The sequence below is a fragment of the Amycolatopsis sp. NPDC102522 genome, assembly GCF_055584485.1.
The window spans coordinates 1-109438 of sequence record NZ_JBVJLY010000022.1; the positions used below are offsets into that span (position 1 = coordinate 1).

Below are 109438 nucleotides of genomic sequence, written 5' to 3' on the forward strand. Positions count from 1 at the left end.
TGCTGGTGCGCGTGGGGCGCGAACGTGGCGATCGGCAAGTCCGTGAAGGCCGTGGCCAGAAATCCAGTAGGTACCTAAGACACTGTTGGCTCTAACCGTCCTAACCACTCACGAGGTCGGTTCAGGAAGGGCGGTTCCACTCCCGCGCGATCATCCGCATGAGCGCCGGATAGATGATCAGGTACCGGAACGGCTTGATGAATCCCATGTACGCCCGGCCCAGCAATCCGTTGGGTTTGACCAGGACCGCCATCTGACCGCGATACCGGCCGGGCCCGTCTTCGATCCAGGCGATGTGCAGGACGCCGTGCACGGTCCGGTTCGCCATCTCGGCGGCGAATTCGTCGTCGAGCCGGTAGAGCGGCGTGAACGGCAGCCAGTCCTCCTCTGGGCCGGTGGGTGTGCCGCGGAGGTCTTCGGGCAACCTGTCGCGGAGTGATGCCACCCGGGTGTCGAGGCCGGAGTTCGGTTTGTCCAGCCCGAACAGTTCGCCGAGTTTCCAGCGCAGCGCCCACAGCGCCCGGACGGGGAGTGGTGTCCCCTCCGTGAGGTCGCCCGCCGAGAACTGCGTCACCAGCTTGTCGAAATCGCCGGGCCCGCCGGGTGTTTCCAGTGCCCAGACGTCTTCGAGGTCGAAGTCCCCGGCGATCTCGTGGATCCGCCAGGAGTGCCCGGTGTGGGCCGTGTTCGCGAGTTTCACGCCGACACCAGTTGGACGATCTCGCGCGGGCGGACTTCGCGGTCGTCGAAGGCGACGTCCACGTCCGCGGTGCCCAGGGCCTGCATGGAAGCCGCCTGTGCCGCCTCGGATTCCCAGCGCACGATCGACACCACGGCGTCACCCGCGACGGTGATCCAGCATTCGGCGCCGAGACAGCCCGGAGTGGAGCGCAGCACGCCGGCGACTCGCTGGACTCGCGCGACGAAAGCGTCGTGATGGTCGGTGTGCGGGTAGTGCGTGGCCACGAATCCGACAGTCATGTCGATGTTCCTCCCAGTGAACTCCGCCATCTATACGGTAGCGTATATATCGTCGTCATGGTGCCGGAGTGACGGGAGATACGGTGATCACATGGCCGCCGAAACCCGGACCCCGCCGAACGCCTGGATCGACGCGGGGTTGCTCGCCCTCGCCGCCGGAGGTCCCGACGCCGTCCGTGTCGAGGCGCTCGCGAAAGCGCTGGGTGTCACCAAAGGCGGCTTCTACGGCTACTTCGCTGACAGGGGTGCGCTACTTGAGGAAATGCTCTCCACCTGGGAGCGGATGAGTACTGATCTGCTGTTCGAGACCGTCGAACGCGAAGGTGGCGACGCCAGGACGAAGATCCGGCGCGCGGGCCTGCTCAGCAGTGAGCGCCTGCTGCCGATCGACCTCGCCATCCGGGACTGGGCCCGGCGCGACCCGGCGGTGGCGGAACGGCTCCGGCGGGTCGACAACCAGCGGATGGATTACCTTCGCTCGCTCATGCGCGAGATCTTCTCCGACGACGACGAGGTCGAAGCCCGCTGCCTGCTCGCGTTCTCGCTCCTGATCGGCAAGCACTTCATGGCGGCCGACCATGACGGCCGTACTCGTGACCAGGTCACCGAACTGGCCGGGAACCTGATTCTCGGCGGCAAGCCTGGTCATGGCGGCTGAAGCGGGTCACCGGCTCTTGGCCTTCCTTCGTGAGCTTCAAGCGGTAGAAGTCACCGAGTCGAGGTGGGCGCTCGGTGGATCGACCTGGCAGGCCACCGTGGACGTCGAGCCGCGGCGGTGGCTCGGGTTGGCGTTCGAGGCGCTGGATCCCGTGACCGGAAAGCGCGCCACCTACGACATCGACACCGATCTGTACGACCTCTCGCAGGACAAGTACCGCGAGTTCGCGGGGGAGATCGAGCGCGACATCATCGAGTTCCTCGACAATCTGAGGAAGGGAGTCGTTCTGCGCGGGAACGACGGCTCGAAGGTCGTGCTCGTCTTTCCTCTGGACGGCTCCTTTGTTCGCGTCGTCCAGGGGCGCTTCATGGCTGCCGCGTCCGCGCACGCCGATCTCGCCGCCGCTGGGGCCGGCCGTGACTACGTCCCGGTCGAATGACGAGCGGGGAGCGGCTCGCGGTGGTCGGCGCGCAGTCCGTCGAGGGAGATGTGCAGCAGTCGGTGCCACATCTGAGGACGGCAGTCATCGGTGACCTGGACAGCGTGGCCCAGGGAGACCAGCAGGAGCAGCAAGTCGTCGGTGGTCACGCCGGGGCGCAAGATGTCCTTGGCGCCGTCGCACAGCCGCTCGATGACGAGGCGAAGCTGCTGGATGCCCTCCAAGTCGGGGTCTGACCAGGTCAGCGCGAAGTTCTCGACGATCGCGCGATGGCGTGCGTAGCCGGTGAGAGCCTGCCGGTAGAAGTCAGTCAGTGCCGCCCAGGGGTCCTCCGCGTCGATCGCGGCCAGTCGTGCGGATTCCGCCCACCTCGTGAAGTCCTGGCGCAGGACGGTCTTGACGAGATCTTCCTTCTTCGGGAAGTGCCGATAGAGGGTGCCCATGCCGACCCCGCTGAGGCGGGCGATCTCGCGCACGTCCACCGCGGTGCCCTGCTCGGCCAGCACCTTGGTGGCGGCCTCGATGATCGCTTCCTGGTTGCGGATCGCGTCCGCGCGCGGCGCGCGGCGCCGGCGGGTGCTTTCGGGTTCGGCCACTGCCATGTGGCGACCCTACCTCTTGTGCGGAGCACGTGCTCCGCTCTGTGTCAGTTTGAGGAGCAACTGCTCCGGATAGTGAAGGGGATGCCATGCCCGACCCGTCCACGACCACTGCGAACGAGGTCAAGACCAGCTGGAACGATCGGATCATCGCCGAGTTCCGGGCGAACGCCGGGTATGTCCCTTGGAGCAGCGAAGAGGAATTCGCCGCGGGCCGCCCTGTCCCGCCCCGGTTTCCCGGTTTCGACGACCGGGGAATGCCACTGATCCTGGTGCACCACATCGGGGCCAAGACCGGTCGCGAGCGGATCAGCCCGTTGTTCTACCAGCCGGTCGGCGATGGCTGGGCCGTCTTCGGAACCCACGGCGGCAGTCCGCGGCATCCGGTCTGGTTTCACAATCTCGTGGCGAATCCGCGGGTCACGGTCGAGGTGGGTACGGAGCGAGTGCTGGCCGTGGCCCGGCTCGCGCAGGGCGCGGAGCGTGAGCGAATCTGGGCGGAAGAGGTGGCGCTCGTCCCGAAATTCGCCGAGTTCGAGACAGCCTCCGGCAGGCAGGTCCCCGTCGTCGTACTGGAGCGCGGCTAGTCGTCGTCCTCTTCGGGCGTCGTCGGAACCTGCTTGCGCGCGACGTAGATGAGCAGCCCGATGATCACCACGGGGCCGACGAAGATGAGGATCTCGTCCCAGCCGCCCTGGTGCATCATCATCACCCGCGCCGCGATGGTCATGAGCCGGAGACCAGCGCGATCCCGAGCGCGGTGTAGCCGATCATCAGCGCCAGCATGGGGTACTGGCCCACCTTGACGTAGTTCGCGCGCAGCACGCCGACGGAACGATCATGTGCCGAGGTTACGGCCATCACGTGCCCGACGACGATTCCGGCGATCTGCACCAGCGCGATCACGCCGGTCGAGACGACCGTGTAGTCGATCGTGCGGCCGAAACCCTGCTGCCCGGAGAACACGGCGAACGAGAAGTAATGCGCGACCGTGTAGCCGACCATGATCGGGATCAACGACGGCGCGAACGCGGGATACGGATCGAAGCCTCGGCGCAGATACGGCCTGGTCAGGCTGATGGCGCCCGCGTAGGCGCCGTAGGTGAGCGCGATACAGGCCGCGAGACCGGCCGTGCCGCCGAGGACACCGGCGTCCAGCGAAGTCCAGAAGGGGAGCCGGGTCAAACCGTCGAACGCCGTCGAGCCGAGCACGACCAGGACCAGCGCGGTCAGCCACGGCGCGGGGGAGATGGTGAGCAGCCCATCCAGCGGATTCCGGACCACGAGACGCCCGTCGCCGCGCCTGCCGAAGGGGGAGAGCGCCGCGATCAGGCGCGCGTAGACCTCGAAGGCGTCACCGCGGTCGAACCAGCGTGGACCGAAGACCACGCCGAGTGCAATGTGTATAACGGCATATACCGCGCAGAAAAGGGCGATCGCTTGGGGCGAGTCCGAGTGCGGAAAGACCAGTTCCAGCCAAAGGAACACCAGGAGGCCGGCGATCGCGGGCAGGTAGCCCAGCCGGTCCGGGAGCTCGCGGTGCCGGGCGGGGATCAGGGACGCGACCGTCCTCAGTGGATTCAGGCGTCGCCAGACCGGGCCGAACAGGAGGGAAAGCGGTACGAGGCCGACCCAGAACCAGACGTAGAACCACGCCGGAGCCGGGTTGTCGGCCGAACTGGCGGGACCTGCCCAGGCCATCGCCAGGAAGCCCGCGAACAACACCACACCGATCACGCGCGACGCGATCCGCGAGAACGTGCTGTCGACGAACCGTTCCAGGCCGAGGGGGAGTGCGCGGCCGGCGTCGGCCCCGCGGAGCTTGGGTTCCTTCCAGAGCGCGCTGAGGGCGAAGAAGGAGACCACGACGGCTGCCGCTCCCGCGTAAAGCGCGAGCCACAGCGGAACCGGAAGGTCGGACCGGCCGCCGAGACCGTGCGCCAGGATCATCCGCTCACCCGGAGCTTGGTCACCGCCGCGCCGCTCTTGTGTAGTTCCACCTCGAAGATCCCGTCGATGTTCGCGGTGAAGGTGACCGTCCCCGGAACCCCGGGAGCCAGCTGGGCGGCTTTGTCGTAGCCGTGGACGTGCAGTTCGTCCGCCTGGTCGGAGGTGACCTCCAGCGCGACGTTCTCACCGGTGCGCACCGCGACCTCTTCCGGGCCCGCCGTGCGCTTGCCCTCGGTGATCGAGAACTTCACGGTCCGGGTGCCGGTGGCAGGCGGCTGTTCGGAGCCTGTCGATCCCGAACAGCCGGTCACGGCCAGCAGCGCGGCCACGGTGATCCCGCAGATTCCGCTGATCCTCCGCATCGAGGTTCCTTCCGAAGTCGTACGCCCCGGCTTGCCTGGCCGGGACCATGCCCCTATCGTGTTACCCCAAGGTAACAGTTACTTAGGTTAGCAGGAAGGCGAACACGGTGTTCATGGCTCAGCTGTTCATGGCACAGGAGAGCCCGCCTGCCGGCGGTGCGCAATTCGGGCAGATCGTCATCGCGGGCCTGATGTTCACCGCGGTCTTCCTGCCCTTGGCGGTCTTCGTCCTCCGCGAGCGCGCGGGGAAGCGGACCGTCTTCGGTCGCGTCGCCGACTGGATGGGCGACTTCAGCGGCCTGCCGCGCTGGGCGGCGCTGCCGATGTTCGTCGCCTTCCTCTCCGGGATGTCGGCGCTGATCGGCGTGTACTGGGACGTGCCGATCCACATGGAGCTCGGCCGCGACGAAGGCCCGCTCGCGAACCCGTCGCATTACCCGATCTACTTCGGGCTGATGGGCATTTTCGCCAGCGGCGTGCTCAGCGCGACCCTCGCGACGAAGAACCTGCCCAAGCGCACGTTCAAGATCGGCCCGCACTGGAAGGCGCCGATGGGCTCCATCCAGATGATGGCGACCGGTCTGGTCGGCATCGCCGGGTTCCCGCTCGACGACGTCTGGCACCGGCTGTTCGGCCAGGACGTCACCGAATGGGGCCCGACGCACGTCCTGATGATCGGCGGCGGTGTCTGTGTCGTGCTGGGCCTGCAGTTGCTGCTCGGCGAGGCCCGGCAGGTCGGCGCGACAGGGCCGATCGTGCGCTTGCTCGGCCCGGTGCTCGCCGGTGCCTGGATGATGGGCGCCTCGGCGTTCCTCATGGAGTTCGACCTCGGCGTCCCGCAGTTCCCGATGCTGTCCCAGGTCGTGCTCGTGGGCCTGATCGGTGCTTGGACCCTGACCTACGGGCGGCTGTCCTGGGGCCCGGGCGGCGCGCTCGTCGTCGTCGCCGTCTTTCTCGTCACCCGTGCGTCTTTCACCGTCATCCCGCTGTTCGCCGACCTGCACGTGGCGTCGCTGCTGCCGTATCTCGCCGAAGCGGTGATCATCGAGGTCGTCGCCCTCGCGATGCGCAACCGGCAGGGCTACACCTTCGCCGCTGTCGTCGGCCTGCTGGTGGGAACGGCCGGGATGCTCGCCGAGGCGGCGTTCACCCAGTGGCTGATGCCGAACCCCTGGCCGACCGCCCACCTGCCGTTGTTCGTCCTGTTCGGGACCGGCGCGGCGCTCGCGGGCGCGTTCATCGGCGTCTGGCAGTACCAGCGGGTGGAGGAGACGGCGACCCAGGTGCCCGCGGCCGGTCCCCGGCACGCGATCGGGCTCGTCGGCGCGCTGGGCGCGGTCGTGCTCATGTCGGCGGTCGCCGTCCCGCAGGACCCGGAAGCCGACTTCACCGCCGACGTCCGGCTGACCGAGGCCGCGGCCGGGCAGCCGATCTCGAATCCGCACGGCGGGGGCACACCCAGGTGGGTCGACGCCACGGTCACCCTCTCGCGGCCCGACCTGGCCGACGATTCCGTCTGGCTGAACGGCTTCGCCTGGCAGGGCGGCGACTTCTTCACCGCGCCGCTGGAGAAGATCGGCGACGGCGTGTACCGCACGGCTCAGCCGTTGCCGGTGTTCGGCCAGTGGAAGACCGGGATCCGCGTGCACGTCCCGAACCGGATGATGGGGCTCGCCCCGATCTACGCGCCGGCCGACCCCGCCGCGAACGCCCCGGCGATCGAAGCGGCATCCGGCTCTCGGCCGTTCATGTCCGAGATCGAGTTCCTGCAACGGGAACGGAAGTCGGAGACGCCCGCGGTGCTGTGGACGGTCGCGTACGCCACGGTCGGGTTGATCTTCGCCGGCATGTGGGCGTTGTTCGCGTGGCTTTACGCGGGTGCCGCCACCGCGCGGCGGCGTGAGGTCTCCGTCGGCTGACGTCTCGCGTTTCGTCCTCTGGATGCGGTACTCGCACACGCAAGGAGCGCATCCAGAGGACGAAGCGCTTTGCTCGCACTTCGTCGCACGTATCGATTGAGCATCATCGCGCGCAAGCCTTTTGCAAGCACGCTTCCCTTGAATACCCAGGACACTGCATGTGATGCCGCCTCACGCGCCCGAACGGTGACTCACTGCTACGCCGTTGAAGCGTAAAGTAGCTGTTGACCACGCGACGGCATCCGCTGTGCACGATCGGTATTGGCGAGTCATTGCGCGGTTACCGCGATATGTGGTTACTTTTCCGCCTCAGGGGTTGGGACACAGCGAGTTTCGATGGGGTGGTCTTCGTGCGCACAGAGCGTTTTCCGAAGCGACGGCGCGGTCTTCGCGTAGTCGCGGTCCTTGCCGCTTCGGCGGTCGCGACGGTGCCTTTCGTGCCCGCCGCGGCGGCGCAGCAACAGGGCAAGGTCCTCCGGGTGGCGCTCACGACCGGCATCGACCACCTGAACCCCTTCACCGCCCAGTTGTCGGCGGCGACGCAGGTCGGCCGGTTCAACTACGAGTTCCTGACGCTGCCCTCGGCCGAGGACACCCAGCCGACGGGTGGCGTCGCCGAGTCGTGGAAGACGTCCGACGACAAGCTCACCTGGACCTTCACCATCCGCCAGGGGATGAAGTGGTCCGACGGCAAGCCGGTGACCGCGCAGGACCCCGCGTACACCTTCCAGCGGATGCTCGACGACGAGAACGCCCGCACCGCGAACGGCAGCTACGTCGGCAACTTCGCGTCGGTTTCGGCGCCGGACGACAAGACGCTGGTCATCAAGACCAAGACGCCGCAGTCGAGCATGACCTCGCTCGACGTCCCGATCGTGCCCAAGCACATCTGGGAGCCGATCAAGGATCTCAACGCCCCCTCGACCGACGAGATGGCCGTCGCCGGTGTCGGCAGCGGGCCGTACCTGCTGACCGAGTACAAGAAGAACGAGTTCGTGAAGTTCAAGGCGAACAAGGACTACTGGCGTGGCGCTCCCAAGGTCGACGAACTCCAGCTGCTGCAGTTCAAGGACGCCGAGGCCGCGGTGAACGCGCTGAAGCAGGGCGAGGTCGACGTCATCAACCGGCTCACGCCGACGCAGTTCGACGCGCTCAAGGGCGAGAAGAACATCACCACGAACAAGGCCCCCGGCCGCCGGTACAACGAGCTCATCATCAACTTCGGCGTCAAGAACGTGGTCGACCAGCCGATCGGTGACGGCAACCCGATCCTGAAGGACGCCCGCGTCCGCAAGGCGATCGCGCAGGCCATCGACACCAAGGCCATCGTCGACAAGGTGATGAACGGCTACGGCCAGGCCGGGACCGGTGTCGTGCCGGCGATCTACAAGTCCTACACCTGGACCCCTTCGGACGCCGAGAAGACCAAGTTCGACATCGCGGCCGCGAACACCACCCTCGACCAGGCTGGCTACACGAAGGGACCGGACGGCATCCGCGTCGCCCCTGGTGGCGCGAAGCTGGAGTTCCGTCTCGCCGGCCACGCGAACCGGCCGTTCGACCAGCGCACCGCCCAGTTCGTCAGCGGCTGGCTCAAGGACGCCGGCATCGGCGTCAAGCAGGAACTCGTCTCCGACGACGAACTGGACGACCGCACCACCGCGGGCAACTACGACCTCGCGATCTCCGGCTACGGCACCTCGCCCGACCCGGACTACGCGCTGAGCCTGAACACCTGCGCCGGCCGCCCGAACGCCCAGGGCAACGGCGGCAGCTCGGCGACGTTCTTCTGCGACCCGCGCTACGAAGACCTGTACAAGAAGCAGCTGACCGAGTTCGACCCGGCCAAGCGCGCCGAGATCGTCAAGCAGGCCCAGGCGATCCTGGCCGGGGAGTACGTCGACGTCGTCCTCGACTACGACAACGTGCTCGAGGCCTACCGCTCGGACAAGTTCGCCTCGTTCACCAAGCAGCCGCAGCCCGACGGCGCGATCCTCGAGCAGTCCGGCTACTGGGGTGTCTACGGCGCCACCCCGGCCGACGCTGCCGCGGCGAACGCGGACGACGGCGGAAGCAACACCGGATTGTGGATCGGCATCGGCGCGGTCGTGCTCGTGGTGCTCGTCGGCGGCGGCGTGCTGCTCGGGCGGCGCGGCAAGTCGGCCGACGACCGGGAGTAAAGGACAGCGTTGACCGAAGCACTCAGTTCCCTCGATCAGCCCTCGGCGCTCGTCGATCCCGACGAGCGCCGAGGCGGGACCGGCACCACCCGGTTCGTGCTCTCCAAGATCGGCGGCGCGCTGGCGAGTCTCGTGCTCGTCATCGTGCTGGGATTCTTCCTTTTCCGGACGCTGCCCGGCGATCCCGTGCGGTTCATGGTCCGCGACCGGCCGACCGACCCGAAGATGATGGCGGAACTGCGCGAGCAGATGGGCGTCGACAAGCCCCTGCTGCAACAGTTCTGGGACTACTTCGTCGGCTTGCTCCACGGCACCATGGGCGATTCGTACCTGCAGCGGCGTCCGGTCGTCGACATGATCAGCGAACGGCTGTGGCCGACGATCCTGCTCGTCGGCAGCGCGACCGTGCTCGCGATCGCGCTCGGCCTGTGGCTCGGCATCCGCGCGGGCTGGCGCCGGGGGAGCAGGTTCGACAAGGTCCAAACAGGACTCGCGCTGACCCTGTGGTCGGTCCCGCAGTTCTGGCTCGGGCTCATGCTGCTGGTGGCGACCAACGGGCTCTTTCCCAGCCGGGGCATGCATTCCCCGGACGTCGCGCCGGGTTTCTTCAGTGAGGGCCTCGACGTCCTGCACCATCTGGTGCTGCCGTGCGTGACCCTGCTGGTGGTGTTCTACGCGCAGTACATGCTGGTCATGCGGTCGTCCCTGATCGGCGAGATGAACTCGGACTACCTCACCACCGCGCGGGCCAAGGGGCTGCGCGAAGACCTGGTGCGCAAGCGGCACGCCGTGCCCAACGCCCTGCTCCCGACGGTGACGCTGGTCTTCATGCAGTTCGGCATGGTGGTCTCGGGCGCGGTCTCGGTCGAGGCCGTGTTCAGCTGGCCGGGACTCGGGCAACTGCTCTACGAAGCCCTCCGCGGCCCTGATCTGCCTGTGCTGCAGGGGGTCTTCGTCACGCTCGCGGGCGCGGTGGTGCTGATGAACCTGCTCGCGGAGTTGCTCTACCGCGTGCTCGACCCCAGGGTGCGGACGGCATGACCACAGCGGAAAAACCCGGTTCGATCGTCTGGCGCCGCCGCCGCGAGGCCGTGGCGAAGCACTGGCACGAGTTCACGACGAACAAGGCGGGCGTCTTCGGGCTGGCCTTCCTGGGCCTCATCACGGTGCTGGCCATCCTCGCCCCGGTGATCACGGACGAGTCCGGCCTCGACGTCACCAAGGCCACGGGCAGCACGCTGGAGCCACCCAGCGGGGAGTTCTGGCTCGGCACCGACATCGACGGCCGTTCGGTGCTGCTGATGACGTTCTGGGGTGCGCGGATCTCCCTGCTCACCGGGTTCTCGGCGGCGCTCCTGTCGGTACTGATCGGCACCCTCATCGGGATCGCGGCCGCGCATATCCAAGGCTGGGTCTCCGGGCTGCTGCTGCGGTTCACCGACTTCTTCCTGGTGCTGCCGTCGCTCGTGCTCGCCGTGGCGCTGGCGTCGGTGCTGGACCAGGGCGCGATGACGGTGATCATCGCCATCGGTGTCACCGCCTGGCCGAGCACCGCGCGGCTGGTCCGGGCGCAGACCCTGACGATCGAGGGCCGTCCGTACATCGAGCGTGCCAAAGCGCTCGGCGGTGGACACCTGCACGTCATCGGCAAACATGTCCTGCCGGGCGTCATGCCGCTCGTGCTGGCCAACACCACGCTCGTCGTCGGCAACGCGGTCATCGCGGACGCGACGCTGGCCTTCCTCGGCGTCGGCAACCCGAACACCATTTCCTGGGGCACCATGTTGCAGACCGCGTTGAACAACGGCGCGATCAGCAAGGGCGCCTGGTGGAACCTGCTTCCGCCGGGTCTCGCGATCGTCGTGGTCGTCCTCGGCTTCACCCTCGTCGGACGCGCGCTGGAAACCGTGCTGAACCCGCGCCTGAAGGGACAGCACTCATGAGCCCCTTGCTGGAACTGAAGAACCTCGGCGTCACCTACGCCACCGGCGGCGGCGAGGTCGCCGCCGTCCGCGGCGTCGACCTGGTACTCGAACCCGGTGACACGCTCGGGGTGGCGGGGGAGTCGGGGTCGGGGAAGTCGACGGTCGCGATGAGCGTGCTGCGGCTGCTCCCACGGTCGGCGAAGGTCAGCGGGGAGATCCTGCTGGACGGCGAAGACGTCACGGCCATGAAGTGGGGCAGGCTGCGTGCGGTGCGCTGGGCCGAGGCCTCGGTCGTGTTCCAGGGCGCGATGCACGCGCTCAACCCGGTCCGCAAGATCGGTGAGCAGATCGCCGAGCCGATCCGCTTGCACCCGCCCGGCGGCAAGGCGCTGTCGGACGGTGAGGTCCAGGCCAAGGTCTCGGAGCTGCTCGAACAGGTCGATCTGCCGTCCGGCCGTGCCGGGGCGTACCCGCACGAGCTGTCCGGCGGGCAGAAACAGCGCGTCATGATCGCGATGGCGCTGGCGTGCTCGCCGCGGCTGATCATCGCGGACGAGCCGACGACCGCGCTCGACGTCGTCGTCCAGGCCCAGGTGCTCGACCTGCTGGGCAGGCTGGTCGCCGAGCAGGGGATCGGGCTGATCATGATCAGCCACGACCTGTCGGTGCTCGCCGCGACCTGCCGCCGGATCGCGGTGATGTACGACGGCGAGATCGTCGAGGAACGACCGAGCGCGGAGCTGATGAGCGCGCCGCACCACGAGCACAGCAAGGCCCTGGCGGCCGCGTTCCCGACCGTCGGCGACCCGGCGTCCCGGTTCGCGCCCGCCACCAGCACGCCGTTGCCGCCCGAACGGGACCGCGACGCTGACCGGCCCGCGCTGCTCGAGGCCGAGGACCTGCGCGTCAGCTTCCGCGATCGCACCGGCAAGCGCATCGACGCCGTCGCCGGGGTGAGCCTCCAGGTCCGGACGGACGAGATCGTCGCGCTCGTCGGCCAGTCCGGTTCGGGCAAGACGACGCTGGCCCGGACGCTGCTCGGGCTGCAGAAACCCGACTCCGGCGCGGTCCGGTACGACGGCAAACCGGTCCCGCTCGGCGGTGCCGGGCTCAAGGCGTACCGGCGGCAGGTCCAGCTGGTCCTGCAGGATCCGACCAGCGCGCTGAACCCGAACCACACGGTGTACGAGGCCGTCGCGGAAGGCCCCCGCATCCACGGAATGGGCGCCGACGAGCACGAGATCGTCACCAAGGCCCTCGAAGCGGCCGAACTGCGGCCTGCGGAGAAGTTCCTCGACCGGCTCCCGCACGAGCTGTCCGGCGGGCAGCGGCAGCGGGTGGTCATCGCGGGCGCGCTCGCGCTGGGTCCCGGCGTGGTCGTGGCCGACGAACCGGTGGCGTCGCTCGACGCGTCGGTGCGGGGGGAGATCCTCGCGCTGTTGCTGCGCCTGCGGCGTGAGCTGGGTCTCGCGGGGCTGGTGATCACCCACGACCTCGGGCTGGCCTGGAACATCGCCGACCGCGTCGCGGTGATGTACCGCGGTGAGCTGGTGGAGGTCGGGACCGTGGAAGAGGTCCTGCTGGACCCGAAACACGACTACACGAAGTCGCTGCTGGCCGCGTTGCCCGGTGGTACCGCTCAGCGAGAGACGGCCGACCGCTGAGCGAGGGGACTCCCGTGCCCGGCGCGGGAAACACCCATTGCCGCGCACTCGCACAGGCGCGGTGTGTAACCTCCAATCTCGAAATGGCGACCACGACTGACTCCCCGCAGACGCCCTCGGCCGGTTCGCTCGGCGAGCGGCTCCGGGTGCCTTCCCGGTTCCCGTATCGCACCATCGCGATGGGGACCATCGGCAGCACGCTGCTGATGCTGGCCGCGCTCGGCGCCGGTGGCATCCTCATCCGTGACCCGATCCTGGGTCACGGACCGTTGTCGTGGATCCGCTACGGCCACGGCCGCATCCTCGCCAACACGATGCTCTACACGGGCTTCGCGCTGATCATCTGGGCGTGGGTCCGGCTGGGCCGGTACGCGCTGGCCGGCCGGATCGGCAGCCGCCCGATCGTGATCGCCGCCGCCTGCTGGATGGCGCCGCTGCTGGTCTCGCCGCCGCTGTTCACGCGCGACGTCTTCTCGTACCTCGCGCAGGGCGCGCAGCTGCTCAACGGGCTCGATCCGTACGCCAACGGCCCGGCCGAACTGTCCGTGCTGCCGGACGTCGTGCAGAACGTCCACCCGCTGTGGCAGACCACCCCGGCGCCGTACGGCCCGCTGTTCCTGCTGTTCGCCAAGTGGATCGTCGCGATCACCGGCAACGACATGATCGCCGGCGTCATCGCGACCCGCCTGGTGCTGATGATCGGCCTGGTCGGGATGCTGTGGTCGCTGCCGCGGCTGGTCAAGCACCTCGGCGGCAAGCTGCCGATCACCCTGTGGCTCGCCATCGCCAGCCCGATGACGGTGATCCACCTCGTCGGCGGTCCGCACAACGACCTGCTGATGCTGGGCTTCCTCACCGTCGGCGTGCTGGCCGCGCTGGAGCGCAAGCACGTCATCGCGATCGTCCTGGTCACCATCGGCATGCTGATCAAACCCACCGCGGCGTGGGCGCTGCCGTTCCTCGTCTGGGTGTGGGCGAACCACCTGCCCGGCGACCGGAAGGTGGCCAACTTCTTCCGCGCGGGCGCCGCGTCGGTCGGGATCTTCCTGCCGGTGTTCGTCGCGGGCACCTGGCTCTCGCTCGGCTCGGTCAACCTCGGCTGGCTGGGCGGCCTCAAGGCGCCGACGCTGATCGCGAACTGGATGAACTTCCCGACCGGGATCGGCGAGATCTTCTACTCGCTGGTGAACCTGGTGATCGACGTCGAGGTCTCGCCGTTCGTCACCGTGTTCCGGGCGATCGCGATGGTCGGCCTGTTCGTCTTCGCCGGTCGTCAGTGGTGGCTCGCCCGCGACGGCGGGAACCCGGCGATCCACCGGATGGCGATCGTCCTGCTGGCCGGTGCGATCGTCCCGCCGCCCTCACTGCCGTGGTACCTGACCTGGGGTTTCGTGGTCCTGTCGGCCTTCGAGTGGCGCCGCCGGAACCTCGCGGTCGTCGTCGCGGTGTCGGTGTTCGTGACGCTGGTGTACTACCCGACGGGGGAGCAGGCGCTCTACGACTGGTGGTTCATGGCGGGCGTCGTCGCCGCGAGCGTGTACGCGGCCGCCTCGCTGCTGCGGCCGGATCCGCTGGGGATCATCGCCGCCTGGCGGGGGAAGCCGGTGGAGCAGTTCCTGCCTGCCGAAGCTCCTCGCTCCTGACGCTGCTGTAAGAGGTCCGCCTTCGCGGGCCTCGGATTCGCCATTAAGTGTATAACGTCCTATACAGCCCGGCATTTACGCTGTTGTCGTTACACGACAACAGCGTAAAAAGGCTCAAGAAGCGCGCCACCCGCTCCATGAATGAGCGAGCGTGCTCACCACGGCATGCGGAGCAGGCTGCGCCTCGTACTGCGGGTACTTCTCCCGCAGTAGTCGCGCCGGCAGCGCCCGCTCGTCGGGATCGGTCAGGATCCGGGCGACGCCGTCCACCCGTGCCCACCACAGTCCGGCCCAGTCCTCGTCATAGCGGTCGGTCAGGAAGCTGACCACCGGGTTCTCCGCGATGTTCTTCAATCGTCGCAAGGCCGTCGTGCTCTTGGGTTTGTGATCGATCGCGAACACCACCGAATCACCCTCGAGGACGAACGTCACCGGCACCAGATGGGGGACACCGTCCGAACCCGTCGTCGCCAGCCTCGCGATTCGCTCGCCTTCGAACCGTGACCGGGCTTCCGCAGGCGTCATCCGCATGGCGCAACGGTACCGAGAGAATCGCTCCATCGTCCCGCGCGCGGAGTACGGTATGAAGTTCCGGCGGCTGTTCTGAGTTCGCGTGGCAAGCCAAGGCGACGCGGACGGGGAGTGGTCTGCGTGCGGTGCCTGAGGGCGCCGCACGCGTGTTCCGCATGGGCGCCCTCACCGTGGGCGCGGTCCATGGTGGTCTGCCCGAACTGGTGTGGAGCGATCCGGCCGACGCGATGGGGCCGGAGCTGCAGTTCGCCCTCGGCGACGGCCCCACGGTCCAGGTCGCGCGCCACGGTCGGTGTCTTGACCGGTTACCGCGTCACTCCCGTGGTACTGACCACCGCGCAACGGCGTGACATCCGCAGGCTCGGCCGGATGGTGAAGCTCGGGATTCCGCTTGCCTCCGAGCTGACCTTGACCGAGCACGCTCATGCTTTGCTGACTCAGCGATCGCCGCCCGAGTGGCTGGATCAATGACCGTCAGGCCGACCGCCGCAGGCGGAGCACGTTGTCCGAGCGTGTTCCGTGCTGTCCTTCGGGTCCCGGGAAGTCGCGGGTGATCAGGTCCTGCCGTTCCACGGTCCATTCGCCGTCAGTCAGTTCGAGTGTTTCGAGGACTTCGGCGGGGGTCGGGAAGTGGACGTCCTTGTGCGGTGGCTCTTCCATCCAGGTCGGCCAGCCCGCGTGGCCGGCGACCAGCAGTGTGCCGTTCGGTGCCACGGCCTCGGCGGCGCGGCGGAGTGCTTTGTCCCGCTCGCCGTTTTCCGCGACGGGGGAGTGGAAGAACTGTGCCGAGACGAGGTCGAAGTGGCCTTCCGGGAACGATTTCGCGAGGTCGTGGCGTTCCCAGACGATGCCGTCGGCGCCGGCTTCGGTCGCGTGTCCGGAGGCTCGCTGCAGGGCGACGTCCGAGATGTCGACGGCGGTGACGCGCCAGCCCTGCTGGGTGAGCCAGATGGCGTCGCCGCCTTCGCCGCAGCCGAGGTCGAGTGCCGTGCCCGGGGTCAGTGAGGCGACTTCGCCGACCAGGATCGGGTTCGCCTTGCCGCTCCAGACCTGGTCTTTGTCCCGGTAGAAGTCTTCCCAGAACTGTTGTGTGGAATCCATGCCTGAAAAATGCCTGCGGTCCGGCCAGGATCGCAAGTTCTGTTGCTGTTATGGCAAGATCAGGAGGGTGCCCGCGTCGGCGTCGAGGGTGGTTTGTGCGCCGAGGGGGACGGTCGGTGACGCGGGGATGTGCCCGATGCCGAAGTTCCAGGCCATGGGGACGCCGAGTGGGCCGAGCCGGTCGAGCATCAGGGCCTGGATCATCTCGGGATCGCCGCAGGATTCCCAGGAGCCCAGTACGAATCCGCGGGCGCCGTCGAGCCAGCCGGAACGCAGGAGCTGGGTCAGCATCCGGTCGATCCGGTAGGGGCTTTCGGTGACGTCTTCGAGTAGCACGATGGCCTCGCGTGCCGAGCCCTGTTCCGGGGTGCCGAGGCCCGAGGCCAGCAGGGCGAGGTTGCCGCCGATGAGGGTGCCGGTCGCGGTGCCCGGTGCCAGTGGTGACGATGTCGGTGAGGTGATCAGTCGTACTTCGTCCGGCTCGAACAGCGACTGCCGCAGGTGTTCGGCGGCGACGGCGTCGAAGAGTGTGGTCGCGGGCATGGGGGAGAACAGTGTCTCCAGTCCCAAGTGGACGTTGACGGCGCGGTGCAGCGCGGTCACGTCGCTCGATCCGGCGAGCGTCTTGGGTCCGGCCGCCGCCAGGGCCGTCCAGTCGACCAGATCGAGCATTCTCTGTGTGCCGTAGCCGCCGCGGGCGGTCAGGACGCAGGTCACCCGCGGATTCAGCCAGGCGTCGGTGAATTCGGCGGCTCTGGCTTCGTCGGATGCCGACAGGTAGCCGGTGGGGGTCGCGCGGACGCATGGGCCGACGTGGACCTCGACGCCCCAGCCGCGGAGCACCGGCAGTGCCTTGTCGAGGAGGTCCGGCGGGACCGGTCCCGCCGGAGCGACCAGGGCGATCGTGTCGCCTGGCTGCGTTTTGGGTGGCTTCACCGGCTCAGCCGGAGCTTCGGGACGCCGGGTGTTTCGAAGCCGAGGACCTGGCCGTAGAAGGACAGTTCCGCTTCGAGAGCGGTCACGATCGTTTCCGCCTTCCGGAAGCCGTGCTGTTCGCCTTCGAACCTCAGGTAGGCGTGGTCGATGCCGCGTCCCGCGAGTCCGGCCACGAACCGGTCCGCCTGCTCGGGCGGGCAGATCTCGTCTTCGAGGCCCTGCAGGAACAGCAGCGGGCCGGCGAGGGTGTCGGCGTTGTTGATCGGGGACCGATCCCGGTAGCGCTGTTCGGTCTCGGGCAGCGGTCCGATCAGCCCGTCGAGGTAGCGGGACTCGAAGTCGTGGGTTTCGCCGCCGTCGCCGGTCCACTGGCCGAGGTCGAGGATCGGGTACATCACGGTGCCCGCGCGGTAGGTGGTCGTGGTGGTCAGCGACGCGGCGGAGGTGTAGCCGCCGGCGCTGCCGCCGCGGATCGCGAGCCTGTCGCCGTCGACGGTGCCTTCGGCGGCGAGGGTTTCGGCGACAGCGACGCAGTCCGCGACGTCGACGATGCCCCATTGTTCCCGGAGGCGTTCGCGGTAGGCGCGTCCGTAGCCGGTCGAGCCGCCGTAGTTGACCGTGACGACGGCGATCCCGCGGCTGGTGAAGTAGGCGATCTCGAAATCGAGTACCGCGCTGTCGCGGCCGGTGGGTCCGCCGTGCGGGTACACGAGCAGTGGTGGCCGTTCGCCGTCCGGCGCGGCGAAGTCGGCGTTCGCGGGCAGGTAGACGAAGGCGGGGATCCGGTCGCCTTCGTCGGTCTTGAAGATCCGTTCCACGGGCGTGGACAGGTAGGCGGGTGACGGGGGTTCGGGCACCGGCGCGAGCTCGGTCACCGTCGTGCTTTCGAGGTCGACCTTCACGACGGCGCCTTCGCGTTTCGGGCCCGCCGCGACGCCGACGACGCCGCCTTCGTGGACGGCGAAACCGTTGGTGGACCACGCGGTCAGGTCTGCGGCTGCCGTCACCGGGGTGATTTCCCGCGTCGCTTCGTCGAGGAGGGCGAGCTTGCCCGACGCGAGAACGGCGAACCGGCCTTCGCCGAGCGGGGCGAACCAGCGGGCGCCGAGTTTCCACTGCGCGCCGCCGATCTCGAGTTCGCACGGCGCCAGGTTCGTGATGCCGCCGTCGAGCCCGACGCGGTGCAGGTTCCACCAGCCGTCCGGGTCGAGCAGGGCGAGCAGGCTGTCCGCCGACTCCCATTCGACCTGGCAGACGGCGATGTCCGCCGCGCCGGCGAGCACGCTGTGCGGTCCGAAGGTTCCGTCGTCGTTGATCTCGGCGACGCACAGTTCCGTGCCGTCCCAGGGCATCGCGGGATGGTTCCAGCCGATCCACGCCGCGTGTTCGCCGTCGGGGGAGAGCTGCGGTGCGGTGAGGAAGTGGTGGCTGGCGGTCAGCACTCGTTCCGGGCCGCCGTCGAGGGGGACCGCGATGAGGTCCCTGGCGATGTCGACGCGCCGGGGGCCGGTGCTGCGTTCGCGGACCAGCCACACTTCGCCGGTCGGGCCGGGCCGCAGGTCGCTGTAGCGGATCCCGTGGCGGGTCGCGGGATCCGGTGTCAGGGGGGTCGTCTCGCCGGTGGTCAGGTCGCGGCGGTAGACGCGCTGATCGGTCCAGTGGGTGAAGACGAGGATGTCGCCGAGTACGAGCCAGGGGCGTCCGCCGTATTCGTGGACGCGGTTGCGGACGTTCCACGGGGCGGGAAGGACGTCTTCGACCGTGCCGTCCGTTCGGGACCTGACGAGGGTGACGCGGCCGCCTTCACCGGTTCTCGCTTCGGCCCACCAGACCTCGTCTCCGGCTGTCGCGAGCCATTGCGCGCTGACTCCCGACGCCGCGACGTCGGCGGCCGACAGGGGGGATGTCCAGGTGCCGTAAGGGGCGATCTCAACCACAGCTGAAGACTAGGAGCGGCCCTTTGCCCGCGGCTGCGCGGGGCACTGCTCGGACGGGCGGTTTTGTCGAGCGGTTTCGCCCTCGGCGGAACCGTGGGGCGGCGGATGCCGATCATGGGGGTGTGGCCTAGGGTCAAAGGTGCCATGTCTCGCGTAATCCACGTCTTCCGCCAGCCCGACCGGTTCGTCGCAGGAACCGTCGGTGAGCCCGGCGACCGCACGTTCTACCTCCAGGCGTCCGAGGACGTCCGCACGATCAGTGTGACGATCGAAAAACAGCAGGTCGTGGTCTTGGCCGAAAGGCTCAGCTCGCTGCTGGAAGAGGTCGCCAGCCGGTTCGGCGCGGACGTACCGGACGACGCGCCCGACGAGCTCCTCGACGTCGACCCCCTGACCGTTCCGGTCGAGGAGGAGTTCCGCGTCGGCACGATGGGCCTCGGCTGGGACGCCGACAGCAGCGCCGTCGTCATCGAGCTGCTCGCGATGACGGAAGGCGAGGTGGACGAAACGGTCGTTCTGGACGACACCGAAGAGGGGCCGGACGCCGTCCGAGTCTTCCTGACCCCTGGCGCGGCGCGGGCGTTCGCCGAACGCGCCGACAGGGTGGTCAACGCCGGCCGTAAACCGTGCCCGCTGTGTGCCGAGCCGCTCGACCCGGCGGGCCACATCTGCCCGCGGCAGAACGGGTACCGGCGCGACGTAGACGTCCTCGAGGACTGACGCAGGTGTCGGAGACTTCGAGGGAGCTGGTGACGCGCGGCAAGATCGACGTCGAAGGCAGGCTCGTCGACGCCTCGAACGTCACGCTCTTCTGCACGATCGAACTTGACGGCGTGACCGGCAATGTCGTGTACAAGCCGGTGTCGGGGGAACGGCCGCTGTGGGACTTCCCGGACGGGACGCTGGCCGGGCGCGAGGTCGCGACGGCGATGGTCGCCGACGCGTCCGGGCTCGGCGCGATCCCGCCGACGGTGCTGCGCGACGGGCCGTTCGGTCCTGGCATGGTGCAGCTGTGGATCGAGACCACCGAAGAGGAGCTGGTCGACGTCCGGCCCCCGGAGGGCCTGCCGGACGACTGGCGTGTCGTGCTGCACGCGCACGATCGCGACGGTGAGCCCGCGGTGCTCGCGCACGCGAACCGGCAGGGCATGCGGGAACTGGCGTTGCTCGACATCGTGGTCAACAACACCGACCGCAAGGGCGGCCACGTGCTCGCCGGTGCCGATGGCCGGATCTACGGCGTGGACCACGGGATCTGCCTGCACACCGATCCGAAGCTGCGGACGGTGCTGTGGGGCTGGATCGGCGAGCGGCTGACCGAGGGCGAGGTCGGCAAGCTGCGCGGGCTGCGTGAGCGGCTGGACGGCGAACTCGGCGACGCGCTTGCCGAGCATCTCACCGGCTTCGAGATCCGGGCGCTGGCGGAGCGTACCGAGCTGCTGCTGGCGGAGGGTGTCTTCCCGGAGCCCGGCGACGACTGGCGCGCGATCCCTTGGCCGCTGTTCTGAACGTGCTGGACGATCAGGCCCGCGACCGCCTGATCAGACGCTTCGGCGAGGACGTCGCGACGTGGTGCGACGAGCTGCCCGCGCTCGTGGCGCGGCTGGCCGAGCGCTGGGGTCTCACCGTCGTCGACGCGAAACCGGGCAACACCGGCCGCACCCTGATCTGCGCCGGGGACGACGGCGCCATGAAGGTCCTCAAGCTGACCCCGGATCACGCGATCGCCGAGTCCGAGGCCGCCGCGCTGCGGGCGTGGGACGGGTGCTCGCGGGTCGTGCAGGTCCTCGCCACCGAGATCGCCGACGGCGCGATCCTGCTGGAAGGGATCGATCCGGGTACGCAACTGCTGGAAGCGGGGGCGAACGTCCCGTGGGCCGAGGTCGGTGACCTGCTGGCCCAGATCCACGCCGTGACCCCGCCGCCGGGTTTCTCGACGCTGGAAGACCGGGTCGTGTTCATGTACCGGCTCGCCGAGCGGGGGCTGCGGGGTTCGGTGGCCGAGGCCACGCTGTCGCTGGAGACCCTTGACCGTGCCCGGCGCCGGGCGCTGACCCTCGCGACCGACGGGGGAGGGCACGCGATCGTGCACGGTGACCTGCACCCGGGCAATGTCCTCGACGGCGGGCCCGGCCGGGGAGCGGTCGCGATCGACCCGCGCCCGAGCGTCGGCGACCCGTCCTTCGACCTGGCCGACTGGGTCACCCTGCCGATGACCGGCGGCGGCACGCTCGAAGACGGGTTCGACGCGATCGCGCCGCACCTGCCGGGGTTCGACGCCGAGCGGGTCCGCGCGTGGTGCGTCGCGCTCTCGCCGCTGTTCGTGATGCGGCCGCTCGAACGCGGTGAACGGACCCCGTTCGTCGAGGCGATGCTCCGTATGACGGCCTGACCGGCGTGGCGGGGAGACGCTGACCCCGGGGCACCGCTAGCGTCGTCCGCCGTGCGCTCCCATTCGTACGACGACGTGCTTTCCGGTCCGCGCAAGCGGAAGATCCCCGAGGTGCCCGCCGAGCCGGGTCTCGTGGTCGAAGACCCTGCCAGCGGATACTGCGGCGCCGTGGTGAAGATCGAGTACGGCAACGTCGTCCTCGAAGACCGGCACGGCAAGCATCGCGTGTTCCCGCTGAACCCCGCGGGCTTCCTGCTCGAAGGCAAACCGGTCACGCTCGTGCCGGCCAAGGCGGCCCCGGCGACCCCGGCCCGGCGGATCTCCGCGTCCGGGTCGGTGCAGGTCCAGGGACTCAAGGCCCGGGTCGCGCGCGATTCGCGCATCTGGGTGGAAGGCAAGCACGACGCCGAACTCGTCGAACGGGTCTGGGGACACGACCTGCGGGTCGAAGGTGTGGTGGTGGAGCCACTCGATGGGGTGGACGTGCTCTCCGGCCGCATCGGCGAGTTCGGTACCGGACCCGGCCGCCGTCTCGGGGTGCTGGTCGACCACCTGGTCGCGGGCAGCAAGGAGTCCCGGATCGTCGACGGGATCCGCGACGAGAACGTGCTGATCACCGGGCATCCGTACATCGACATCTGGGAGGCCGTGAAGCCGTCGGTCGTCGGCATCCGCGGCTGGCCGAAGATCCCTCGTGGCACGGAGTGGAAAGAGGGCGTCTGCGACGCGCTCGGCTGGGGTGAGCCGTGGGAGGGCTGGCAGCGGATCCTGTCCGCCGTTTCCAGCTACCGGGATCTGGAAACGCCGCTGATCGGAGCGGTGGAGCGGCTCATCGACTTCGTCTCCGACCCGGGCGAGGAGTCCTGAATGACCGGTTTGCGCGAGGTCACTCAAGGTCACGCGTCGGTCACGTCAGTTTCGCTTCTTCGGTATGAATCGGCGCGATCTGGGAGCATGAACGCATGACAGGCGCTCTCATCTGGCTGATCGCCGGCATCCTCTTGATCATCGCCGAGCTGCTCTCGGGTGATCTGTTCCTGCTCATGGTCGGCGCGGGAGCCCTGTTCGGGGCCGGCTCCGCAGCCTTGACCGGGAACCCGTTCATCGACGTCGCGGTGTTCGCCGTCGCCTCGGTCGGGATGCTCGCCCTCGTCCGGCCGACGCTCAAACGCCGGTTCCTCGCCGGACCGGACATCAAGACCAACACCGACGCGCTGATCGGCGCGCGAGCGGTAGTAGTGTCCACAGTGGACGTCGAAGCGGGCCGGGTGAAGCTGGCAGGCGACGTGTGGTCCGCACGGTGCATGACCGACGGGGAACCGATCGCCCCGGGGACGTCGGTGACGGTCGTCGAGATCTCGGGCGCCACGGCGGTCGTTTCGGCCGAGCTGTGAGCCGCACAGCAACGGGTTTCTACGTAAGGGGAAGGTAGTTGTCAGAGACAGTGGTGTTCATCGTCGTCGGACTGCTCGCGTTGTTCGTGGTCGTTGTCGTGGTCAAGGCGATCATGGTGGTGCCACAGGCCCAGTCGGCCGTGATCGAACGGCTGGGCCGGTTCCGGACGGTGGCCTCTCCCGGCCTGACGTTTCTGGTGCCCTTCCTGGACAAGGTGCGGGCGCGGATCGACCTCCGCGAACAGGTCGTCTCCTTCCCGCCCCAGCCGGTGATCACCGAGGACAACCTGACCGTGTCCATCGACACGGTCGTGTACTTCCAGGTGACCGACTCGCGGGCGGCGGTCTACGAGATCTCGAACTACATCGTCGGTGTCGAGCAGCTGACCACCACGACGCTGCGTAACGTCGTCGGTGGCATGAGCCTCGAGCAGACGCTGACCTCGCGTGACTCGATCAACAGCCAGCTGCGCGGCGTGCTCGACGAGGCCACCGGCCGCTGGGGTATCCGCGTCGCCCGTGTCGAGCTGAAGGCGATCGACCCGCCGCCCTCCATCCAGGACTCGATGGAGAAGCAGATGCGCGCCGACCGTGAGAAGCGCGCGATGATCCTGACCGCCGAAGGTCAGCGTGAATCGGCGATCAAGACCGCGGAAGGCCAGAAGCAGAGCCAGATCCTCGCGGCCGAAGGTGCCAAGCAGGCCGCGATCCTGAGCGCGGAGGCCGAGCGGCAGTCGCGGATCCTGCGGGCGCAGGGTGAACGTGCCGCCCGGTACCTGCAGGCTCAGGGCCAGGCGAAGGCCATCGAGAAGGTCTTCGCGGCGATCAAGGCCGGACGTCCCACTCCCGAGGTCCTGGCGTACCAGTACCTGCAGACCCTGCCGCAGCTGGCGCAGGGCGACGCGAACAAGGTCTGGATGATCCCGAGCGACTACGGCAAGGCCCTGGAGGGCTTCGCCCGTGCGCTCGGCGCCCCCGGCGACGACGGCGTTTTCCGCTACGAGCCGCCGAAGGAAGACCCCGTCGAGAAGCCGGACCTGGAGGACGAAGAGGTCCAGGGCTGGTTCGACACCTCCAGCGACCCGAAGGTCGCCGAGGCCGTCGCGGCCGCGGAAGCCGTGGCACGCAAGGAGGTTCCGGCACTCGGCGTCGCGACGCCGCGGCAGGAGCCGCCCGCTCCGCGCAAGGTTCCCAATGTCGCTCCCGAGCCGGAGGCCGCCCCGGAGCCCCCGCAGCAGCAGGCTCCGCCGCCCCCGGCCCGGTTGCCGCAGGCCCAGCCGCCCGCCGGTCCGCAGGGAGGCCCCTACCAGGGGCCGCCGTCGCAGGGACCGGGCAGCGGCCCGTTCCCGCAGCAGGGCCCGTTCGGCGGGCCGCAGGGTGGTCCGCCGCCGCAGCGCTGATCCGAAATCGTGAGAGGGCCGTCCCGTCCGGGGCGGCCCTCTTCGTTTCGCCCGGGCCCGCGGGACACTGGACCTCGACCGCGGTCGAGGTTGCAGGGTGGCCTCATGGACCGACCGACTTTCGCCGTCCCGCGTTTCCTCGACGAGCCGCGCCTGCCTGCCAGCGTCGCCACCACCACCGGCCGGGGGAATCCGGCTCTGGCGATGATGTGGTTCCTGGCCGAGGAAAACAGGCTGTGGTTCCACACCCCCGCGTCCGGCTACAGGCTGTCTCCGTTCCTGGCCGCCGCACGTGACGAGCGCGAGGTCGCGGTCATGGTCGCGACGTTCGACCCACCCGACGACGTCCGCCAAGTACGGATGACCGGACCCGCGAGGCTGGAGACCAAGGACCTCGCCCGGATCCGCCGCATCTACGAGCGCTACATCGCTGCCTGGTCCCCGGGATGGGCGGACCATGCCGCGTCGCCTGACGCTCGGCTGTGGTCGATGTCCCCTGACCGCGGCATGGCCGTGGCCTACCCCGGCCTGGAGGACCGCCCGGTGTTCCGCTGGTCGACCGCGGCGGACGGACCCTTCAGCTCCTGAGGAACCCGAGCGATCGGTACTCGCCGACCACCTCGGTGAGCTCGGCGATGCGGGCCTGCCCGGCGTCGATGAGCCGTTGCCCCGCCCGGGACCACTGCTCGAGGTCGGGGGACATCGGCGGGATCTCGGCCAGGATCTCCGCGCTGTCGGCGAGACTGAGCCCGACCCGCTGGGCGGCCACCGCGAGCCGGATCCGGCAGATGGCGTCGACGGTGAACCGGCGCGCGTTGCCCGCTGTGCGTTCGGCGGTGATGACGCGGTAGCGCTCGTAGTACCGGACGGCGTTGGCCGACACCCCGGCCCGGCTCGCGACCTCACCGATGGTCAGGTGGGCATCGAGCCGGGGAAGTGCCGGGGTCGGCGTCGTCATGCTGCGCTCCGTACCGTCGTGGGTTCCGCCGCCGAGGCTACCGGGGCGGGCCGGGTCCTCAGCCTCACCACCAGGGCGATCACCATGACCGCCAGGACACCGACGAGGGTCACGCGATACGAGGAGACGAGCTCTCCGGCCAGCCCGGCGCCCGCCGACGGATCGCTCAGCGCCGCGAGCCCCCGCCCTCCGGTGGCCGCCGCGATCAACCCGGTGAACACCGCGCTCACCACCGCCGTGCCGACCGCGCTCGCGATGGTGCTGGCCAGCGGGAGGATCGCGGAACCGGACGCCAGGTCCGGTCCGTGCAGGTCCCGGCCGGCGCTCACGATCGTGGGCATCATGATCGCTCCGGTGCCCGCCCCCTGGAACACACCCAAGATCGCCAGCACCGGGTACGGCGTGTCCGGCGCGAGGACGAGCAGGGTCACCCCGGTCGCGACGATGGCCAGGCTCAGACCGGTCCCGACGACGATCCGCGGCCCGAAGCGTTCCAGGACACGAGCGGCGAACTGGATGGTGATGCCCATCCCGAGCGCGCCCGGCACCGACATCAGCGCGCTGACCATGGGCGAGTCGCCGCGGATGACCTGGACGTAGGCGGGCATCAGCAGCATCGAACCGAAGTACGGCGCGGCGTACAGCACCAGGATCGCGGTGTTGCGCCCGAACGTCCGGTCACGCAGGAGCCGGACATTCAGCAGCGGCGCGCGGTGGTGCCACGACCGGCGGGTGAACACCGCCATGAGCGCCGATCCGGCGGCCACGATCGCCACGCGGGTGCCCCAGCCCAGCGTCTCCTCGCTGAATCCGTAGGCCACCGCGACGACACCGGGGACGAGCAGCAGACCGCCCATGAGGTCGATCGGGGAGCGTTCCGCCGACGGGACATCGGCCGGAATCCAGCGCAGCACACCCACCACGGCGAGCAGCGCGGGCGGGACGGTGATGAAGAACAGCGCCCGCCACGACAGGCTGTCCAGCAGGAAGCCGCCGAGCACCGGGCCCAGAATCGGCCCGACCAGCAGAGGCAGCCCGGTGATCGTGGTCATCCGGCTCCGGCGAGCCGGATCCACCGTGCCGAAACCGATGGTCATCCCCAACGGATTGATCAGGCCGCCGGCGAGACCCTGCACCGCCCGTGCGGCGATCAGCCATCCGAGACCATCGGCGGCTCCGGCGGCCGCGGACGCCGCCGCGAACACGAGCAACGCGACCAGGTACACCCGGCGGGCTCCCCAGCGTTGGGCCATGGTCGCCGCGAGGGGCATCGCCGCGACCATGGCGAGCGCGTAGGCCGTCACGACCCACTGGATTGTGGTGAGCGACGCGGAGAAGGTCGTCATGAATCGCGGCAGCGCGACGGCGACGATCGTGGTGTCCAGAACGGCCATCAACCCGCCGAGCGCGATCACCGCCGCGACGCGCAGTTCATGCGCGGTCAGGCGGTTCATGCCGCACCCGCCTGATCCGCGACCCGTCCGGTGCGCAGGGTGCGGGCCCACCAGCCCAGCTCGGTCATCGTCCCGGCCAGCGCGGCGCGCTCGCCTTCGGTGCCTTCGTACCCGTTCGGTCCGAGCCGGGTCCACGGTACGTTCATCAGCACCGCCTCGCGGATGGTGGTGGCCCGCAGTTCGGGGAAGATCAGCCGCAGCTGCTCGATCGCGCGGATGCCACCCGAACCCGCGCCGTAGCCGACGAACCCGACAGGCTTGTACGCCCACTCCGTGAAGTGCCAGTCGATCGCGTTCTTCAGCGCGGCGGGGAAACTGTGGTTGTACTCCGGGGTGACGACCAGGTAGGCGTCGGCCTCGCGCAGCCTGGCGCTGATCGCCGTCTCGGTGCCGCCGGGCCGCGTTCCCTGCAACGGGAGATCGACGTCGGCGAGGTCGATCGGATCGACATCCAGCCCGTCGATCGCGGCGAGTTCGGTCAGCAGCCAGCCGGTGATGGCGTCGGCGAAGCGCTCGTGCCGGACGCTGCCGATGATCACGGCGAGGCGAAGCGGGGACTGCGCGGTGGTTTCTGTGCTCATGCAGACGACGCTAAAAGTTCGTCCATAGGCGAGCTCAAGCTGTTGCGGCCCTGGTCACGATCCCTGGACCTCCAGCTAGATCGAGGTTGTAGGGAGGCGTTCTGTGGTAAGCCTTCGGGCATGGTTCGACGAAGGGGGTCGTGAGTGGTAAGTCGCGTTAGAACGACACTTGCCACTCACGACCCCTCTGCAAAGGCGGCAAGGGCCGAAGAGTCGGCAGTGGGCCAGGGTCTCGGTCGGCGCCTGCGGCGACCCGCCGTCGCGATGATCAAGCGTCGGTACGGCAGCATTCTCGGGTGGGGTGAGCGTTGCCTCGTCGTCCCAACCTCGTGATGCCCCCGGTTGACATGTAGGAAATATCCTACGTAAGGTCTCGGGATGAACATCGACCGCATCCAGTTCCTCACCGTGCCGGTCTCCGATCAGGCCAAGGCACGGGACTTCTACGTCGGCAAGCTCGGTTTCGACCTGCTCGTCGACGTAAGCGGCCCACACGGCCCGTTCGTCATGGTCGGCCCCAAGGGAGCGGAAACCGGCGTCGTCCTGGCCGACCGCGCCGTCGGCGGGCTCGATCACGACACACGCGTGCACTTCCAGCTCGGCACCGCCGACATCGATGCCGACATCGCGGAGCTTCGCGCTCAGGGCGTCGAGGTCGCCGACGCGGAGGAGATGCCGTGGGGCCGCGTGACGTCCTTGAAAGACCCCGACGGCAACGCGATGGGACTGCTCGAACCCTCCGCCTACGGGAACTGGCCACGCTAGTGCCAGTCAACGACGACGTCTTCGCCGCGCTCGCCAACCCGGCCCGCCGCGAGGTACTGGGCATCCTTCTCGACGGCCCGCGGGCCGCGGGTGAGATCGCCGAGCGTTTCGACATGCGGCGGCCGAGTCTGTCGGAACACCTTCGAGTGCTACGCGAAGCGGGGCTCGTCCGGGAAGAGCGGCAGGGCCGCAATCGCGTCTACTCACTGGAAGCGGCACCGCTGCAGGAAGTCTCCGACTGGCTTTCGCCCTACGAACAATACTGGCGCGGAAAGCTGGCCGACCTGCGTGACCTGCTGGACGAGGAGGAGTTCTGAACGACGAGGATCCGACGGCCGTCCACGTCGATCAGTTCCTGGCACATCCGCCGCGTAAGGTGTGGCGCGCGCTGACCGAGCCGCGGCTGCTGGAGCGCTGGCTCCGTATGCCGAACGACATCAAACCCGTTGTGGGCCACCGGTTCGAACTGCTCGCGGACCCCGTTCCCGCCGCCGGTTTCGCGGGCGGCCCGGTCGCCTGCGAGGTACTGGCCGTGGAGCCGGAGCGGTTGCTCAGTATCAGCTGGGGTCCGGAGTGGACGGTCACCTGGCGGCTCGAGCCGGAGGGCCGGGGCACCCGGCTGTTCCTCAGCCACGAGGGCTTCGATCCCGACGACGAATTCCAGCGGATGTCACGACGGATGATGGGCGGCGGCTGGCGCACCGGCGTCCCGAAGGCGTTGGTGCGCGTGCTGGACGAGATGCCGGACTAGCGGCGGAAGGCACTCGGTCTCGTGAGTGACAGGGACGGTTAGAACCAGCTTTACCCCTCACGAGTCAGCCGCCGTACCGGCTCTCGACAACGGGTCTAGGATCCCCGCTGTGACGGACGAGAAACCGCTCCGAGCCGATGCCCGCCGTAACCGCACACGGGTGTTGGAGGCCGCGGAGCGCGTTTTCACGGCCAAGGGCACCAGTGCGCCGACCGAAGAAGTCGCCCGCGAGGCAGGCGTCGGCGTCGGCACCGTGTTCCGGCATTTTCCGACGAAGGAAGCCCTGCTGGAGGCGGTTCTTTACGCGCGCCTGCACCGCTTCGTCGACGAAGCGGAATCCACGGTGGCCGCCGACTCGCCGGACCCGGGCGCCGCGTTCTTCGGGTTCCTGACCGGCTGGATCGCGATGGCCGACGCCAAGAACGCCTACTTCGAAGCCCTGTCAGCGGCCGGAGTCAGCGTTCCCTCGGCGGGATCGGTCATCGGCGTCCGCCTGAAGGACGCGCTCGGCGTCCTGCTCAGCCGGGCACAGGACACCGGCGACGTCCGCAAGGATCTCGGCGTCGACGAACTGATCCCGGTGATCATCGGAACGGCGAAGGCGGCGGAACATGCCGGGCCCGAACTACGGACCCGGACGATCTGCATCCTCTTCGACGGACTCAGGCCACGTCAGGGGTAAGGGTCCATCGTCGGCCGCTTCGGCGCGAGCGCATCGCCCGAGGACTCGCCACGCAGCCTGCGCTTGATCCACGGGACGGCGTGTTCCTTGCCCCACTGGAGGTTCTCGGTGCGCCGTGCCTGCGTGCTCAGCAGCGGCCGCGGCCCGAGCTCGGCGGGCGTCAGCTTGTGCGGTTCGCCGAGCGCGTCGAGCACGGCGATGGCGATCTCGTTGTGCCCCGCGGAGTTCAGGTGCAGCCGGTCCGGCGCCCACAGGCGCCTGTCGCGCAGCCGGCGCATCGCCCACATGTCCACCAGCAGCGCCCCGTGTCGGGCCGCGATACCGCGGACATGCTCGTTGTAGATCGCGACGCGGCCCCGGATCCGGCGGAACAGAGCGTCTTCGACCCCGTCGACACCGGTGAAGAGCACGACGCGCGCTCCGGTCGCGACGACCTTGCCGATCGCGACGTCGTAGTCGTCGAGGAGGGCGTCGATGTCGACCTTCGGCCTCATCAGGTCGTTGCCGCCCGCGTAGAGCGTCACGACGTCCGGGTTCAGCGCGAGCGCCGGTTCGAGCTGCTCCGCGAGGACCTGCCCGAGCAGCTTGCCGCGGATCGCGAGGTTGGCGTAGCGGAAGTCCTGGCGATTGGCCGCGAGCCCGCCGGCGACCCTGTCGGCCCAGCCGCGGACGCCGTTGGGAGACGACGGGTCCTCGTCGCCGACGCCCTCGGTGAAGGAGTCACCGAGACAAACTAAGCGGTTGGTCATCGAACGGGACACGTGACCGGTCCCTTGAATGGTGATGGCATATCCGGATGCTACCCAGGCGCTCGGACGTCCGGGCTATGGCCCGGGGCGTTCCGTCTACCGGTCCTGGATGGCGGCTTGAAGCAGAGCCTGCGCGGTCCGGCGTAGGAGTTCGGCGGCTTCGGGCCGGGGGAGGCCCGCGATGTCCGTGAGCCAGATCAGCGCCTCGATGCCGGTGGCGGAGCGGATCGCCACCGCGAGCCGATGGATGTCGATGTCGGGCCTGGACGCGTGCAGCGGGGACAGCGCTTCTTCGATCCAGCCGATGGCGCGGCCCTGGCGCAGCACAGGCTGCTCGTCGTCGCGGATCGGTTCCAGCGACAGCCGCAGTGAGGCGCGCAGCTGTGGTTCCCAGTCCAGCGTCAGGCGGGTGAAGGCGACCATCAGGACGTCGAGGCGGGCGGCCGGATCCTGTGGTGCGTCGGCCGGGAGCAGGGAGGTGCGGTCGATCTCCGGATGCGCCGCGGCGACCAGTGCCCGCTGGTTGGCGAAGTAGCGGTAGGCCGTGGTCCGCGAGATGCCGGCCGCGGTGGCCGCCGCTTCGACGGTGGGTGCCACGCCGTCGGCCAGCAGCGTGCGGGCGGCTTCCACCAGTGCCGTCCGGGTTCGGTTCTTCTGGGCACGGCGGCCGGTCGCTTCATAAGGAACAGCCATGCCCATCATGGTACTATGGTGCCCATAAACGGGAGTGCCAGGAGGCGATCATGGGTCCGGATCCAGCTGCCACGAATCCCGACTTCTACAGCGTGGTCTTCGAGAACGACCGAGTCCGTGTGCTGGAGTACCGCGACAGGCCAGGTGACCGCACCACGCCGCATGGCCACCCGGACAGCGTCATGATCACTCTGACCTCGTTCCGTCGCCGGCTCTCGGCCGACGGGCGGCAGGTCGAGGTGGAGCTCCCGGCGGGCCAGGCACGCTGGCTCGACGCGCAGGATCACTCCGGAGAGAACATCGGAGACACCGAAACCCATTCGATCTTCGTCGAGCTGAAGGAAGGCCGGCAGACGGCCTCGGGCGCGCTCGGCCCGCACGCGGGCTGACGGGCTGTTCAAGGAGTTGAGGACAGGTTTCGGGACGACTGCTGAGAAATCGAGCGCCATATCTCCTGGCGCTTGCTACGTTCTCGCGGTTGATCTTCACCTGAAGGAGTGTTCCCGATATGTCGTCCGTTCTCCGCCGGGTCGTCGTGGCCGTCTCCGGTCTCGTCATGCTCCTGGGTCTTGCCCAGGCTCCCGCGCAGGCCTCCACTCAGGCCGTCTCCTGCTCCGGTACCAACATCTTCTCCAAGACCGTCGACGGGCTCGGCGAGCTGGTCATCTACTACAACTCCAGCAACGGCGGCACCAACAGCGCCTGCTTCTACCACCGCGGCGCGGCATACGGGAAGTCCTCGTACACCTACGTCGTCATCAGCCGCTGCAAGGAAACGGGCAGTGAAGGCCAGCCCTGCACTCCCGCCGTCACCTCGTCGCCCGACGACGGCGAGTTCGCCTACAAGGCGGGCCCTGTCGGCGTCACCGGCACCGGGAACTACTGCGTGTCGGCGCGGGGCTATCTGAACTGGGGCGGCAAGTACCACGCGGTCGAAAGCGGTCGCCAGGGCTGCTGAGACCTGCCGTGAGGGCCACCCGGCATCCGGGTGGCCCTTTGTTCGGCTTCAAGGTCACCCCGGACATCGACGTCTCGGCGGTCAAGCGTTCCGGCTGACGCCGACCCGGTCCAGGTAGTCCCGCACGGCAGTCCTGCTCGCGCCGGGTGCGCGCAGCGCGAGGTAGCCATCGGGCCGCACCAGGACGAGGGTGTCCCCGGTGATGCCGTACGCGGTCCGCGCGTGCCCCTCGACGTCCACCAGATCGGCACCGCTGCCCGGCGCGCCGACCAGCACCGGCTTGACGAGTCCATAGTGGACGGTGCCGACGTCCTGCAGCGGACCGGCGCAGGACTCGCCGAAGCCGAGCAGGGTGAAATGCGGGCCGCGGAAGGCGTCGAACAGCCGCCGTGGCGTGCCGGAGCTGTCCACGCAGGGCGCGTCGGGCGCACGATCGCCGGCGCGCGGTCCATTCCCGGCGTCGCCGTCGACGGACAGCGAGCTGGCCGGGTAGCCGAGCCTGAGCTGCTGGCCGTCCGGGGGCGCGCCGTCCGCGATGTCCGTGCTGCCACCGTTGACGAACCGCTCCGCGACCCTGCGCAGCCCCTCGGCACTCACGCCGAGCGTCCACGAGGCGACCGGGAGCCGCTCCTCCTGGTAGCTGTCCAGCAGCGACTGCCGCGCGCCGGAACACACCATGGCGAGCTTCCAGCCGAGGTTGTACGCGTCCTGGATGCCGGTGTTCATGCCGAGACCGCCGGCCGGCGGATGCACGTGCGCCGCGTCGCCTGCCAGCAACACCCGGCCCACCCTGAACCGGTCGGCCATCCGCACGTTCACCCGGTACGTGGACAGCCAGCTCGCCTTCGAGAGCCGGATGCCGTGTCCGCCGGCGAGATCGTCCACGATCCGCCGGAAGTACGACAGCGAGGGTTCGGGGAGGCTGCCCTCCGCGCCGAAGTCGCTGAACGGTACGGCCTGCAGTTGCCAGGACCGCTCGTGGCGGAACGGGCACAGGGCCAGGAACCCGCGACGGCGGACGGTCCACTGGTACCAGGCGTCCGGTTCGAGCCCGTCGAGCTCGACGTCCCCGAGCAGCATGGCCTGCTCCTTGCTCTCGCCCTCGAAGCGCACGCCGAGTGCCTTGCGCACGGTGCTGCGGCCGCCGTCGCACCCGACCAGGTAGCGCGCGGCTACCCGCTCGCCGGTATCCAGCACCGCATGCACACCGTTCGCGGACTGGCTGAACCCGGCGAGGCCTGCGGCCAGTTCCACCCGCACGCCGTCCTCGGCGAGCCGCGCGCGCAGGATCCGCTCGATCCGCCACTGCGGGATCAGCAGCCCGCCGTCGTAGGGCCGATCCGGTGTGGGTGCCCGCTGGGCGTGCGGGTCGGCCTCGGCAACCAGATCGCCGTCGAGGTACCGCCGGTGTGGCAGGTGCCGGAACCCGTAGTGCAGCACCTCGTCGGCGACACCGAGGTCGTCCAGCACCTCCTGGGTGCGTGCGGTGAGCCCCTTGCCGCGCGAACCGGGGAAGTGCTCGCCGGCTCGGTCGACGATGCGCACGTCGACGCCCCGGCGGGCCAGCTCGATGGCCAGCGTGAGCCCGGTGGGTCCGGCGCCCGCGATCAGGATGTCGGTCACCGGTCCCCGTCCTGGCGCACTGCCGGCGCCGATGCGGCATGCATGCTCGCCATCACACCCTCCCTGATTCCGTGCGGTCACTGAGTCGATCGGCGGTGACGCTAACCGGTTTCCGGGCAGGGTGTCCTGGTGCTGGAGGTGGAGATCGGGGTGGATACCTGCCTGGGAAATCTCCACCGCGGTCTCCTGCCGCGAACCGACGACACACCCGGGGCGGTGTTCGTAGCGTCGTCATCAACGGTTCATGCCGTCGCGATAGTGACCATCGAAGGAGCGCCACTCATGTTGACCGGATCCCTGCTGACTGCCGCTGGCCTGTTGTTCGATGTGCCGACCGCGGTGTGGCTGACCGTGGCTGTCCTCGCCGTGGTGGGCGTGATGGCCTTCAAGATGCGGAAGCGCCGACGGCGTTGACCACCGCTGTCGTTCTCCCACCCTGGTCGCCAGGCTGAGGCTGCGCGACCAGGGTGATCCGGCTTGCACGAGTGATCGATCGGTGCGCTGTGGCCCCCGTTTCGCTCATATCCCGGCAGGCCCCCTTGACAGCCTCCGGCGACGTTCATACATTCATACAGGTGTTGTCAATCTGTATGAATGACGCTGGGAGTTGATCCGCATGCGCCTCGAGAAGACCGCCGTCGTCCTCGGTGGCAGCGCCGCCGGTCTCTGCACCGCGGGAGCGCTCGCCCCGTATTTCGACCAGGTCCTGGTGCTCGAACGTGACGAGCTTCCGGCCGAGGCCGAACACCGGCGCGGGGTACCGCAGAGCAAGCATCCGCACTTCCTGCTGAACTCGGGCCGCCGTGCGATCGGCGCGCTGTTCCCCGGGTTCGAGGACGACCTCATCGCCGCCGGGGGACTGCATCTCATGCCGTCCATGGACGCCGCCTATCTCGACGGCGAAGGCTGGTCGGCGCGCAAAAGCAGCGCCATGACGATGATCTACAGCTCGCGGATCCTCATCGAACGCGTGCTGCGCGACAAGGTCCGTGAGCTGCCCAACGTCGTGATCCGCGAAGGTGTCACGGCGAGCGGAGTGACCACACGGGACGGCGAAGTCACCGGGGTCGGCTTCTCCGGCCGTGACGGCGACGAGCACGCCGACGCCGACTTCGTGGTGGACGCGATGGGCCGTGGATCCTCCGTCGGCGCGTGGCTGGCGGCGGCGGGCTGGCCCGAACCCGAGGTGCGGACCCTCGACGCCAAGGTCACCTACACCTCGCGCTGGTACGACCTGCCGTCACCCGACGAGCGACCCGGGTCCTGGTGGTGGCAGCACCTGGTGATCATGCCGACCCCCGACAAGGGCGCGCATCCGGACGAGCACGAGTTCCTGGTGAACTTCTTCCCCATCGAGGGCAACCGGGTCATCGCGTGCATGGGCTCGTGGGGCCTCGAGATGCCGCGGACCACCGAGTCGTTCGTCGAGTCGGCACGCCGGGTGCGGGCGCCGCTGTTCGCGGCCGCGATGGACCGGTCCACCCCGACCTCCGAAGTCCACTTGACCAGGTCGACAGGCAACAAGTGGCGGCGCTACGACCTGCTCCGCACACCGCCCAAGCGCCTGGCGTTCATCGGCGACTCGATCTGCGCGTTCAACCCGTTCTACGCGCAGGGCATCAGTTCCGCCGCGGGCTCGGCGCTGCTGTTGCGCGAACACCTCGCCGACACCGAACGCCTCGACGGGCACTTTTCCGCACAGTTCCTTGCCGCGCAACGAAAGCTGCTCAACGTGCCGTGGAGCCTCGCGATGGCGAGGGACCAGGGCTACGCCTGCGCCGTGGGCACCGAAAAGGCGGGGGAGTGGAAGCGCCGCCTTCTGTCGGCGATGTCCGGGCCGGCGTTCAGGCTCATCGTCGGCGCCGCCCGCGAGGACGACGTGGTCGACGAGCACTTCGCGAAGGTGTTCAACCTCGACGAGTCACTGCGCGACATGATGACGAACCCGCGGGTGCTCGCGGGGCTGCTGCGCTACCGGATCCGGGCCGCGCTGGGGCGGCACCGGGTCCCGTTCGACTTCGACGCCCGGGCCGAACCACCGGTCACGGACTACTCGCCGGGAGGCACTGCCGCGAAACCGGCGGTCTCCAGGTGAGCGCCGTATGCGGGCCGGAGGCGGAAGCCGTCACCCGTGGCCTCGGCTTCGACTGCCACGACGTCTCCCCATGGCTCTCGATCCGTCCACCATGGACAGCGGCGCACTGGACGATGCCGCTGCTGGAACTGCTCGTCCTCGGCGGCGCAGTCTTCGCGCTGGTCCACGCCGCCCTGCGGCACCGTCAGGGCGATTCGACCAACCTGGCACTGTGGTGCGCTTCGCTGGTCTACCTCTTCGTCATCGAACCGCCGCTCTACTTCCCGGAGTGGTTCGGCATCGAAGGGCAGTACGGTTTCATCTTCGCCCACAACCGGTTCACCGTTGGGTTCATGTGGGACCGGCTGCCGCTCTACATCGTGGCGTTCTACCCGATGATCAGCCAGCTCGCCTACGAACTCGTCCGGTCACTCGGGATCTTCCGCGCCCGCGGCGCGCTGATCGGCTCGGTGGCGGTCGCCTTCGCCTGCCAAGTGTTCTACGAGGTCTTCGATCACCTCGGCCCGCAGCTGAAATGGTGGGCGTGGAACGGGAACAACCGGATCGTCAATCACCCAGCGCTGGATTCGGTGCCCATGAACAGCATGCTGCTCTTCGCCTCCGTCTCGATGGGCGCCATGACCTATCTGGTGGTGCGCCTGGCCGGCGGCTCCCGACGCGGTTGGTCGCTCGCGGGGCGCGTCGTGCTGGCCGGTGTCCTCACCCCGCCGACCATGGCGATCGCCGGACTCCCGTCGGGCGTCTTCGGCGGAAGCGAACCGAACACGGCCGCGCAGGCCTGGGTTCTCGGCGTCGAGCTGGCCCTGCTGTGGCTGGCGGGCACCTGGATCTTCGTCCGACATCGAGGTCCCAGCGAGCCCCTGGCGCCCTTCGCCCGGTTCTACCCCGCCGTCTACCTGGGTGGGATGGCCGTGTTCTGGCTGGGCGCCCTCCCTGCCTACCTCGCCGCGGAAGACGGCATCACCGAAGACGGCACCCCGATCGGGAACGGGCTCTACGCGCTGGCCTGCTTCGTGGGCGCCGGTCTGATGCTGGCCGCGCTGTACCGCGTGCGCCGCGCGGCACCTGCCACCGTCTGAGATTCTCCGTTCGGGGAAGATGGAGCGATGGGGCACCACGGATGGCAGGGCAACCCACCCGGAACCGAGCACGAGGCTCGCCGCCGGATCGTCGACGCGGCGACGGCCTGTATCGACCGGGTCGGCCTCGCCAAGACCAGCCTTTCCGACGTCGCCGCGGAAGCGGGCGTGACCCGGCAAACCGTCTACCGCTACTTCCCGAGCCTGGCCGACATCCTCGGCGCGGTCGCGCTGGACCGGGTCGAGGAGTTCGCGAGGCGGATGGAACGGCATCTGGCCTCGTTCGGCAGCGCCACCGAGGTCGCCGTGGAATCCGTGGTCTTCGGCGTCCGCGCCGTCCCCGAAGACCCCCACCTGGGACTGCTCTTGAAAGCGGGCGAAGCCGACGTCTTCACCGTCGCGGTCACTTCGTCGCAGTCCTTCTCGCTCGGCGCGCGGATCCTTCGGAACGTGCCGGTCGACTGGGCCGCGGTGGGCGTCACGAGCGACGAGGACTTCGAGGGGCTCGCGGAGATGCTGATGCGGCTGTTCCTCTCGTTCCTGCAGTACCCCTCCACCCCGGCCCACACCGACGATCGACTGCGGACCCTGGTCCGCCGCTGGATCGGCCCCGCTCTGAGCGGTTGATTGCACGGCGCGGTTGACCGCACGGCCGTGACATCCGTTCGCGGCCGCACTCGCCCTGGTCAATCCGAATCGGACGGTGGCGCCCTGCTCGTGTCGGCCCAGGCGTCGGTGGCGGCGTGAACCGCGAGCGCTACCTCGGCCGGACGCCCGCCATGACGGCGTCCAGGCTGGGCAGCCACCGCTGCCGGGGATCCGGTTCCACGAGCCATTCCGCGTGCGCCTCGACGCGTCCGGAGTCGGCGGGCAAGGGGAGCAGCGCACCCCAGGCGAGCACCTCGACGTACTGCGGCAGGGAGATCCGAGGGGGAATGAGCCCGTCGGTCTCGGCGAGTATGGCGACGCGCGGGCCCTGCTGGGTCAGCACCGTCAAGGCCGGGCCCCCGCAGCTGGTCTCGGCGAGCCGGGCGAGGACCTGATTGCCGTTGATCTTGGGCAGGGTCACCGCGCAGATCCCGTTCTCCAGCACCAGAAAAGGCTGCGAACCACGCCATGTCAGCGACCAGCCGAAGAGGCGGCCGTAGAAGGCGTCGCCCCGGGGGCGGACCGAGTCCCGTGGCAAGAGGGGCTCGACCGGGAGCACTTGCTGGTCCAGCGACATCGTCGGCGCCTTCCGAACGGCGGATGGGGACACGATGCCCCGGGAGTCTTCGACAGCGTAACGGCACTCAGTGTCACTAGCAAGTCTGCTGCTACCGTCCCGCTATGACCGATTCGCCGCGCCGAGCGCCGGTGACCAGAGCCGGGGCGACCCCCGCGGGCAGGCGCCGCCTGCGCCGCGCGCTCGCCGCCGCGGCCGTGGACCTGTTCGTGGCCAAGGGATACGAGGCCACCACGGTGGACGAGATCGCGGCCACCGCCGGGGTGGGTCGGCGCACGTTCTTCCGGTACTTCGACGCGAAGGACGACGTGCTCTTCGCGAACCACGACGAGATCGTGGCCGAGATGGAGGAGACGTTCGCCGCCGCGGACCCGGATCGTGATCCGGTGGAGATGGCGTGCGCCGCCGTCAGCCTGGTCCTCGACTCCTACGCCGCGGAGCTCGACGTCTCGCTCAAGCGGTTCACGCTGACGCGGACGGTGCCTTCGTTGCGGGACAAAGAGGTCGCGACCGTCGACCGTTATCAGCGCGTGCTCGCTCGCTATCTACGGGCGCGGTTCGCGGAACAGGGCGACGAGACGGCGAGCTTGCGGGCGGACGTGGCCGCCGCGGCGATCGCGGCGGCCAACAACCACGTACTCCGGCGCTGGCTGCGCAGCGGCGGTCAGGACGACATCACCGCCAGCGCCGCCGAGGCCTTCGCGCTGGTCATCGACGCGTTCCGGCCGGGTGGCGGCGCGGCCGAAAGGCCCGAAACGACAGTGGTCGCCGTGATGACCACGGCGACACCCCTGCACGCCGTCATCGCCAAGGTGAACGCCGCCCTGGCCGAGAAGTAGGACGACGCCCAAAACTGGCACTCAGTGCCATATCTTGGTCCTCAACCGGCCTCGGTGCGCGTTCGCACCAGGGGAAGGTAGATGGTGTCGATGATTTCGGTGAGGGTGCTGTCCGGTATGACGGTGACGTCGCGGACGAGGTAGTGGTGGTCGCCGAACAAGGCGGTCCGCTGCCGACCGAGTTCCCCGGCGACCTGCCGTATCTGGCCGAGGTACTGGCCGTGCATCAGCGACAGTTCCTCGGGCAGGAACCGATGCCCGACACCGCCGAGAGCATGGCAGCCGCGGAAGATCCCGCGGTGGTCGCCCTCTACGACGGAATGGGCGAACTCCCAGCCACGTTGCAGATGTTCATGGCCGGATGTCCGGCCGAACTGGATGCGAAACGTCACCGACTGGCCTGTCGGGACCTGGTGATGCGCACCATCCTGGCCTTGTCGGCGGGCGCGCGGCGCAGCCTCGCCTTTCCGCTCGCCTACGAGCGGCAACTGGACTCCGGCAGCCGGGTGGTCGCCGCTCCGATGTTCGACAAGCTGAAGCTGATGGATCGCGTCGAGGACGCGATCGAGTACCGATACCCGGCGGCCGAGGCTTTCGAACTCCTGAGTCGCTACCTCGACGGTGCCGAACGAGTCGACCGGATCACCGTCGGCGACCGGCCAGGCCTGTACTTGTTCGAGATCCCGCGAACCGGCCGCACCCCGGTGCTGGTCGCCTGGGAACGCGCGGCCACCCAGGACACCGACGCGGTATCGACGACCGAGCTCACTCTGGAATGGGTCCATGCCACCGCCTGCGCGGTGGATGTCTTCGGCGCCGAGGTGCCGATCGAACGGGACGGCGGAACACTGCGCATACCCGTCTCGGCGACCCCGGTCTTCATCACCAGTGCACCACTGGAAGGGCCGGACGGCTCCTTCTGATCACGCAGGGTGAGTCGCCCTGAAGGTAGGGTCACGCCTGATGATCGACCGACAGCGCCTGCGGGTGTGGTGGGATGCCCTGCGCTACACGGCGTTCACCGGAACCGACGCCCCGCCGAAACGTTCGGCGGGGCTGCGCTGGCTGCGTCTTCTCACCATCGTCGGCTGGGCATTCTGGTCGGGTTTCGTCACGTTCTCGACCGTTTCGGTATCGCCGCCCGCGAAGACGTTCAACGTGATCATCACGGTGCTGCCCTGCCTGCTCGCGGTGCGCTCGCCACTGTGGGGATGGCGCACGCTGATCGTCGGCATCGCGACCACCCCGCTGACCCTGCCCGGTATTTCCGGCGCCTGGGGCTGGCACTGGGCGCCGGGTCTCGCGCTCACGGCGGCGCTTGTCTTCTACCTCGTGGGCGAAAGCAACGACCAGGCGGAACTGACCTGGGCGGGACTGATCACCTTCGCCGCGGCGGTGCCTTTCGTCCAAGACTGGCGCGACGCGGCACTGCTCGTGATGCTCGGCGGGATAGCGTTCTTCCTCGGCAACACGGTCCGCCAGCGCAGGCTCGCCGAAGAAGAACGCAGGGCGCAACAGGAGCGCAGGCTCGCCGAGGAGGCCCGGGCGGCACTCTTGGAGGAGCGCGCGGGCATCGCGCGGGAACTCCACGACGTGGTCGCACACCACATGTCCGTACTCGCGTTGCGCGCGGACTCGGCCCGGTTCCGCTTCGCCGATCCGGGCAAGAACGGCGGCGAGGCCGAGATCTGGCAGGAGTTCGCCGACCTCGCCGGAACCGCCCGTGAAGGCCTGACCGAACTGCGCAGGTTGCTCGGAGTGCTCCGATCCGAGGATCACGCGCTCCTGGTCGCGCCACAGCCGGGGCTGGCGAGAGTGGTCGAACTCGTCGAGGGGGTCAAGGCCGCCGGCACTTCGTGCGAGCTCGACCTGCGCGGCGACCTCGACGCTGTTCCGGTCGGGGTCGCGTTGTCGGTGTTCCGGATCGCGCAGGAGGCGCTGAGCAACGCGATCCAGCACGCTCCCGGCGCGTCGATCTCCGTCGAACTCGCGGCCGGACAGGAATCGGTCCGGCTGTTCATCGAGAACGGCCCCGGAGACAGTCCGAAGAGGACGGATCAGGCAGGCGGCGGGCACGGCTTGGTCGGGATGCGGGAACGGGCCGCTATGCTCGCGGCGGATCTTGAGGTGGAGGAGAGGCCGGACGGTGGGTTCCTGGTCGCCCTGACCGTTCCGCTCGACCGTGAAGGGCAGCCGAAACCGTGATCTCGGTGGTCATCGCCGACGACCAGACCATGGTCAGGCAGAGTTTCCGCGCGGTGCTCGACGCGCAGCCGGACATGCGGGTGGTCGGAGAGGCCGCGGACGGGACCACCGCCGTCGCGTTGAGCGCCGAACTCGAACCGGACATCGTGCTGATGGACGTGCGCATGCCCGAACTCGACGGGATCGAGGCGACCCGGCGGATAGTGGCGGAGCGGCAAGAAGTCCGCGTACTGATCCTGACCACCTTCGACATCGACGAGTACGTGTTCGGCGGGCTGCGGGCGGGCGCCAGCGGGTTCCTGCTGAAAGACGCCCCGCTGGACGACCTGGTGACCGCCGTAAGAGTGGTCTCCTCGGGCAGCGCGCTCTTCGCGCCCACCATCACCAGGCGGCTGATCGGCGAGTTCACCCGCACCCACGCGTCCGCTCACACGGGTCGTTCCCTCGTCGCCGAGCTGACCGCCCGTGAGACAGAGGTGCTCCGGCTGATCGCGCGCGGCCTGTCCAACACGGAGATCGCCGAAGCGCTGGTGATCGCGGAACAGACGGCGAAATCCCACGTCAGCAGGGTGTTCGCGAAGCTCGGGGTGCGTGACCGCGCCCAAGCGGTCATGGTCGCGTATGAGGCGGGCCTCGTCGTGCCGGGCACCACGCCCTGATACCGGGGTAGGGGTACAACGCGAAGATCGAATACCGGGGTAGGGGCGCCAGAACTGGTCCCTGGGGCGATGTTTCCCGGTCCGGTTCCCGAGATCGTTTCCCCATGAAGTGGTCGAAAGAGCTGCGCCTCAACCGGGTGCCGGTCGTCGTCGGCGGCGCGATGACCGTGTTCGCCTTGATCGCGCTCGTCTGGTGGATTTCGGATACGCCGCTCGGCATCGATTCGGCGGTCTACCGGGCAGGCGGGTTCGCCGTGGTCCGCGGGGAAAGTCTCTATTCACCACTGCACGCGCTGCCCGACTGGGCACTGGAACTTCCGTTCACCTACCCGCCGTTCGCCGCGCTGCTCTTCACCGCGTTGACCGCGCTGCCGACCCAGTTGTGCTGGGGTCTGCTCGCGCTGGCCGCGGCACCCTCCCTCTACTTCGCGCTCCGGCCGTTCGCCGATCGAGCGCACCTTCCGCTTCTGCTGCTCGGCGCTTTCGCGCTGCAACCGGTGTGGCAGACCATCGGCCTCGGCCAGGTCAATCTCGTCCTGATGGCCGCCGTCGTGGCGGACATGCTCCTCCTGCGCGACTCGCGCTGGCGCGGAATCACGATCGGGATCGTCGCGGCGATCAAACTGATCCCGCTGATCTTCATCGTCCACCTCCTGGTGGTCAGGCGGTTCGCCGACGCGGCTCGGGCGCTGGCGGCCTTTCTCGGGGCGACGGCGTTCGCGATGGTCGTCCTGCCGGGGGACTCCGTGCGGTACTGGACCTCGGCGATCCTCAACGCCCATTTCGCCGCGACGAAGGGCTGGGTGGGAAACCAGTCGTGGCAAGCGTTCGTCGCGCGGACGATGCCGGACGGGACGGCGGCCACGGTCGCGATCGTGGCGTTCGGCGTGGCTTGCGCGGCGCTAGGGATGTGGCTCGTGCACCGGCTCCACCGCGCGGGCGACGATCGAGCCGCACTGCTGGTCACAGCCGGATGTTCCCTGCTGATCAGCCCGATCTCCTGGACACACCACTGGGTGTGGGTAGTGCCCGCGGTCGGCTACCTCGTCGCCAAGGGACACTGTTGGGTAGCGGCGGCGATCGCCGTCCTGTTCACGGGGTGGACGGTCGCGGTCGTTCCGGGCGGGGGCGGCGTCGAGCGTGACTGGACCTTCGGGGAGGCGATCGTCGGCAACGCGTACTTGATCGTGCTCCTCATCGCGGGCGTCACGTGTCTGGCCCGACTCTCCCGGAGCCAGGACAGGCTCGTGGCCGAGTCTGGCGTTACCTGAGGAGGGCGAGGAAGAAGTCCCGGATGTCTTCGGCGAGCAGGTCCGGCACCTCCATCGCGGCGAAGTGGCCGCCGCGCTCGAACTCCGACCAGTGCCTGACGTCGTACAGTCGCTCGGCCAACGGTCGCACCGATTGCGTGATGTCGTACGGGAATACCGCCACGCCGAGCGGTACACGGCAAGGCGCGTTTCCTCTCAGGCCGTCATGGTGCAGCCGTGCGGACGAGGCCGCGGTGGCCGTCAGCCAGTACAACGAGATGTCGGTGAGCATGCGGTCGTCGCTGATCGGAGAGCGAGGATCCGTCCAGTGTGCGAAGCGCTCGGCGATCCAGGCCAGCTGGCCGACCGGCGAATCGGTCAGCGCGTAGCCGATGGTCTGCGGGGTGGCGACCTGCAGAGCCTGGTACGGCGGGCGATTCGCCATCAGTTTCTTGACCTTGTCCAGCCGGGCTTCGTCCTGTTCGGACAGTTCGACGCCGGCGTCCGGATCCGGCCGGGTCGGAAGGTAGTTCACGTGCACCCCGACGACCTGATCCGGCGCCACCGCGCCGAGCGCGGTCGAGATGCCCGAGCCGAAGTCGCCGCCCTGTGCTCCGTAGCGCTCGTACCCGAGGCGGCGCATCAGCTCGGCCCAGGCCCGGGCGATCCTGTCGATGCTCCAGCCGCGTTCGTGGGTCGGACCGGAGAAGCCGTAGCCCGGGATGGACGGGATCACCAGGTGGAAGTCGCGTGACAGCTGCTTGATCACGTCGAGGAATTCCAGGAAGGAGCCGGGCCAGCCGTGGGTGAGGATCAGCGCGAGTGCGTCCGGGCGGGCGGACCGGACGTGGACGAAGTGGATGTTCTGGCCTTCGATCTCGGTGGTGAAGTGCGGAAGCTCGTTGAGCTCGGCTTCGTGGGCGCGCCAGTCGTAGCCGGTGCGCCAGTGTTCGGCCAGCTCTCTGAGCCGTGCCAGCGGGAATCCGTAGTCCCAGCCGGCATCGGCGACCTCGTTGGGCCAGCGGGTGCGGGAAAGCCGGTCGTTGAGGTCGTCGAGGTCGGCTTGGGGGATGTCGATGCGGAAGGGCTTGATCATGGTCTCGGCTCCACGGGGTCCTGGTCGTTGGGTGGCCAAACGTTTAGGTTGCCAACGATAGCGCAATCGTTCGGTCGCCCAACGATTCGTTAGACTCGTCACATGGAGAACCCCGCGGAAGAGCCGCACGCCAGGTGGCGGGACTTGCCCAGCTGGCTGCTCACCCAGACGGCGAACCACGCTCATCGCCTGGTGACCGACGGGTTCTCCGCTGTCGACGCCCGTGGCTACCACTTCCGCGTGCTGGCGACGCTGGACGAGTTCGGGCCCGCCAGCCAGGCGACGCTGGGCCGCCGTAGCGGCATCCACGTCAGCGAGATGGTCGCGACGATCAACGAACTCGCCGAGCGTGAGCTGGTCGAGCGCGCCCCGGACACGGCCGATCGGCGACGCAACGTCATCTCGCTGACCGCGGCGGGCGAGCGGCAGTTGCGACGGCTGGAAAAGCAACTGGCCGAGCGTCAGGACGAACTCTTGGCGCCGTTGTCGGCTGCCGAGCGGGAACGGTTCGCCGCGCTGCTCACGAAGCTGCTGAAGTACCACGACCGGCGGGCCGGTGAAGCCTCGTGAGTGGCTAGGACGGTTCTAACCCGAATCGCCACTCACGACCAACTGGACCCACTCGGTGCCGTCACCCTGCCCGCTTGAAGTACGTGAAGGACCCCTTCATTGCGCCTGGCGCTGTGAAGGGGTCCTTCACGTACCCGGGAGGTGAGCAGCCGCACCCAGAATCCAGTAGGTACCTAAGACGCCCTCGGCTCTGACCGTCCTAGCCGCTCACGAGGCCTTTGACCTGGGGCGGCCCGGCGAATGAGCGGATGGTTGCGAAAGCCACTTTCGCAACCATCCGCCCACGGCTCCGCAGTCCGGCGCGCCCGCATTTAGGCGACCAAACGCCATGAGTGGTCCGAACGTAGGAGTCGGGGCCGGCGCCTGGGAAACACAAGATCGAGGTGGGGCCACAAGCCCGGTTTGTGGCGTTTCCCACGTGTTCGGAGCCAGGAATCTTCGGGATCGAACGGCGAGATGACCTCGCATTGTGGACACTCTGAGCGTGCTCCGAGAAGTCGACGACCTTGATCAGCCCGCCGTTCCCGAGACGACGCCCCGGCGGGGGCGTCCGGCGAGTGTGTTCGAGAGAGTCCTCGACAGGCTGGCGCGGTCGCCCTATCCCAGGGCGATCTTGCTCTACCTGGTGGTCCGCACGGCGAGTGTCCAGCTGCTCGACCTGCTGGCCGCCCGCCGTGGTGCGGCGCTGACCGATCGGCTGACCGCGTGGGACGGGCAGTGGTACCTGCGGCTGGCGGTGCACGGGTACGCCGACCTGCCGGGGACACTGGACGCGGCGAGGCAGCCGTATTCGGACGCACCGATGGCGTTCTTCCCGCTGTACCCGAAGCTCGTCGGTGGGGCGATGTGGCTCGGGCTCGACGTCGTCACCGCGGCGCTGCTGGTGTCGGTGCTGGGCGGTTTGGTGCTGGCGTGCGGGTTGATCCGGGTCGGACGGGCGGTGTCGCCGGAGCGGGGTGACCGGACCGGCTTGCTGCTGGTGGCGTTGTGGGCCGGGGCACCGATGGCGATCGTGTTCTCGATGGCCTACACGGAGGCGGTGTTCTGCGCGTTCGCGGTGTGGGCGCTGGTGGGTGTGCTGGAGCGGCGCTGGTTGCTGGCCGGGTTGTGCGCGTTCGGGGCCGGGTTGTCGAGGTCGACGGCGGTGGTGCTGGTCGCGGTGGTGGTCGTCGCGGCGCTGGTCGCGGTTTTCCGGCGTACCGAGAAGCGCTGGTGGGCGCTGGCGGGTGCGGTGATCGCGCCGCTGGGGGTCGCGGGGTATCTGGGGTTCGTCGCGTACCGGACGGGCAGCTGGACCGGGTGGCAGGACATCGAACTGCGGGGTTGGAACACCGAGTTCGACTTCGGGGCGGAGACGGCGGATTCGGTGCTGGCGCGGTTGACCGGGGACGAGTCGGTCTTCAGCACGTTGACGGTGTTGTTGCTGCTGGGTGCGGTGGCCCTGGCGGTGGTGGCGGTGGTGATCCGGTTGCCGTGGCCGTTGACGCTGTACGGCGTCGGCGTGCTGCTGCTGGCGATCGGCACGCGGGGGCTGCCGGACGCGAAGATCCGGTTCATCCTGCCCGCTTTCCCGGTGCTGATCCCCATCGCGATCGGGCTGGCGAAGCGGCGGACGGTCACGGCTGTCGCGGCCGCGGCGGCATGGGTGGTCCTGGGCGCGTGGTTCTCGGCACATGCCCTGACGGCGTGGCGGTACGCGATCTAGGCGCTGTCCTGTGAGTCTGTTCGATAGGCTTCGTCGCTTCAGCCGGCGGGGGTGCCGATCCTGTCGTGTTCGAGCGCGGTCAGGAGTTGCCGCAGTGCCTGCGCGGCGTCGTGCAGTTGCGCGGGGTCGAGGGCCGCGTGGATGAGCGTGCCGATGGCCGCGAACGTCTCATCCGCTTCGTGGACGAGTTGCGTGGCGGTGTCGGTGAGCTCCAGCAGCGAGGAGCGGCGGTCGGCGGGATCGGGAACGCGCCTGACCAAGCCGCGCCCTTCGAGGCGGTCGATTCCCTTGCTGGTCGCTCCGACGCCGATGGAGAAGAAGCCCGCGAGGTCCCCGACGCGTGCGTCCGGGCGGTCGCGCAGGTAGCGCAGGAACTCGTACTGCGAGGCCGTGATCCCGTGGCGGCGGCGCAGCCGGTCGTTGAGCGCGTTGTACAGGCGGGTCTCGCACCGCACCAGGTCGCTGAAGAACGTCGCCGTCGCCGCCCTGTCACCCGTTTTGTATGCCTGGGCATATGTATTATCTTCCACGGCATGCAATTTACCCGCAGTGCGCCGAGGGAGAAGATTCAGTGAGCAAGGAACAGCGCGAAGTCATCGCCGCCCTGCTGGAGCAGGGCCCGCAGGGGTTCGAGCCGCAGCCCGTCGAGCAGATGCGGGAGAACTTCGCCCGCATGATGGCCCAGTTCACCGTCCCGCAGGTGCGCACCACCGGCACCGAGCTGGGCGGGCGGCCCGCGGTCCTGGTCGAGCCGGAAGGCGAGCAGCGCCCGGGCACCATCCTGTACTTCCACGGCGGGTCGTTCTCCCTCGGCTCCCCGCAGACGGCGATGGGCCTGACCGCCGGCCTCGTCACCCGCACCGGGTACAGGGCCCTGTCGCTGGACTACCGGCTCGCGCCGGAACACCCTTTCCCCGCCGCGATCGAGGACTGCCTCGCCGCCTACCAGGCGCTACTGGACGACGGGGCCGGCGCGCAGTCCATCGCGTTCGCCGGCGACTCGGCCGGCGGCGGCCTGACCGTGACGACCACCCTCGCCGCGCGGAAGGCCGGACTGCCGGTGCCCGGCGCCATCGTCGCCTTCTCACCCGGCCTGGACCACACCCGCACCGGCGCCACCATGACGACGAAGGCCGGCATCGACCCCTTCTTCACCCCCGAAGGTATGGCCCGCACCGGCGAGATGTACCTCGCCGGCCAGAACCCCCACCAGGAACTGCTCGCCCCGGCCGTCCTGGCCGATCTGACCGGCTTCCCTCCGCTGCTGCTGCAGGTCGGGACGAACGAACTGCTGCTGGACGACTCGGTGCGCCTGGCCCAACGTGCCCGCGACGCCGAGGTCGACGTCATCCTGGACGTCACGGCCGGCGTGCCGCACGTCTTCCAGTCCTTCACCGGCCAGCTCGACGAATCCGACCAGGCCCTCGACCGCGCCACCCTCTTCCTCACCCAGCACCTCGACGCCTGAACCAGCGGGCGACCCCGGCAGCGTCTAGCTTGCTTGCCGGGTGCGGTGGTCGGCGACGTGGACCCTGGTGGCGCAGCGGGTCGAGCAGAACCGGCGGCGTCCGTTGCGGGAGACGTCGACGTAGACCGTTTCGCAGCCTTCGCGTGAGCAGACGCCGAAGCGGTCCGGGGCGTCGCAGACGAGGTGCGCGAGCCCGCCCGCGGTGTAGGCCCGGACCCGGGAGACGGTGCCGGCGTGCGCGTCGACGTAGTGCAGGTGGGGTGCTTTGCCGTCGTGGGTCGAGATGTACGGCTTGGACGCGGAATCGTGCAGCAGCGCGTTGACCAGGTCGACCCGCGCGTCCGGATCCGCTTCGAAGACGTTCCGGAGCCTGGCGGTCCAGGCGATGATCTCGGTCGATTCGGGTTCCCGGACGGTGGGGACGGTCATGCGGTCTTTGAAGATCGCGGTCAGCGTGGCCGGGCCGGCGGCCTCGCCCAGGTTGACCAGGTCCGCGGCGATCTGCGCGGCCGCCCCACCGTAAGGGTTGAAGTGCATTGACCCATTACACCACGATCGGGGTATGGAATCGAACATGTGCCCGCGGTGTGGGTGGCCGCTGGCGGAACTGCCCGGAAGCACGACGAAATCCCAGCGGGTCTCGCAAGGGCGGCTCGACTACGTCCGGTGTCTGTGCGGGAGCTGGCTCACGCGGGTCGACGGTGTCGTGATCGGGGCGACGAAGTCCCAGCTGGGACAGGCTCAGCTCTGACGGTGGCGCGCGTCGGCGAGCAGCTGCGCCAGCGCGTGCACGGGAGAGGTCTCCAGCTTGTGCCGGTGGGCGTCGTAGCGGTCACGGGTGGTGCGGATGTCGGCGTGGCCCAGCAGGTCCTGGACCTTCTGCACCGGGACGTCGTTGGCCAGCAGCAGGGTTCCGGTGGTCCGCCGCGCGGTGTGCGGGGAGATGGTGTCGGCCTCGGCGAGTCCGGCGGCGCGGGCCTGTGCCCGTAGGAGGAACCAGACGTCGCGTTGTGCCAACGGTTTCCCGCCGGATTTGGTGCTGTCGTAGCGGTGGGGCATGGTCGCGAGCAGCGGGCCGGTCAGTTCCCCGTGGCGGACGCCGGCGCGGGCGGCGCGCAGGTCGAGGTAGCGGCGCAGCGGGTGCTGGGCGGCGGGGACGAGCGGGACGAAGTCGCGGTGGCCGCCCTTGGCGGTGTAGCGCAGGATCGTGTGCCCGGCGTCGGTGTCGAGGTCGCGCACGGTGGCGGTGGTCAGGCCGGAGACGCGCAAGCCGGTGTAGAACAGGATCGCGACGACGGCCGCGTCGCGCCAGGACGCCTCGGTGTCGTTGGCGCGGGCCCGGTTCTCCATGTGGTTCAGCAGTTTCGCCGTCGACTCGCCGCCGAGCGCGGGCAGTGGCGGGGTCTTGCCGGTCTTGGGCCGGTTGACCGCGGAGACCGGGTTGCGGTCGGCGATGTCGTTGGACTGCAAATACCGGTACCAGCTGGAGATGCCGGCGAGGGTGCGGGCGACGGTGGAGTCGGCGGCGGGCCGGGGCAGGCCGTCCTTGCCGGTGACAGTGAGGGTGTTCTTCCAGGCGTCGACGTCGGCACGGCGGGCCGTGAGCGGGTCGAGCCCGGTGCGGGCGCACCAGCCGAGCCAGGCGGAGAGGTCGGCGTAGTAGGCGCGGCGGGTGTGGTCGGTCTTGTCGGTCTCGAGCCAGAGTGTGGTGATGTGCCGGATCGCGTACCGGTCGAGCGGGTCGGCGGGCGGGAGCGCGGGCAGCAGCGCGACGGCTTCGGCGAGGACCTGTCGCCGGTTCTCGGGCCTGGTCTCCGGCAGCCGGATCTTCGACAGTTCGAGTTCGGCGGACATCGCGATCATCCTAGCCACGGAGCATGCCTCGAGCGCCACGTTCGAGACGTCGAGCGTCCCGGGCGTGGCGCTCGGGGCATCCGTGAAGCCCAGAGCGAAGCGCGAGGGGCTCAGGTGTAGTACCCGGCCACCGGGACGCGGGCCTCGTCGAACAAAGCCGGGCCCTCCAGCTTCACGCCGGGTCCGGTCGCGGGCGGCTTGAGCGCGGTGACCTGCTCACCGGAAAGGGCGAACACGACCCGCCCCAGGCCGGAGCGTTCGATGGCGCCCTGGCACATCCCGCACGGCTGGCAGCTGGTGTACATCGTCGTCCCCGCCGCGACGGCGGGATCCAGTTCACGCGCGGCCCACACGGCGAGCTTCAGTTCCGGGTGCAGGCTGATGTCCGACTGCGACACCGAGGTGTTGTGGTCCTCGGCCAGCACCGTGCCGTCGGGGCCGACGAGCAGCGAACCGAAGGGCGGGTCGCCGTCGGCCCGGGACTTCGCGGCCAGCTCGATGGCGCGGCGGAGGAACTTCTCGTCTTCTTCGGTCATGATCAGTCCTGTTCGGTTCGGTATCGGCCCAGTTCCCAGTGGGCGGCCACGGTCGCCAAAGCCTGCCATGCGGCTTCCGGGCGGAGGGTCTCTTCGGGATCACCGGAGAACGGGTCGAGTACGACGGTCTCGGCGCCGAGATGACGAAGCCGGTCGAGGTCGTCGACGATCTGCTCGATCGTGCCCTCCCCGGCGAGGCGGCCGGGTCCGGTGACCGGGCGGTCGGTGATGGTCAGCAGGATCCGCGGGGTGAACGCCGGAACGGGCCGGTCGTGGGCGTCGGCGATGGTCTTGACCCTGGTGAGCGCTTCGGTGAGCCAGGGGAGCGTCGCCCGCAGCGGATGCCAGGCGTCGCCGATCCGGACGGCGCGGCGGATCCCGGCGTCGCTGTTGCCGCCGACCCAGATCGGGATGTCGCCGGCGCGGTAGTCGGCGTCGTCCGCCCAGGCCTTCCGGACGGCGTCGAGGTGGCCGTCGGTCAGCCGTCCGCGCTTCTCGAACGGGACGTCGAGCGCTTCGAACTCCTGACGGGCCCAGCCGGACGCGACGCCGAGCACGAGCCGCCCGCCGCTGAGCTGGTTCAGGTTCGCGGCCATCCGGGCGATCAGCAGAGGATGCCGGTACGGGACGATGAGCACGGTGGTGCCCAGCCGGATGCGGCTCGTCACGCCGGCGAGCCAGGACAGGGTCGTGAACGGTTCGTAGAACGGCGCCGGGTACTGCTCGGCGACGTCGGGGGTGATCGCGACATGATCGGACACCATGAGCAGGTCGTAGCCGAGGCCTTCGACCGTGGTGGCCCAGCCGCGGAGGATTCCGGGATCGGTCCCCGGTCCGAAATTCGGGACGTTGACACCTATTCGCACAGGTCAAGGCTATCTGCGAGGCGGAAACCCGGGAAGAGATCTTTCCCTGCGTAACGGCGTGTCCGCCGTGGATATGCCGGTAATCTGGCCGCATGACCGAGACTCTCGACGCGACCGACTGGGCGATCCTGGTCGAGCTCCAGAAAGACGGGCGGCTTCCGCTCACCGAGCTGGGGAAGCGGGTCAGCCTCAGCGCGTCGGCGACGACGGAGCGGGTCAAGCGCCTGGAGGCGGCCGGGGTGATCACCGGGTACCGCGCCGAGGTCGACCTGGAGAAGGCCGGATATGTGGTGCTCGCCGTGGTGCGGTTGAAGTACCCGGGCAGCAAGCACTCGCCGTTGCACAAGCTGCTGACGGAGCGGACCGAGATCCTCGAATGCCTCCGGACGACCGGTGACGACTGCTATTCGCTGAAGATCGCGGCGCCGTCGATGGGACGGCTGGAGGAGATCGTCAACGAGCTCGCGCTGTTCGGGAGCACGAACACCAACATCGTCTACAACCAGACGTTGCCCTACCGGGGGCCGCGGGCGCCCGTGACGGCACTGGTCACGGGCGCCCGCGGGTCTCAGCCTCGGCTCGCTGTCTCCCAGAGACCGATGACGTTGCCTTCCGGGTCCTTGAAGTAGGCGGAGAAGCCCATGTCGCCGACAGCGGTCCGGCCGACGAGGGTCGAGCCGCCCTGTTTCCCGATGACCGCGAGCGTGTCGTCGACGCTGTCGACGTCGACCACGATCACCGTGCCGGACGCGGCGCTGAACTTCTTCGCCAGCATCCCGCCGTTGATGAACCCCGGTTCCGAGGGCATGCCGGTTGCGGCGGTCGGCCCCGACGAGACCATCGTGTAGTCCATCCCGGGCGGCGTGTCGGTCTTCCAGCCGAAGACCTCCCGGTAGAAACCGCGTGCGCGCTCGCCGTCCTCGAAGGGGATCTCGAAGTGCACGACCCGTCCGGTCATGGTCATCAACTCCTGTCGTGGCAACGGGTTCGGAACGCCACCAGCCAATAGCCGGTGCCCCCGTGCGCGCTAGAGGACTTGGCCCTCACCGAACCACCGGCGCAGCGCGACGAGCAGTTCCCCCTGGTCTTCGCCGGCCCAGCCCACGTGACCGTCCGGGCGCAGCAGGACCGCCGGTGCCCCCAGCTCCTCGCTGACCCCGACGACGTGGTCGACGCGGTCGGCCCAGTCCCGCACCGAAAGACTGCCGGTCTGGTCGAGCAGCAGGCCGCGGCCGCCGCGGGTCAGCCCGTAGAGATGCCCCTGCTCGAGTTCGAGGTCCCGCATGCGGCGGCCGAGCAGTTCGTGCCCGTCGCCGAAGTCGTAGCGGATCCCGGTCGCGGTGATCTTCTCTGTCAAGAACCGGCTCACCTCCTCGAACTCCATCAGTTCCGCCAGCAGCCGCCGGACCGCCTGGGAGCCCGGGTCAAGCGACATCAGCTGCATCTGCGCGCGGGTGTTGTCCAGGACGGCGGCGGCGACCGGGTGCCGTTCGGTCTGATAGGTGTCGAGCAGGTCTTCCGGTGCCCAGCCGGTGATCGCGGCGGCCAGTTTCCAGCCGAGGTTGAAGGCGTCCTGGACACCGAGGTTGAGCCCCTGCCCGCCGACGGGCGGGTGGATGTGCGCCGCGTCGCCCGCCAGGAACGCGCGGCCGACGCGGTACCGCTCGGCCAGCCGGGTGGCGTCACCGAAGCGGGAGAGCCAGCGCGGCGAGTGCACCCCGAAGTCGCTGCCGGCGACGGCTTTGAGCTGCCGTTTGATCTCCTCGAAGGCCGGTGGGACGCGGGGGTCCTCGGCCAGCCCTTCGGCGGGGACACCGACCCGGTACACCCCGTCGCCGATCGGGGAGAGCCCGAACCGCAACTGGGTCTTGCGGACCTCGGTCATCACGGCGAGCACCGTTTCCCAGTCCTCGGTCAGCTCCATCTCGCCCAGCAGCGTCTCGGCCGTGGCGGGCTCGCCGGGGAAGCCGATCCCGAGGAGTTTGCGCACCGTGCTGCGTCCGCCGTCGCAGCCGACGAGGTAGCGCGAGCGCAGCTTCGACCCGTCGGCCAAGTCGACGTCCACACCGTCGTCGTCCTGGCTCAGGCCGACCACTTCGCAGCCGCGCCGGATCTCGACGCCCACCTCGGTGGCGTGCTCGATCAGCAGGCGGTCGGTGATGGTCTGGGGGATGCCGAGGATGTAGGCGTGGGCGCTGTCCAAGGACGGCGCCGGTTTGATGATGCCCGCGAAAGAGCCGCCGACCGGATACTTCGTCCCGTGTTCCAGGAAGCGCTCCAGCAGGCCTCGCTGGTCCATCACCTCGATACTGCGCGCGTGCAGGCCCATGGAGCGGACGACCTTGGACTGTTCCGCGTCCTTCTCCAGGACGACCACGCGGATGCCGTGCAGCCGCAGTTCGGCGCCCAGCATCATGCCGGTCGGACCGCCGCCGGCGATGATCACGTCGATCAAAGAGTTCCCCCGTGTGTCGTGCTCGTGGTTCACGGCGGGAGATTTTGCGGCACGACCGGGGTCTTGCCGCAAGCCCCCAGGTGCGCTATACGTTAGAAGTGGCAGGGAGAGTTGATCTCTCTGCCTTCGTCATTTCAGTCCGCAGTGGACGGACAAACCCCCGATGGAAGTAGTGCCTCTCGATGTGACCTGCGTCGAACATGTTCGCTCCGAACTTGTTCGTCACGAACATGTTCGTTATGGTTGGCGTATGGCACCCGAGAAGAGCCGCCGGGAACGACCGGCCAAACCCGCGCTGACCCGTGACGGCATCGTCGCCGCCGCTGTCGGGATCCTGCGCGAGGAAGGCCTGCGGAAGGTCACGATGCGCCGGCTGGCGCAGGAACTCGACACCGGCGCGGCCTCGCTCTACGTGTACGTCCGCAACACCGCCGAGCTGCACGCGGCGATCCTGGACGAACTCCTCGGCACAATCCCCGTGCCACCGTCCGAGGGCGGCTGGCGTGACCGGCTCGAACGGCTGCTCACGGCCTACACCTCGATGCTGCTGGAGTACCCCGGGCTCGCCCTGTCCGCGCTGGTGGCCCGCCCGAGTGGCGAGAACTACCTGCGCCTGGTGGAAAACCTGCTCGTTCTCCTCGCCGAGGGCGACGTGCCACCCGAGCGGCGTGCGTGGGGGATCGACATCCTCCTGCAGCACGCGACGGCGACCGCGGCCGAGCACGCCGACCAGGAAGCACCGGACGACTGGGACGCGCTGGCCCGCGCCGTACGCGACGCCGACGAGACGACCCATCCGCAGATCGCGGCCCACGCGGCCGACCTGCTCACCGGACGGCCGGCACAGCGGATGTCGTGGGGATTGCGGGTGCTGATCACCGGGATCACGGACACCGCCGTACCACCCGAAAGGAATCCGACATGACCACACATCACCCCATCGCGATCGTCGGCGCCGGCCTCGGCGGACTCACCCTGGCCCGCGTCCTGCACGTCAACGGCGTCGAAGCCGCGGTCTTCGACCTCGACGCTTCACCTTCCGCCCGGGCGCAGGGCGGAATGCTCGACATCCACGAGGACTCCGGCCAGGAAGCACTCCGGGCCGCCGGGCTCCATGACGAGTTCCGCGCGCTCGTGCACCCGGGCGGCGAGGCCATGCGCATCCTCGACCAGCACGGCGTCGTGCACTTCGAGGAAGCAGACGACAGCGACGGCGATCGTCCCGAAGTCGCCCGCGGCCATCTGCGAGACCTGCTGCTGAGGTCGCTGCCCGAGGGCACCGTGCGCTGGGGCGCCAAGGTCACCGGCACCCGCGCGCTCGGCGGGGGCCGGCACGAAGTCACCCTGACAGACGGCACCGTGTACACCACGGACCTGCTGGTCGGCGCCGACGGCGCGTGGTCCAAGGTCCGGCCTCTGGTCTCCGACGCTCGACCGGTCTACGAGGGGATTTCCTTCGTCGAGTTGCACCTGCACGACGCCGCGAACCGCCACCCCGAGAGCGCCGCACTCGTCGGAGGCGGCATGTTCTTCGCCCTCGGCGCGGCCAAAGGCTTCCTGGCGCACCACGACAGCACCGGCAGCCTCCACGTCTACATCGCGCTGAAGACCGCCGAGGACTGGATCTCCACGATCGACTTCAGCGACACCGCCGCCGCGAAAGCCGCCGTGCTCGACCACTTCGGCGGCTGGGACGCGGCACTGCGGGCACTGATCCTCGACGCGGACGGCGACCTGACCCCACGGCTGATCCACGCGCTGCCGATCGGTCACCGCTGGGACCGCGTCCCCGGCGTCACCCTGCTCGGCGACGCCGCCCACCTGATGTCGCCGTTCGCCGGCGAGGGCGCCAACCTCGCGATGTTCGACGGCTCCGAACTCGGCCTGGCGCTCGCCGCCCACCCCGGCGACGTCGACGCCGCTCTCGGCGCGTACGAGAAGGCTCTTTTCCCGCGCAGCGAGGCCTCGGCGGCCGAATCCGCCGAAAACCTTGTCCTCTGCTTCGCCGAAGACTCCCCGAAGCCGCTGCTGGACCGCTTCGAGTCCTACCGCTGAGCCACCTCGGCCGGCTGGGAACGCCTGGCGTAGGCGCGGGCGGCGCGTGCCCGGTCACCGCATCGCACGGAACACCATTGACGCCGTCCGTTGCGCAGGAAGAACCGGGTGCACGGGGCCGATCCGCAGGCGGCGATCCGCTCGGCGTCCGGCCCGGTGAGCAGATCCGCGGCGTTGGCGGCCAGCGTCGCCAACGCGTGCTCGACGATCTGGGTGATCGGATGCGACGCGGTGCGGTAGAGCCCACGGACCGGGTCCCAGTGCAGCAGTTCCGCGGTGGGGGCCTTGCTCAGCGCGTCGTTGACGGCACTGAGAGCGCTCTGCGGAGCCGGCTCCGAGCAAGACCTCGAAGCGAGCAGGACCCGCACCTGCTCGCGCAGGGACCGGACCAGTCCCGCGCACATCTCGTGCAGACCGGCGTCGACCGGGGCGAGCCCCTGCGCGACGAGCCAGTCCGTCGCGGCGGCCGGGGTGCCGAGGAGATCGGTGAACTGGTTACCGGGCAGCGCGATCGTGGTGTTGGCGAGCGCCAGCGCGACGTACTGCCCATCGCCCGGCGCGGGCGGCAGGGCAGCGGCGTCAAGATCGGTGTCGTCCACGTTCTCATGGTAGGCGCCAGGTTCAACCATGAGAAAGACTCACGGAAACTATTGCACTCTTCCGTGAGAACTGGCTAACGTTGCTCACGGAAGAAAGACTACCTATCCGTGAGGTGAACGATGAACCAGCTCAGTGACCAGCTCTCCGTCCAGGTCTTCGGCGGCCCGACCGCGCTGATCGAGTACGGCGGCCTGCGGTTCCTGACCGACCCGACCTTCGATGAGCCCGGCCACTACGGGCGGCCCGACGGGAGACCCGGCCTGACCAAGACGGCACCGGCGTCGATCGATCCCGCGGACCTCGGCCGCATTGACGCCGTCCTGCTGTCCCACGACGAACACCCCGACAACCTCGACAACTCCGGCCGGAAACTGCTGGCCGACGTCCCGCTGACCCTCACTACGCCCAGCGGCGCCGGGCGGCTGGGCGGCACCTCGAAAGGGCTGGCGACCTGGGAACAGGTCGAACTGACCCGGCCGGACGGGGGAGCGGTGACCGTGACAGCCGCGCCCGCGCTGCACGGGCCGGAAGGTGCGGAGAAGGTCACCGGCGACGTCGTCGGCTTCGTGCTCACCGGCAAGGACCTGCCGACCGTCTACGTCAGCGGCGACAACGCCTCGCTCGATGTTGTCCGGCAGGTCGCCGACCGGTTCGGCCCTGTCGACGCCGCCGTACTCTTCGCCGGGGCCCCACGCCTGCAGCCGGTTTTCGACGGCGCGCTGCTCGTCCTCGACAGCGCCCTGGCCGCGGAGGCGACGCGGATTCTTGGCGCCCGCACGGTCGTCCCCGTGCATTTCGACAGCTGGGAGCACTTCACCGAAGGCCGCGAAGACCTGGTCACCGCGTTCTCCGCCGCCGGCCTGGCCGATCGGCTGCGACTGGGCTAACCGCGGCCGACCCCGTCGCGGAGCGCGATGAACAGCCTGTCGAGCCTCACGCGGTGGTCCATCACCACGGTGTCGAACGCGTCGCCGTCGATCAGGCAGCGCACGGTCTCGACCAGCACCGCGCTGTATCCGGCCACGAAGAACGCGGCGAACAGCGCCCCGTAGCCCTCGAAGGCCGGATCCCGATCCAGCTCCTCGGCCAGCGTCTGCCGGAGCTCGGACTCGATGGCCCTCGCACGCGCGACGAGCGCGGGCGACTCGGCGACCGTTCGGAAGAAGGTCAGCGAACTGTCGTTGACGCCGGAAAGCGGGTGCCGGGCGTCGAAGAGGTGAAGGCTCATGTCCCGCAAGGACGCCAGCACCTCGACGCCCGGCGCGCGGTCGCGGACGGCCGAGCGCACCAGCTCGACCGCGTCGGCCGCGCGGTCCAGGAAGAGGTCCTCCTTGCGCGGGAAGTGATTGAAGACCGTCACGCTCGAGAACCCCGCCTCACGCGCGATCTCGGCGACCGTGACGGCTTCGTACCCACGCTCGAAGAACATCCGGTTCGCGACTTCCAGGATCCGGGCACGCGTCCGGGGGCCACCGCGCTCACTGGTTCTGGGCATGAGCCCCACTTCCTTGTGTGACTTAATTTAGTTGGTTAACGTAGTGCTCGTCACGTGGTTTCGCAACAAGAGGGGCCAAGCATGAACGAGCGCACGTTCCCCGCTCCGTCCACGGTCAGCGAGCAGGCACAAGCCTGGCTCACGGCCACACGCGGCGAACTGACCTACCCGGCCTTCGAAGACACCGGCGCGTGGCTCGAGATGGTCGACCAGGCCAACCGGTCCACGGCCCGGCGGTTCCCGATCGCCGACCTGCCGGTCACCGTCGAAGACTTCGACGCGGACGGCGTCACCGTGTACGCCGCCAAGCCCCACGGGCTGGAAGAAAGGCCGGACGAGCCGCTCTTCCTCTGGATGCATCCCGGCGCGCTGCTGGTCGGCGGCGGGGACGCCTGCCGGGTGACCACCGGCAGGGCCGCGCTGTCCACGGGCATGCTCACCTGGGGCGTGGACTACCGGCTGCCGCCGCGGCACCCGTACCCGGCCGCCCTCGACGACGCGATCGCCGTGTACCGGCGCGCGCTGCGGGACCGCGATCCGTCGCGGATCTTCGTCGGCGGCGACTCCGCGGGCGGGAACATCGCCTCCGCTTTCCTGCTGCGCGCCAAGGACACCGGAATGCCGATGCCTGCCGCCCTGGTGCTCAACACCCCACAGGTGGACCTCGCCGAAGCGGGTGACACCTTCCAGACCCTCGCCGGAGTGGACAACGTCCTGCGCAGCCTTCGAGCGCCGAACGAGCTCTACGCGGCAGGCGCCGACCTGCGCGATCCGTATCTCTCCCCGGTCCTGGGTGACCTGACCGGCTTCCCGCCCACGTATCTCCGCAGCGGAACCCGCGATCTGTTCCTCTCCAACACCGTCCGCATGCACCGCGCCCTGCGCGCCGCGGGCGTGGAGGCCGAACTGCACGTGTTCGAGGCGATGACCCACGGAGGGTTCGGAGGAGACAGTCCGGAGGACCGGGAGGCCGTCGCCGAGCAGCGCCTGTTCCTCGCCCGGCACGGCGCGCGATAGCTACCGGCGCCGGGTGGCGCGCACGACCACGTCCTCGAGAGGGACCTCCCGGCCGCCATGAATCCGCCGGCACTCCTCCGCGGTGACGACGTTCCAGATCTTCTCGTCCAGCCGTGCCGTGATGGCCGCGGCGGTGACCGACGCTTCGGCAGGCGAAGAGTGGCCGTGGCCGTGATGGGTGTGGAGGTGCCCGACGATCAGCAGCGTGCCGCCGGGCGCCACCCAGTCCGCGATCCGGTCGTAGAACTCCAGCTGCGGTATCGCCGGATGCGCGTAGTGGGTCGTGACCAGGTCGAACTGTGTTTCCGGCGCCCAGCTTCCCAAGTCCGCCTCGACCCAGCTGACGCGCTCGGACGGGTCACGCTCGGCAGCGCGGGCCAGCACCGCCGACGAGATGTCGGCGGCGGTCACCCGCCACCCCTGTGAAGCGAGCCAGATCGCCTCGGCGCCCTCGCCGCAACCCGCGTCCAGCGCCGTGCCCGGCTCCAGCTCGCCGAGCTCACGGGCGAGATACGGATTCGGCGGGCTCCCGGCACCGCTCTGCCGCCAGTGCTCTTCCCAGTACTCCTTGTCGAACCCGTGCGTCATCAGTCGTTCCTCTCCGTTCTTCACAAACGATGATGACGATCACTGGGGCGAAGGGGCAAAACTTGGTGCCGAATGGCAAGTTGGAGGTATGGGCCGCACGCTCGACGCCGTCGGGCCGCCGCCTGAGTCGAGAAAGGAAGAAACACCATTCCCACCATCACGCCGCAGATTCCCACCCCGGACGGTCAGGCCGACGCCTTCGCCGCCTTCCCCGACGACGGCGGCAGCCATCCCGGCGTCCTCCTCTACCCGGATGCCTTCGGGCCACGCCCCGTTCTCTGGGAAATGGCCCGCGAACTGGCCGGACACGGGTACTACGTCCTCGTCCCCAACATCTTCTACCGGCACCGCCCGGCACCGGTGTTCGACCTTCCCGAGCACATCACCGCCGAAAACCGGTCCGGGCTGTTCAGCGAGATCATGCCCCTCATCCAGGCACACACCACCGAAAACACCCTGCGCGACGCCGAGGCCTACCTCGGCTTTCTCACCGCGCAACCCGAGGTGCGATCAGGACCGGTCGCCGCGATCGGCTACTGCATGGGCGCCGTCCTCGCGATGCGCACCGCGACCGCTCACCCGGATCAGGTGGCCGCCGTCGCCGGCTTCCACCCCGGCGCCCTGGTCACCGACGCACCCGACAGCCCGCACCGCCAGATCCCGAGCCTCACCGCGAAAGTCCACCTCGGCCTCGCCGAGGGCGACATGACACCCGAAGCCATCACCGAGATCAGCCAGGCTTTCGACGCCGCCGGTGTCAGCTACACCTGCGAGATCTACCCCGGCACCGTCCACGGCTACACCATGGCCGACACCGACGCCTTCGACGCCGCCGGATCGCAGCGCCACTGGGAGCGGCTGCTCGCCCTTCTCGACAACGTTCGCTCGTGAGTGGTGAGGACGGTTCTAACCGTCCTCACCACTCACGAGCGGGTAGCTAGAGCCGTTCCACCCACACGTTGCGGAACCTCGGGTTCTCCCCGGGGTCACCGTGATCCTGCAAGCGGATCGGGGCCGGTGACGGGTTCTCCGGCCGACCGGCCCCGGTCTTGCCGTCGATCGCCACGTCGTCGTGCACCAGTTTCCCGTTCCACCACAGGCTCACCCGCGCGTCGGCGATCTTGGTGCCGGCGCTGTCGTAGCGTGCCGCGCGGAACCTGATGTCGTAGGTCTGCCACGTGCCCGGCGCGGTGGCGGCGTTCACGTCCGGCGCCTTCTTCGTGTAGATCGCACCGGCGTCGTTCGCTTTCGGCGGGGTGACCCCGAAGGACTCCAGCACCTGGATCTCGTAGCGCTCCTGGAGGTAGACCCCGCTGTTGCCGCGGGCCTGCCCGGTCTGCTCCGGCGGATACTGCGGCTGGGACCACTCGGCGTGCATCCGGAAGTCGCCGAAGGTCGCCTTCGTGCGGATGTCCCCGCCGGAGGACTCCATCGAGCCGCCCGTCACCGGCCAGGTCGCCGGACCACCACCGGCCGACTCCCACGCGTCGAGGTTCTTCCCGTCGAACAGGATCGTCCGCTTGGCCGGGGTGACGGCGAGCTTGTCGAGGTTCACGTGCCCGCTGTCCTGGGCCTCGTAGACGAAGGCGATCGAGTTCGCCCCGGGCCGCAGCACCGCCGACTCGACATGGGTCGCCCACTGGTTCCACGCGCCTGTGCTCGCGAGCCAGATCTGCTTCTGTTTCTTGCCGTTGACGTACAGGCTCATCGACTTGCTCACCGGATCCGGGCTGGGGTTCGGCCCGTTCGCATACCGCAGGGCGAGATCGTGGCGGCCGCCCTTGGCGACATCGACGGCGAAAGTCGTGCTCGAACCGGGCTCCCAGTTGCGATCGACGAACCCGGTACCCGAGTAGCCGCTGTGGTTCGTGTTGAACCCGGTGCCACCGGCCAGCTTGGCCGACTCCGCCTCGTACTCGGGCGGCGGGACCGAACCGTCCGGCAGCTTGTTCATCGTGTACCACGCCTCGGTGCTCCACAGCTCCGCACCGGATTCCGCGGCGAAGGGGCGAGGGGAGTGCAGGTGCACCACGCGGCCCGGCTTGAGGCCGTCCACCTTCAAAGTCACCTTCTTGAGGTCCGCGGACAGCGCCGCCGAGGACACCTTCAAGGTCTCCTCGCCCACCTTCGGACCGCCGTACTGCGGTGTCGCCACGTACCGCCACTGGGCCGCCTTGTACTTCGACGCCAGATCGAGCGCGGTCTTCTCGGACAGCGGTTGCGTGTACTCGATCTCGAACCCGCCACCGATCGCCCGCACGGCCCGCATGTCGAACGCGTCGTCGCCGGTCGGGGACAGCTTCTGCAGGCCGAACTTGAGCTTGCCTTCCTGTCCCCAGTTGCCCTGCCAGCCGATGCCGCCGGTGTAGATCGCACCGTCCGGGCCGAGGCTGATGCGGCTGACCCCCGATTCGAGTCCCTGCGTCATCCGGAACACCGCGCCCTGGTACTCACCGCCGACCTTTTCCAGGTACGCGCGCTGCAGGCCTCCGTAGGTCACGTCCCCGAACACCATCTGCCCGGCGAACACCCCACTGGGCAGGACCAGGGGATTGCTCGGCGAGTTCGAAATCTCGCCGTGCGGCAGCCACAGCACCGGCTCCGTCACCGGCCGGTCGTCGTACGGGCCGTCGGGATTGGTGTGGTGATTGAAGAAGCGGCCGGGCTTGATCCGCACCAGCTTCGAGGTCGGCACGTACGAGCCCTGGTTGTCGGTGACGAAGACGTCGCCTTCCGGACCCCACCCGAGGCCGTTCGGTGTCCGCAGCCCACCGGCCACATAGGACACCTTGCCGGTGGTCTTCTCGATCTTGAGCGTGGATCCCCGGCTGGCCACGGGCTGCGGATCCGCGGTCGCGCCACCGGGGATCATCGCGATGCCCGTCGTGACATAGAAGAACCCGTCGCGGTAGAGCAGGCCGAACGCGAACTCGTGATAGTTGCCGCCGAACGGCCAGGTCGCGATCTTGCGCTTCTCGTCGGCGACCTCGTCACCGGTGGTGTCGACGAGCGCGGTCAGCTGGTGCTTCTCGGACACGTAGATGGTGCCGTCGACGTACTTGAGGCCCATCGGCTCCCGCAGATTCCCGGCGATCTTCTTCATGGTCACCCGGGACGGGTCGGTGGCGCCGGTGACCCCGTCGATCAGATACACCTCACCGAGCACCGTTTCCCGGCCACCGCCCCAGGTGGAGACGGCCAGCCTGCCGTCGGGCAGCCAGTCCATCCCGGTCACCTGCGGCTCGAAGCCCTTGGGGCGCAACTCCGTCAGCGTGTAGTTCGGATGGACCCCGGTCAGCGGCAGGCCGTCACCGGGAGACTCGTTCACGCCTTCGCACAGCTTGCGACCGGGGGAAGTGACCCGCGTGACCTCCGCGTCGGTGCTCAACGCCGAAGTCGGGACGAGGGCGAAACCACTCGCTCCCGGTGGTTTCCACTCGAGTTTGAGCCGCTGGTCGTAGTCCGCGTCGAAGTGGTCGATGCGCAGCGGCTGATCACCGGCGCTCAGCTGGATCGAGCCGTCCTTCGGTGTCGCCCCGTGCTTGCCGCCGTGGTCGATCACCTGCGTGCCGCCGATCAGCAGCCGGGCGCCGTCGTCGCTGGTGAGCCGGAAGTCGTACTGGCCCGCGGTGCCGATCTTGAGGTAGCCGGTGACCTCGGTGACGAACCGGTCGGCGAACCCGAAATGTTCGGTGGTGGACCAGTCGATGGTCGGCATGAGCTTGTCGACGTTGGGTGTCTGGCTCGGTTTGAGGGTGCAGTACTTGTCCAGAGGCACCTGTATGTCGAACACGCGCATCGTGACACCCGGTTCCTGCGGTGGGATGTCGGGCTGCGCGGCGGCCGGGGCCGGGAACCCGACGGCCAAGACCACGGTGAGCAGGGCGACGGGCAGCCGCATGGGCTCCTCCTCGGCAGGGGCGCGGTTCCTGGCTCCGCTGCGCAACAACCGCGTCACACCAAGCTAGCGAACTTGTGCACGAAGTCAACGAAAGATGGTTGAAATTTTGCGAAAGTGTTCGATCTTGTGCGATTGGGCAGGCCGCGACCTCGGCTTGCGGTCGCCAACCTGGGGCAAATGCGATTGACGATCTTTCTCCGCGTTCGCCATCCCTTCCCGGTCGTGCGTCCATCGGGTATCCAAGGTCATCTGTGCAGCTCGGAGCCTCCTTTGTGGCAGACTTCGTCACTTATCGGCTAATTGCCCTGGTAACTTGTTTGCCCTGAAAAAGAATCAATTAACGGCGGCGTATTACTTGCGTCGACCCGGTCGATCCCGGTTGGTGTAGCGGCAGCACGACGGACTTTGAATCCGTTCGCCCAGGTTCGAATCCTGGACCGGGAGCAGCATCTCGACACCGACAAATATTTTTGTCTTGACACTTCTGATTGTCGGCGAGAGAGTGGACCCAGGCCGGAGCGGTACCGGCGCGAAAGCACACACTGGGAGACACCTGATGCGGAAGTTGATTCTGGGCTTTTACGTCTCGCTCGACGGCAAGAGCGCCGACGGGGACAACGGGATCCGGGACGTCATGATGAACATCGACGACCCCGAGCAGGAGGAGTACTTCGTCAGCCGGCTTTGGGACGCTGGGGCTTTCCTCATGGGCCGCAACACCTACGAGGCCATGGCCGGCTTCTGGCCCACCTCCGATCACCCATCCGCCAAGGCCATGAACGAGATCCCCAAGGTCGTGTTCTCCCGAACCCTGAAGTCCGCTGACGACTGGCCTGAGACCCGGATCGCCGCCGGTGACACGGCGGAGGAGATCGCCAAGCTCAAGGCCGAACCCGGCAAGGACCTCGTCGCCGCCGGCGGTACCGAGTTCCTGCACTCCCTGATCAAGCTCGGCGTGGTCGACGAGTACCGGCTGTGGGTGCTTCCCGCCGCCACCGGCAAGGGCGCGCCGCTGTTCCCCGAGCTGGATCAGCCCTTGAACCTGCGCTTGGTGAAAAGCACGGCCTTCCCGTCCGGGGTCCTCGAGCTGGTGTACACGGTGGCCGGCGAGTAAGAGCCGACGCGGGGCGAGCCTGTCGTGCCATATTCGGCCATATGACTGCCACTCCCGAAGCCGCGGAAAACGACTACGACAGCTTCGCCGAGGCGTACGCGGCCGAGAACGAGACCAGCCTCAACAACGCCTATTACACCCAACCCGCGATCGTGAACCTGGCCGGTGACGTGTCCGGCAGGCGGATCCTCGACGCGGGCTGTGGGTCGGGCCCCCTGTTCGAGGCGCTGCGCGACCGAGGCGCGATCGTGACCGGCTTCGACTCCAGCGTCAAAATGGTGGAGCTGGCCCGGAAGCGGCTCGGCGCCGACGCGGCCCTGCAGGTCGCCGACATGGGCAGTCCGCTGCCGTTTCCCGACGGCGCGTTCGACGACGTCATCTCGGCCCTGGTGCTGCACTACCTGGAGGACTGGGCGGCGCCGCTCGCCGAGATCCGGCGTGTGCTGAAACCCGGCGGACGGCTGATCATGGCCGTCAACCACCCGATCATCTACAAGCTGCTCTACCCCGAGGCCGACTACTTCAAGACGATCAAGTGGTCCGACGAGTACACCTTCGCCGGCCAGAAGGCCGTGCTGACGTACTGGCACCGGCCGCTGCACGCGATGACCGACGCCTTCACCGCCGCCGGCTTCCGGACCGCCGTCGTCAGCGAGCCCCCTCCGGCACCGGCCGCCTACGAACGGTTCCCCGACGAGCTCGCGGGCAAGACGGCCTTCCTGAGCTTCCTGTTCTTCGTCCTCGAAGCCGTCTGACCAGGGCTCGTGAGTGGTGAGGACGGTTAGGGCCAAGGTGTCTCAGGCCCGGTCCGTGAAGGCCCCCTTCATTGCGCTAGGCGCAATGAAGGGGGCCTTCACGTACTTGGCAGGGGCGACCAAGGTGCCGCACCGTGCGGGGGCCCAGGACCTCGTGAGCGGTAACGACGGTTAGAACCGTCCGTACCACTCACGAGGGGTTACTTCAGGTGCCGGGCGAAGAACCGGTTTCCGGCGTCCCCTTCGAACTGCGGGACGCCGGTGTGCCCGCCCATGTTGGCGTGCAGCGTCTTCTCCTTGGAGCCGAAGGCGTCGAACAGATCCAGGGCCAGCTGCCGGTCGTTTCCTTCGTCGTCCCACTGCAGCAGGACATGCAGCGGAATGGTGATCTTCCGAGCCTCGGCGAACATGCTCCGGGGCACGTAGCTCCCGGCGAACAGAAGCGCGGCAGCGATACGCGGCTCGACCACCGCCATCCGGACGCCGATGGCGGTCACCCCGCCCGCGATCCCGACCGGGCCGCCGATCTCCGGCAGTGACTGAAGAGCGTCCACGGTGGCCCGCCATTCCGGGACCGCCTGTTCCACCAGCGGGAGCACGAGGCGGTCGACGATCTCGTCGCTGACCGGCTCGCCCGCCTTCACCGCCCGCCGCAGATCGGCGCGGGCCTCGTCGACGCCGGCCAAACGCGGCCTGTCTCCGGCGCCGGGGAGCTCGATGGACGCGGCGGCATAGCCCTCCTCCACGGTGCCGAGGGCCCGTGCCGCCAGCCGGGGGTGCATCTTGCCCAGTCCGCCGGGGTGCCCGAGCAGGATCAGCGGGACCGGCGCGGTGGTGGATCCGGACGTCCACAGGGTGCCGGGGATCTCGCCGAGAAGGAACTCACGCTCGAGGACATCGTCGTCGAGGCGCCGTTCGGAAGTGAAGTGCATGGTCGTGCCTTTCGGGAGTGCTCATAGATGGCGCTCCCGGACGACCTATCGCCCGACCGTGACCCCAGAGGGGAGCACCCATGTCATCGTCAGGTTCACGGGTACCACCTCCTCGGTCTGTCGCACGGTCCCCGGAAAGCTAGCAGCGGCCACCACGGTCCGCCAACAGGTTTTCCAAGGGCTATCTGACCAGGCAAAACGTCCTCAGATCGCCGCTGAGCGCCGAAACCGGTCCTCCTGGTGTCCCACAGACACACGAACACAAGAAAGGGATCGTGGCCACCAAGCGGAGGATCATCCGTCACAGATTCCTTATCGCAGGTCTACTTGAGTACATCATATGAGCCAACAATGGACAATCGAATTCGCGCCGACGTCACTCGGTGGTCACCGTTACGAAAATAGGATTTGCGCAGAGCGCCGTGCAGGGTTCGGCCATTTGTCAACAGTGCGGCATGAACTCACTTGACCAACCGGTGCGGAATATTGGCAATTCTATACGCGTCGTCCGGTGCCTCGCCCGCCGCGCGAAATTGATCGAGACAGTTGCGGATCCCGTTTGCCGAGATAGTCCCGAATGAACCTGCCGCCCGTACCTGTCTCCCCGATGGGCCTAAAGACCCTGTCCCGGCTTGTTTTTCCCGGTTACGATGGAAGATCGATCGACGCGGCGAGAACCCATGTTTCCGTAAGTGGATGAGTTGACCGAAGCCTCGGAGGTGAGAAACTCAACATGGCCGATGCGCGCATATTCGATCAAGGTTCGAGACCGAGAATTTTCATCAATTGGCAGTCATTTGTCGCGCAAGGCATCGATCCCGCCTGGCAAGGCCCCTTCACGGACTGCGTGATCAACGCTTACACCCGTTGGATGACGATGGCCGGTGTCGACCTACGCCCGCAGTTCTGGGGTTACACCACGGCTACCTCGGCTAATCCCGGCGAACTTGTCATCCAGATGGACCCCGCCTTCGGCGGTGGCCCAGTCCCGCGGCTGGCTTCGACATTCAGCTCCGTCGGCGGCAACACCTCGACCACGATCTTCCATCGGCGCAACGCGGTCGATCTGACGCCCTGGAACTTCGTGCCCCACAACGCGATGCCCGGTCAGATCGACATGCAGGGTGTTTTCATGCATGAACTCGGGCACGCCATGGGGCTTCTGGACCACAGCGCGTCGGGCAACGACACCATGTTCGGCGGGTACAGCTACCAGTCGACCCGTTATGGACCTTGGGAAGGGGATGTGGCTCGGCTCAAGACGCTCTACGCCGATTTCAACGCCAATCGCCTTCGTGAGCTCCGCTCGGGTGATGGCGCGGCGACCTGGGCCGCAGTACCCAACGAGCTCACCGCACTCAACAACTCGCAGGCCAGAACCACCCAGAGTCCCGGTGCGGTCGGAGTCAGAGCGTCCGGCCTTTACAATCTCGGCTGGAGCCACGCCAACCGCATTCCTACCTGGCTGCGGACGGACGGGGACAAGTTCCTCACCCGGTTGTGGTTCTACTTCGGAGGCGAGCGGTCGATCCACGGACCCGCGTATGCCAGTGACGATCGCGGCACACTGCTGTGGGCTTGGGTCCAGAACGACGACAACGCGACGATCAAGGTCGTTCGTTCGACAAACCGGGGACTCGGCTGGGATCTCATGAATCCCCCCGTCGGCGCTCAGTCTTGCGGCACTCCCGGTCTGGCCTGGACCCGGGTCGCCGGCGTGTCGACCTGGATCCTTGTCTGGCCGCATTTCGATCGGACCAGCCAGACGACCACCGGCTATGTCCGCGCCAGCCTGTCCACCAACGACGGCTGGACGTGGAGTCCGCCGATTTTCCTCAATCAAGCCACGAAGACGGCATCGGGTGTCGCCGTCGCGGCCGACGGCGCCAACCGTGTTCTGGTCGCCTTCGCTTTCGCCAACCACCTGGCGCCGACGAACCTGAACGACATCGTCGTCCTGCGTTGCACCATCAACGCCGGGCAGCTGCAAAGCGTGGCGACCGACTGGACAGCCGAACGCACCCGCATCCAGCCCGCGCTCGTGCGGGACGGAGGACATGGACGCTTCACCATGGCTTGGCGTGAGCAGAACGGTGCTACGACCCTCGCGACGATGGTCTCTCCGGATGGTTCGCCCGGCTGGACCGGGAAGGTGAACCTGTTCGGCAATCCGAGCCACACGGGACCCGCGCTCGCGAGCGTTCCTGAATACAACGAAGCGGCGTTGTGGTTCGCCTACGAAGGACCCTGATTTCGCTAGGGGGCTGGCATGGCCATGGATTACGACATCATTCCCAACCTGGTCGATCGGGTGCTGACAGCAGACCTCATCGCCGTCAGTGTCAACGCGCGTCTCATTGACCTGCGGCCCGACCGGACCGAGGGGACGACCCGAGTCGTCGGACTGTTCGAGGTAGATGTCGACGAGGTACTCAAAGGCGATCGGCCCGAGCGCCTGCTGGTGCGTGTTCTCGGCGAGGGCAGGGACGAAAGGGCGCGCTGGCTTGTACCGCTTGGCCGGAGCTCGGTTCTCCTGCTGCTTGCCAAGGACGTTCAGCCCGATCAGCCGAACGAGCTGTACAGCCTGGTCTTCGGTAGTGGATACCCCGTCGTGGGGGAGAACGTCGATTTTCCGCTGGAGATCATCGACGATCGCGTCCAAGAGCTGCTGGACATGCAAGACGGCCGCGCACCGATTGACGGACTGCGGCGCCTCGTCGTAGCCGTCGTCGGGCAACAACTGGAACGCGGCCGGCAACTCGAAGACATGCAGCCACCGGACGTTCGGCACCGGTCGTACACCGAAGTCCACGAGGTGCCCATGCGAGTCGACGAAGCCCCTTCAGGCTTCGCGGCACCCCTGTCGCAAGCCCGACCTGGCGAGATCGGGCGCCCGTCGGAGGCTGACGGCGATTGACCGGGAGAACGCGTACTCGAATTCCGCTCTTTGTTCTTGATCTTGGCGGTGGGCTTGTTCGGAGCGACGGAGGTCGGGGATGGCCGCGCCGTACAATCGCGGTGAGGGCGAAGCGCCAGGCCGAGATTCCGGCACCGGTGTGTGGGAGGGCCAGGATGTTCGGTTCGAAGAAGAAGCTCACCGATATGATGGCGCAGCTCAGGCCCGACTTGAGTCGGGAATCGCTCGGCGTCGGGCCCACCTTCCCGGGCGTCGCCCCGAACCCGCTCTTGAGCAGTGATGCACGCAAGCGCACTGCGGAACTGCGTACGGGGGCGCTTGCGCTCGGCGTTCTCGTCGATTGGCGGGAGGTCAACAGCAATCCACGCGTGGTCTTGATGTTCGACGTGGAGACCGCCGGCGGTATCTCGTTCCGCGGTGTCGCAGACGAAGACCTCACGATCACCGAGCTCACCCGGCTCGCCCCAGGACAGACGTTGCCCGTGCGCTACCGGCCGGCCGTCATGGACCATTACGTCGCCCTTGCCCGGGACGCGGACCCTGCCCACGTGCAGCGGCTCTCTGACGAGATCGCGAGCCGCAAGCGGACCTGACCGAGGCTACCTCTGGTCACGCTGATCACTCCACTCCTAGCCGGAGCGGGTAGACCGCAAACGCCGCGGCTCACGCGGCGGCAGGCCCATCGGGCTCGACGCCCACGATTACAAGAACCGCAACGTGATCGAACGCCGGTTCTGCCACGCCACGCAATGGCGCGGCCTCGCCACCCGATACGACACAGGTTTTGTCGGCCAGATCCTAGCCGCCTGACCAGGCAAAACGCTCTCAGATCGCCGCTGAGCGCCGAAACCGTCCTTCCTGGTGTGATTCCCCACCCTCATCGCGCTTCCGGTGCGCGTTTTCGCGGCCCGAGATGGCCGACTTCAGCCTTCCTGATCCGTTCGTCGAACGATACTCAGTTATAAGGGGCATTATCACTGGGCGTATCTCTCCAATAGGTTTCGCGCCAGCGAGACGTGTAACTAGTTAAGCGTAACGCGTAAGCGATACCGAAGTGGCTTTTTACCTGGTTAAATCCAGCCATTCCCCGATGGGCAGCACGTGCGCGCGGCGTCCGGCGTGGGTGCGGAACTCGGCCTCCGGGTCGAGGACCTCGACGTAGCCGGCGACCTTGTCCGGCTGCTCCGCCTCGTAGTGCATGGGCACCGCGTACCGGGTGCCGAGGATCGCCGCGGCCGCGGCTGCCTGCCTCGGGTCCATCGCGGCGGGGAGTGGGCTCGGTGGCTGAAGGTGCGGCGCGTCGACCACCGCGCCGTTGGCGGGCAGGAACACCGCGTCGAACGGGCCGAACCGGCGGGCGATGAGCCACCAGTAGCCGTGGAACATCGTGTCGCCGCCATGGAAGACCCGTTGCCCGTCGGCTTGCACCACCCAGTTCAGCTGCGGGTCGCCCAGTCCGTCGACGGCGGGGACTGCGGTGACTTGGAACGGTCCGACCTCGCGGGTGGACCAGGCGTCCACGGCCTCGGCAGCCAGCCGGTGCAGGGTCAGTTCGCGCTCGGCGGGCAGTGTCGTCACGTTGTCCACGTCGTCGCCGTAGCCGGGTGCCGGTCGCAGTACCGGCGCGCCGGGTGTGAGCACGTCCGCGAGCGCGGCCGCGTCCGTGTGGTCCCGGTGCAGGTGGGTGACCAGCGCGGCGGAGACGTTCCCGCTCGGCGTTGCCAGTCCGTCGCCGGGTTTCCAGCCTGTGAACAGGGGAGACAGGTCCTGCACGTAGTCGATCACCAGTCGTTCGTCGGCCGCTTCGATCTCCAGTCCGGCCCAGCCCAGTCGTCGTACCCGCATCTCGCACTCCTTCGTCTCGGTGAAGTGCCGCGAAAGTTAGCGTACGGGCGTTCGCTAAATCAATAGCGAACGGCCGTACGCTATTCTTGTCACATGTCACCTCGACGCTCAGCGGCCGAAGCGCAGGCCACCAAGGGCCGGATCCTCGGCCGCGCCGCCGAGATCGCTTCCGAGGAGGGGCTGGACGGCATCACCATCGGCCGGCTCGCGGAGGAGCTGGAGATGAGCAAGTCCGGGGTGCACAAGCACTTCGGGACGAAGGAGACGCTGCAGATCTCCACGCTGGACAAGGCGTTCGTGGACTTCTGGCATCGGGTGGTCGAGCCGGCGCTGGCCGAGCCGCCGGGGCTGCGACGGCTGCGCGTGGTGTGCGCCAACTCCGTGGGCTACCTGGAAGCGCCGCTGCTGCCCGGTGGCTGCCTGATGACCGCCGCGCTCACGGAGTACGACGGCCGTCCGGGCAGGGTCCGCGACGCGGTGGCCGAGGTGTGGTCACGCTGGCGCGGACAACTGCGGGCGGATCTGGCCGCGGCGGTGGAGAACGGTGAGCTTCCCGCCGGGTTCGACATCGACCAGGCGCTGTTCGAGATCGTCGCCGCCGGGCTGGCGTTGAACGCGGCCATGCAGCTCCAGCACGACCTGTCAGCCGCGGGCCGGGCTCGCCGCGCGATCGAACGGGCCCTGGACCAGCTGTGACCGGGGCCGCGCCGGGTTCTTGCGGTGGCCACACGACGTCACCGATCACGGGGATCGCCGACGGGCCGGCTCAGGACAGCATGCCGCCGTCCACCCGCAGGACAGTGCCGGTCACGTAGGAGGCGCGGTCACTCAGAAGCCACGCGGCGGCCTGGGCGACCTCCTCAGGCTCGGCCACGCGCCCCAGCGGGGTCCGGGCGTTGAGCTGTTCGAGGATGCCCGGCGAGCTCTCCATCCACTCGCTGAACATCTCGGTCATCGTCGTACCGGGGGCGACACCGTTGATCCGGATCCCTTCCGGCCCGTAAGTGACGGCCGCCGAGGCGGTGAGGCTGTTGACGCCTCGCTTCATCGCGCCGTACGCGGGGAGGTCCGGGTTGGCCATCAGGCTGCCGACGCTGCTGTTGTTGACGATGGCGCCGGTTCCCGCGGTGGCCCGGATCGCCTCGATCTCGGCGAGCATCGACAGCCACGGGCCCTTGAGGTTCACCGCGTAGATGCGGTCGAAATCGGCCTCGGTCACCTGGTCCATCGGGCCGGGTGGCACGTTCGTCGCACCGTTGTTGAACGCGACGTCGAGCCTGCCGTGCAGTTCCACGGTCCGGCCGACGGCTTCGCGGATACTCGCCGCGTCGCCGAGGTCGCACACCACGTGGTCCGCGATGCCGCCCTCGGCGCGGATCTCCTCGGCCACCGTCTTCAGCTGGGATTCGGTGCGGGCGGCGAGCACGACGCGGGCGCCTTCCCTGGCGAACAGCCGTGCGGCGGCGGCTCCGATACCGCGGCCGGCACCGGTGACGAAGGCGACCTTGCCGTCCAGCAGGCCCGAAACAGTCGTTGTGTTGGTCATGGCACCGAGACTTCACCCGCCGCCGGCGCCTATCCAGGCACCGGCGGTACCTGGCTGGCGTCCCGGCATCGTCCACACTGGAGTGGTGGACAGACGACAACTGGCGGACTTCCTGCGCAGCAGGCGCGAGCGGATCACCCCCGCCGACGTCGGCCTTCCCGCCGGGCCGCGGCGCCGTACCCCGGGGTTGCGGCGCGAGGAGGTGGCGCAGCTGGCGTTCATCTCGACCGAGTACTACACGCGGTTGGAGCAGGCCCGCGGTCCCCGGCCCTCTCGTGAGGTGCTGGCGGGGCTGACCAGGGCGCTGCGGCTGTCCGATGTGGAACGCGAGCACCTGCACCACCTCGCCGGTGCTCCGCCGGGACCGCCGCCCGGGCCGTCGCGGGAGGTCCGGCCGAGCATTCTCGCGCTGTTGCGGCGCCTGCCGCAGGCGGCGGCGATCGTGCTGTCCGCGACCTACGAGGTGCTCGCCTGGAACGACCTCGCCGCCGCTCTGATGGAGGACTTCTCCGCGCTGCCACGGCGTGACCGCAACCTCGTTCGCCGTGCGTTCCTCGGGCCGCGGCCCGACGGCAGGCGGCTGTACGGGGTGTCCGACGTCGAGGAGTTCTCCGCGAGCGCGGTCCGGAATCTCCGCGCCACCGCCGGCCGCTATCCCGACGATCCCGAGCTCACCGGGCTGATCCGTGAACTTCTCGACGGCAGCGAGGAATTCGCCCGGCTGTGGGCCGCGCACGACGTCTGCGCCGCGCCGACGCTGTGCAAGACGTTCCGGCATCCGGTGGTCGGCCCGGTCAGCGTGAACTGCGACGTCCTCGACATCAGCGACCGCGACCAGCAGGTCGTGATCTATACCGCCGACCCCGGCAGCGCCTCGGAGAACGCACTGCGGTTGCTATCGGTCGTCGGGACGCAGCGGATGGACGCTCCGCTCTGAGCGCTTTGTAGGTTCCCTCGATACCAGTGGATCGATCCGCAGGGCGATCGCCAGAGCGAAGCGTCCCGCCGGATCGTCGATCGTGTCGCCGAAAAGCGTTCGCAGCTGCCGGATCCGGTAGCGGACGGTCTGGACGTGGACGTGCAGTTCGTCGCCGATCGCCTGTGGCTGGTCGGGCCGCGCGAGCCACGCCGTGAGGGTCACGGTGAGCCGTTGTCTCGCCGGTTCCGGCAGCTCGGCCAGTGGCGCGAGGATGTCCGTCGAGAACTCGGAGGCGAGTTCGGGGTCGGCGGTCAGCAGCAGGTCGATGCGGTGGTCGGTGGTGTGGACGAGGGCGTCGCCGCCGAGGGCGCCGGTGCGGGTCAGCCGCCACAGCGCACTCGCGCGGCGGGCGCTGAGCGCGGCCGAGCGAAGCGGCACCACCGGGCCGACCCCGGCTTGCTCGTCGTCGAGCAGGTCGCGTAGCCGGCCGAGGTACCAGTCGAGCCTGTCGGCGGGCATGACCACGGCCGTGAGGTCGTGGTGGCGGCCGACCAGCACCCGTCCCGGCATCCGGTCCAGCAACCGTGGCACGACGTCGGCGCTGGTGACGGCGATGACGAGGCGGTCCGGCAGTGCCCACGTGGCCTGGCTCGCGGCGTCGTCGAGCACGTCCGGGGCGGCCGCCGGTTCGGCGAGCAGGAGGCCGAGGAGCCGGTCCCGCCGCGCTTGCCCGGCCCGCGCCGCCTGTGACCGCGCTTCGGCGTATCCGTCGGCGGCGGCGGCCGAGAGCTCCGCGATGAAGGCGAACAGGGCCTCGCCGAGTTCGACGATCGCCTGGGTCGGCAGGTCCACGGCCGGCGCCGCCGAGGTGAGCTGCCGCCAGACCCCCAGGGCCGCCGACTGGTAGAAACCGAGCATCTCCTCCAGGCTGCGGCCCGCGGTGTGCTGGGCCCGGCCCTGTGCCCGGTAGACCTCGCAGTCGGTGGTGATGTCGGGCTGGCCGATCTCGGTGAAGAAGGCGTCCAGTGCGACGTCGAGGGTGGTTTGGACGTTCGCGACCGTCCGGTCGTCCAGCGGTGTCCGCAGCCCGGCGCGGACCTGGTCCATCGCGGCGGACGCGATCGCGGCGGTGTCGGGCTCCAGCCGGGTCAGCACGGAGGCGTCCAGCCGGCGCCACGGCTGTGCCGACGCCTTCGTCATAGAGGCAACCTACAAAACTCCGATCAGGAACGCGCGCCTCCGTTCTAGTGGTTCACCCGCTCCCGGCGGACCCTGACCGGCAGCATTCGACGACGCATGCTGGAGGCGGCTGTGACACGTTCTCGTTGGAGAAGACTCGCTCGGATCGCCGCGGTGGCGGGCACCGCACTGACCCTCGTCGGACTCGCTACACCGGCTGTCGCGGCAGAGAGACAGGTGTACGTCGCGATGGGTGACTCGTTCTCGGCGGGCTCCGTGGTCCTGCCGCAGTCCGATCTGTTCACCTGCGCCCGGTCCGCGATCAACTACGCGGCCCTGCTGGCGAAGGAGATCAAGGTCGACGAACTGCGCGACGTCACCTGCGGCGGCGCGACCACCTCCGACTTCACCAATCCGCAGAAGGGCATCATCTCCGGCACCAACCCGCCGCAGTACAACGCGCTCTCGGCCGACACGACCTTGGTGACCGTGGGCATCGGCGGGAACGACATCGGGCTGGTCGGGCTCGCGACGTCGTGTGTGAACCTGCTTCCGGTGGGCGCCTCGTGCAAGGCGGCCAACACCGCGGGCGGGGTGGACAAGTACGCGACGAAGATCGACGCCTTCGCAGCGACCTACGGCACGGTGATCGAGCAGATCCGTCAGCGGGCCCCGCGGGCGGAGATCGTCATGGTCGGCTACCCGACCGGGATCAAACCCCGCGGCTGCTGGCCGCTCGTGCCGGTGCTGCCGCAGGACGCCGACTACATCCAGGCCAACATGGACCGGCTCAACGCGCGGATGGCCGAACAGTCCGCCGCGCACGGTGCGAAGTACGTCGACATCCGGACGCCCAGCATCGGTCACGACGCTTGTCAGCCGATCGGTGTCAAGTGGATCGAAGGGCTGATCCCGTCGGTGGTGAACAACAGCTTCGCGCCGTTGCATCCGAACGCCGCCGGGCTCGCGGCCGCGGTGCCGAGCATCCGCAAGGTGCTGTAGCTCCGAGTGTCATGAAAGGGGCGTTCCTGACGAAATTCGTCAGGAACGCCCCTTTCATGACATCCGAGGGGACTAGGTCAGGCCGTCGGCGCCCAGTACAGGAGCCGGGTCGGGGAACCGGAACCCGGGTTGGTCACCTTGCCGTTGGTCGCCGCGTTGATCAGCGCGGTGGCCACCTGTGCGGGCGTGGCGGTCTTGTTGTTCTGCAGGAAGCGGGCCGCGACGCCGACCACATGCGGGGTCGCCATCGAGGTGCCGCTGATGGTGTTCGTCGCGGTGTCGTTGGTGTTCCACGACGACGTGATGCTGGTGCCCGGCGCGAAGATGTCGACCAGGTTGCCGTAGTTGGAGAAGCTGGACCGCGCGTCGGTGTTGGTGGTCGAGCCGACGGTGATCGCCTGGGTCACGCGGGCGGGGGAGAAGCCCGAGGCGTTCGCGTTGGAATTACCGGCGGCCACGCCGTAGGTGACGCCCGCGGCGATCGACCGGCGGACGGCGTCGTCCAGCGTGGTGGAGGCACCGCCGCCGAGGCTCATGTTGGCCGCGGCAGGCTTGACGTGGTTCTTGGTTACCCAGTCGATGCCCGCGATGACACCGGCGGTGGTGCCGCTGCCGGAGTTGTTGAGCACGCGCACGCCGTAGACCGTGGCGCCCTTGGCGATGCCGTACTGCGAACCGGCGATGGTGCCGGCGACGTGGGTGCCGTGACCGTTGCCGTCCTGGGCGACGGCGTCGTTGTCGACGAAGTCGTAGCCGTTGCGGGCCCGGCCGCCGAAGGTCTGGTGGCTGATCCGCACGCCGGTGTCGATGACGTAGACGTTCACGCCCGCGCCGGTGGTGGTGTAGCTGTACTTGTTGTCGAGCGGGAGGTTGCGCTGGTCGACGCGGTCGAGACCCCAGGACGGCGGGTTGGTCTGGGTCGCGTCCGCGTGGACGACCTGGTTCTGCTCGACCGACGCCACCGACGGGTCGGCGGCGAGCCGCTTGGCCTGCCTTTCCGAGAGTGTCGCGGAGAAGCCCTTGAGCGAGTTGCCGTAGACCTGCTCCACCTTCGCGCCGAAGCGGCTAGCCAGCGTGCCCACGACGCCGGTGTCCTTCAGCGTGACGATGTAGCTGTTCGGGATCGCTTCGGCGGATCCCGCGGCGAGGATCTGTCCTTCGGCGGCTTGCGCGGGGGCGGCGGTCACGCTGATCGCCACGGCGATCGCGCTCGCCAATCCGGCACGGCACAGCCAACGCGCTTGTCTCGTCTCTCGCATGTGTTCGTCCTGTCGTTCGCAGGGGGACCGGCCGGTCAAGACCACAGCGGCGGAAAGCGGCCCAGCTCGACCGCGTGGGACGGCAGCTGCCGAATCCCACGAAGATCGAGGTTATTGAGCGTTTGACATGTCCGATATCGGCTGAATGGGGCAGGACCGACCTTCGTCTGGCGGCCATTGGCGGCGGGTGCCCTGCACGGAAAGTGCACCTCGGCCCCTCCGTACCCTGTGGGTGGAACACCTGCCGAGCATCTGGAGTCCGAACCACCGTGTCAGCCCTTTCCAGCCTGCGAGCCGACTGCGAGAACTGCTTCGGTCTGTGCTGTGTCGTCCCGGCCTTCGCGGCGTCGGCCGATTTCGCGATCACCAAACCGGCGGGTCAGGCGTGCCCGAACCTGCTCGCGGACTCCCGGTGCGGCATCCACGACAAGCTCCGCACGAAGGGTTTCACCGGCTGCACGGTCTACGACTGCTTCGGCGCGGGCCAGAAGGTCTCCCAGGTCACCTTCGACGGCGAGGACTGGCGGAAGGCGCCGAAGACGGCGAAGTCGATGTTCGCGGTCTTCCCGGTCATGCGGGATCTGCAGGAACTGCTCTACTACCTCACCGAGGCGGCCGCGCTGCCGACGTCCGCGGCGATCCGCGACGAGCTGGCCGGGATGATCGACCGGACCGAGCGGATGACGCTGGAAACGCCCGGTGTGCTGCGGAAGCTGGACGTCCACGCGCACCGGGGCGAGGTGAACGGGCTGCTGCTGCGTGCGAGCGAACTCGCCCGCGCCGTTGTTCCGGGCAAGAAGAAGGACCGGCGCGGCGCGGACCTGATCGGCGCGAAGCTCAAGGGTGCGAACCTGCGCGGCGCGCTTCTTCGCGGGGCGTACCTGATCGGCGCGGACCTGCGGGGGGCCGATCTCCGGCAGGCCGACGTCATCGGGGCGGATCTGCGTGACGCCGATATCCGCGGCGCGGACTTCCGTGATGCGCTGTTCCTGATCCAGTCTCAGCTGGACTCGGCCAAGGGCGACGCGACCACCAAACTTCCGGAGTCACTCTCCCTCCCCGCGCGCTGGTAGCCCGCGTTTCGTCCTCTGAATGCGGGAGAGGCGGACGCAAAGTGCGCATCGGGTGAGCGGTTTGGCTGCGAGACTGGGCGCATGCGTGCCGATCGCCTGGTGGCCACCCTCCTGCTGATGCAGGCCCGTGGCCGCGTCACGGCTTCCGAACTGGCGGACGAACTTGAGATCTCCGTCGCCACCGCCCGCCGGGACCTCGAGGCGCTGTCGGCGGCGGGTGTTCCGGTGTATCCGCAGCCTGGCCGCGGCGGTGGATGGTCGCTGATCGGCGGCGCGCGGACCGACCTCAGTGGACTGTCGGCGTCGGAGGCGCAGGCGCTGTTCCTGCTCGCGGGCCCGGCGGCGTCGATCTCGCCCGAGGTCAAATCCGCGCTGCGGAAGCTGGTCCGGGCCTTGCCGGACACCTTCCGGGCCGACGCGCAGGCCGCCGCGGACGCGGTCGTCGTCGATCCTTCGCGGTGGGGTGAGCGGGAGAAGGACCGGCCCGAACCGCTCGCCGTGCTGCAGGCCGGGATCGTCCGCCGCCGCAAAGTCCGCTTCGGCTACGCGAAGAAGGGCGCGGAACCTGTCGAGCGGGTGGTGGATCCGTGGGGGCTCGTGGACAAGGACGACGTCTGGTACCTCATCGCGGGCACTGAGAAGGGCCGGCGGACCTTCCGTGTCGATCGCATGTCCGGCGCGGAGGTGAGCGACCTGCCCGCCGGCCGGCCGGACGACTTCGAGTTGTCGAGGGAGTGGGAGCAGGTGGTCGAGAGGGTCGAGCAACGGCGTTCGGGACTGGACGCGACCGTGCTCATCGCCGAGCGGCATCTGCCGATCCTCCAGGACCACTTCGGACGGCAGTCGCACGTCGAGGAGACGCTGGACGACGGGCGGGTGCGGGTGACGGTGTCGGCGCCGGTGGCGTGGATGATCGCCCAGCAGCTCGCGGGATGGGGCTCGATGATCGAGGTGCTGGACCCGCCGTCGGTCCAGGAGGAACTCGCGCGGATCGGCGCGGAACTGGTCGAGCGCTACGCGACGCCGGTGCGGTAACCCTGCGGGCTGACGCCATGCTCGCGTTTGAACGCGGTACTGAGCGCGAACGAACTGCCGTAGCCGACCTGCCGCGCGACAGAGCCGATCGTGACGTCGGGATGCTGGCGCAGGAGATCCGCGGCCAGCGCGATGCGCCAGCTGGCGAGGTAGGACATCGGCGGTTCGCCCACCGCGGCGGTGAACCGCCGGGCGAACGCGGCCCGGGAAACCCCGGTGTCGGCCGCGAGGCTCGCCACGGTCCATGGCTCGGAAGGCTTGTGCTGCAACAGTTTCAGTGCTCGTCCGACGACGGGGTCACTGTGCGCGCGATACCAGGCGGGTGCCGCGGCGTCCGGCCTGTCGAACCAGGTCCGCAGCGCGGCGACCAGGAGAAGGTCGAGCACCCGGTCCAGGACGGCTTCCTGCCCCGGCGTGTCCTTGACGATCTCGCCGGCGAGCAGTGCCACGAGCGGGTTCTCCCACTCCTCGTCCCGCACGACCAGCAGCGACGGCAACGCGTTGAGGAGCCGTTTGCTGATCTCGCCTTCCAGCGGGTACGTGCCGGTGAGCAGCACGACGGGGCCGTCCGGGTCGCTGCCCCAGGTGCGGACGCCGAGATCGGACAGCTCGGTGAGGTGCTGTCCGTCCGGGGTCAGGCATTCCTGTCCCGGCAGGATCATCGCCTGCGGCGGCGTGGCCGGGTCGTCCGCGACGAGATACGGGTCCGGGCCGCGGGCGATGGCGATGTCGCCGGTGCCGAGCCGGATGGCGTCCCCGCCATCGGGGACGACCCAGGACTCGCCGCGGACCTGCGCCATCACCGTCAGCGGCGCCTCGTCCTCGATGCGCAGGGACCACGGCGGGGTCATGACCGACTTCAGCAGGAAAGCGCCGCGGGCGCGAGGTCCGTCGAGCAGGCCGGCGAGAGGATCCATACCGAGAAGTGTAGACGATGAAACATGGAACAGAGCCTTTGAACTATGTTCCGTCTCATCCTGAGGCGCTTGACTAGTGCCATGACAAACACGAAGAACAACGAGACGGTCCTGGTCCTCGGCGCGACGGGCAAGACCGGACGCCGGGTGGCGCAGCGGCTGACCGACCAGGGGATCGACGTCCGTAAGGGCTCGCGGCCCGCGTTCGACTGGGACGACCGCTCGACCTGGACCGCCGCGGTCACCGGGGTCAGCGCGGCCTACCTGACCTACTACCCCGACCTCGCCTTCCCCGGCGCGGCCGAGGCGATCCGGGACTTCTCGAAACTGGCTGTGGAGCACGGTGTCCGGCGACTGGTCCTGCTGTCCGGCCGCGGCGAGGAGGAAGCCGTCGTCAGCGAACAGGGCGTGCGGGACTCCGGTGCCGAGTGGACGGTCGTGCGGGCCAGCTGGTTCGCGCAGAACTTCAGCGAGCACTTCCTGCTGGAACCGGTGCTCGCCGGCGAGATCGTGCTGCCCGCGGGACAGGTGACCGAGCCGTTCATCGACATCGAGGACATCGCCGACGTCGTCGTGACGGCACTGACCACCGACGGGCACAACGGCCGGGTGTACGAGCTGACGGGACCCCGATTGCTGAGTTTCGCGGACGCGGCGGCCGAAATCGGTAAGGCTTCGGGGTGGGATGTCCGGTACGTTCCGGTTTCCGCGGCGGAGTTCGCGGCGGGGGCGGCCGAACAGGGCGTTCCGGAGGAGGAGATCGAAGGACTGACCGACCTGTTCTCGCGAGTCCTCGACGGTCGGAACGAATCGCTCACCGATGACGTCGAGAAGGTGCTGGGCAGGCCCGCGAGGGACTTCTCCGATTACGCCGTGAAGGCCGCGGCCACTGGGGTCTGGAATCGATGAAACAAGCTGGAACGAGAAGGGAGACGACCGGAATGTCGACGCTGAGCGAGGTCGTCCTGATCGCGGCCGTCATCGCGGCGGGATTGATCGCGGGCCTGTTCTACGCCTACACGTGCTCGGTCATGCCGGGGCTGGGGCGGGCCGACGCCCGGACGTATGTCACGGGGATGCGGGAGATCAACATCGCGATCCTCAACGGCTGGTTCGCCCTCAGCTTCGGCGGGGCGCCGCTGCTCGCCGCGGCGGCCGCGGCCCTGCACTTCCGGTCGGAACTGCGGTCGGCGCTGCCGTGGATCATCGCGGGATTCGTCCTGCTGCTGGTGATGCTGATCGTGACCATGGCGATCAACGTGCCGCTGAACAACGCGCTGGAAGCCGGTTTCGACGGCGACAACACCGACTTCGAGGCGCTGCGGGCGAAGTTCGAGGGTGTCTGGGAACGGTGGAACCTGATCCGGACCTTGGCCGCGATCGGCGGCTTCGGGGCTCTGGTCGGCGGGCTGGTCGTGCACGCCCGATCCTGATCCGCTCCGCGCGCCCCGAGTGTCATGAAAGGGTCGTTCAGGACGTTTTTCGTCTTGAACGACCCTTTCATGACATCGGGAGTCAGGCGTCCAGAGCCTCCCGAAGCAGCGGAGCGAACGCAGCGGCCTCCGAGGCGAAACCGCCGTGGTCACCCGGGAAACAGGTCGGCTTCACCCCGAGACGACCGGCGGCGAGGACAGCGGCCTCGTGCGCGGGCTGCCCGGCCGAGGTCTCCCCGACACCGACGATGATCCGTGTCCCGGATGCCTTCAGCGCCTCGTAGTCCGGAGTGAAGTCCCCGATCATCTTCATCAGGTGGACGATGAAGAACTCGAAGTTCTTCTTCATCTCCGGTGGGAAGTCGCCTCCGACGCCTTCGAAACCGGCGCCTGCCAGGAACTTCCCGATCGCCGCCTCGATGCCGTGCTCACGGTGGATGTGCTGCAGCTCGCCGGCGGTGAGGCCGGGTTGCTGGTCCAGCAGGCTCACCAGCGGTGGTTCGTGAGCGACGAGCGTCCGCACTCGTCCCGGGTGGCGCGTGACGAGATCGAAAGCCTGCATGCAGCCGGCGCTGGACGCGAAGATCACCGCGGGTTCCTCGCTCACACTGTCGAGCAGGCGCAACGCGTCGTCGGCGTGGACCTCGACCCGTTGCGCCCCGTCGGGATCGTCGAGGGTGCTGCGGGAGATCCCGCGCGGGTCGTAGGTGATCACCGTGTAGTGCTCCGCGAGCGGTCCCGTGATCGGGGCGAACATTCCGGAGTCGGCGGCACCGCCGGGGATGCACAGCAGTACCGGGCCGCTTCCGGTGACGGTGTGGTGGAGCCGGGCGCCGCGGACGTCGAGTGTGGCCATGGGATGGCCCCTTCCTCTTTTTCTGGACTTGTCGCCCACCCGACGAACGGTGCCGGCGGGGACAGACACCCCGGCGTCAGGAGATTTCGGCGAGCTTTTCCGAAAGGTAGGCGCGTTCGGCGTCCGTGCCGGTGAGCGCGAGCGCCTCCCGGTAGGCCTCGGCTGCTTCCCCGAACCGGTCGAGCCGCCGGAGCAGATCCGCTCGGGTCGCCGGAAGCAGGTGGTAGCCGGGGAGACTGCCGTCCGCGGTGAGCTTGTCGACCAGTTCCAGCCCTGCCACCGGGCCGTCGGCCATGGCGACCGCCACCGCCCGGTTCAACTCGACGACCGGCGAAGGCACGAAGCGCAGCAGTTCCCCGTAGAGGGCGGCGATCTGGGCCCAGTCGGTGTCGGAAGCTCGGGCCGCCGCCGCGTGACAAGCGGCGATGGCGGCCTGGATCTGGTATTGCCCCGGGACTCCGCGGTGGAGCGCGGTCTCCAGCAGTTCGGTGCCCTCGGCGATCTCGGCGGTGTTCCAGCCGCCGCGGTCCTGGTCTTCGAGCGAGACGAGAGTGCCGTCCTCGTCGATCCGCGTGGCCCGGCGGGCGTCGTGCAGGAGCAGCAGGGCCAGCAGGCCGAGGACCTCAGGCTCGGCGGGCATCAGTCCGGCGAGGATCCGGGCGAGCCGGATGGCCTCGGCGGAGAGGTCGGTCCGCAGCAGATCGGTGCCCGCGCTGGCCGAGTATCCCTCGTTGAACAGCAGGTACAGCATCCCCAGCACGGCGGCCGTGCGTTCGGGCAGCAGATCCGACGGCGGGACACGGTACGGGATGCCGGCGGTGCGGATCTTCCGTTTCACCCGGACCAGGCGCTGCGACATCGTCGCCTCGGAAACGAGGAAAGCGCGGGCGATCTCGGCGGTGGTGAGCCCGGCCAGGGTCCGCAGCGCGAGCGCGACCTGGCCTTCCATTGGCAGCGCGGGGTGGCAGCAGGTGAAGATCAGCCGGAGCCTGTCGTCGTGGACGCCACTCTCGTCCCACTCCGGTTCGGCGGCAACGGTCAGCTCGGCCGCTTCCCGCAGCTTGTCCGCGCCGACGGCCTCCCGCCGGATCCGGTCGGTGGCGCGATTGCGCGCGGTCGTGGTCAGCCAGGCACCGGGTTTCGCCGGGATACCGTCGCGGGGCCAGGTGCGCAGCGCGAGTGCGAAGGCCTCCTGGACGCATTCCTCCGCCAGGTCCCAGTCGCCGGTGACCCTGATCAGGGTGGCGATGACCTGACCTGACTCCTCACGGAACGCCCGGGTGATCGCGGTGTCGAGTTCGGTGGTCACCGGAGCAGCCCTTCCAGCAGCGGAACGATCTTCTCCGGCGGCGGGTACGCGGTGACCTCGTCCCGCATCCGCCCGGCGGCCTCCCGGTAGGACGGTTCCTTCAGCACGGAGGACACGGCGTCGCGAATGTCTTCCGGTGTCGCTTCGATGACGTCGAGGACCGTGCCGAGCCCGAGCTCGGTGACGCGGTCGCCGTTGTGGGGCTGGTCGGCACCCATCGGCAGCAGCACCATCGGGAGTCCGTGCGCGATCGCGCCCAGCAGGCTGCCCGAACCGCCGTGGGTCATGGCCGCGTCGCAGTACGGGAGGACGTCGTCCTGGGGCAGGTACTTCGCGAGGTGGATGTGCTCTGGTTGCGGGCCGAACTCCGCGGGGTCGAGAAGGTTCCCGACGGTGACGACACAGGTCGCGTCGATGTCGCGCAGGCCGGCAAGCACCCGGGCGAACAGGTCGCCGGACTCGGTGTTGAAGATCGTGCCGAGGGTGAAGTAGAGCGACGGGCGGCCTTCGAAGTGCCAGTCCGGCACTGGCCCGCGACCGGGAACGGGGCTGTGGAAGGACTGCGCGGTCGCCGGCAGCGGGAACCGCGGATCGCGGAAGCTCGCGGGGAACGGGGAGAGCACGAGATGCCGGTAGGCCGCCTCCAGATTCCGTTGCGGAGGAAGCCCGTGGACGGCGCGGACCTCGTTGAGCGCGTCGTCCACGAGGTCGGGGCGGATCAGGGCACCGGCGGCGGTGACCAGGACGGTCGCGTGGGGGAGACCGAGCTTTTCGGCGGCGATCATCGAGCCGTGATCGGCCTCGTCGCAGACGAGGAGGTCCGGTACCCAGCGTGCACAGAGCGCCTGGACGTCTTCCGCGCGCCGGGGCGCGGTGCGGCGGACGAAACCGTCGCGAAGGTCGGCGTCCTCTCGCTCCCTGTCGACGGGGAGCAAGGGGTGGCGTTCGCCGCTGCTGCCGAGGTTCGGGCCCGACGGGAACACGGTGAAACCGGCCGCCTCGACTATCGGGACCATGAGCGGCTCGCCGGTGAACGCGATCGTGTGACCCGCGGCGGTGAGGGCGCGGGCGAGGGGCAGCAGTGGCCGGAAGTGGCCGTTGCCACCGGCGAAAGTGAATAGGACTCGCACACGATCGACCCTATCGGCGGGACCGGTGGTTCTCCCGGCGTTGCCTCGCATCCCACCCTGCCGGGCAGCGCTACCCTGCTGTGGTGATCGATACGGACGCCGACGAGCTCCGGCTGTGCGCGCTGGAAGGCTGCGAAAACCCGTTGCCCCCGCCCGCGGTGGACGCCGAGGGGAAACGCAAGGGCGGGCGGCCGTCGGCCTACTGCAGTAAGACGCACGCCGACTCCGCGTCGCGGGCCCGGCGCGCGGCCGCTGTGGCGAGCGTGGCGGACCCGCTGCTCGAGGTCCGCCGGATCGCCGACGAGTTCACCCCGACGGCGGCGTCGCTCGTGGAGTTGCTGGGCGCGATGCACTCGCGGTTCGACGACGCCGCCGAGGCGGCGCTGGGCCGGGTCACCGAAGCAGAGGCAGAGGCCGCGACGGCGCGGCGCGAGGCCGAAGACGCTCAGCAGGCCGCGGCGAAGGCCGATACGGCGCGAGCGACCGCGCTGGCCGCGTCGCGGGACGACAAGATGGCCAAGGCCAAGGCGGAACGCACCGCCGAACAGGCCTTGAAGGACGCCGAGGAGACCCGCCAGCGCGCGTGGACCGAGATCGCCGCCCACGAACGCGCCCGGGGCGCCGCGGAAGCCGCGACCGTGGCCGCCGAACGCTCCCGTGACGCGCTGACCTCCGATCTCCGGGCACTGCGCGAGGACTTCGCGGCCGTCCGGGACGAGAAGACGCGGCTGACAGCGGATCTTGGCGAGCGGGACACGGCGCTGGCACGGGCGGTGGCCGAACTCGAGGCCTTGCTGGACCGGCTCGACGAGGCGAAGGCGCGAGTGACGGTGTCCGAAAAGGACTGTGTCGCCGCGCGTGCGGAATCGGCAGGCCTGCGGGGAGACCTGGACCGCGTCCGGGCCGATCTGGCGCGGGAGCACACCACCCGCAGCCTGGCCGAGGCGCGGGTGACGGCGCTGACCGAAGAACTGGCGCGCGGGCAGGCCCGTGCGGTCGCGGATCAGGCGCGGTACGACGACGTCGTCCGGCAGCTGGCCGAACTCGCCCGTCCACCCGTCGTCGAGGACAAGCCCGCGGACTGGGATCCACCAGCGCGAGACGCCGACACGAGCGTGTCGTAGTAAACTGAGGTCAACGCGTGACGACGGGGTGGTACCTGGATACCGGCCAGGTACCACCCGTCAGTTCACCGCCGTCAGTGGCAGTAGGCGAGAATCGTCAGCGAGCTCCACATCGCCATGGTGTTCGACGTCTGCAGGCTCTGCAGCTTGAGAACCGCGGCCATCTCCTTCACCTCCTCCGGATTCCTCGTCGGGTCAAGCGGTGGTCAGTGGCAGTAGCCGAAGATGCTCGCCGAGCTCCACATCGGGGTGTCGCTCTGCATCTCCAGCGCCTGCAGCTTGAGAACTGCGGTCACGATGTTCACGTCCTCTCAGTGGCAGTAGGCGAGAATCGTCAGCGAGCTCCACAGCGCGATCGTGTTCGACGTCTGCAGGCTCTGCAGCTTGAGAACTGCGGCCATCTCCTTCACCTCCTTCTTCGCTCAACGGACAGGGGAAGCACCGGCCGCCGCCGGTTTCTCACGCCGGCGGCCGGGCAGACCGGGGAACACGGATCCGCCGTGGCGGACCGTGTGCACGGTGGACAGCACACCGGCGGCGCCGGTGGCGAGGTCCATGGACAGTCGCAGGAGCTGATCGCCGGCCACGCCGGTGCCACCGGGCGCGGGCACGGCGTGACGCAGGAGCGTCGGCAGGTCGTCGGCCGTGCCCGCCACCGTGATCAGCCCGGCCCTGCCGGTGAACAGCCCGGCGTGGACATTCCAAGGTGGGACCCGGCAGCCGGCGAGCAGGCCGTCGTGAGCCAGCGCCAGCATGGCGTCCGTCCGGTGCTCGAGCAGTGCCTCGACGGCCAGCGCCACCCCGGCGCTGCCGTCGGCGAGGTAAGGCAGCAGCCTGCTGCCGTCGTTGACATGCAGGGCTCCTTGGGCATCCGGCTCGCAGCGGGCGAGATCTTCTTGGAGGGCGGCGGCCGCGGCGTCGAGCCAGGAGGCGTCACCGGTCGCCTCGTACAGCCGGGTGAACGCGAGGCTGATACCCGAGAAACCCCGGAGAAGACCCGGAATCCGTGGTGCGAACGGGCTGCCGAGCGCGTCCCGGAGCCGGAGCCCGTCTCGTATCGCGCTTTCCGCCTGCTCGGAATCGCCCGTCCACGCCGCGAAATCGAGCTTGCCCAGCACCAGACCGGCGAGGCCGCCGGCGAGATGGCAGACGGTCAACGGCCGATCCGGCTTCCGGCTCAGCAGGTCCAGCGCCGCGTCCCGCGCACCCAGCCGGTACAGCGCCCACGCGACGCCGAGCCGCCCGTTCAGTAAGCCGGGGCCCTGGTGATGCCCGGTCAGCGCGTGATCCACCAGCCAGCCGACATGCTCGTCGGGTACCGGCTGCCCGGTCAGGTGCAACGCGTACACCACGCCCGCCGCGCCGTGTGCCAAGCCGAGACCGGCACCGGGAAGCTGCATCGCGTCCCCCGGGTACAACCGGTCGTCGCGATCGAGGGTGGCGCTCGCGGTGATGGCGGAGCCGATCGACCGGCAGACCGACTCCCACGACCGGCCGTCCATCGTGGTTTCGGCGGGGGTGACGACGGGCACCGCCTCCTGGAATCGCAACGCGCTCGCGATCCGGGCCACGAGTCCGTTCGGCAGCGGGAATTCGCGCCGGGCGTGGATGAGGAGATCGTCGAAGCAGCCGGGATCGAGTTCGGCCATCGCGGTCAGCGGCAGGAAGCCGAACAGCGCCACACAGGCGAACGCGTACTCGTCGGCGGCGACCGGCGTGAGCCCTGCCGGGGGACGGAACCCCGGCGCCGCCATCGCCGCGCGCGACCCCGACCCGACGGTCGAGGCCGCTTCGAAGTCGATCAGGCACAGTCGCCCGTCCGGCCGGATGAGCACATTCTGCGGATGGACGTCGCCGAACGCGAAACCGCGGGCGTGCAGCGTGGCGAGGATGCCCGCGAGCTCGTCGAGCACGGGCAGCGCCCAGCGCACGAACGCCGCACGATCGTCGTCGTCGCCACCGGCACGCAGCAGCGGGTTCCGGCGGGTCAGCTCCTGGTACAGCGTCGGTCCCTCGACCAGCTCCATCGCCAGGAAGTGGTGTTCCCACAAGGTGAAGTACTCATGGACTCGCGGCACGAACCCGGTGTCCGCCAGCTCGGTGAGCAGCTCGTGCTCGTGGGTCAGCCGGGTGACGGCGTCGCGACCGAGCGCGTCGAGCCCGGCGTGCGGGCGTGCTTCCTTGACCACCACGGCCAGGCCGTCGCCGCGTCGGGTTCCCTTGTACACCCCGCCGCCGTTGGAGAAGTGCAGGGCTTCGGTGATGTCGTAGGGCAGCTCGGCGGACGCTTGTTCGTCGAGCGCGGCCATTCGCTTCGCGAGGAACTCCGGCACGGCCGCCCACGACGGTGGTGCGAACACCGGCAGCCGGAGATCCGGTTCCGGCGTGCCGTCCGGGGCTTCGATGGACGGTACAGGCACGCCGTCGTCGTCGAGGGTGAACGTGCCGACGAAGCCGCCGTAGCGGACGAAGACCGGGGAATCACCCCAACGCAGATCGCTGAGCACGTACGGGCCTTCGCGATCGGCGAGCAGCGTGGCCAGGTCGTCGAGAATCCGCTCGGTCACCGTGTCGTCGGCGGGGTAGAGCGTGAGGACCTTCCCGCTCGACGCGCGAGGGGCGTACTTCCCGTTCGTCAGCCGGACCGCGAACTCGCTGCGGAGGAACTTCAGGGCGACGCCGTGGCGCAGGCAGTAGGCGAGGACGTCCTCGATCGTCTTTTCCGCCTCGTCCAGCCGGGCGGTGACGTGGATTTTCCAGCCCTGCCGCGGAATCTTCGTCTCCGGGGCGAACGAGACCCACAGTCCTTCCTCGGCGCGGCGCCAGTCTTCCGGAGGCGGCACGGTGGCGACGGTGTAGAGCTCGTCCTCGGTGCGGCTGGGGTCGTCGTAGAACAGCGGGTTCGCCACACTCGCCAACGCGTAGCGTTCGAGGGAGGTCATTCAGGGCTCCAGGTGGACGGGGACCGTGTTCGGACAGCGGACGACGGCCTGATCGAGGTAGCCGGGAGTGCCGGCGAGCGCGACGTTCGGGAACAGCCGCTCGAGACGGCCGATGGCAGTGCGGATCACCACTTTGGCCAGCAGCGCGCCGAGGCAGGAGTGGACACCCCAGCCGAACGCGAGATGCGGGTTCGGCCGTCTGCCGAGCAGGAGCTGGTCCGGGTCGGTGAACCGGTCCTCGTCCCGGTTGGCCGACCCGAGCATGGCCAGCACCAGGTCGCCGCGGCGCAGACTGAACCCGCGGAAGTCGAGGTCGTCACGGCACATCCTGCCGAGCGCCTGCACGGGACCGCTGAACCGCAGCAGCTCTTCGACCGCGATGTCCTCGTCTCCATCGATCAGCCTGCTCGCGTGTGCCTGAAGGGTGACGAACGCGTTGGCCGCGGCGCTCGCCACGGACATGTAGCCGGGGGAGAGCAGCAGCCGGAAGCTGTGCACGGCGACGTCACGCTCCACGCCCGCCTCGCGGTAGTGCCTGGAGACATGGGCGATGATGCCGTGCTTGCCGGGTGCCCGCATGCAGCGGTCGACGATCCCGCTGAGTGTGGCCCGCGAGCTGATCGCGGCCGCCTGGCGCGCCTTGTCGAAGACACCGTCCATGCTGGCCGCCATCGCCTCGGCGGCCAGCGCGACGGCGGGTCGATGCGCTTCGGGAATGCCGACGAGCTCCGCTATCGCGTGCAGCGCGAGAGGTTTGAAGTAGTCGGCCAGCAGGTCGACCGGGCCGTGCCCGGCCAGGCCGGTCAGCTTCGACGCGGCGAAGGCGTTCAGGCCTGCGGTGAGGGAGTCGAGATCTCGCGCACGGTACGCGGCGGTGAACAGACCGCGCAGCCCGTGGTGTTCCGGAGGGTCCATCGTCTGCAGGGTGTAACTGGTGGCGGGCACCGGAACCCCGGCGCGGGCCGGATCGGAGGTGAACCTCGTGCTGTCGCGCAGCACTTCCACGCAGTCGCCGTAGCGGGTCACCAGCCAGGCTCCGCTGGCCTCGTCCCAGTACACCGGCGCGTTGCGGCGCAGGTGTGCGTAGGCCGGGTACGGGTCCGCGAGCACGGATTCGGAAAGAAAGTCGACTTCGACCGCTGGCACGCCATCGCCTCCCATGGAATTCCCCCGGTTTCGTTCCGCGATTAGCCGTGTTGACAAGCGACAAAGCTAGGTTGATCGCCGTTCCGATGTCAACGCATTCGGTTCACTTTCGGGAAATATGCGCACCATGACCGGGTCGAACGAGGGCGAAGGATGTACACCTTTTGATCATTTCGACGATAAATATTCGTCCAAGGATTCACCGTGAGGGTGCGTGAGTACGCGCGGTGATGACACTAAATAGTCGACTTCGCGGGATCTGGCCGATATACTGTCGCGGTCGTCGCGGTATCCTGAGTGTTGGTCGAGGTGGGGGTCACGACCATGAAAATTGTTGAAAGATGTATTGATCTGGTACTGATGGGTGGAAACGATCTCTTCCACAATGGATTGCGCGCATTGCTGGACAGGGATCCGTCATTCCGGCTGACGGAAGACGTCGAGGGCGCGGTCCAGGTCGATGTGATCATCGTGGATCTGGACTCGATCGATGTCGACGAGTCGTTTCGGATAATAGACAGGTGGCACTCCTGTGGAATCGTCCTCATCGGTGGCGAGAGGGAGCAGGGGCGAGTCCGTGAATTACTTACAAGAGGCGCATCCGCATATTTGCGGAGAACTGTGCTATTCGATCAGCTCGCGGCCACCATAAAGTCCGTCTCGGTAGGGTCCGACGATATAGTGATAACAATTTCGCGAGAGGATCTTCCGCTATTCGCTGCTGCCACGTCGGTACACCTTTCGGCGCGCGAGACGGACGTGCTGGAGCTTGTTTGCCAAGCGTTGAAGAACGACGAGATCGCCAGGCAGCTCTTCATTTCGCAGGGCACGGTGAAACGTCATCTGGCGAACATTTACGCAAAGCTCGGCGCGGTGTCACGGATCGACGCGCTGAACAAGGCGGTGGCGGCGGGACTGCTGTCCACCCGGCAGGCGGGCCCCGACTCAGCCCGCGCCACGTAGCACCTCGGCCGCCCTGCCGCGCAGGGACAGCGCCGCCGGGACGAGCGCGGAGAGCAGCACGATCCCGAACACCACACCGAGAATCGTCAGGTACTGGCTCGGCGGCAGCACCGGGATCCAGCTGCCGTCGAGCGTCCTGGCCGTGGCGATCAGGCCGGCCAGCGCGGCAACCGTCCCACCCGCCATACCGAACACGGCCACGACACAGGCCTCGCCGCCCACCATGATCAGAACCTGCCTGCCGCTCGCGCCGAGCAGCCGGAGCCCGGCGAGTTCGCCTCGCCTCTGCAGGGTCGACGTGACCAGCGTGTTCGCCACGGACAACCCCGCGTACAGCGCGACCAGCCCGATGATCAGGTATCCGGCGTACCGGGCTTCACCCTGGTCGACGGTCAGGTTCGCCAGGTAGTCCGATTCGGACTGTGTGCGAAGGCCGAGCTTGCCCAGGTCGCCTTCGCTCAGGTATCCGGCGGTGGCACGCGGATCGGCCGATCGCAGGAGTACCGCGCGCGCCGGCGTGCCGGACGATTCCGGCAGGTCCGGTGAGAGGACGAAGTCGCCGAACCCCAGTGAATGCCGGTAGACGGCGGCGATCCGGACGGGGCGGGCCGCGCCGGCGGCGTCCCAGGTGCGGATCTCGTCGCCCACGTGCCAGCCGTTCGGGCCTGCCATCGTCGCGCTCACCGCGACCGTCGCCCCGCGCAACCCGGTGAGCGTTCCCTCGGTGAGGCCGAGATCGAGTACGGGCCCGGCGTCACCGGTGTCGAGCGCGACGGCGCCATGCGCCAGAGGGCGGTGTTCGCCCAGCTCGGTGACCTCCGCGATGAGGGAACCACCATGGATCGCGGTGGCCGCGGTGACGCCGGGTGCGGATCTGATCGCGGCCACGGCCCCTGGGGTAAGGCCGCCGGATCGGCTCGCGATCAGATCCGCGGTGGTGCGCTGCTCCTCCTGCTTCGCAGTCGCGTGCTGCTCGGTCGCGCCGGTGAACAGGAGGCCGCAAGTGAGCCCGACGGCGAGGATCACCGGCACCGCGGCCGTCGCCACCAGCCGGGGACGGAGTGTGGTGTTGGCGCGGGCGAGCAGGCCGGCGACGCCGGAGAGGCCGCTGACCGCGCGGCCGGCGACGGCGATCACCGGACGGCTGATGGCCGGGCCGAGCAGGACGAGCGCGGTGATCAGCACGACCAGCACCATCGAGGAGGCGGCGAGCCCGCCCGCTCCGCCGAGTCCGGGGGAGAGCGCCGCCAGCGCGAGCCCACCGAGGAAGAGCAGCAGGCCGGAAACGGTCCGGAGCAAGGGAATCCGGCGGTCCGGTTCCGAGGCTTCGCGCAACGCGTCGGTCGGCCGGACACGGCTCGCCTGCCGGGCGGCCGACAGCGAGGCGAGCTGGACGACGCAGACGGTCAGCGTCACCGCGATCACCAGCGGCAGCGGTCCGCGGATCAGGGTGAAGCCCTCGTCGGTGAAGCCGAAGCGCACGAACAAGGCACGGATCCCGTCGGCGACCGGCGCGGCCAGCACACAGCCGACCCCGCCCGCCAGCAGGGAGATACCCAGGGCCTGCACCGCGACCAGTCGCCGGATCTGGCGGCGGCTCGCGCCGATCGCCCTGATCACGGCGATTTCGCGGTGCCGCCTGGCGAACACCAGGCCCAGCGTCGAGCTGACCACGAACACGGCGGCCACGAGTGCGAACCCGCCGATGTTGCTGATCAGGCTGACCAGTCCTTCGACGGCGCCCCGGTCCGAACCCGCCAGTGCTTCGTCCTTCGCCGTTCCGGAGAGCACCTCGACCCCGTTGAGCCCGGCGAGCCGATCGGCCACCACCTGCCGTGTGGTGGGATCTGCCAGCCGCACCCCGATGAGGTCGATCCAATGATCGGAGCCGGTGAGCCGCCCGACGTCGGCGGGCACGAAGTACACCGCCTGCTCGGATCCGTCGCTCAACCCGGTCACCCGGAAGCCGGACGGGGCTTCGAGCGTCCGCACCGCATCGCCGACGCTCACGCCGAGCCGAGCCGCGAGCTTCCGGTCGAACGCCACCTCGCCCGGCCTGCCCGGCGCGCGACCTTCGGCTACCGGTGTCGGCGCTTCCCAGGCCCTGCCCAGCTGGGCGGCGGCGTGCCCGGTGAGGACGGTGACGTCGAACGTGGCCATGGGGACCGCGGCGGAAACCCCCGGGACAGCGGCGGCCGACCGGACGAGATCATCGGTCAACCGGGGAGGTGCGGCGAGGGCGAGTCGCACGCTCTTGTCGTGCCCGCCGATCTCCACCGGGATGTCCACAGTGGACTTGGCGCGGACGACCAGGTCGGCGGAGGATCCGCGTGGCTGGCCGGTCGGCTGCCGCAGCGCCGACTCGAACAGGATCCCGCAGGCACCTACGAGAGCCGTCGCGAGCACGCCGGCGCAGATGGCGCCGAGCGCTCCGGCGAGATGATGGCGCAGGGAGCTGAACGCGAGCCTGAACACGTCATGCCCCCAGCTCGGCCAGCCAGGAACCGATGCGCTCCGCACTGGGTGACATCAGCTCACCGGCGACCTTTCCGTCGGCGAAGAACACCACCCGGTCGGCCGTCGCGGCGGCTCGCGGGTCGTGCGTGACCATCACGACCGTCTGGCCCCAGGTGTCGACGGTTTCGCGGAGCAGTCCCAGCACGTCGGCACCGGCACGGGTGTCGAGCGCTCCGGTCGGCTCGTCGGCGAAGACCACGTCCGGTCCGGTGAACAGCGCACGGGCGATCGCGACCCGCTGCTGCTGCCCGCCGGAAAGCCGGCTCGGCAGGTGCCGGGCCCGGTCGGCCAGCCCGACCCTGGCCAGCAGTTCATGAACGGCTTCCCGCCGCACCCGCTGCCCGGCCAGCCTGCCGGGCAGCGTCACGTTTTCCGCTGCGGTCAGGGAATCGACCAGGTTGAACGACTGGAAGACGACCCCGATCCGCCGTCGGCGCACGTCCAGCAACTTCGACTCGCTGAGCCGGGTGAGATCGGTGTCGCCGAGGTGGATACGGCCCTCGTCCGGTTTGTCGAGCCCCGCCGCGCAGTGCAGAAGCGTGCTCTTGCCCGAACCGGACGGACCCATCAGCGCGGTGAAGGTACCCGCGGCGAAGGTGAGTGACACTCCGTCCAGAGCGAGAACCCGTCCTTCGCCGCGTCCGTACCCCTTGCGCACCTGATCGAGCCGGACTTGCGCCGGCCCCGCTCCGGCCACAGGCCGTACCCTCCGAGTTTCTTCTCCCCCAGATACCCGCATCGGCCGAGGATAACAAGAATCCCGCCCGGGAAACTGGTTCTTTCGCTGCATTCCGATGGTTCACTCGGAGAGTTGAGTCTGATTACGCACAATTGAGACTAAAGATTCCCGGCGGCGAATCTTTCGATTCTTTTCGGCTATCCGGAGCTGAATGTGGCTACTCCGGTCTCGTACGCGACGATCGCCGCCTGCACCCGGTTGCTCAGTCCCAGTTTGCTCAGCAACCTGGCCACTCGGCTCTTCACCGCGGGCTCGCTGAGATCGAGTTCGCCCGCGATCTCCAGGTTGGAGTACCCGAGCGCGATCAGGCGCAGGACGTCCAGTTCCCGCGCGGTCAGCTCGCCGAGCCGGTCGCGGGCGCAAGCCACCGCCGAGTCCGGCTTCGCGGTGCCGGGGTCCCGGCGGCGTGCCGTGATCGGCGGGCCGTCCGCGATGTACTTGCGCAGGATCCGGCGGGTGATGCTCGGTGTCAGAATGGATTCACCGGCCGCGACGACACTGATTCCGGCGGCCAGTTCGTCGGGGGAGCTCGTTTTCAGCAGAAATCCGTTCGCGCCCGCGCGTAAAGCCGCGTAGACGTAGGAGTCGAGATCGAACGCGGTCAGCACGAGCACCGCCGGACATTCCCCGAAGTCGGCGGGCCAATGGCCGCGCAGTTCGGTTATCGCGTCGACCCCGTCGATCTCCGGCATGCGGATGTCCATCACGATGACATCCGGCCGGTGCCGCAGCGCGGTCTCCAGCACGCGGCGCCCGTCGGTGGCCTCGGCCACCACTTCGAGCTCGCCGCGGCCGTCCAGCAGCAGCCGGAGTCCCGCGCGCACGACATCCTGGTCGTCGACGAGCATGATCCGTAACGTCACGGTTCCTCCACGACCAGGACGGCTTCGACCCGGTAGCCGCCGTCGACCGGTCCCGCCTCGAGGCTGCCGCCGAACAGCGCCACCCGCTCCCGCATCCCGACCAGCCCGCGTCCCGAGCTCGGGTTCGGCGTCGTCTTGGTCGCGCTCCGGCCGTTCACCACTTCGACCCGCAAGGCGTGCGGAAACCGTTCCACCTCGGCCCGGACGGTGGTCGGACCGGCGTGATTGACCACGTTCGTCAGCGCTTCCTGCAGAATCCGGTACGCGGCGGTCTGCACCGACTCCGCCACCTGCAGCGCGGCGGGGGCGATCGTCACGGTGACCTCGTTGCCCGCCGCCCGCACCGGTTCGACCAGCCGGGCGACGTTCCGCAGCGACGGCTGGGTGCGCTGTTCGCCGTCGTCGCTGTCGAGCAGCCCGACGATCCAGCGGGCCTCGGAGATCACCGCCTTGCTGGCGGCGCCCACGTGGCGGAGGCTCGTCCTGGCCGTGGCGGGGTTGACCTCCAAGGCCTCGCTCGCGGCGTAGGCGTGGACGCTGATCGCGCTGATGTGGTGGGCGACCGCGTCGTGCAGGTCCCTGGCGATCCGGCTGCGTTCGGCGATCACCGCCCGTTGCGCGTTCTTCTCCTGCTCGCGCCGCAGTGCCTCGGTGAGCTGGCGAGTGCGCTGATGCTGCGCGCCGAGCAGCCATGCCGTCCCGAACAGGAGCAACCCGCTCAGGTACGGCGTCACCGACGTCGTCTGGCCCAGGATCGCGGGGACGGCTTGGCTCCACACGACGCTCAGGACACCGGAGACGACCTGCGCTCTTCCGGAGAGGAAGTTGCCCGCGCTGTAGACGGCCAGCAACGCGGGGATGTCGCCGAGCGCGGTGGGGTAGCGGCCCCAGGCCACCACGAGAGCGACGCCCAGTACCGCGGCCCACGCCGGGAGCGGCCATTTGTGGCGGATCGCCAGTGGCCAGGTGCCCGCGGCGGAGAGCACGAGTTCGACGACGAGGCGCTGGCCGGACTCGGCGTGGGTGAGCAGCCATGTCCACCAGATGGCGCACAACACGGACGCCAGCACTATGTCCTGCACCAGCGATGGCGGCGACCTGCGGGATCGCCACCAGGTCGATACCCAAGTCATACGAAACCTCCCCCAGGTCATGATTGCCGGAAATCGTGCCGGCCGGGCAGGGCCGTGAACGAAGAAGACACGAACAGACGAATCGCCGCGAAAGTACCGCATCGGAGATTTCGGCCCGCGAGAACACCGGCGCCTCCGGACGGCCGAAGATCGTTACGCGGGCGGGGTTTCGAGCCCGGCGCTCACGAAGGCAGTTCGGCTCCCGAGGCGTCGGAGTCACCGTTGACCAGTTGCTCGACCCCGTCCAGGATCCGCGCCAGGCCGAACCGGAAGGTGTGCAGCGGCGCGCTCGCGGCGCCGTGTGCCTCGCCTGCCGCCTGCCCGATCCGCGCCGCCAGCGGGAACAGTCCCGCGTCGGCTTCCGGGATCTCCGCGAGGACAGGGGCGCTGGCCGTCCACCACTCCATGTCCGTCAGCCCGGACCGCCGCACGAGACTGGCCGATTCGACCGAGCCCCGTGCGATGCCCTGGACGAAGCCGTTGACCATGGCCACCACGGCGTCCATCTCCAGATCGGTGAGCCCGATCGCGTCGACGGCGGCCAGTTCACGTTCGTGCTTGGCGAAGGTGTGCGGGCCGAGGGGAAGACGGCCGGTGGTGAGCTGCAGCATCCACGGATGCCGGTGGTACATCTCCCAGGCGTCCTCGGCGAGGATAGTCATCGTGACCCGCCAGTCGTGACTCTCCGGCGGATCGGTCAGTTCGCCGTGGACACGGTCCATCATCAGGTCGAGCAGTTCGGCCCGGCTGGGGATGTAGGTGTAGATCGTCATGGGGGAGACGCCGAGCTTCTCCGCACCCCGGCGCACCGACAGCGCGGTGATCCCCTCGGTGTCGGCGAGTGCGATCGCGGCGGTGATGATCTCCTCGACGGTGAGCTTGGGTTTGGGGCCGCGACGGGGTTTCTCCCGTACGCCCCAGAGCAGTTCGATGGTCCGTCGTGGATCGCCCGTGCCGGTGTGGTCCGCGTCCGTCATACCGCTTCTCTCTACGGTGTACAGAGTTGTGCTATCCTGAACTGTACACCGTACAGAGATTGGGGCTGAGTGACGTCTCACGACGGTTTCGGCAGTGTCGTGTTCGAACCGAAGAATCCTCCTCGGACCAGCGGATTCGTCTTCTGGAACGCCGAGGGGAGCACGCCGGGGACCGGGGAGGTGACAGTCGCCCTCCCCGAGCTCGCCACCGTGCCGTGCGTGCGGCTCCCGATGGCCGAGGCGCTCCCCGCGCTGCTGCGGCTTCGTGAGAGCGAGGATTCCTCCGCGCGCTTCTGGAGCACGGCGGCCACTGCGGCGTTGAAGCTCGCCGAGGCGGGCCGGTTGCTTCCCGGGGTCACGGAGTCCGATGTGGACGCCTGGCGCGCGGGCCCCTTGGAGCTGTCCGACGCCGCCTGGCTGCGCGAGCTGTCCGAGGCGATGCCTGCCCGGGCGCGGGCGATCCCCGGTGACGGAAAACTGTTGCCCGCCCGGTATCCGTTGCTGCGCGCGTTCCTCGATGCCGTGGCCGACACCCTTCCCCGCACTCCCGCGGCCGCGCAGGCGGCCGGGGTCAAGGCCTTCGCCGCTCCGCCCGCGCACCGCGTCCCTCAGTTGCGGGACTGGGCGGCCGAGGTCGCGGCAGGGCTGGACTCCGGGGTCCGGGTCTCGATCCGGATCGAGGCACCCGAGGAAGACTTCACGATCGGCCGCTTCAGCGGGGTCGTCCAGGTGCACAGCCTCACCGATCCCGGTGTCCTGATCGACGCCGCCGCGCTCTGGTCGGGCGATGACCGGTTCGGCCCGCGGGCCAGGATCGACGTGATGCTGGCCCTGCGCCGCGCCGCCCAGCTGTGGCCACCGCTGGAACCCCTGCTCGGGGCCGCGGTCCCCGACGAGGTGCGGCTCAGCGACACCGACATCACCGAACTGCTCACCACCGCCGCGACCCTGCTGGCCACGGCGGGTATCGACGTCCACTGGCCCGCCGGTCTCGCCCGCGACCTGAGCGCGAAAGCCGTCGTCGGCGGGGGTGACGCGCCACCGGACGACCTCCCGTCCTTCTTCGCCGGCGGCGCGCTGCTGCAGTTCGACTGGCAGCTGGCCCTCGGCGGCGCTCCGCTCACCGCGGCCGAGATGGACGCGCTGGCCGAGGCACACCGTCCCGTCGTGCGGTTGCGCGATCAGTGGGTGCTCGTCGACCCGGCGCTCGCGGCGAAGGCGCGGGATCGCGCCTTGAAACCGCTGACACCGATCGACGCTCTCGGCGCCGCCTTGAGCGGGACAGCCGAGATCGACGGTGAACGCGTCGACGTCCTCACCGACGGCTGGCTCGCCGCGCTGCGGGAAAGGCTGCTCGCACCGCCCGAACCGCAGTCCCCGCCGCGGGGTCTGGCCGCGACCCTGCGCGACTACCAGCTGCGCGGCCTGCAATGGCTCACGGCGATGACGTCGATCGGGCTCGGCGGCTGTCTCGCCGACGACATGGGCCTCGGCAAGACGATCACGCTGATCTCGCTCCACCTGCATCGCGCGGACGGCCCGACCCTGGTCGTCTGCCCCGCGTCACTGCTGGGCAACTGGGAACGCGAGATCACCCGGTTCGCCCCCGGCGTCCCGGTGCGACGGTTCCACGGCACCGAGCGCTCGCTCGACGAACTCGGCGACGGCTTCGTGCTCACGACCTACGGCACGCTGCGCGTCGACCCGGAACCGCTGGGAGCGGTCCACTGGGGACTGCTGGTCGCCGACGAGGCCCAGCACGTCAAGAATCACCGCTCCGGCACGGCGAAGGCTTTGCGGACGCTGACGTCGTCGGCGCGGGTGGCGTTGACGGGCACCCCGGTGGAGAACAATCTCAGCGAACTGTGGGCGATCCTGGACTGGACGACACCGGGACTGCTCGGCACCATGGCCGACTTCCGCCGTGTGTGGGCGAAACCGGTCGAGTCCGGAAAGGACCCCGACGCGGCGGAGCGCCTGTCCCGGCTCGTCCGGCCGTTCCTGTTGCGCCGTCGCAAATCCGATCCGGGGATCGCGCCGGAGCTGCCCGCCAAGACCGAGACGGACAGGCCGGTGACGCTCACCGCCGAGCAGGCGGCCTTGTACGAGGCGACGGTGCGCGAGCTGATGGCCGAGATCTCGAGCAGCGAGGGCATCGCGCGCCGGGGCCGGATCGTCAAACTGCTCACCGGGCTCAAGCAGATCTGCAACCACCCGGCGCAGTACCTCAAGGAACCGTCGGAGGCGGTGCTGGACGGCCGGTCGGGCAAGCTCGAACTGCTCGACGAGCTCCTGGGCACGATCCTCGCCGAGGACGGCGCGGTGCTGGTGTTCACCCAGTACGTCGCCATGGCACGGCTGCTGGAGCGGCATCTCGCGCAGCGCGGCATCGCCACGCAACTGCTGCACGGCGGCACACCCGTGCCCAAGCGCGAGGAACTCGTGCGCCGGTTCCAGGCCGGTGAGGTGCCGGTGTTCCTGTTGTCGCTCAAGGCGGCGGGGACCGGGCTGAACCTCACCCACGCCGATCACGTCGTGCACTACGACCGCTGGTGGAACCCCGCGGTGGAGGACCAGGCGACCGACCGCGCGTACCGGATCGGGCAGACCAGGCCGGTGCAGGTGCACCGGCTCATCGCCGAGGGCACGGTCGAGGACCGGATCGCGGCGATGCTGCGGGAGAAACGCGCGCTCGCCGACGCGGTGCTCGCCGGGGGCGAGGCCGCCCTGACCGAACTGACCGACGCGGAGCTGGCCGATCTGGTCGAGTTGAGGAGTCGCCGATGAGTACGCCCGACGATCGTGTCCGCGGCTTCCCCGCTTTCGGGCCTCAGGGCGGACACGGCCAGTTCGCCCGCTCGTGGTGGGGCCGCGCGTGGATCAACGCGATGGAGGACACCGCACTGGACCTGCGGCAGCTCAAACAGGGCCGCAAGTACGCCGCGGCGGGCCGGGTCGGCACGATCACGGTCAGCCCCGGGCGGATCGCGGCGGTGGTCGACGACCAGGAAGGCCAGTACCGCACCGAGGTCCGGCTCGCGGAACTGACCGGCGAGGACTGGGACCGATTCCTCGACAGGGTCGCCTCCCGTGCCGGGCATCTCGCCGCGCTGCTGGACCGGGACATGCCGCACGACCTCGTCGAGGCCGCCGACGACGCCGGGGTGCATCTGCTGCCCGGGATCGGTGACCTCGACCCGGACTGCGACTGTCCCGGCTGGGAGCTGCCGTGCCGTCACGCCGCGGCCCTGTCGTTCCAGGCCTCGTGGCTGCTCGACGCGGATCCGTTCGTGCTGCTGCTGATGCGGGGCAAGGGGGAGCGGGAGCTCCTCGACGAACTGCAGCGGCGCAACGCTCCCCGGTTCGTGCGCACGGGGGACGACGACACCCCGGCCGAGCGGGCCTACGCCGCCGACCCGGGCCCGTTGCCGGACCTCGCCGCGTTCGCGCCCACCGGCGGCCCGACCGTGCCGGAAGCACCCGGCATCCCGGCGGAGACCTTCGCGCTGCTGGCCGCCAACGCGAGTCAGACGGCCACCGCGCTGCTGACGTCGCGGCCGAAACTCACCCGCAAGCAGGACGCCGTCCGCCTCGCCGCCACCCGTCCGGAGACCGCCGACAGGCTGCGCCCGGCCGAGAGCGGTGAGGACTTCGACCGCGCGGTGCTCGCCTGGCGCCACGGTGGCCGGGCCGGTCTCGAGGTCCTGGAGACCGCGTGGACTCCGCCGTCGCAGGCGATGGGCCGGGCACGGGCCGCGTTCACCGAGGTGGTGGACGATCCCGGCGAGGGCCTGGACGTCGAACGCAACCGTTGCGCCGTCCGCGGGACAGGCGTGCAGGTGCGGCTGGGCAAGGACGGGCTCTGGTACCCGTTCCGGGATCAGTGGCCGGCCGGTCCGCCCGAAGCCGACCCCGGTGCGCTGTTCGCCGCCCTGCTCGGCTGATCCCACTGCTGTCCTCGCCGCAGTTCGTCCAGGTGCGGCGAGGACAGGTGGAGGATCCGGTACCGGACCTCGTCCGATTCGGGTGCCTCGCCGGTCCAGAGGCTGTAGCGCACCACCTGCCAGGTGCGCGGGTCGACGGCGAGCGCGCCCGAATGCGCCCCGTCCTGGCGCAGGTGCTCGCGAAGCCCGTCGAGAGCCTCGCCCAGGAAGATGACGGGGTCGGTCTCAGCGGGGATCGAGACGACGTGCTTTCCCGCCGAGAGCGGTGGAGTGCCGAAAGCGGGCCCTTCCTCGAACCCGAGCACGGTCCAGTGCTGCACGGCGGGGCGCCCGAACGAGTCGACGATGCCGCTGAACGGGCCGCCGAACAGGAAGGCGCTCATCCCGGCCTCGTCGTGCCACAGGTAGAAGGGCGAGTACTGGTTCAGCGTCGAGCCGTCGACGCCGCGCTCACGGATCCCGTACACCTTCAGCCCGAGGCCGCCGAAGTCGTCGAGCAGATGCCCGCGCGTGGCGACGCGTTCGCGGATGATGCCCATGTCGTAGTCGGCGGGGAGGGTGATCTCGTACTGCATCGCATGCATGTCGTACATACTAGTAGGTACAGGAAGCTACGGTCGCCGTAATCCAGCCTGGTAGCGGCCGGGGGTTTCCCCGACGACGGCGACGAACGCCTCGATGAAGCTGGTGGGATTCGCCCAGCCCAGCCGGGACGACACGGTGGTCACCGCATGGCCGTCCCCGAGCAGGACGAGGGCGTGCTGGACGCGGAGCATGCTCCTCCACTGCCGGAAGCTCACGCCGAGCTCGTCCTGGAACAGCCTGCTGAGCACGCGCTCGCTGGCGCCGGCGGCCCGGCCGAGTTCGCGCAACGTCGCAGAGCTCGAAGGGTCGGCGTGCAGCAGCGCGGTCACCGCTCGCAGCCTGTCGTCGGCGGGCTCGGGCAGGTACAGCTCCTGCGGCTCGGCGTCGGTGAGTTCGTCGATGATCAGCCCGCGGAGCCGGTGGCTGGGCCCCGGAGCGCGAAGACGCCCGTCGCTGAGCGCCAGGAGCGCCTCGCGCAGCAGCGGTGTGACGGCGAAGACCGACGGCAAGGCGGGCAGGAAACGGCCCAGCCGGACGGGCAAGTCGATGCGCCTGACCTCGGTCTCGCCGTACGCCCGATGGGAATGCTCGAATCCCGGCGGCGTCCAGGTGATCCGGTTCGCCGGCGCGACCCAGGTGCCCCGCTCGGTGGTGGTCGCGAGCGCGCCTGTGGACGGGTAGAGCAGCTGACCTCGGATATGGGAATGCGGGCCGACCAGCTGCCCGTGGGCCAACGATCCCCGGCCTGTGTCACCCTGCGGCCAGCCTAGGCGGAATTCCAGCATAGAGAGTCAGGATACCGGTAGTAGGACGCCGCGACCTCGGTGAAACTCGAACCATGTCCACAGCGAAAGAGAACAAGCCCGTCGTGATCGTGGGAGCCGGAGTGTCCGGACTCGCGCTCGGCAACTTCCTGCTGCGCGAGGGAATCGGCTGTGTCATCGTCGAACGGCGCGGTCGCGAGTACGTCGAGCGACGGCAGCGCGCCGGAGTCATCGACACCCGCGCCACCCGCGCGTTCCGCAAACGGGGCCTCGAAGACCGGGTCGTCGGCGGGGTTCCCGTCCAAGCCGGCCTCGGCTTCCGTATCGACGGCGAAGACCGGTGGCTGGAACTCGCCGTCGAGGAACACCGTGAGGGCCGGTTCTGTCCCCAGCAGGTTCTCGTCCGGAACCTCATCACCGTGTTCGAACAGGACGGAGGCGACCTGCGGTTCGACACCGAAGTGGCCGTGGAGGACGGCGAACGCCCCCGTGTCCGCCTCGGCGACGGGTCGGTCGTCGAAGGCGACTTCATCGCCGGTTGCGACGGCAGCCATGGCGCGACCCGGGCCGCCATCCCCGAGGACCGGATCACCCGCCACTCCCACGAGTACGGCTACGCGTGGCTGGTCATCCTGGCCGACGCGCCCGCCGACCGCCCGACGTTGATGGCGATCCACCGGCGCGGCTTCGCGGCCCAGTTCGGTCGCGGCCCGCAGGCGAGCCGGTTCTACCTGCAGTGCCCGCTCGAGGACACCACCGAGGACTGGCCGGACGAGCGGATCTGGAGCGAACTCGAAACGAGGTTCGGCGAACCGATCGCCACGAAGGGCACGATCGTCGAGAAGCAGCTGGTGCCGCTCCGGGGCGAGGTCTACAGCCCGATGAGTCACGGCAGGATCCACCTGCTCGGCGACGCCGCGCACATCGTCCCGCCGATGAGCGCCAAAGGCATGAACCTCGCCCTGCACGATGCCGACGTCTTCGCCGACGCCCTGGTCCACTACTACAAGAACGACGATCCGAGCCTGCTCGACGCCTACTCCGACACCCGCCTGCGCGACGTGTGGAACTACCAGGCTTTCGCGACGTGGTTCACCGACACCATGCACGACGCCGGGGACCCGGGCAGTCGTGGGGAGTTCCGTCATCGGGTGGCACGCGCGGACTTCGAGCGCCTGTTCACTTCGGACACGGCGAACCGGCTGCTCAGCGAGTTCATGGCCGGCCTGAACTGAACCGCTACTTCTTGCTGAGCCGGATGATCCCTTCGCCACCCTGCACCGCGACGACGACGATCACCTGCCGGTTGATCTGATGGACCATCCCCGGCGGACCGGACACCGCCTGACCCATCCCGCCGGAAGACGGGGCGAGGCCCACCTTCCCGGCCTGGACCGTGACCGAAAGCGGCCCGGCTCCGCCGTCGTTGGGAATCTGGTCGCCGGTCCGGACCAGGACCTCGCACTCCCCGTCGGCGCAGGCCCTCAGGTCCCGCCCGTCCGCCGCGGCGAACGGGGTGCCGGACGGGGCCGCCGCCTCCATCATCGGCACGTTCTCCGTGGACGGTCTCGAACTCGCCGCGGCGAAGAGCGGTGTCGGGTCGGTTCTCGCGCAACCGGAGGCGAGCAACGCCAGCGGAATCAGGACCAGGCATCTTCGACGATCGACCATGACCGAGGAACGTAGCCGACCCACGGGCCCGTGGATGCACCCGAATTCCGCAATCCTGCGGCTGTTCGCAGTGCTCGGCGCCGGTCCGGCCGGGGTAACCGGCCGGACCGGCGCACCACGTGGTCAGGCGCGTACAGAGCGTCTACTCGACAGGTCAGACCTCGGCGCGGGCGATGATCGCGCGGGTGTCCACACCGGAGGGAAGCGTTCCGAACGCGACACCCCAGTCGCCGCCCAGCCGCGACGCGCAGAACGCGTCGGCCACCGCCGGCGTCCCGTGCCGCACCAGCAACGAACCCTGCAGCACCAGTGCCATCGATTCGACCAGCCGCCGCGCCCGGTACTCGATGTCCGACAGATCGGACAGCTCCTTGCGCAGCCTCCCCGCCGCGTCGTCCAGCCGCGTGTCGGCGCCGGCCGCCTGCTCGACCTCCGCGAAGTACGCCGCCACCGACTCCGGCTGCTTCGCCATCGCCCGCAACGCGTCCAGCGCCGCGACGTTGCCCGAACCCTCCCAGATCGACATCAGCGGAGCCTCACGGTAGAGCCGCGGCATCCCCGACTCCTCGACGTACCCGTTGCCACCCAGGCACTCCAGCGCCTCGACCGCATGCGACGGGCCGCGCTTGCACACCCAGTACTTCGTCACCGCCAGCCCCAGCCGCCGGAAAGCCTGCTCCTGCTCGTCACCCGGCCGGTCGGTGGCCGCCGCCAGCCGCATCCCGACCGTCGTCGCCGCCTCGGACTCGACGACGAGGTCCGCCAGCACGTTGCCCATCAGGGGCTGATCCACCAGGTCCGCCCCGAACACACGACGATGCCGCGCGTGATGGACGGCCCGCACGGCGCCGTACCGCATCCCCGACGCGCTCCCGACCGCGCAGTCCAGCCGGGTGTTGTTCACCATCTCGATGATGGTGCGCACCCCGCGGCCCTCCTCGCCGACCAGCCAGCCGATCGCGTCGTCGTACTCGATCTCCGCCGACGCGTTGGACCGGTTGCCCAGCTTGTCCTTCAGCCGCTGCAGCCGGATCCCGTTACGCGAGCCGTCCGGCAGGACCCGGGGGAGCAGGAAGCACGACAACCCGCCCGGTGCCTGGGCCAGCGTCAGGAACATGTCCGACATCGGCGCCGAGGTGAACCACTTGTGCCCGACGATGACGTAGCTGCCGTCGTCGAGCGGCCGCGCGGTGGTCGTGTTCGACCGGACGTCGGAACCGCCCTGCTTCTCCGTCATCGACATCCCGGCGATCAGCCCGCGCTTAGAACTCGGCTCGCGCAGCCCGAAGTCGTACTCCGTCGCCGCCAGCAACGGCTCGTACCGTTCGGACAGCTCGGGGTTGAAGCGCAACGCCGGAATCGCTGCATACGTCATCGAAATCGGGCACGTGTGCCCCGCGTCGACCTGGCCCCAGACGTACATCTTGGCCGCCCGCGCCGCGTGCGCGCCGGGCCGCGGATCCCGCCACGGCGTCGCGTGCAGCCCGTGGGACACCGCGACGTCCATCAACTCGTGCCAGTACGGGTGGAACTCGACCTCGTCGATCCGGTTCCCGACCCGGTCGTGCGTCCGCAGCACCGGCTCGTTCTCGTTGACCACCCTGCCCCACGCCTGGGCCTGCTCGCTCCCGGCCAGCCTGCCGAGCGCGTGCACTTCGGCCACCGCCCAGCCGGCGTCCGCCCGTTCCAGCCCCTCCAGCAGAGCCGGATCGGCGGCGACGTCGTACTCCGCCAGCGGCTGGACCTGGTTGGTGACCTCATGAGTGATTGGCATCGGAACCTCCCAAAGAACGCAGGACGAAAGTGCGCAGCCCGGACACCTCGTCCGCACTGCCGGTGGTCAACGGGCCGATCAGCACCTCGGCCGCCGCGCCGACGAGCGCCGCCGCGGTGACCTCGGCGTCCTGGGCGGGGAGCACCCCGGCCCGGACGCCGTCGGCCACGTGCTGCGCCACGACGTCGCGGAACGCGCGCCGGAACACCAGCCGTTCGGCCTCGATCGGCGCGTCGACGGGCTCGGCCAGGAGCGCGTACGCCATCCGCGGGGTCTTCAACGCCCGGCTCGCGAAGGTGTCGAAGACCGCCACGACCCGCTCGGCCGGCGTGCCGGGCCGCTCCGACACCGCGCGCACGGCCTCGACCTCACGCGTGACGACCTTCCGGAACAGCTCCACGACCAGCGCGGCCTTGGTGGGGAAGTGGCGGTACACGCTCCCGACGGCCACCCCGGCCCGCTCCGCGACCGCCGACACCGAGCACCCCGCGTATCCGCGTTCGGCCAACTGCTCCGTGGCAGCGGCGAGGACGGCGTCGCGCTGGGCGTCGAGGCGCTCTTGGACCTTCGGTGTACGTCGATACGGCACTCAAGAAGTGAAGCACTGATTCACACCTTCAGTCAATGCGCGCGAACCAGCTCCTCCAGGGCCCTCGCGATCCCCTTCTTGTCATAAGCGCTGGTCGGCATCGTCGCCGCATGCGCGTGGCGGACCACCCCGTCCCGATCGATCAGCACGCTGCCGGACTGCTGCAGCACCTTCCGCACCAGCCCGAAGGCCTCGTGCGGGGTGCCGCGCTCCCCGGTGACCACCCGAAGCGACAACCCACGCTTGGCCCGCCACGCCGCCGCCTCGGCACGGCTCTCGGGAACGGCGACCAGCACCCGCACCCCGGCGGCGGCCAGTTCGTCGGCCCGCCCGGCGAGGTCCTTCACATGGCCGGTGCAGACAGGACACCTGATCGAGCGCATGAAGTAGACCAGCACGTTGTCCGTGCCGCGGTGATCCGAGAGCCGGACGGCCCGCCCGGCGGTGTCCTCCAGAGCGACGTCAGGGACTGTGGATCCGATTTCGAGCATGAAGACTCCTCAAAAGAATTCAGAGACAGGGAAAGGGGGCTACGGAAGGAGCAGCTGACGGACCGTCGCCCGCGCCCGGTGCAGCCGGGACTTCATCGCGGCCGTGCTCAAGCCGAGCGCGTCCGCGACCGCCCCGCCCGGATAGCCCTGGATGTCCCGCATGATCAAGACGCGACGCTGATCGGCCGGCAACTCGGCGATCGCCGAGGCCACCCGCCGTGCCTCCAGCCGCTCCAAGGCGTCGTCCTCCGCCGAGACCATCGCCCCGGAACTCGCCAGATCATCGCCACGCAACGCCCGCCGAGCCCGGCGCAGACACTCGTTGCGCACGATCCGGAACATCCACGACGCCAGCGCACCGGTCGCCCGCAAGGTGCCGATCTTGCGGTACAGGATGATCAACGCCTCCTGCGCGGAATCCTCCGCGTCCTCCGGCGAAGCACACAACGAACGCGCGAAACGCTGCACATGCGGATGAGAACCCGAGACCAGAGCGGCGATCGCGGCCGCGTCCCCGCCCTGCGCGGCCTCGATCAAAGACTCCCTCGGCCACTCGGCCCCCACGACACCCTCCTTCCGCACCGGGCTTGTCCCGGCCCTTACAAGAGCCGGGACCCCCGCAAAAGGATTCAGCCGGCCTCACGTGACCCCGCTCACGCCCTGTTCCCTCGACTCACCACAAACCCCGCTTCACCCGATGGCATGATCGCCGCTATGACATGGACCGCCCCCGAGGTGACCCGTCCGTCCGGCGACACCGCCGCCGACGAACGCGTTCTCCTGCCCTCCCTGCTGGCCTGGCACCGCAGCACCTTCCTTCACAAACTCGCCGGCCTCACCGGAGAACAACTCGCCCAGGCGTCGGTCCCGCCCTCGAACCTCACCCTCCTCGGCCTCATCCGGCACCTGGCCAAGGTCGAACGCATCTGGTTCCGCCTGCACTACACCGCACAGGACATCGGCCCCCTCTACGACCCCGCCCTCGGCAAGGACCACGACTTCGAAGCCCTCGACGCCGACAAAGCCGAAGAGGCCTACAACGTCCTCCTCGAAGAGATCCGCCTCGCCGACGAAGCCGCCGCCGAAGGATCCCTCGACGACACCTTCGACCTCGGCGGCAAACCGTTCTCGCTCCGCATGCTTTACGTCCACATGATCGGCGAGTACGCCCGGCACAACGGCCACGCCGACCTCATCCGCGAACGCGTCGACGGCAACACCGGAGCTTAGGAGCTTGACCATGGAATACGGATTCATCGGCGCGGGTGAGATCACCGCCGCCATCGTCGAAGGCCTCAGCAAGGACATCGCCGACCCGCCCTCGATCTTCCTCTCGCCACGCAGCCGCAGCGTCGGACAGGAACTCTCGGCCCGCTTCTCCAACGTCGAAGTCCGCGACAACAACCAGGCCGTCGTCGACAGCTCCACGACCATCATCCTCGCCGTCCGCGCGCCGATCGCCAGGGAAGTCCTCCAGGAGCTCACCTTCCGCCCCGAGCACGTCCTGATCAGTGCCCTCGCGGGCGTCCCCATCGAGCAGCTGCGCGACTGGGCCGCCCCCGCGGGCGAAGTCGTCCGGAGCATCCCGCTGCCCCCGGCCGCCCGCCGCCAGAGCCTCACCGCGATGTACCCCGACAACGCCGAAGCCCGAGCCCTCTTCGACAGCATCGGCGGCAGCATCGTCCCCGCCGCGGAGAAAGACCTCGACATCTTCAGCGGCGCCACGGCCACCTTCGCCGCCCACCTCGACTACCTCGGCACCATCGCGGCCTGGATGACCGACCAGGGCATCGAGGACACCACGGCGACCACCTTCACCAGCCACATCTTCGGCCAGCTCGGCCAATCCCTGCTGGAGCAGAGCGGCTCACTCGAAACCCTCACCGGCAAGCACATGACCCCCGGCGGGCTCAACGAACACTTCCTCACCGACCTGCGCACAAACGGCGTCCCCGACACCGTCCGCCAGGCCCTCGACGCGATCCTCACCAGGCTGCGCGACAAGTGACCATCGTCGCCAGGCTCCGGGCAGCCGGGTGCGTCTTCGCCGAAGACGAAGCCCGGCTCCTCAGCACCGAAGCCCGCTCAGCCGAAGAACTCGACGCCATGGTCCGACGCCGTATCGACGGCGAACCACTCGAAGTCATCCTCGGCTGGGCGGAATTCCACGGACTCCGCATCACCGTCGAACCCGGCGTCTTCGTGCCACGCCAACGCTCCGAACTCCTCGTCCGCCACGCCCTCACCCTCGCCGAACCGGGAGCGGTCGTCCTCGACCTCTGCTGCGGAACCGGCGCACTCGGCGCCGCCATCGCCGCCGAACTCGGCGAAATCCGGCTCTACGCGGCCGACATCGAACCCGCCGCCGTCCGCTGCGCCAGAGTCAACGTCGCCGAAGCCGGGGGAGAGGTCTTCGAAGGCGACCTCTACGCACCCCTGCCCGCGTCACTGCGAGGTCGCGTCGACCTCCTCGTCGTCAACGCCCCCTACGTCCCCACCGACGCCATCGCGATGATGCCGCCCGAAGCACGCGACCACGAACCCCGCGTCGCCCTCGACGGCGGGCACGACGGCGTCGACGTCCATCGCCGTGTCGCCGCCGAAGCCCCGCAGTGGCTCGCACCCGGCGGGCACCTGCTGATCGAAACCGGGGAGAGCCAAGCCGCGAACACCGCGGAAGCCATGGCACAGAACGGATTGCGGCCCGAGGTGATCACCGACGACGACCTGTACGCGACGATTGTTGTCGGAGCCTGGGGCTAGGGTCCGCGCCGTGACCCACTACCTCGACACCACCCGCACCGCCTACGACACCGTCGCGGCCGACTACGCCGAACTCCTCCGCGACCACCTCGCCGGATCCACCTGGGACCGGGCCATGCTCGGCGCGTACGCCGAGATCGTGCAGGCCGCCGGTGGCGGGCCCGTCGCCGAAATCGGCAGCGGACCCGGCCGTATCACCGACTACCTGCACGGGTTAGGGCTCGACATCCGCGGCGTCGACCTCTCCCCGGAGATGGTCGCCGTCGCCCGGAAGTGGTACCCGCACCTCGACTTCGAAATCGGGGAGATGCCCGGTTTGTCCATTGAGGACGGTGCACTGACCGGCGTCGTCGCGTGGTACTCGATCATCCACACCCCACGGGAGCGACTGCCGGAGATCTTCGCCGACTTCCACCGGATCCTCGCCCCCGGCGGCCACCTCCTGGTGG

116 protein-coding genes and 1 tRNA gene (1 of these 117 cut by a window edge) are annotated in these 109438 nt (G+C 68.9%); 64 read left to right on the forward strand and 53 right to left on the reverse strand.

Translation table 11 applies throughout. From position 1 onward, the window contains the following. Window positions 1-121 precede the first annotated feature (121 nt). Complete coding sequence (locus ACZ6YV_RS34855; RefSeq protein WP_465513657.1) at window positions 122-700, reverse strand: DUF2867 domain-containing protein; 579 nt, start codon at window positions 698-700, stop codon at window positions 122-124. Continuing rightward, the gene (locus tag ACZ6YV_RS34860; RefSeq protein ID WP_465513658.1) at window positions 697-981 is read right to left on the reverse strand and encodes an antibiotic biosynthesis monooxygenase family protein; all 285 of its coding nucleotides are present in this window, start codon (window positions 979-981) and stop codon (window positions 697-699) included. The genes ACZ6YV_RS34855 and ACZ6YV_RS34860 overlap by 4 nt, the downstream gene beginning before the upstream one ends. A 91-nt stretch (window positions 982-1072) precedes the next feature. Here ACZ6YV_RS34860 and ACZ6YV_RS34865 point away from each other — a divergent pair, with 91 nt between their 5' ends. Beyond that, window positions 1073-1639, forward strand: a complete 567-nt coding sequence (locus ACZ6YV_RS34865) for a TetR/AcrR family transcriptional regulator (RefSeq protein ID WP_465513659.1) — start codon at window positions 1073-1075, stop codon at window positions 1637-1639. Then, window positions 1629-2078 (forward strand): hypothetical protein, encoded by a 450-nt coding sequence (locus ACZ6YV_RS34870; RefSeq protein WP_465513660.1) that lies wholly within the window; start codon window positions 1629-1631, stop codon window positions 2076-2078. Before ACZ6YV_RS34865 ends, ACZ6YV_RS34870 begins: the two co-directional genes overlap by 11 nt. Here the strand turns inward: ACZ6YV_RS34870 and ACZ6YV_RS34875 are convergent. Further along, the gene (locus ACZ6YV_RS34875; RefSeq protein ID WP_465513661.1) at window positions 2060-2680 is read right to left on the reverse strand and encodes a TetR/AcrR family transcriptional regulator; all 621 of its coding nucleotides are present in this window, start codon (window positions 2678-2680) and stop codon (window positions 2060-2062) included. The two genes, ACZ6YV_RS34870 and ACZ6YV_RS34875, sit on opposite strands and share 19 nt — an antisense overlap. 86 nt (window positions 2681-2766) lie before the next feature. On the opposite strand from ACZ6YV_RS34875, the gene ACZ6YV_RS34880 reads away from it, so the two are divergent. Next, window positions 2767-3264 carry a nitroreductase/quinone reductase family protein gene (locus ACZ6YV_RS34880; RefSeq protein WP_465513662.1) on the forward strand — a complete coding sequence of 166 codons (498 nt, stop codon included), beginning with the start codon at window positions 2767-2769 and terminating at the stop codon, window positions 3262-3264. Here the strand turns inward: ACZ6YV_RS34880 and ACZ6YV_RS34885 are convergent. Genes ACZ6YV_RS34885 through ACZ6YV_RS34895 form a run of 3 tightly spaced genes read right to left on the reverse strand, consistent with a single transcriptional unit; the run spans window position 3261 to window position 4989 of the window. Then, window positions 3261-3407 carry a hypothetical protein gene (locus tag ACZ6YV_RS34885; RefSeq protein WP_020635224.1) on the reverse strand — a complete coding sequence of 49 codons (147 nt, stop codon included), beginning with the start codon at window positions 3405-3407 and terminating at the stop codon, window positions 3261-3263. The genes ACZ6YV_RS34880 and ACZ6YV_RS34885 overlap by 4 nt on opposite strands. Beyond that, window positions 3404-4627 carry a hypothetical protein gene (locus ACZ6YV_RS34890; protein WP_465513663.1) on the reverse strand — a complete coding sequence of 408 codons (1224 nt, stop codon included), beginning with the start codon at window positions 4625-4627 and terminating at the stop codon, window positions 3404-3406. The genes ACZ6YV_RS34885 and ACZ6YV_RS34890 overlap by 4 nt, the downstream gene beginning before the upstream one ends. Next, complete coding sequence (locus tag ACZ6YV_RS34895) at window positions 4624-4989, reverse strand: cupredoxin domain-containing protein (RefSeq protein WP_465513664.1); 366 nt, start codon at window positions 4987-4989, stop codon at window positions 4624-4626. Before ACZ6YV_RS34895 ends, ACZ6YV_RS34890 begins: the two co-directional genes overlap by 4 nt. 113 nt (window positions 4990-5102) lie before the next feature. Between ACZ6YV_RS34895 and ACZ6YV_RS34900 the strand changes: the two genes are divergently transcribed. The 6 genes from ACZ6YV_RS34900 to mptB all read left to right on the forward strand — a co-directional run bounded on the left by ACZ6YV_RS34900 (window position 5103) and on the right by mptB (window position 14320). Beyond that, window positions 5103-6908, forward strand: coding sequence for a hypothetical protein (locus tag ACZ6YV_RS34900; RefSeq protein WP_465513665.1), 1806 nt, complete (start codon window positions 5103-5105; stop codon window positions 6906-6908). 341 nt (window positions 6909-7249) lie between these two features. Continuing rightward, window positions 7250-9088, forward strand: a complete 1839-nt coding sequence (locus ACZ6YV_RS34905) for an ABC transporter substrate-binding protein (protein ID WP_465513666.1) — start codon at window positions 7250-7252, stop codon at window positions 9086-9088. Between the two features lie 9 nt (window positions 9089-9097). Next, window positions 9098-10129, forward strand: a complete 1032-nt coding sequence (locus tag ACZ6YV_RS34910; protein WP_465513667.1) for an ABC transporter permease — start codon at window positions 9098-9100, stop codon at window positions 10127-10129. Next, entirely contained in the window at window positions 10126-11031 is a 906-nt protein-coding gene (locus ACZ6YV_RS34915) for an ABC transporter permease (RefSeq protein WP_465513668.1), read from the forward strand. The genes ACZ6YV_RS34910 and ACZ6YV_RS34915 overlap by 4 nt, the downstream gene beginning before the upstream one ends. Next, window positions 11028-12677 (forward strand): nickel ABC transporter ATP-binding protein NikE, encoded by a 1650-nt coding sequence (nikE, locus tag ACZ6YV_RS34920; protein WP_465513669.1) that lies wholly within the window; start codon window positions 11028-11030, stop codon window positions 12675-12677. The genes ACZ6YV_RS34915 and nikE overlap by 4 nt, the downstream gene beginning before the upstream one ends. An 83-nt stretch (window positions 12678-12760) precedes the next feature. Then, entirely contained in the window at window positions 12761-14320 is a 1560-nt protein-coding gene (gene mptB, locus ACZ6YV_RS34925) for a polyprenol phosphomannose-dependent alpha 1,6 mannosyltransferase MptB (RefSeq protein ID WP_465513670.1), read from the forward strand. A 114-nt stretch (window positions 14321-14434) separates the two neighbouring features. Here mptB and ACZ6YV_RS34930 read toward each other — a convergent pair whose 3' ends face one another. Beyond that, complete coding sequence (locus ACZ6YV_RS34930; RefSeq protein ID WP_465513671.1) at window positions 14435-14851, reverse strand: TIGR03668 family PPOX class F420-dependent oxidoreductase; 417 nt, start codon at window positions 14849-14851, stop codon at window positions 14435-14437. 297 nt (window positions 14852-15148) lie between these two features. Between ACZ6YV_RS34930 and ACZ6YV_RS34935 the strand changes: the two genes are divergently transcribed. Then, complete coding sequence (locus ACZ6YV_RS34935) at window positions 15149-15322, forward strand: hypothetical protein (protein WP_465513672.1); 174 nt, start codon at window positions 15149-15151, stop codon at window positions 15320-15322. A 3-nt stretch (window positions 15323-15325) separates the two neighbouring features. On the opposite strand, the gene ACZ6YV_RS34940 is transcribed toward ACZ6YV_RS34935, so the two are convergent. Genes ACZ6YV_RS34940 through ACZ6YV_RS34950 form a run of 3 tightly spaced genes read right to left on the reverse strand, consistent with a single transcriptional unit; the run spans window position 15326 to window position 18825 of the window. Then, window positions 15326-15952: a class I SAM-dependent methyltransferase gene (locus ACZ6YV_RS34940; RefSeq protein ID WP_465513673.1), complete on the reverse strand. Its 627-nt coding sequence runs from the start codon at window positions 15950-15952 to the stop codon at window positions 15326-15328. Window positions 15953-16000: 48 nt separating this feature from the next. Next, window positions 16001-16888: a S66 peptidase family protein gene (locus ACZ6YV_RS34945; RefSeq protein WP_465513674.1), complete on the reverse strand. Its 888-nt coding sequence runs from the start codon at window positions 16886-16888 to the stop codon at window positions 16001-16003. Continuing rightward, the gene (locus ACZ6YV_RS34950; RefSeq protein ID WP_465513675.1) at window positions 16885-18825 is read right to left on the reverse strand and encodes a S9 family peptidase; all 1941 of its coding nucleotides are present in this window, start codon (window positions 18823-18825) and stop codon (window positions 16885-16887) included. Before ACZ6YV_RS34950 ends, ACZ6YV_RS34945 begins: the two co-directional genes overlap by 4 nt. A 144-nt stretch (window positions 18826-18969) precedes the next feature. On the opposite strand from ACZ6YV_RS34950, the gene ACZ6YV_RS34955 reads away from it, so the two are divergent. The 7 genes from ACZ6YV_RS34955 to ACZ6YV_RS34985 all read left to right on the forward strand — a co-directional run bounded on the left by ACZ6YV_RS34955 (window position 18970) and on the right by ACZ6YV_RS34985 (window position 24599). Continuing rightward, window positions 18970-19545, forward strand: coding sequence for a DUF3090 domain-containing protein (locus ACZ6YV_RS34955; RefSeq protein ID WP_016334235.1), 576 nt, complete (start codon window positions 18970-18972; stop codon window positions 19543-19545). A gap of 5 nt (window positions 19546-19550) precedes the next feature. Beyond that, complete coding sequence (locus ACZ6YV_RS34960) at window positions 19551-20333, forward strand: SCO1664 family protein (RefSeq protein WP_465513676.1); 783 nt, start codon at window positions 19551-19553, stop codon at window positions 20331-20333. Then, on the forward strand, window positions 20318-21217 hold the full coding sequence (locus tag ACZ6YV_RS34965; RefSeq protein ID WP_465513677.1) for an aminoglycoside phosphotransferase family protein: 900 nt from the start codon (window positions 20318-20320) through the stop codon (window positions 21215-21217). Before ACZ6YV_RS34960 ends, ACZ6YV_RS34965 begins: the two co-directional genes overlap by 16 nt. Window positions 21218-21268: 51 nt before the next feature. Continuing rightward, window positions 21269-22084 (forward strand): DUF3097 domain-containing protein, encoded by an 816-nt coding sequence (locus tag ACZ6YV_RS34970; RefSeq protein WP_465513678.1) that lies wholly within the window; start codon window positions 21269-21271, stop codon window positions 22082-22084. Window positions 22085-22179: 95 nt separating this feature from the next. Continuing rightward, entirely contained in the window at window positions 22180-22611 is a 432-nt protein-coding gene (locus tag ACZ6YV_RS34975) for an NfeD family protein (RefSeq protein ID WP_465513679.1), read from the forward strand. A gap of 50 nt (window positions 22612-22661) precedes the next feature. Next, entirely contained in the window at window positions 22662-24011 is a 1350-nt protein-coding gene (locus ACZ6YV_RS34980; RefSeq protein WP_465513794.1) for an SPFH domain-containing protein, read from the forward strand. Window positions 24012-24116: 105 nt separating this feature from the next. Further along, a complete protein-coding gene (locus tag ACZ6YV_RS34985) occupies window positions 24117-24599 on the forward strand; it encodes a pyridoxamine 5'-phosphate oxidase family protein (RefSeq protein WP_465513680.1) in 483 nt (160 codons plus the stop codon). Here ACZ6YV_RS34985 and ACZ6YV_RS34990 read toward each other — a convergent pair. From ACZ6YV_RS34990 to ACZ6YV_RS35000, 3 genes are read right to left on the reverse strand one after another with little or no spacing between them, the layout of a single operon-like run. Beyond that, window positions 24589-24969: a MerR family transcriptional regulator gene (locus ACZ6YV_RS34990; protein ID WP_378240304.1), complete on the reverse strand. Its 381-nt coding sequence runs from the start codon at window positions 24967-24969 to the stop codon at window positions 24589-24591. The genes ACZ6YV_RS34985 and ACZ6YV_RS34990 overlap by 11 nt on opposite strands. Then, complete coding sequence (locus ACZ6YV_RS34995; protein ID WP_465513681.1) at window positions 24966-26423, reverse strand: DHA2 family efflux MFS transporter permease subunit; 1458 nt, start codon at window positions 26421-26423, stop codon at window positions 24966-24968. Before ACZ6YV_RS34995 ends, ACZ6YV_RS34990 begins: the two co-directional genes overlap by 4 nt. Beyond that, complete coding sequence (locus ACZ6YV_RS35000) at window positions 26420-27004, reverse strand: NADPH-dependent FMN reductase (RefSeq protein WP_465513682.1); 585 nt, start codon at window positions 27002-27004, stop codon at window positions 26420-26422. The genes ACZ6YV_RS34995 and ACZ6YV_RS35000 overlap by 4 nt, the downstream gene beginning before the upstream one ends. A gap of 378 nt (window positions 27005-27382) precedes the next feature. On the opposite strand from ACZ6YV_RS35000, the gene ACZ6YV_RS35005 reads away from it, so the two are divergent. The 4 genes from ACZ6YV_RS35005 to ACZ6YV_RS35020 all read left to right on the forward strand — a co-directional run bounded on the left by ACZ6YV_RS35005 (window position 27383) and on the right by ACZ6YV_RS35020 (window position 29202). Further along, on the forward strand, window positions 27383-27769 hold the full coding sequence (locus ACZ6YV_RS35005) for a VOC family protein (protein ID WP_465513683.1): 387 nt from the start codon (window positions 27383-27385) through the stop codon (window positions 27767-27769). Beyond that, a complete protein-coding gene (locus ACZ6YV_RS35010) occupies window positions 27769-28086 on the forward strand; it encodes a metalloregulator ArsR/SmtB family transcription factor (protein WP_465513684.1) in 318 nt (105 codons plus the stop codon). The genes ACZ6YV_RS35005 and ACZ6YV_RS35010 overlap by 1 nt, the downstream gene beginning before the upstream one ends. After that, a complete protein-coding gene (locus ACZ6YV_RS35015; RefSeq protein ID WP_465513795.1) occupies window positions 28083-28520 on the forward strand; it encodes an SRPBCC family protein in 438 nt (145 codons plus the stop codon). The genes ACZ6YV_RS35010 and ACZ6YV_RS35015 overlap by 4 nt, the downstream gene beginning before the upstream one ends. A 109-nt stretch (window positions 28521-28629) precedes the next feature. Further along, the gene (locus ACZ6YV_RS35020; protein WP_465513685.1) at window positions 28630-29202 is read left to right on the forward strand and encodes a TetR/AcrR family transcriptional regulator; all 573 of its coding nucleotides are present in this window, start codon (window positions 28630-28632) and stop codon (window positions 29200-29202) included. Here ACZ6YV_RS35020 and ACZ6YV_RS35025 read toward each other — a convergent pair. Next, a complete protein-coding gene (locus ACZ6YV_RS35025) occupies window positions 29193-29951 on the reverse strand; it encodes an SGNH/GDSL hydrolase family protein (RefSeq protein WP_465513796.1) in 759 nt (252 codons plus the stop codon). The genes ACZ6YV_RS35020 and ACZ6YV_RS35025 overlap by 10 nt on opposite strands. Before the next feature lie 96 nt (window positions 29952-30047). After that, window positions 30048-30644 carry a TetR/AcrR family transcriptional regulator gene (locus ACZ6YV_RS35030; RefSeq protein ID WP_465513686.1) on the reverse strand — a complete coding sequence of 199 codons (597 nt, stop codon included), beginning with the start codon at window positions 30642-30644 and terminating at the stop codon, window positions 30048-30050. Window positions 30645-30694: 50 nt separating this feature from the next. Here ACZ6YV_RS35030 and ACZ6YV_RS35035 point away from each other — a divergent pair, with 50 nt between their 5' ends. Further along, window positions 30695-31033 (forward strand): cupin domain-containing protein, encoded by a 339-nt coding sequence (locus tag ACZ6YV_RS35035; protein WP_465513687.1) that lies wholly within the window; start codon window positions 30695-30697, stop codon window positions 31031-31033. 119 nt (window positions 31034-31152) lie between these two features. Beyond that, entirely contained in the window at window positions 31153-31602 is a 450-nt protein-coding gene (locus ACZ6YV_RS35040) for a hypothetical protein (RefSeq protein WP_465513688.1), read from the forward strand. An 81-nt stretch (window positions 31603-31683) separates the two neighbouring features. Here ACZ6YV_RS35040 and ACZ6YV_RS35045 read toward each other — a convergent pair whose 3' ends face one another. Then, on the reverse strand, window positions 31684-33225 hold the full coding sequence (locus ACZ6YV_RS35045; protein WP_465513689.1) for an FAD-dependent oxidoreductase: 1542 nt from the start codon (window positions 33223-33225) through the stop codon (window positions 31684-31686). Between the two features lie 129 nt (window positions 33226-33354). Between ACZ6YV_RS35045 and ACZ6YV_RS35050 the strand changes: the two genes are divergently transcribed. The 4 genes from ACZ6YV_RS35050 (at window position 33355) to ACZ6YV_RS35065 (ending at window position 37026) form a co-directional block, all read left to right on the forward strand. Beyond that, window positions 33355-33639, forward strand: coding sequence for a hypothetical protein (locus ACZ6YV_RS35050; RefSeq protein ID WP_465513690.1), 285 nt, complete (start codon window positions 33355-33357; stop codon window positions 33637-33639). A gap of 202 nt (window positions 33640-33841) precedes the next feature. After that, the gene (locus ACZ6YV_RS35055; RefSeq protein ID WP_465513691.1) at window positions 33842-35320 is read left to right on the forward strand and encodes an FAD-dependent oxidoreductase; all 1479 of its coding nucleotides are present in this window, start codon (window positions 33842-33844) and stop codon (window positions 35318-35320) included. Then, window positions 35317-36399 carry a hypothetical protein gene (locus tag ACZ6YV_RS35060; protein ID WP_465513692.1) on the forward strand — a complete coding sequence of 361 codons (1083 nt, stop codon included), beginning with the start codon at window positions 35317-35319 and terminating at the stop codon, window positions 36397-36399. Before ACZ6YV_RS35055 ends, ACZ6YV_RS35060 begins: the two co-directional genes overlap by 4 nt. A gap of 27 nt (window positions 36400-36426) precedes the next feature. Further along, entirely contained in the window at window positions 36427-37026 is a 600-nt protein-coding gene (locus tag ACZ6YV_RS35065) for a TetR/AcrR family transcriptional regulator (RefSeq protein ID WP_465513693.1), read from the forward strand. A 130-nt stretch (window positions 37027-37156) separates the two neighbouring features. On the opposite strand, the gene ACZ6YV_RS35070 is transcribed toward ACZ6YV_RS35065, so the two are convergent. Then, on the reverse strand, window positions 37157-37624 hold the full coding sequence (locus ACZ6YV_RS35070; RefSeq protein WP_465513694.1) for a glycogen operon protein GlgX: 468 nt from the start codon (window positions 37622-37624) through the stop codon (window positions 37157-37159). Between the two features lie 104 nt (window positions 37625-37728). Between ACZ6YV_RS35070 and ACZ6YV_RS35075 the strand changes: the two genes are divergently transcribed. Further along, the gene (locus tag ACZ6YV_RS35075; protein ID WP_465513695.1) at window positions 37729-38463 is read left to right on the forward strand and encodes a TetR family transcriptional regulator; all 735 of its coding nucleotides are present in this window, start codon (window positions 37729-37731) and stop codon (window positions 38461-38463) included. Window positions 38464-38504: 41 nt separating this feature from the next. On the opposite strand, the gene ACZ6YV_RS35080 is transcribed toward ACZ6YV_RS35075, so the two are convergent. Next, the gene (locus ACZ6YV_RS35080) at window positions 38505-38855 is read right to left on the reverse strand and encodes a hypothetical protein (RefSeq protein WP_465513696.1); all 351 of its coding nucleotides are present in this window, start codon (window positions 38853-38855) and stop codon (window positions 38505-38507) included. A gap of 24 nt (window positions 38856-38879) precedes the next feature. On the opposite strand from ACZ6YV_RS35080, the gene ACZ6YV_RS35085 reads away from it, so the two are divergent. From ACZ6YV_RS35085 to ACZ6YV_RS35100, 4 genes are all read left to right on the forward strand, one after another. After that, window positions 38880-39386, forward strand: coding sequence for a hypothetical protein (locus tag ACZ6YV_RS35085; protein ID WP_465513697.1), 507 nt, complete (start codon window positions 38880-38882; stop codon window positions 39384-39386). Window positions 39387-39426: 40 nt separating this feature from the next. Next, entirely contained in the window at window positions 39427-40668 is a 1242-nt protein-coding gene (locus ACZ6YV_RS35090; protein ID WP_465513698.1) for a sensor histidine kinase, read from the forward strand. Beyond that, window positions 40665-41327, forward strand: coding sequence for a response regulator (locus tag ACZ6YV_RS35095; protein WP_465513699.1), 663 nt, complete (start codon window positions 40665-40667; stop codon window positions 41325-41327). The genes ACZ6YV_RS35090 and ACZ6YV_RS35095 overlap by 4 nt, the downstream gene beginning before the upstream one ends. A gap of 104 nt (window positions 41328-41431) precedes the next feature. Next, window positions 41432-42598: a glycosyltransferase 87 family protein gene (locus tag ACZ6YV_RS35100; protein ID WP_465513700.1), complete on the forward strand. Its 1167-nt coding sequence runs from the start codon at window positions 41432-41434 to the stop codon at window positions 42596-42598. On the opposite strand, the gene ACZ6YV_RS35105 is transcribed toward ACZ6YV_RS35100, so the two are convergent. Next, window positions 42591-43673, reverse strand: a complete 1083-nt coding sequence (locus ACZ6YV_RS35105; protein ID WP_465513701.1) for an epoxide hydrolase family protein — start codon at window positions 43671-43673, stop codon at window positions 42591-42593. The genes ACZ6YV_RS35100 and ACZ6YV_RS35105 overlap by 8 nt on opposite strands. A 102-nt stretch (window positions 43674-43775) precedes the next feature. Here ACZ6YV_RS35105 and ACZ6YV_RS35110 point away from each other — a divergent pair, with 102 nt between their 5' ends. Both ACZ6YV_RS35110 and ACZ6YV_RS35115 read left to right on the forward strand, forming a co-directional pair. Further along, window positions 43776-44243 (forward strand): MarR family winged helix-turn-helix transcriptional regulator, encoded by a 468-nt coding sequence (locus ACZ6YV_RS35110; protein WP_465513702.1) that lies wholly within the window; start codon window positions 43776-43778, stop codon window positions 44241-44243. A gap of 469 nt (window positions 44244-44712) precedes the next feature. Next, window positions 44713-45948: a hypothetical protein gene (locus ACZ6YV_RS35115; RefSeq protein WP_465513703.1), complete on the forward strand. Its 1236-nt coding sequence runs from the start codon at window positions 44713-44715 to the stop codon at window positions 45946-45948. A gap of 38 nt (window positions 45949-45986) precedes the next feature. On the opposite strand, the gene ACZ6YV_RS35120 is transcribed toward ACZ6YV_RS35115, so the two are convergent. Continuing rightward, window positions 45987-46478 carry a MarR family winged helix-turn-helix transcriptional regulator gene (locus ACZ6YV_RS35120; protein ID WP_465513704.1) on the reverse strand — a complete coding sequence of 164 codons (492 nt, stop codon included), beginning with the start codon at window positions 46476-46478 and terminating at the stop codon, window positions 45987-45989. Between the two features lie 41 nt (window positions 46479-46519). Here ACZ6YV_RS35120 and ACZ6YV_RS35125 point away from each other — a divergent pair, with 41 nt between their 5' ends. Then, on the forward strand, window positions 46520-47416 hold the full coding sequence (locus ACZ6YV_RS35125; RefSeq protein WP_465513705.1) for an alpha/beta hydrolase: 897 nt from the start codon (window positions 46520-46522) through the stop codon (window positions 47414-47416). Between the two features lie 24 nt (window positions 47417-47440). Here the strand turns inward: ACZ6YV_RS35125 and ACZ6YV_RS35130 are convergent, their stop codons facing one another. Next, a complete protein-coding gene (locus tag ACZ6YV_RS35130) occupies window positions 47441-47953 on the reverse strand; it encodes a CGNR zinc finger domain-containing protein (protein ID WP_465513706.1) in 513 nt (170 codons plus the stop codon). 25 nt (window positions 47954-47978) lie between these two features. On the opposite strand from ACZ6YV_RS35130, the gene ACZ6YV_RS35135 reads away from it, so the two are divergent. Further along, entirely contained in the window at window positions 47979-48167 is a 189-nt protein-coding gene (locus tag ACZ6YV_RS35135) for a hypothetical protein (RefSeq protein ID WP_465513707.1), read from the forward strand. On the opposite strand, the gene ACZ6YV_RS35140 is transcribed toward ACZ6YV_RS35135, so the two are convergent. The 3 genes from ACZ6YV_RS35140 to ACZ6YV_RS35150 all read right to left on the reverse strand — a co-directional run bounded on the left by ACZ6YV_RS35140 (window position 48158) and on the right by ACZ6YV_RS35150 (window position 50672). After that, window positions 48158-49270: a tyrosine-type recombinase/integrase gene (locus ACZ6YV_RS35140; protein WP_465513708.1), complete on the reverse strand. Its 1113-nt coding sequence runs from the start codon at window positions 49268-49270 to the stop codon at window positions 48158-48160. The genes ACZ6YV_RS35135 and ACZ6YV_RS35140 overlap by 10 nt on opposite strands. 110 nt (window positions 49271-49380) lie before the next feature. After that, entirely contained in the window at window positions 49381-49806 is a 426-nt protein-coding gene (locus ACZ6YV_RS35145; protein ID WP_465513709.1) for a nucleoside deaminase, read from the reverse strand. Window positions 49807-49808: 2 nt separating this feature from the next. Beyond that, window positions 49809-50672, reverse strand: a complete 864-nt coding sequence (locus ACZ6YV_RS35150) for an LLM class flavin-dependent oxidoreductase (protein WP_465513710.1) — start codon at window positions 50670-50672, stop codon at window positions 49809-49811. 92 nt (window positions 50673-50764) lie between these two features. On the opposite strand from ACZ6YV_RS35150, the gene ACZ6YV_RS35155 reads away from it, so the two are divergent. After that, the gene (locus ACZ6YV_RS35155) at window positions 50765-51301 is read left to right on the forward strand and encodes an Lrp/AsnC family transcriptional regulator (RefSeq protein ID WP_465513711.1); all 537 of its coding nucleotides are present in this window, start codon (window positions 50765-50767) and stop codon (window positions 51299-51301) included. On the opposite strand, the gene ACZ6YV_RS35160 is transcribed toward ACZ6YV_RS35155, so the two are convergent. Both ACZ6YV_RS35160 and rox read right to left on the reverse strand, forming a co-directional pair. Continuing rightward, window positions 51241-51630, reverse strand: coding sequence for a VOC family protein (locus tag ACZ6YV_RS35160; protein WP_465513712.1), 390 nt, complete (start codon window positions 51628-51630; stop codon window positions 51241-51243). The genes ACZ6YV_RS35155 and ACZ6YV_RS35160 overlap by 61 nt on opposite strands. A gap of 69 nt (window positions 51631-51699) precedes the next feature. Next, window positions 51700-53127 (reverse strand): rifampin monooxygenase, encoded by a 1428-nt coding sequence (rox, locus tag ACZ6YV_RS35165; RefSeq protein WP_465513713.1) that lies wholly within the window; start codon window positions 53125-53127, stop codon window positions 51700-51702. Between the two features lie 250 nt (window positions 53128-53377). Here rox and ACZ6YV_RS35170 point away from each other — a divergent pair, with 250 nt between their 5' ends. Both ACZ6YV_RS35170 and ACZ6YV_RS35175 read left to right on the forward strand, forming a co-directional pair. After that, complete coding sequence (locus ACZ6YV_RS35170; RefSeq protein ID WP_465513714.1) at window positions 53378-54052, forward strand: TetR/AcrR family transcriptional regulator; 675 nt, start codon at window positions 53378-53380, stop codon at window positions 54050-54052. Next, window positions 54049-55182 (forward strand): FAD-dependent oxidoreductase, encoded by a 1134-nt coding sequence (locus ACZ6YV_RS35175; protein ID WP_465513715.1) that lies wholly within the window; start codon window positions 54049-54051, stop codon window positions 55180-55182. The genes ACZ6YV_RS35170 and ACZ6YV_RS35175 overlap by 4 nt, the downstream gene beginning before the upstream one ends. Here ACZ6YV_RS35175 and ACZ6YV_RS35180 read toward each other — a convergent pair. Then, the gene (locus ACZ6YV_RS35180; protein ID WP_465513716.1) at window positions 55173-55811 is read right to left on the reverse strand and encodes a CGNR zinc finger domain-containing protein; all 639 of its coding nucleotides are present in this window, start codon (window positions 55809-55811) and stop codon (window positions 55173-55175) included. The two genes, ACZ6YV_RS35175 and ACZ6YV_RS35180, sit on opposite strands and share 10 nt — an antisense overlap. Window positions 55812-55901: 90 nt before the next feature. On the opposite strand from ACZ6YV_RS35180, the gene ACZ6YV_RS35185 reads away from it, so the two are divergent. Beyond that, complete coding sequence (locus ACZ6YV_RS35185) at window positions 55902-56669, forward strand: MBL fold metallo-hydrolase (RefSeq protein WP_465513717.1); 768 nt, start codon at window positions 55902-55904, stop codon at window positions 56667-56669. Here the strand turns inward: ACZ6YV_RS35185 and ACZ6YV_RS35190 are convergent. Next, window positions 56666-57277 (reverse strand): TetR/AcrR family transcriptional regulator, encoded by a 612-nt coding sequence (locus tag ACZ6YV_RS35190; RefSeq protein WP_465513718.1) that lies wholly within the window; start codon window positions 57275-57277, stop codon window positions 56666-56668. The genes ACZ6YV_RS35185 and ACZ6YV_RS35190 overlap by 4 nt on opposite strands. A gap of 81 nt (window positions 57278-57358) precedes the next feature. On the opposite strand from ACZ6YV_RS35190, the gene ACZ6YV_RS35195 reads away from it, so the two are divergent. After that, the gene (locus tag ACZ6YV_RS35195; RefSeq protein WP_465513719.1) at window positions 57359-58294 is read left to right on the forward strand and encodes an alpha/beta hydrolase; all 936 of its coding nucleotides are present in this window, start codon (window positions 57359-57361) and stop codon (window positions 58292-58294) included. On the opposite strand, the gene ACZ6YV_RS35200 is transcribed toward ACZ6YV_RS35195, so the two are convergent. Beyond that, window positions 58295-58882, reverse strand: a complete 588-nt coding sequence (locus ACZ6YV_RS35200) for a class I SAM-dependent methyltransferase (RefSeq protein WP_465513720.1) — start codon at window positions 58880-58882, stop codon at window positions 58295-58297. Between the two features lie 147 nt (window positions 58883-59029). Between ACZ6YV_RS35200 and ACZ6YV_RS35205 the strand changes: the two genes are divergently transcribed. Next, window positions 59030-59773, forward strand: coding sequence for a dienelactone hydrolase family protein (locus ACZ6YV_RS35205; protein ID WP_465513797.1), 744 nt, complete (start codon window positions 59030-59032; stop codon window positions 59771-59773). Window positions 59774-59819: 46 nt separating this feature from the next. Here the strand turns inward: ACZ6YV_RS35205 and ACZ6YV_RS35210 are convergent, their stop codons facing one another. Next, window positions 59820-62783, reverse strand: a complete 2964-nt coding sequence (locus ACZ6YV_RS35210) for a 3-keto-alpha-glucoside-1,2-lyase-like domain-containing protein (RefSeq protein ID WP_465513721.1) — start codon at window positions 62781-62783, stop codon at window positions 59820-59822. 373 nt (window positions 62784-63156) lie between these two features. Between ACZ6YV_RS35210 and ACZ6YV_RS35215 the strand changes: the two genes are divergently transcribed. The 3 genes from ACZ6YV_RS35215 to ACZ6YV_RS35225 all read left to right on the forward strand — a co-directional run bounded on the left by ACZ6YV_RS35215 (window position 63157) and on the right by ACZ6YV_RS35225 (window position 64652). Further along, a tRNA-Gln gene (locus ACZ6YV_RS35215) sits at window positions 63157-63227 on the forward strand. A gap of 112 nt (window positions 63228-63339) precedes the next feature. Next, a complete protein-coding gene (locus ACZ6YV_RS35220) occupies window positions 63340-63897 on the forward strand; it encodes a dihydrofolate reductase family protein (protein WP_465513722.1) in 558 nt (185 codons plus the stop codon). A 41-nt stretch (window positions 63898-63938) separates the two neighbouring features. Then, on the forward strand, window positions 63939-64652 hold the full coding sequence (locus ACZ6YV_RS35225; protein ID WP_465513723.1) for a class I SAM-dependent methyltransferase: 714 nt from the start codon (window positions 63939-63941) through the stop codon (window positions 64650-64652). A gap of 200 nt (window positions 64653-64852) precedes the next feature. Here ACZ6YV_RS35225 and ACZ6YV_RS35230 read toward each other — a convergent pair whose 3' ends face one another. After that, the gene (locus ACZ6YV_RS35230; protein WP_465513724.1) at window positions 64853-65584 is read right to left on the reverse strand and encodes a dienelactone hydrolase family protein; all 732 of its coding nucleotides are present in this window, start codon (window positions 65582-65584) and stop codon (window positions 64853-64855) included. Between the two features lie 733 nt (window positions 65585-66317). Between ACZ6YV_RS35230 and ACZ6YV_RS35235 the strand changes: the two genes are divergently transcribed. The 3 genes from ACZ6YV_RS35235 to ACZ6YV_RS35245 all read left to right on the forward strand — a co-directional run bounded on the left by ACZ6YV_RS35235 (window position 66318) and on the right by ACZ6YV_RS35245 (window position 69094). Then, window positions 66318-67835 carry a matrixin family metalloprotease gene (locus ACZ6YV_RS35235; RefSeq protein ID WP_465513725.1) on the forward strand — a complete coding sequence of 506 codons (1518 nt, stop codon included), beginning with the start codon at window positions 66318-66320 and terminating at the stop codon, window positions 67833-67835. Between the two features lie 18 nt (window positions 67836-67853). After that, window positions 67854-68501, forward strand: a complete 648-nt coding sequence (locus ACZ6YV_RS35240; protein ID WP_465513726.1) for a hypothetical protein — start codon at window positions 67854-67856, stop codon at window positions 68499-68501. Between the two features lie 155 nt (window positions 68502-68656). Beyond that, the gene (locus tag ACZ6YV_RS35245) at window positions 68657-69094 is read left to right on the forward strand and encodes a hypothetical protein (protein ID WP_465513727.1); all 438 of its coding nucleotides are present in this window, start codon (window positions 68657-68659) and stop codon (window positions 69092-69094) included. A 469-nt stretch (window positions 69095-69563) separates the two neighbouring features. On the opposite strand, the gene ACZ6YV_RS35250 is transcribed toward ACZ6YV_RS35245, so the two are convergent. Then, window positions 69564-70346, reverse strand: coding sequence for an MBL fold metallo-hydrolase (locus tag ACZ6YV_RS35250; RefSeq protein WP_465513728.1), 783 nt, complete (start codon window positions 70344-70346; stop codon window positions 69564-69566). 93 nt (window positions 70347-70439) lie between these two features. Between ACZ6YV_RS35250 and ACZ6YV_RS35255 the strand changes: the two genes are divergently transcribed. Then, on the forward strand, window positions 70440-71042 hold the full coding sequence (locus tag ACZ6YV_RS35255; RefSeq protein WP_465513729.1) for a TetR/AcrR family transcriptional regulator: 603 nt from the start codon (window positions 70440-70442) through the stop codon (window positions 71040-71042). A 70-nt stretch (window positions 71043-71112) separates the two neighbouring features. Here ACZ6YV_RS35255 and ACZ6YV_RS35260 read toward each other — a convergent pair whose 3' ends face one another. Next, window positions 71113-71892, reverse strand: a complete 780-nt coding sequence (locus ACZ6YV_RS35260) for an SDR family NAD(P)-dependent oxidoreductase (RefSeq protein ID WP_465513730.1) — start codon at window positions 71890-71892, stop codon at window positions 71113-71115. A gap of 85 nt (window positions 71893-71977) precedes the next feature. Here ACZ6YV_RS35260 and ACZ6YV_RS35265 point away from each other — a divergent pair, with 85 nt between their 5' ends. Further along, complete coding sequence (locus ACZ6YV_RS35265) at window positions 71978-72829, forward strand: helix-turn-helix transcriptional regulator (RefSeq protein ID WP_465513731.1); 852 nt, start codon at window positions 71978-71980, stop codon at window positions 72827-72829. Here ACZ6YV_RS35265 and ACZ6YV_RS35270 read toward each other — a convergent pair. Continuing rightward, window positions 72788-74011, reverse strand: coding sequence for a PucR-like N-terminal domain-containing protein (locus tag ACZ6YV_RS35270; RefSeq protein ID WP_465513732.1), 1224 nt, complete (start codon window positions 74009-74011; stop codon window positions 72788-72790). The two genes, ACZ6YV_RS35265 and ACZ6YV_RS35270, sit on opposite strands and share 42 nt — an antisense overlap. Window positions 74012-74164: 153 nt before the next feature. Here ACZ6YV_RS35270 and ACZ6YV_RS35275 point away from each other — a divergent pair, with 153 nt between their 5' ends. After that, on the forward strand, window positions 74165-74992 hold the full coding sequence (locus ACZ6YV_RS35275; protein WP_465513798.1) for an SGNH/GDSL hydrolase family protein: 828 nt from the start codon (window positions 74165-74167) through the stop codon (window positions 74990-74992). Window positions 74993-75069: 77 nt separating this feature from the next. Here ACZ6YV_RS35275 and ACZ6YV_RS35280 read toward each other — a convergent pair whose 3' ends face one another. Further along, window positions 75070-76251 carry a S8 family peptidase gene (locus ACZ6YV_RS35280; RefSeq protein WP_465513733.1) on the reverse strand — a complete coding sequence of 394 codons (1182 nt, stop codon included), beginning with the start codon at window positions 76249-76251 and terminating at the stop codon, window positions 75070-75072. Window positions 76252-76520: 269 nt separating this feature from the next. On the opposite strand from ACZ6YV_RS35280, the gene ACZ6YV_RS35285 reads away from it, so the two are divergent. Both ACZ6YV_RS35285 and ACZ6YV_RS35290 read left to right on the forward strand, forming a co-directional pair. Further along, window positions 76521-77324, forward strand: a complete 804-nt coding sequence (locus ACZ6YV_RS35285) for a pentapeptide repeat-containing protein (protein ID WP_465513734.1) — start codon at window positions 76521-76523, stop codon at window positions 77322-77324. A gap of 81 nt (window positions 77325-77405) precedes the next feature. Continuing rightward, window positions 77406-78359 carry a helix-turn-helix transcriptional regulator gene (locus tag ACZ6YV_RS35290; RefSeq protein WP_465513735.1) on the forward strand — a complete coding sequence of 318 codons (954 nt, stop codon included), beginning with the start codon at window positions 77406-77408 and terminating at the stop codon, window positions 78357-78359. Here the strand turns inward: ACZ6YV_RS35290 and ACZ6YV_RS35295 are convergent. Further along, complete coding sequence (locus ACZ6YV_RS35295) at window positions 78338-79276, reverse strand: AraC family transcriptional regulator (RefSeq protein WP_465513736.1); 939 nt, start codon at window positions 79274-79276, stop codon at window positions 78338-78340. The two genes, ACZ6YV_RS35290 and ACZ6YV_RS35295, sit on opposite strands and share 22 nt — an antisense overlap. Window positions 79277-79357: 81 nt before the next feature. On the opposite strand from ACZ6YV_RS35295, the gene ACZ6YV_RS35300 reads away from it, so the two are divergent. Further along, the gene (locus ACZ6YV_RS35300; RefSeq protein ID WP_465513737.1) at window positions 79358-80185 is read left to right on the forward strand and encodes a Rossmann-fold NAD(P)-binding domain-containing protein; all 828 of its coding nucleotides are present in this window, start codon (window positions 79358-79360) and stop codon (window positions 80183-80185) included. Between the two features lie 32 nt (window positions 80186-80217). After that, window positions 80218-80709 (forward strand): anthrone oxygenase family protein, encoded by a 492-nt coding sequence (locus ACZ6YV_RS35305; RefSeq protein WP_465513738.1) that lies wholly within the window; start codon window positions 80218-80220, stop codon window positions 80707-80709. Window positions 80710-80791: 82 nt separating this feature from the next. On the opposite strand, the gene ACZ6YV_RS35310 is transcribed toward ACZ6YV_RS35305, so the two are convergent. The 3 genes from ACZ6YV_RS35310 to ACZ6YV_RS35320 all read right to left on the reverse strand — a co-directional run bounded on the left by ACZ6YV_RS35310 (window position 80792) and on the right by ACZ6YV_RS35320 (window position 84004). Continuing rightward, a complete protein-coding gene (locus ACZ6YV_RS35310; protein ID WP_465513739.1) occupies window positions 80792-81565 on the reverse strand; it encodes an alpha/beta fold hydrolase in 774 nt (257 codons plus the stop codon). Between the two features lie 76 nt (window positions 81566-81641). Then, entirely contained in the window at window positions 81642-82874 is a 1233-nt protein-coding gene (locus tag ACZ6YV_RS35315) for an RNA polymerase sigma factor (protein ID WP_465513740.1), read from the reverse strand. Continuing rightward, window positions 82871-84004, reverse strand: coding sequence for a glycosyltransferase (locus tag ACZ6YV_RS35320; protein WP_465513741.1), 1134 nt, complete (start codon window positions 84002-84004; stop codon window positions 82871-82873). Before ACZ6YV_RS35320 ends, ACZ6YV_RS35315 begins: the two co-directional genes overlap by 4 nt. Window positions 84005-84087: 83 nt before the next feature. Between ACZ6YV_RS35320 and ACZ6YV_RS35325 the strand changes: the two genes are divergently transcribed. After that, window positions 84088-85128: a hypothetical protein gene (locus ACZ6YV_RS35325; protein ID WP_465513742.1), complete on the forward strand. Its 1041-nt coding sequence runs from the start codon at window positions 84088-84090 to the stop codon at window positions 85126-85128. Window positions 85129-85550: 422 nt separating this feature from the next. Here the strand turns inward: ACZ6YV_RS35325 and lanKC are convergent, their stop codons facing one another. Both lanKC and ACZ6YV_RS35335 read right to left on the reverse strand, forming a co-directional pair. After that, complete coding sequence (gene lanKC, locus ACZ6YV_RS35330) at window positions 85551-88070, reverse strand: class III lanthionine synthetase LanKC (RefSeq protein ID WP_465513743.1); 2520 nt, start codon at window positions 88068-88070, stop codon at window positions 85551-85553. Then, complete coding sequence (locus ACZ6YV_RS35335) at window positions 88071-89216, reverse strand: cytochrome P450 (protein ID WP_465513744.1); 1146 nt, start codon at window positions 89214-89216, stop codon at window positions 88071-88073. Window positions 89217-89513: 297 nt separating this feature from the next. On the opposite strand from ACZ6YV_RS35335, the gene ACZ6YV_RS35340 reads away from it, so the two are divergent. Continuing rightward, entirely contained in the window at window positions 89514-90179 is a 666-nt protein-coding gene (locus ACZ6YV_RS35340) for a response regulator transcription factor (protein ID WP_465513745.1), read from the forward strand. On the opposite strand, the gene ACZ6YV_RS35345 is transcribed toward ACZ6YV_RS35340, so the two are convergent. The 5 genes from ACZ6YV_RS35345 to ACZ6YV_RS35365 all read right to left on the reverse strand — a co-directional run bounded on the left by ACZ6YV_RS35345 (window position 90162) and on the right by ACZ6YV_RS35365 (window position 96408). Beyond that, the gene (locus ACZ6YV_RS35345) at window positions 90162-92654 is read right to left on the reverse strand and encodes an ABC transporter permease (protein WP_465513746.1); all 2493 of its coding nucleotides are present in this window, start codon (window positions 92652-92654) and stop codon (window positions 90162-90164) included. The genes ACZ6YV_RS35340 and ACZ6YV_RS35345 overlap by 18 nt on opposite strands. Window position 92655: 1 nt before the next feature. Then, on the reverse strand, window positions 92656-93393 hold the full coding sequence (locus tag ACZ6YV_RS35350; RefSeq protein WP_465513747.1) for an ABC transporter ATP-binding protein: 738 nt from the start codon (window positions 93391-93393) through the stop codon (window positions 92656-92658). Between the two features lie 179 nt (window positions 93394-93572). Then, entirely contained in the window at window positions 93573-94298 is a 726-nt protein-coding gene (locus ACZ6YV_RS35355; protein ID WP_465513748.1) for a response regulator, read from the reverse strand. Continuing rightward, window positions 94295-95431, reverse strand: coding sequence for a sensor histidine kinase (locus ACZ6YV_RS35360; protein WP_465513749.1), 1137 nt, complete (start codon window positions 95429-95431; stop codon window positions 94295-94297). The genes ACZ6YV_RS35355 and ACZ6YV_RS35360 overlap by 4 nt, the downstream gene beginning before the upstream one ends. A 182-nt stretch (window positions 95432-95613) precedes the next feature. After that, the gene (locus tag ACZ6YV_RS35365; RefSeq protein WP_378240377.1) at window positions 95614-96408 is read right to left on the reverse strand and encodes a TetR/AcrR family transcriptional regulator; all 795 of its coding nucleotides are present in this window, start codon (window positions 96406-96408) and stop codon (window positions 95614-95616) included. A gap of 69 nt (window positions 96409-96477) precedes the next feature. Here ACZ6YV_RS35365 and ACZ6YV_RS35370 point away from each other — a divergent pair, with 69 nt between their 5' ends. Then, the gene (locus tag ACZ6YV_RS35370) at window positions 96478-99195 is read left to right on the forward strand and encodes a DEAD/DEAH box helicase (RefSeq protein ID WP_465513750.1); all 2718 of its coding nucleotides are present in this window, start codon (window positions 96478-96480) and stop codon (window positions 99193-99195) included. Beyond that, entirely contained in the window at window positions 99192-100352 is a 1161-nt protein-coding gene (locus tag ACZ6YV_RS35375; RefSeq protein ID WP_465513751.1) for an SWIM zinc finger family protein, read from the forward strand. Before ACZ6YV_RS35370 ends, ACZ6YV_RS35375 begins: the two co-directional genes overlap by 4 nt. On the opposite strand, the gene ACZ6YV_RS35380 is transcribed toward ACZ6YV_RS35375, so the two are convergent. Both ACZ6YV_RS35380 and ACZ6YV_RS35385 read right to left on the reverse strand, forming a co-directional pair. Next, window positions 100289-100936 carry a DUF4865 family protein gene (locus ACZ6YV_RS35380; protein WP_465513752.1) on the reverse strand — a complete coding sequence of 216 codons (648 nt, stop codon included), beginning with the start codon at window positions 100934-100936 and terminating at the stop codon, window positions 100289-100291. The genes ACZ6YV_RS35375 and ACZ6YV_RS35380 overlap by 64 nt on opposite strands. A gap of 27 nt (window positions 100937-100963) precedes the next feature. After that, window positions 100964-101722 carry an AraC family transcriptional regulator gene (locus tag ACZ6YV_RS35385; RefSeq protein ID WP_465513753.1) on the reverse strand — a complete coding sequence of 253 codons (759 nt, stop codon included), beginning with the start codon at window positions 101720-101722 and terminating at the stop codon, window positions 100964-100966. 53 nt (window positions 101723-101775) lie between these two features. On the opposite strand from ACZ6YV_RS35385, the gene ACZ6YV_RS35390 reads away from it, so the two are divergent. Next, window positions 101776-102936 (forward strand): 4-hydroxybenzoate 3-monooxygenase, encoded by a 1161-nt coding sequence (locus ACZ6YV_RS35390; RefSeq protein WP_465513754.1) that lies wholly within the window; start codon window positions 101776-101778, stop codon window positions 102934-102936. A 4-nt stretch (window positions 102937-102940) separates the two neighbouring features. On the opposite strand, the gene ACZ6YV_RS35395 is transcribed toward ACZ6YV_RS35390, so the two are convergent. From ACZ6YV_RS35395 to ACZ6YV_RS35415, 5 genes are all read right to left on the reverse strand, one after another. After that, on the reverse strand, window positions 102941-103372 hold the full coding sequence (locus ACZ6YV_RS35395; protein WP_465513755.1) for a hypothetical protein: 432 nt from the start codon (window positions 103370-103372) through the stop codon (window positions 102941-102943). A gap of 154 nt (window positions 103373-103526) precedes the next feature. Next, entirely contained in the window at window positions 103527-105146 is a 1620-nt protein-coding gene (locus ACZ6YV_RS35400; protein WP_465513756.1) for an acyl-CoA dehydrogenase family protein, read from the reverse strand. Further along, window positions 105130-105735, reverse strand: a complete 606-nt coding sequence (locus ACZ6YV_RS35405; protein WP_465513757.1) for a TetR/AcrR family transcriptional regulator — start codon at window positions 105733-105735, stop codon at window positions 105130-105132. Before ACZ6YV_RS35405 ends, ACZ6YV_RS35400 begins: the two co-directional genes overlap by 17 nt. A gap of 32 nt (window positions 105736-105767) precedes the next feature. Continuing rightward, window positions 105768-106226 (reverse strand): peroxiredoxin family protein, encoded by a 459-nt coding sequence (locus tag ACZ6YV_RS35410; protein ID WP_465513758.1) that lies wholly within the window; start codon window positions 106224-106226, stop codon window positions 105768-105770. Window positions 106227-106265: 39 nt separating this feature from the next. After that, a complete protein-coding gene (locus ACZ6YV_RS35415) occupies window positions 106266-106790 on the reverse strand; it encodes an RNA polymerase sigma factor (RefSeq protein WP_465513759.1) in 525 nt (174 codons plus the stop codon). 138 nt (window positions 106791-106928) lie between these two features. Between ACZ6YV_RS35415 and ACZ6YV_RS35420 the strand changes: the two genes are divergently transcribed. The 4 genes in view from ACZ6YV_RS35420 to ACZ6YV_RS35435 are tightly spaced (at most 10 nt apart) and all read left to right on the forward strand, a layout consistent with a single transcriptional unit that may run on beyond the window. Next, window positions 106929-107456 carry a DinB family protein gene (locus ACZ6YV_RS35420; protein ID WP_378240389.1) on the forward strand — a complete coding sequence of 176 codons (528 nt, stop codon included), beginning with the start codon at window positions 106929-106931 and terminating at the stop codon, window positions 107454-107456. Between the two features lie 10 nt (window positions 107457-107466). Continuing rightward, a complete protein-coding gene (locus tag ACZ6YV_RS35425) occupies window positions 107467-108234 on the forward strand; it encodes an NAD(P)-binding domain-containing protein (RefSeq protein ID WP_465513760.1) in 768 nt (255 codons plus the stop codon). After that, the gene (locus tag ACZ6YV_RS35430; protein ID WP_465513761.1) at window positions 108231-108989 is read left to right on the forward strand and encodes a putative protein N(5)-glutamine methyltransferase; all 759 of its coding nucleotides are present in this window, start codon (window positions 108231-108233) and stop codon (window positions 108987-108989) included. Before ACZ6YV_RS35425 ends, ACZ6YV_RS35430 begins: the two co-directional genes overlap by 4 nt. A gap of 10 nt (window positions 108990-108999) precedes the next feature. Further along, a protein-coding gene (locus ACZ6YV_RS35435; protein ID WP_465513762.1) for a class I SAM-dependent DNA methyltransferase crosses the window boundary here: on the forward strand, window positions 109000-109438 show its 5' portion. The gene runs 203 nt beyond the window's last position; the window shows 439 of its 642 coding nt (coding positions 1-439); it begins with the start codon at window positions 109000-109002; the stop codon falls past the right edge of the window.

Coding starts and splice junctions, on each gene's coding strand:
- ACZ6YV_RS34860 (WP_465513658.1), bottom strand. CDS start 981: ATGACTGTCGGATTCGTGGCCACGCACTACCCGCACACCGACCATCAC.
- ACZ6YV_RS34865 (WP_465513659.1), top strand. CDS start 1,073: ATGGCCGCCGAAACCCGGACCCCGCCGAACGCCTGGATCGACGCGGGG.
- ACZ6YV_RS34870 (WP_465513660.1), top strand. CDS start 1,629: ATGGCGGCTGAAGCGGGTCACCGGCTCTTGGCCTTCCTTCGTGAGCTT.
- ACZ6YV_RS34875 (WP_465513661.1), bottom strand. CDS start 2,680: ATGGCAGTGGCCGAACCCGAAAGCACCCGCCGGCGCCGCGCGCCGCGC.
- ACZ6YV_RS34880 (WP_465513662.1), top strand. CDS start 2,767: ATGCCCGACCCGTCCACGACCACTGCGAACGAGGTCAAGACCAGCTGG.
- ACZ6YV_RS34885 (WP_020635224.1), bottom strand. CDS start 3,407: ATGACCATCGCGGCGCGGGTGATGATGATGCACCAGGGCGGCTGGGAC.
- ACZ6YV_RS34890 (WP_465513663.1), bottom strand. CDS start 4,627: ATGATCCTGGCGCACGGTCTCGGCGGCCGGTCCGACCTTCCGGTTCCG.
- ACZ6YV_RS34895 (WP_465513664.1), bottom strand. CDS start 4,989: ATGCGGAGGATCAGCGGAATCTGCGGGATCACCGTGGCCGCGCTGCTG.
- ACZ6YV_RS34900 (WP_465513665.1), top strand. CDS start 5,103: ATGGCTCAGCTGTTCATGGCACAGGAGAGCCCGCCTGCCGGCGGTGCG.
- ACZ6YV_RS34915 (WP_465513668.1), top strand. CDS start 10,126: ATGACCACAGCGGAAAAACCCGGTTCGATCGTCTGGCGCCGCCGCCGC.
- nikE (WP_465513669.1), top strand. CDS start 11,028: ATGAGCCCCTTGCTGGAACTGAAGAACCTCGGCGTCACCTACGCCACC.
- mptB (WP_465513670.1), top strand. CDS start 12,761: ATGGCGACCACGACTGACTCCCCGCAGACGCCCTCGGCCGGTTCGCTC.
- ACZ6YV_RS34930 (WP_465513671.1), bottom strand. CDS start 14,851: ATGCGGATGACGCCTGCGGAAGCCCGGTCACGGTTCGAAGGCGAGCGA.
- ACZ6YV_RS34940 (WP_465513673.1), bottom strand. CDS start 15,952: ATGGATTCCACACAACAGTTCTGGGAAGACTTCTACCGGGACAAAGAC.
- ACZ6YV_RS34955 (WP_016334235.1), top strand. CDS start 18,970: ATGTCTCGCGTAATCCACGTCTTCCGCCAGCCCGACCGGTTCGTCGCA.
- ACZ6YV_RS34975 (WP_465513679.1), top strand. CDS start 22,180: ATGACAGGCGCTCTCATCTGGCTGATCGCCGGCATCCTCTTGATCATC.
- ACZ6YV_RS34985 (WP_465513680.1), top strand. CDS start 24,117: ATGGACCGACCGACTTTCGCCGTCCCGCGTTTCCTCGACGAGCCGCGC.
- ACZ6YV_RS34990 (WP_378240304.1), bottom strand. CDS start 24,969: ATGACGACGCCGACCCCGGCACTTCCCCGGCTCGATGCCCACCTGACC.
- ACZ6YV_RS34995 (WP_465513681.1), bottom strand. CDS start 26,423: ATGAACCGCCTGACCGCGCATGAACTGCGCGTCGCGGCGGTGATCGCG.
- ACZ6YV_RS35000 (WP_465513682.1), bottom strand. CDS start 27,004: ATGAGCACAGAAACCACCGCGCAGTCCCCGCTTCGCCTCGCCGTGATC.
- ACZ6YV_RS35005 (WP_465513683.1), top strand. CDS start 27,383: ATGAACATCGACCGCATCCAGTTCCTCACCGTGCCGGTCTCCGATCAG.
- ACZ6YV_RS35025 (WP_465513796.1), bottom strand. CDS start 29,951: ATGACCAACCGCTTAGTTTGTCTCGGTGACTCCTTCACCGAGGGCGTC.
- ACZ6YV_RS35030 (WP_465513686.1), bottom strand. CDS start 30,644: ATGGCTGTTCCTTATGAAGCGACCGGCCGCCGTGCCCAGAAGAACCGA.
- ACZ6YV_RS35035 (WP_465513687.1), top strand. CDS start 30,695: ATGGGTCCGGATCCAGCTGCCACGAATCCCGACTTCTACAGCGTGGTC.
- ACZ6YV_RS35040 (WP_465513688.1), top strand. CDS start 31,153: ATGTCGTCCGTTCTCCGCCGGGTCGTCGTGGCCGTCTCCGGTCTCGTC.
- ACZ6YV_RS35055 (WP_465513691.1), top strand. CDS start 33,842: ATGCGCCTCGAGAAGACCGCCGTCGTCCTCGGTGGCAGCGCCGCCGGT.
- ACZ6YV_RS35065 (WP_465513693.1), top strand. CDS start 36,427: ATGGGGCACCACGGATGGCAGGGCAACCCACCCGGAACCGAGCACGAG.
- ACZ6YV_RS35070 (WP_465513694.1), bottom strand. CDS start 37,624: ATGTCGCTGGACCAGCAAGTGCTCCCGGTCGAGCCCCTCTTGCCACGG.
- ACZ6YV_RS35075 (WP_465513695.1), top strand. CDS start 37,729: ATGACCGATTCGCCGCGCCGAGCGCCGGTGACCAGAGCCGGGGCGACC.
- ACZ6YV_RS35085 (WP_465513697.1), top strand. CDS start 38,880: ATGCGCACCATCCTGGCCTTGTCGGCGGGCGCGCGGCGCAGCCTCGCC.
- ACZ6YV_RS35090 (WP_465513698.1), top strand. CDS start 39,427: ATGATCGACCGACAGCGCCTGCGGGTGTGGTGGGATGCCCTGCGCTAC.
- ACZ6YV_RS35100 (WP_465513700.1), top strand. CDS start 41,432: ATGAAGTGGTCGAAAGAGCTGCGCCTCAACCGGGTGCCGGTCGTCGTC.
- ACZ6YV_RS35105 (WP_465513701.1), bottom strand. CDS start 43,673: ATGATCAAGCCCTTCCGCATCGACATCCCCCAAGCCGACCTCGACGAC.
- ACZ6YV_RS35110 (WP_465513702.1), top strand. CDS start 43,776: ATGGAGAACCCCGCGGAAGAGCCGCACGCCAGGTGGCGGGACTTGCCC.
- ACZ6YV_RS35130 (WP_465513706.1), bottom strand. CDS start 47,953: ATGCACTTCAACCCTTACGGTGGGGCGGCCGCGCAGATCGCCGCGGAC.
- ACZ6YV_RS35135 (WP_465513707.1), top strand. CDS start 47,979: ATGGAATCGAACATGTGCCCGCGGTGTGGGTGGCCGCTGGCGGAACTG.
- ACZ6YV_RS35140 (WP_465513708.1), bottom strand. CDS start 49,270: ATGTCCGCCGAACTCGAACTGTCGAAGATCCGGCTGCCGGAGACCAGG.
- ACZ6YV_RS35145 (WP_465513709.1), bottom strand. CDS start 49,806: ATGACCGAAGAAGACGAGAAGTTCCTCCGCCGCGCCATCGAGCTGGCC.
- ACZ6YV_RS35155 (WP_465513711.1), top strand. CDS start 50,765: ATGACCGAGACTCTCGACGCGACCGACTGGGCGATCCTGGTCGAGCTC.
- ACZ6YV_RS35160 (WP_465513712.1), bottom strand. CDS start 51,630: ATGACCGGACGGGTCGTGCACTTCGAGATCCCCTTCGAGGACGGCGAG.
- ACZ6YV_RS35170 (WP_465513714.1), top strand. CDS start 53,378: ATGGCACCCGAGAAGAGCCGCCGGGAACGACCGGCCAAACCCGCGCTG.
- ACZ6YV_RS35175 (WP_465513715.1), top strand. CDS start 54,049: ATGACCACACATCACCCCATCGCGATCGTCGGCGCCGGCCTCGGCGGA.
- ACZ6YV_RS35180 (WP_465513716.1), bottom strand. CDS start 55,811: ATGGTTGAACCTGGCGCCTACCATGAGAACGTGGACGACACCGATCTT.
- ACZ6YV_RS35185 (WP_465513717.1), top strand. CDS start 55,902: ATGAACCAGCTCAGTGACCAGCTCTCCGTCCAGGTCTTCGGCGGCCCG.
- ACZ6YV_RS35190 (WP_465513718.1), bottom strand. CDS start 57,277: ATGCCCAGAACCAGTGAGCGCGGTGGCCCCCGGACGCGTGCCCGGATC.
- ACZ6YV_RS35195 (WP_465513719.1), top strand. CDS start 57,359: ATGAACGAGCGCACGTTCCCCGCTCCGTCCACGGTCAGCGAGCAGGCA.
- ACZ6YV_RS35200 (WP_465513720.1), bottom strand. CDS start 58,882: ATGACGCACGGGTTCGACAAGGAGTACTGGGAAGAGCACTGGCGGCAG.
- ACZ6YV_RS35210 (WP_465513721.1), bottom strand. CDS start 62,783: ATGCGGCTGCCCGTCGCCCTGCTCACCGTGGTCTTGGCCGTCGGGTTC.
- ACZ6YV_RS35220 (WP_465513722.1), top strand. CDS start 63,340: ATGCGGAAGTTGATTCTGGGCTTTTACGTCTCGCTCGACGGCAAGAGC.
- ACZ6YV_RS35225 (WP_465513723.1), top strand. CDS start 63,939: ATGACTGCCACTCCCGAAGCCGCGGAAAACGACTACGACAGCTTCGCC.
- ACZ6YV_RS35230 (WP_465513724.1), bottom strand. CDS start 65,584: ATGCACTTCACTTCCGAACGGCGCCTCGACGACGATGTCCTCGAGCGT.
- ACZ6YV_RS35235 (WP_465513725.1), top strand. CDS start 66,318: ATGGCCGATGCGCGCATATTCGATCAAGGTTCGAGACCGAGAATTTTC.
- ACZ6YV_RS35240 (WP_465513726.1), top strand. CDS start 67,854: ATGGCCATGGATTACGACATCATTCCCAACCTGGTCGATCGGGTGCTG.
- ACZ6YV_RS35245 (WP_465513727.1), top strand. CDS start 68,657: ATGTTCGGTTCGAAGAAGAAGCTCACCGATATGATGGCGCAGCTCAGG.
- ACZ6YV_RS35250 (WP_465513728.1), bottom strand. CDS start 70,346: ATGCGGGTACGACGACTGGGCTGGGCCGGACTGGAGATCGAAGCGGCC.
- ACZ6YV_RS35255 (WP_465513729.1), top strand. CDS start 70,440: ATGTCACCTCGACGCTCAGCGGCCGAAGCGCAGGCCACCAAGGGCCGG.
- ACZ6YV_RS35260 (WP_465513730.1), bottom strand. CDS start 71,892: ATGACCAACACAACGACTGTTTCGGGCCTGCTGGACGGCAAGGTCGCC.
- ACZ6YV_RS35270 (WP_465513732.1), bottom strand. CDS start 74,011: ATGACGAAGGCGTCGGCACAGCCGTGGCGCCGGCTGGACGCCTCCGTG.
- ACZ6YV_RS35280 (WP_465513733.1), bottom strand. CDS start 76,251: ATGCGAGAGACGAGACAAGCGCGTTGGCTGTGCCGTGCCGGATTGGCG.
- ACZ6YV_RS35290 (WP_465513735.1), top strand. CDS start 77,406: ATGCGTGCCGATCGCCTGGTGGCCACCCTCCTGCTGATGCAGGCCCGT.
- ACZ6YV_RS35295 (WP_465513736.1), bottom strand. CDS start 79,276: ATGGATCCTCTCGCCGGCCTGCTCGACGGACCTCGCGCCCGCGGCGCT.
- ACZ6YV_RS35300 (WP_465513737.1), top strand. CDS start 79,358: ATGACAAACACGAAGAACAACGAGACGGTCCTGGTCCTCGGCGCGACG.
- ACZ6YV_RS35305 (WP_465513738.1), top strand. CDS start 80,218: ATGTCGACGCTGAGCGAGGTCGTCCTGATCGCGGCCGTCATCGCGGCG.
- ACZ6YV_RS35310 (WP_465513739.1), bottom strand. CDS start 81,565: ATGGCCACACTCGACGTCCGCGGCGCCCGGCTCCACCACACCGTCACC.
- lanKC (WP_465513743.1), bottom strand. CDS start 88,070: ATGACCTCCCTCGAACGCTACGCGTTGGCGAGTGTGGCGAACCCGCTG.
- ACZ6YV_RS35360 (WP_465513749.1), bottom strand. CDS start 95,431: ATGACTTGGGTATCGACCTGGTGGCGATCCCGCAGGTCGCCGCCATCG.
- ACZ6YV_RS35365 (WP_378240377.1), bottom strand. CDS start 96,408: ATGACGGACGCGGACCACACCGGCACGGGCGATCCACGACGGACCATC.
- ACZ6YV_RS35375 (WP_465513751.1), top strand. CDS start 99,192: ATGAGTACGCCCGACGATCGTGTCCGCGGCTTCCCCGCTTTCGGGCCT.
- ACZ6YV_RS35380 (WP_465513752.1), bottom strand. CDS start 100,936: ATGCATGCGATGCAGTACGAGATCACCCTCCCCGCCGACTACGACATG.
- ACZ6YV_RS35385 (WP_465513753.1), bottom strand. CDS start 101,722: ATGCTGGAATTCCGCCTAGGCTGGCCGCAGGGTGACACAGGCCGGGGA.
- ACZ6YV_RS35390 (WP_465513754.1), top strand. CDS start 101,776: ATGTCCACAGCGAAAGAGAACAAGCCCGTCGTGATCGTGGGAGCCGGA.
- ACZ6YV_RS35395 (WP_465513755.1), bottom strand. CDS start 103,372: ATGGTCGATCGTCGAAGATGCCTGGTCCTGATTCCGCTGGCGTTGCTC.
- ACZ6YV_RS35400 (WP_465513756.1), bottom strand. CDS start 105,146: ATGCCAATCACTCATGAGGTCACCAACCAGGTCCAGCCGCTGGCGGAG.
- ACZ6YV_RS35410 (WP_465513758.1), bottom strand. CDS start 106,226: ATGCTCGAAATCGGATCCACAGTCCCTGACGTCGCTCTGGAGGACACC.
- ACZ6YV_RS35420 (WP_378240389.1), top strand. CDS start 106,929: ATGATCGCCGCTATGACATGGACCGCCCCCGAGGTGACCCGTCCGTCC.
- ACZ6YV_RS35425 (WP_465513760.1), top strand. CDS start 107,467: ATGGAATACGGATTCATCGGCGCGGGTGAGATCACCGCCGCCATCGTC.